This window comes from bacterium (assembly GCA_013360195.1).
Classification (GTDB): Bacteria; Electryoneota; RPQS01; order RPQS01; family RPQS01; genus JABWCQ01.
In genome coordinates this window covers 57,672-173,014 of record JABWCQ010000001.1, presented here as the reverse complement: position 1 = coordinate 173,014, position 115,343 = coordinate 57,672, and the positions used below count along the sequence as shown (strand labels likewise).

The 115,343-nt window shown below is 52.6% G+C and carries 107 protein-coding genes and 4 tRNA genes (2 of these 111 cut by a window edge); 32 read left to right on the top strand and 79 right to left on the bottom strand.

Annotated elements, in window-relative coordinates:
- Positions 1–304, bottom strand: partial view of a LysM peptidoglycan-binding domain-containing protein gene (locus tag HUU59_00780; GenBank protein ID NUO17970.1) — the 5' end (the start) only. Its footprint begins 1,613 nt before the window's first position; 304 of the gene's 1,917 nt are visible here — the first part of the coding sequence; it begins with the start codon at positions 302–304; the stop codon falls past the left edge of the window.
- A 316-nt stretch (positions 305–620) separates the two neighbouring features.
- Here HUU59_00780 and HUU59_00775 point away from each other — a divergent pair, with 316 nt between their 5' ends.
- The 13 genes from HUU59_00775 (at position 621) to HUU59_00715 (ending at position 13,716) form a co-directional block, all read left to right on the top strand.
- Positions 621–1,328, top strand: coding sequence for a YggS family pyridoxal phosphate-dependent enzyme (locus tag HUU59_00775; protein NUO17969.1), 708 nt, complete (start codon positions 621–623; stop codon positions 1,326–1,328).
- A complete protein-coding gene (locus HUU59_00770; protein NUO17968.1) occupies positions 1,325–1,813 on the top strand; it encodes a DivIVA domain-containing protein in 489 nt (162 codons plus the stop codon). The genes HUU59_00775 and HUU59_00770 overlap by 4 nt, the downstream gene beginning before the upstream one ends.
- Entirely contained in the window at positions 1,788–2,609 is an 822-nt protein-coding gene (locus HUU59_00765; protein NUO17967.1) for a purine-nucleoside phosphorylase, read from the top strand. The genes HUU59_00770 and HUU59_00765 overlap by 26 nt, the downstream gene beginning before the upstream one ends.
- Position 2,610: 1 nt before the next feature.
- The gene (locus HUU59_00760; protein ID NUO17966.1) at positions 2,611–5,892 is read left to right on the top strand and encodes an isoleucine--tRNA ligase; all 3,282 of its coding nucleotides are present in this window, start codon (positions 2,611–2,613) and stop codon (positions 5,890–5,892) included.
- Positions 5,893–5,909: 17 nt separating this feature from the next.
- The gene (locus HUU59_00755; protein ID NUO17965.1) at positions 5,910–6,380 is read left to right on the top strand and encodes a TraR/DksA family transcriptional regulator; all 471 of its coding nucleotides are present in this window, start codon (positions 5,910–5,912) and stop codon (positions 6,378–6,380) included.
- Positions 6,377–6,997 (top strand): signal peptidase II, encoded by a 621-nt coding sequence (lspA, locus tag HUU59_00750; protein ID NUO17964.1) that lies wholly within the window; start codon positions 6,377–6,379, stop codon positions 6,995–6,997. The genes HUU59_00755 and lspA overlap by 4 nt, the downstream gene beginning before the upstream one ends.
- Complete coding sequence (locus HUU59_00745; GenBank protein NUO17963.1) at positions 6,918–7,883, top strand: RluA family pseudouridine synthase; 966 nt, start codon at positions 6,918–6,920, stop codon at positions 7,881–7,883. Before lspA ends, HUU59_00745 begins: the two co-directional genes overlap by 80 nt.
- Positions 7,884–7,948: 65 nt before the next feature.
- Positions 7,949–9,994, top strand: a complete 2,046-nt coding sequence (gene secD, locus HUU59_00740) for a protein translocase subunit SecD (protein ID NUO17962.1) — start codon at positions 7,949–7,951, stop codon at positions 9,992–9,994.
- Positions 9,994–10,902: a protein translocase subunit SecF gene (secF, locus tag HUU59_00735; GenBank protein ID NUO17961.1), complete on the top strand. Its 909-nt coding sequence runs from the start codon at positions 9,994–9,996 to the stop codon at positions 10,900–10,902. Before secD ends, secF begins: the two co-directional genes overlap by 1 nt.
- A gap of 63 nt (positions 10,903–10,965) precedes the next feature.
- The gene (locus HUU59_00730) at positions 10,966–12,243 is read left to right on the top strand and encodes an adenylosuccinate synthase (GenBank protein NUO17960.1); all 1,278 of its coding nucleotides are present in this window, start codon (positions 10,966–10,968) and stop codon (positions 12,241–12,243) included.
- A gap of 48 nt (positions 12,244–12,291) precedes the next feature.
- Positions 12,292–12,364: transfer RNA gene (locus tag HUU59_00725), tRNA-Lys, on the top strand.
- Positions 12,365–12,454: 90 nt separating this feature from the next.
- Complete coding sequence (locus HUU59_00720) at positions 12,455–13,453, top strand: HD domain-containing protein (protein ID NUO17959.1); 999 nt, start codon at positions 12,455–12,457, stop codon at positions 13,451–13,453.
- Positions 13,450–13,716, top strand: a complete 267-nt coding sequence (locus tag HUU59_00715) for a hypothetical protein (protein NUO17958.1) — start codon at positions 13,450–13,452, stop codon at positions 13,714–13,716. The genes HUU59_00720 and HUU59_00715 overlap by 4 nt, the downstream gene beginning before the upstream one ends.
- Before the next feature lie 56 nt (positions 13,717–13,772).
- Here HUU59_00715 and HUU59_00710 read toward each other — a convergent pair whose 3' ends face one another.
- The 6 genes from HUU59_00710 to HUU59_00685 form a co-directional block, all read right to left on the bottom strand.
- Positions 13,773–14,489, bottom strand: coding sequence for a 16S rRNA (uracil(1498)-N(3))-methyltransferase (locus tag HUU59_00710; GenBank protein NUO17957.1), 717 nt, complete (start codon positions 14,487–14,489; stop codon positions 13,773–13,775).
- The gene (locus HUU59_00705; protein NUO17956.1) at positions 14,486–16,261 is read right to left on the bottom strand and encodes a hypothetical protein; all 1,776 of its coding nucleotides are present in this window, start codon (positions 16,259–16,261) and stop codon (positions 14,486–14,488) included. Before HUU59_00705 ends, HUU59_00710 begins: the two co-directional genes overlap by 4 nt.
- 91 nt (positions 16,262–16,352) lie before the next feature.
- Positions 16,353–17,594, bottom strand: coding sequence for an ATP-dependent Clp protease ATP-binding subunit ClpX (gene clpX, locus HUU59_00700; GenBank protein ID NUO17955.1), 1,242 nt, complete (start codon positions 17,592–17,594; stop codon positions 16,353–16,355).
- A gap of 5 nt (positions 17,595–17,599) precedes the next feature.
- Entirely contained in the window at positions 17,600–18,196 is a 597-nt protein-coding gene (gene clpP, locus HUU59_00695; GenBank protein NUO17954.1) for an ATP-dependent Clp endopeptidase proteolytic subunit ClpP, read from the bottom strand.
- 32 nt (positions 18,197–18,228) lie between these two features.
- On the bottom strand, positions 18,229–19,542 hold the full coding sequence (gene tig / locus HUU59_00690) for a trigger factor (GenBank protein ID NUO17953.1): 1,314 nt from the start codon (positions 19,540–19,542) through the stop codon (positions 18,229–18,231).
- Between the two features lie 23 nt (positions 19,543–19,565).
- Positions 19,566–19,649, bottom strand: a tRNA-Leu gene (locus HUU59_00685).
- A gap of 141 nt (positions 19,650–19,790) precedes the next feature.
- Here HUU59_00685 and HUU59_00680 point away from each other — a divergent pair.
- Positions 19,791–20,942, top strand: a complete 1,152-nt coding sequence (locus tag HUU59_00680) for an MFS transporter (GenBank protein NUO17952.1) — start codon at positions 19,791–19,793, stop codon at positions 20,940–20,942.
- A gap of 66 nt (positions 20,943–21,008) precedes the next feature.
- Here the strand turns inward: HUU59_00680 and fbp are convergent, their stop codons facing one another.
- The 14 genes from fbp to HUU59_00610 all read right to left on the bottom strand — a co-directional run bounded on the left by fbp (position 21,009) and on the right by HUU59_00610 (position 38,729).
- The gene (fbp, locus tag HUU59_00675) at positions 21,009–22,031 is read right to left on the bottom strand and encodes a class 1 fructose-bisphosphatase (GenBank protein ID NUO17951.1); all 1,023 of its coding nucleotides are present in this window, start codon (positions 22,029–22,031) and stop codon (positions 21,009–21,011) included.
- Positions 22,032–22,039: 8 nt separating this feature from the next.
- Positions 22,040–22,678, bottom strand: a complete 639-nt coding sequence (locus tag HUU59_00670) for an HAD family phosphatase (GenBank protein ID NUO17950.1) — start codon at positions 22,676–22,678, stop codon at positions 22,040–22,042.
- The gene (locus tag HUU59_00665; protein ID NUO17949.1) at positions 22,675–24,051 is read right to left on the bottom strand and encodes a tryptophanase; all 1,377 of its coding nucleotides are present in this window, start codon (positions 24,049–24,051) and stop codon (positions 22,675–22,677) included. The genes HUU59_00670 and HUU59_00665 overlap by 4 nt, the downstream gene beginning before the upstream one ends.
- Before the next feature lie 23 nt (positions 24,052–24,074).
- Positions 24,075–25,577, bottom strand: a complete 1,503-nt coding sequence (locus HUU59_00660; protein NUO17948.1) for a glycosyltransferase family 39 protein — start codon at positions 25,575–25,577, stop codon at positions 24,075–24,077.
- A complete protein-coding gene (locus HUU59_00655) occupies positions 25,577–26,251 on the bottom strand; it encodes a pyridoxine 5'-phosphate synthase (GenBank protein NUO17947.1) in 675 nt (224 codons plus the stop codon). The genes HUU59_00660 and HUU59_00655 overlap by 1 nt, the downstream gene beginning before the upstream one ends.
- Positions 26,248–26,736 carry a pantetheine-phosphate adenylyltransferase gene (gene coaD / locus HUU59_00650; GenBank protein NUO17946.1) on the bottom strand — a complete coding sequence of 163 codons (489 nt, stop codon included), beginning with the start codon at positions 26,734–26,736 and terminating at the stop codon, positions 26,248–26,250. Before coaD ends, HUU59_00655 begins: the two co-directional genes overlap by 4 nt.
- On the bottom strand, positions 26,733–27,161 hold the full coding sequence (locus HUU59_00645) for an ATP-binding protein (GenBank protein NUO17945.1): 429 nt from the start codon (positions 27,159–27,161) through the stop codon (positions 26,733–26,735). The genes coaD and HUU59_00645 overlap by 4 nt, the downstream gene beginning before the upstream one ends.
- Positions 27,139–28,626, bottom strand: a complete 1,488-nt coding sequence (locus tag HUU59_00640) for a SpoIIE family protein phosphatase (GenBank protein NUO17944.1) — start codon at positions 28,624–28,626, stop codon at positions 27,139–27,141. Before HUU59_00640 ends, HUU59_00645 begins: the two co-directional genes overlap by 23 nt.
- Before the next feature lies 1 nt (position 28,627).
- Complete coding sequence (locus tag HUU59_00635; GenBank protein NUO17943.1) at positions 28,628–28,966, bottom strand: STAS domain-containing protein; 339 nt, start codon at positions 28,964–28,966, stop codon at positions 28,628–28,630.
- A 69-nt stretch (positions 28,967–29,035) separates the two neighbouring features.
- Positions 29,036–29,371, bottom strand: coding sequence for an STAS domain-containing protein (locus tag HUU59_00630; GenBank protein ID NUO17942.1), 336 nt, complete (start codon positions 29,369–29,371; stop codon positions 29,036–29,038).
- 32 nt (positions 29,372–29,403) lie between these two features.
- Positions 29,404–29,835: a helix-turn-helix transcriptional regulator gene (locus HUU59_00625; GenBank protein ID NUO17941.1), complete on the bottom strand. Its 432-nt coding sequence runs from the start codon at positions 29,833–29,835 to the stop codon at positions 29,404–29,406.
- Positions 29,836–29,911: 76 nt separating this feature from the next.
- On the bottom strand, positions 29,912–31,615 hold the full coding sequence (gene ggt / locus HUU59_00620) for a gamma-glutamyltransferase (protein ID NUO17940.1): 1,704 nt from the start codon (positions 31,613–31,615) through the stop codon (positions 29,912–29,914).
- Positions 31,616–31,629: 14 nt separating this feature from the next.
- Complete coding sequence (locus HUU59_00615; protein ID NUO17939.1) at positions 31,630–34,836, bottom strand: hypothetical protein; 3,207 nt, start codon at positions 34,834–34,836, stop codon at positions 31,630–31,632.
- Between the two features lie 77 nt (positions 34,837–34,913).
- Entirely contained in the window at positions 34,914–38,729 is a 3,816-nt protein-coding gene (locus HUU59_00610) for a S8 family serine peptidase (protein ID NUO17938.1), read from the bottom strand.
- Between the two features lie 272 nt (positions 38,730–39,001).
- On the opposite strand from HUU59_00610, the gene HUU59_00605 reads away from it, so the two are divergent.
- The 15 genes from HUU59_00605 (at position 39,002) to HUU59_00535 (ending at position 58,033) form a co-directional block, all read left to right on the top strand.
- Positions 39,002–39,955, top strand: a complete 954-nt coding sequence (locus HUU59_00605; protein NUO17937.1) for a hypothetical protein — start codon at positions 39,002–39,004, stop codon at positions 39,953–39,955.
- Positions 39,952–41,379, top strand: a complete 1,428-nt coding sequence (locus HUU59_00600; GenBank protein ID NUO17936.1) for an HD domain-containing protein — start codon at positions 39,952–39,954, stop codon at positions 41,377–41,379. Before HUU59_00605 ends, HUU59_00600 begins: the two co-directional genes overlap by 4 nt.
- A gap of 2 nt (positions 41,380–41,381) precedes the next feature.
- Positions 41,382–42,806, top strand: coding sequence for a TolC family protein (locus HUU59_00595; GenBank protein ID NUO17935.1), 1,425 nt, complete (start codon positions 41,382–41,384; stop codon positions 42,804–42,806).
- An 824-nt stretch (positions 42,807–43,630) separates the two neighbouring features.
- Positions 43,631–45,277 carry a T9SS type A sorting domain-containing protein gene (locus HUU59_00590; GenBank protein ID NUO17934.1) on the top strand — a complete coding sequence of 549 codons (1,647 nt, stop codon included), beginning with the start codon at positions 43,631–43,633 and terminating at the stop codon, positions 45,275–45,277.
- A 207-nt stretch (positions 45,278–45,484) separates the two neighbouring features.
- A complete protein-coding gene (locus tag HUU59_00585; GenBank protein ID NUO17933.1) occupies positions 45,485–46,570 on the top strand; it encodes a polyprenyl synthetase family protein in 1,086 nt (361 codons plus the stop codon).
- A gap of 5 nt (positions 46,571–46,575) precedes the next feature.
- Positions 46,576–47,274 (top strand): PTS sugar transporter subunit IIC, encoded by a 699-nt coding sequence (locus HUU59_00580; GenBank protein NUO17932.1) that lies wholly within the window; start codon positions 46,576–46,578, stop codon positions 47,272–47,274.
- Positions 47,271–48,029: a PTS system mannose/fructose/sorbose family transporter subunit IID gene (locus HUU59_00575; GenBank protein ID NUO17931.1), complete on the top strand. Its 759-nt coding sequence runs from the start codon at positions 47,271–47,273 to the stop codon at positions 48,027–48,029. The genes HUU59_00580 and HUU59_00575 overlap by 4 nt, the downstream gene beginning before the upstream one ends.
- Entirely contained in the window at positions 48,026–48,292 is a 267-nt protein-coding gene (locus HUU59_00570) for an HPr family phosphocarrier protein (protein NUO17930.1), read from the top strand. Before HUU59_00575 ends, HUU59_00570 begins: the two co-directional genes overlap by 4 nt.
- Positions 48,293–48,296: 4 nt before the next feature.
- A complete protein-coding gene (gene ptsP, locus HUU59_00565; GenBank protein NUO17929.1) occupies positions 48,297–50,069 on the top strand; it encodes a phosphoenolpyruvate--protein phosphotransferase in 1,773 nt (590 codons plus the stop codon).
- Positions 50,070–50,162: 93 nt separating this feature from the next.
- The gene (locus HUU59_00560) at positions 50,163–51,242 is read left to right on the top strand and encodes a hypothetical protein (GenBank protein ID NUO17928.1); all 1,080 of its coding nucleotides are present in this window, start codon (positions 50,163–50,165) and stop codon (positions 51,240–51,242) included.
- 55 nt (positions 51,243–51,297) lie between these two features.
- On the top strand, positions 51,298–52,299 hold the full coding sequence (locus tag HUU59_00555) for an NTP transferase domain-containing protein (GenBank protein NUO17927.1): 1,002 nt from the start codon (positions 51,298–51,300) through the stop codon (positions 52,297–52,299).
- 43 nt (positions 52,300–52,342) lie between these two features.
- Positions 52,343–53,470 carry a methionine adenosyltransferase gene (locus HUU59_00550; GenBank protein NUO17926.1) on the top strand — a complete coding sequence of 376 codons (1,128 nt, stop codon included), beginning with the start codon at positions 52,343–52,345 and terminating at the stop codon, positions 53,468–53,470.
- Positions 53,471–53,484: 14 nt separating this feature from the next.
- On the top strand, positions 53,485–54,792 hold the full coding sequence (locus tag HUU59_00545; protein NUO17925.1) for an adenosylhomocysteinase: 1,308 nt from the start codon (positions 53,485–53,487) through the stop codon (positions 54,790–54,792).
- A complete protein-coding gene (locus HUU59_00540; protein ID NUO17924.1) occupies positions 54,792–56,786 on the top strand; it encodes a hypothetical protein in 1,995 nt (664 codons plus the stop codon). The genes HUU59_00545 and HUU59_00540 overlap by 1 nt, the downstream gene beginning before the upstream one ends.
- Entirely contained in the window at positions 56,783–58,033 is a 1,251-nt protein-coding gene (locus HUU59_00535) for a hypothetical protein (GenBank protein NUO17923.1), read from the top strand. The genes HUU59_00540 and HUU59_00535 overlap by 4 nt, the downstream gene beginning before the upstream one ends.
- A gap of 65 nt (positions 58,034–58,098) precedes the next feature.
- On the opposite strand, the gene HUU59_00530 is transcribed toward HUU59_00535, so the two are convergent.
- The 10 genes from HUU59_00530 to HUU59_00485 all read right to left on the bottom strand — a co-directional run bounded on the left by HUU59_00530 (position 58,099) and on the right by HUU59_00485 (position 63,673).
- Complete coding sequence (locus HUU59_00530) at positions 58,099–59,175, bottom strand: YjgP/YjgQ family permease (GenBank protein NUO17922.1); 1,077 nt, start codon at positions 59,173–59,175, stop codon at positions 58,099–58,101.
- The gene (locus HUU59_00525; GenBank protein ID NUO17921.1) at positions 59,172–60,587 is read right to left on the bottom strand and encodes a glutamate--tRNA ligase; all 1,416 of its coding nucleotides are present in this window, start codon (positions 60,585–60,587) and stop codon (positions 59,172–59,174) included. Before HUU59_00525 ends, HUU59_00530 begins: the two co-directional genes overlap by 4 nt.
- Entirely contained in the window at positions 60,580–60,945 is a 366-nt protein-coding gene (locus HUU59_00520) for a DUF3566 domain-containing protein (GenBank protein ID NUO17920.1), read from the bottom strand. The genes HUU59_00525 and HUU59_00520 overlap by 8 nt, the downstream gene beginning before the upstream one ends.
- Positions 60,942–61,592 (bottom strand): PEGA domain-containing protein, encoded by a 651-nt coding sequence (locus tag HUU59_00515; protein NUO17919.1) that lies wholly within the window; start codon positions 61,590–61,592, stop codon positions 60,942–60,944. Before HUU59_00515 ends, HUU59_00520 begins: the two co-directional genes overlap by 4 nt.
- Before the next feature lie 85 nt (positions 61,593–61,677).
- Positions 61,678–62,034 (bottom strand): DUF4260 domain-containing protein, encoded by a 357-nt coding sequence (locus HUU59_00510; protein NUO17918.1) that lies wholly within the window; start codon positions 62,032–62,034, stop codon positions 61,678–61,680.
- 9 nt (positions 62,035–62,043) lie between these two features.
- Positions 62,044–62,493 (bottom strand): SRPBCC domain-containing protein, encoded by a 450-nt coding sequence (locus tag HUU59_00505; GenBank protein ID NUO17917.1) that lies wholly within the window; start codon positions 62,491–62,493, stop codon positions 62,044–62,046.
- A 27-nt stretch (positions 62,494–62,520) separates the two neighbouring features.
- Complete coding sequence (locus HUU59_00500) at positions 62,521–62,871, bottom strand: DUF2200 domain-containing protein (protein ID NUO17916.1); 351 nt, start codon at positions 62,869–62,871, stop codon at positions 62,521–62,523.
- Between the two features lie 63 nt (positions 62,872–62,934).
- Positions 62,935–63,025 (bottom strand) — tRNA-Ser (locus HUU59_00495).
- Between the two features lie 18 nt (positions 63,026–63,043).
- Positions 63,044–63,556 (bottom strand): dihydrofolate reductase, encoded by a 513-nt coding sequence (locus HUU59_00490; GenBank protein NUO17915.1) that lies wholly within the window; start codon positions 63,554–63,556, stop codon positions 63,044–63,046.
- 33 nt (positions 63,557–63,589) lie between these two features.
- Positions 63,590–63,673, bottom strand: a tRNA-Ser gene (locus HUU59_00485).
- A 111-nt stretch (positions 63,674–63,784) separates the two neighbouring features.
- Here HUU59_00485 and HUU59_00480 point away from each other — a divergent pair.
- Positions 63,785–64,930: a YjgP/YjgQ family permease gene (locus HUU59_00480; protein NUO17914.1), complete on the top strand. Its 1,146-nt coding sequence runs from the start codon at positions 63,785–63,787 to the stop codon at positions 64,928–64,930.
- 185 nt (positions 64,931–65,115) lie between these two features.
- Here HUU59_00480 and HUU59_00475 read toward each other — a convergent pair whose 3' ends face one another.
- Genes HUU59_00475 through HUU59_00465 form a run of 3 tightly spaced genes read right to left on the bottom strand, consistent with a single transcriptional unit; the run spans position 65,116 to position 69,255 of the window.
- Entirely contained in the window at positions 65,116–66,288 is a 1,173-nt protein-coding gene (locus HUU59_00475; protein ID NUO17913.1) for a hypothetical protein, read from the bottom strand.
- A 40-nt stretch (positions 66,289–66,328) separates the two neighbouring features.
- Complete coding sequence (locus HUU59_00470) at positions 66,329–68,482, bottom strand: PBP1A family penicillin-binding protein (protein ID NUO17912.1); 2,154 nt, start codon at positions 68,480–68,482, stop codon at positions 66,329–66,331.
- Entirely contained in the window at positions 68,482–69,255 is a 774-nt protein-coding gene (locus tag HUU59_00465; GenBank protein NUO17911.1) for a UDP-2,3-diacylglucosamine diphosphatase, read from the bottom strand. Before HUU59_00465 ends, HUU59_00470 begins: the two co-directional genes overlap by 1 nt.
- A 173-nt stretch (positions 69,256–69,428) precedes the next feature.
- On the opposite strand from HUU59_00465, the gene HUU59_00460 reads away from it, so the two are divergent.
- Both HUU59_00460 and HUU59_00455 read left to right on the top strand, forming a co-directional pair.
- Positions 69,429–69,815 (top strand): hypothetical protein, encoded by a 387-nt coding sequence (locus tag HUU59_00460; protein ID NUO17910.1) that lies wholly within the window; start codon positions 69,429–69,431, stop codon positions 69,813–69,815.
- Between the two features lie 223 nt (positions 69,816–70,038).
- Entirely contained in the window at positions 70,039–70,440 is a 402-nt protein-coding gene (locus HUU59_00455; protein NUO17909.1) for a hypothetical protein, read from the top strand.
- Between the two features lie 75 nt (positions 70,441–70,515).
- On the opposite strand, the gene HUU59_00450 is transcribed toward HUU59_00455, so the two are convergent.
- The 45 genes from HUU59_00450 to HUU59_00230 form a co-directional block, all read right to left on the bottom strand.
- Positions 70,516–71,115, bottom strand: a complete 600-nt coding sequence (locus HUU59_00450) for a phosphatase PAP2 family protein (protein ID NUO17908.1) — start codon at positions 71,113–71,115, stop codon at positions 70,516–70,518.
- A 38-nt stretch (positions 71,116–71,153) separates the two neighbouring features.
- Complete coding sequence (locus tag HUU59_00445; protein ID NUO17907.1) at positions 71,154–73,109, bottom strand: response regulator; 1,956 nt, start codon at positions 73,107–73,109, stop codon at positions 71,154–71,156.
- A gap of 46 nt (positions 73,110–73,155) precedes the next feature.
- On the bottom strand, positions 73,156–73,521 hold the full coding sequence (locus HUU59_00440; protein ID NUO17906.1) for a response regulator: 366 nt from the start codon (positions 73,519–73,521) through the stop codon (positions 73,156–73,158).
- A 24-nt stretch (positions 73,522–73,545) separates the two neighbouring features.
- Positions 73,546–75,090, bottom strand: a complete 1,545-nt coding sequence (locus HUU59_00435) for a PAS domain S-box protein (GenBank protein NUO17905.1) — start codon at positions 75,088–75,090, stop codon at positions 73,546–73,548.
- Positions 75,090–75,929 carry a response regulator gene (locus HUU59_00430; protein NUO17904.1) on the bottom strand — a complete coding sequence of 280 codons (840 nt, stop codon included), beginning with the start codon at positions 75,927–75,929 and terminating at the stop codon, positions 75,090–75,092. The genes HUU59_00435 and HUU59_00430 overlap by 1 nt, the downstream gene beginning before the upstream one ends.
- 184 nt (positions 75,930–76,113) lie before the next feature.
- A complete protein-coding gene (locus HUU59_00425; GenBank protein NUO17903.1) occupies positions 76,114–76,419 on the bottom strand; it encodes a hypothetical protein in 306 nt (101 codons plus the stop codon).
- 61 nt (positions 76,420–76,480) lie between these two features.
- On the bottom strand, positions 76,481–76,900 hold the full coding sequence (gene fliS / locus HUU59_00420; protein ID NUO17902.1) for a flagellar export chaperone FliS: 420 nt from the start codon (positions 76,898–76,900) through the stop codon (positions 76,481–76,483).
- Between the two features lies 1 nt (position 76,901).
- Positions 76,902–78,812 carry a flagellar filament capping protein FliD gene (gene fliD / locus HUU59_00415; GenBank protein NUO17901.1) on the bottom strand — a complete coding sequence of 637 codons (1,911 nt, stop codon included), beginning with the start codon at positions 78,810–78,812 and terminating at the stop codon, positions 76,902–76,904.
- Positions 78,813–78,921: 109 nt separating this feature from the next.
- Positions 78,922–79,821 (bottom strand): flagellin, encoded by a 900-nt coding sequence (locus HUU59_00410; GenBank protein NUO17900.1) that lies wholly within the window; start codon positions 79,819–79,821, stop codon positions 78,922–78,924.
- Positions 79,822–79,960: 139 nt separating this feature from the next.
- Entirely contained in the window at positions 79,961–81,709 is a 1,749-nt protein-coding gene (gene asnB / locus HUU59_00405; protein ID NUO17899.1) for an asparagine synthase (glutamine-hydrolyzing), read from the bottom strand.
- Positions 81,710–81,711: 2 nt separating this feature from the next.
- Positions 81,712–82,074 (bottom strand): hypothetical protein, encoded by a 363-nt coding sequence (locus HUU59_00400; GenBank protein ID NUO17898.1) that lies wholly within the window; start codon positions 82,072–82,074, stop codon positions 81,712–81,714.
- A gap of 7 nt (positions 82,075–82,081) precedes the next feature.
- Entirely contained in the window at positions 82,082–82,981 is a 900-nt protein-coding gene (locus tag HUU59_00395; GenBank protein NUO17897.1) for a flagellin, read from the bottom strand.
- 29 nt (positions 82,982–83,010) lie between these two features.
- Complete coding sequence (locus tag HUU59_00390; GenBank protein NUO17896.1) at positions 83,011–83,385, bottom strand: MerR family transcriptional regulator; 375 nt, start codon at positions 83,383–83,385, stop codon at positions 83,011–83,013.
- Positions 83,386–83,482: 97 nt separating this feature from the next.
- Complete coding sequence (locus tag HUU59_00385; GenBank protein ID NUO17895.1) at positions 83,483–84,085, bottom strand: hypothetical protein; 603 nt, start codon at positions 84,083–84,085, stop codon at positions 83,483–83,485.
- A complete protein-coding gene (locus HUU59_00380) occupies positions 84,082–85,641 on the bottom strand; it encodes a glycosyltransferase family 9 protein (protein ID NUO17894.1) in 1,560 nt (519 codons plus the stop codon). The genes HUU59_00385 and HUU59_00380 overlap by 4 nt, the downstream gene beginning before the upstream one ends.
- Entirely contained in the window at positions 85,638–87,023 is a 1,386-nt protein-coding gene (locus tag HUU59_00375; GenBank protein ID NUO17893.1) for a glycosyltransferase, read from the bottom strand. Before HUU59_00375 ends, HUU59_00380 begins: the two co-directional genes overlap by 4 nt.
- Complete coding sequence (locus tag HUU59_00370; GenBank protein NUO17892.1) at positions 86,932–88,098, bottom strand: DUF115 domain-containing protein; 1,167 nt, start codon at positions 88,096–88,098, stop codon at positions 86,932–86,934. Before HUU59_00370 ends, HUU59_00375 begins: the two co-directional genes overlap by 92 nt.
- Positions 88,095–90,869 (bottom strand): glycosyltransferase, encoded by a 2,775-nt coding sequence (locus HUU59_00365; protein NUO17891.1) that lies wholly within the window; start codon positions 90,867–90,869, stop codon positions 88,095–88,097. The genes HUU59_00370 and HUU59_00365 overlap by 4 nt, the downstream gene beginning before the upstream one ends.
- On the bottom strand, positions 90,850–92,391 hold the full coding sequence (locus HUU59_00360) for a glycosyltransferase (GenBank protein NUO17890.1): 1,542 nt from the start codon (positions 92,389–92,391) through the stop codon (positions 90,850–90,852). Before HUU59_00360 ends, HUU59_00365 begins: the two co-directional genes overlap by 20 nt.
- A complete protein-coding gene (locus tag HUU59_00355) occupies positions 92,378–95,056 on the bottom strand; it encodes a glycosyltransferase (GenBank protein NUO17889.1) in 2,679 nt (892 codons plus the stop codon). Before HUU59_00355 ends, HUU59_00360 begins: the two co-directional genes overlap by 14 nt.
- Positions 95,053–96,096: a GDP-mannose 4,6-dehydratase gene (gene gmd / locus HUU59_00350; protein ID NUO17888.1), complete on the bottom strand. Its 1,044-nt coding sequence runs from the start codon at positions 96,094–96,096 to the stop codon at positions 95,053–95,055. Before gmd ends, HUU59_00355 begins: the two co-directional genes overlap by 4 nt.
- Positions 96,096–97,046 (bottom strand): flagellar hook-associated protein FlgL, encoded by a 951-nt coding sequence (flgL, locus tag HUU59_00345; GenBank protein ID NUO17887.1) that lies wholly within the window; start codon positions 97,044–97,046, stop codon positions 96,096–96,098. The genes gmd and flgL overlap by 1 nt, the downstream gene beginning before the upstream one ends.
- Position 97,047: 1 nt before the next feature.
- A complete protein-coding gene (flgK, locus tag HUU59_00340) occupies positions 97,048–98,427 on the bottom strand; it encodes a flagellar hook-associated protein FlgK (GenBank protein NUO17886.1) in 1,380 nt (459 codons plus the stop codon).
- Between the two features lie 2 nt (positions 98,428–98,429).
- Positions 98,430–98,792 (bottom strand): hypothetical protein, encoded by a 363-nt coding sequence (locus tag HUU59_00335; GenBank protein ID NUO17885.1) that lies wholly within the window; start codon positions 98,790–98,792, stop codon positions 98,430–98,432.
- Positions 98,782–99,087, bottom strand: a complete 306-nt coding sequence (locus HUU59_00330; GenBank protein ID NUO17884.1) for a hypothetical protein — start codon at positions 99,085–99,087, stop codon at positions 98,782–98,784. The genes HUU59_00335 and HUU59_00330 overlap by 11 nt, the downstream gene beginning before the upstream one ends.
- Positions 99,084–100,172, bottom strand: coding sequence for a flagellar basal body P-ring protein FlgI (locus HUU59_00325; protein NUO17883.1), 1,089 nt, complete (start codon positions 100,170–100,172; stop codon positions 99,084–99,086). Before HUU59_00325 ends, HUU59_00330 begins: the two co-directional genes overlap by 4 nt.
- Entirely contained in the window at positions 100,172–100,750 is a 579-nt protein-coding gene (locus HUU59_00320; GenBank protein ID NUO17882.1) for a flagellar basal body L-ring protein FlgH, read from the bottom strand. The genes HUU59_00325 and HUU59_00320 overlap by 1 nt, the downstream gene beginning before the upstream one ends.
- Positions 100,722–101,354, bottom strand: coding sequence for a flagellar basal body P-ring formation protein FlgA (gene flgA / locus HUU59_00315; protein NUO17881.1), 633 nt, complete (start codon positions 101,352–101,354; stop codon positions 100,722–100,724). Before flgA ends, HUU59_00320 begins: the two co-directional genes overlap by 29 nt.
- 38 nt (positions 101,355–101,392) lie before the next feature.
- Positions 101,393–102,178 (bottom strand): flagellar basal-body rod protein FlgG, encoded by a 786-nt coding sequence (gene flgG, locus HUU59_00310; protein ID NUO17880.1) that lies wholly within the window; start codon positions 102,176–102,178, stop codon positions 101,393–101,395.
- A gap of 12 nt (positions 102,179–102,190) precedes the next feature.
- A complete protein-coding gene (flgF, locus tag HUU59_00305; protein NUO17879.1) occupies positions 102,191–102,913 on the bottom strand; it encodes a flagellar basal-body rod protein FlgF in 723 nt (240 codons plus the stop codon).
- 439 nt (positions 102,914–103,352) lie between these two features.
- Complete coding sequence (locus HUU59_00300; GenBank protein ID NUO17878.1) at positions 103,353–104,642, bottom strand: hypothetical protein; 1,290 nt, start codon at positions 104,640–104,642, stop codon at positions 103,353–103,355.
- Positions 104,623–104,910, bottom strand: coding sequence for a hypothetical protein (locus HUU59_00295; protein ID NUO17877.1), 288 nt, complete (start codon positions 104,908–104,910; stop codon positions 104,623–104,625). The genes HUU59_00300 and HUU59_00295 overlap by 20 nt, the downstream gene beginning before the upstream one ends.
- A gap of 26 nt (positions 104,911–104,936) precedes the next feature.
- Positions 104,937–105,704 (bottom strand): FliA/WhiG family RNA polymerase sigma factor, encoded by a 768-nt coding sequence (locus HUU59_00290; GenBank protein ID NUO17876.1) that lies wholly within the window; start codon positions 105,702–105,704, stop codon positions 104,937–104,939.
- A 6-nt stretch (positions 105,705–105,710) separates the two neighbouring features.
- Positions 105,711–105,974, bottom strand: coding sequence for a hypothetical protein (locus tag HUU59_00285; protein ID NUO17875.1), 264 nt, complete (start codon positions 105,972–105,974; stop codon positions 105,711–105,713).
- Between the two features lie 9 nt (positions 105,975–105,983).
- Positions 105,984–107,183, bottom strand: coding sequence for a hypothetical protein (locus tag HUU59_00280; GenBank protein ID NUO17874.1), 1,200 nt, complete (start codon positions 107,181–107,183; stop codon positions 105,984–105,986).
- Positions 107,184–107,188: 5 nt separating this feature from the next.
- Positions 107,189–109,294 (bottom strand): flagellar biosynthesis protein FlhA, encoded by a 2,106-nt coding sequence (flhA, locus tag HUU59_00275; GenBank protein NUO17873.1) that lies wholly within the window; start codon positions 109,292–109,294, stop codon positions 107,189–107,191.
- Between the two features lie 6 nt (positions 109,295–109,300).
- Positions 109,301–110,371 (bottom strand): flagellar biosynthesis protein FlhB, encoded by a 1,071-nt coding sequence (gene flhB, locus HUU59_00270; protein NUO17872.1) that lies wholly within the window; start codon positions 110,369–110,371, stop codon positions 109,301–109,303.
- A 3-nt stretch (positions 110,372–110,374) separates the two neighbouring features.
- Positions 110,375–111,157: a flagellar biosynthetic protein FliR gene (gene fliR / locus HUU59_00265; GenBank protein ID NUO17871.1), complete on the bottom strand. Its 783-nt coding sequence runs from the start codon at positions 111,155–111,157 to the stop codon at positions 110,375–110,377.
- Between the two features lie 7 nt (positions 111,158–111,164).
- Entirely contained in the window at positions 111,165–112,016 is an 852-nt protein-coding gene (locus HUU59_00260) for an HDOD domain-containing protein (protein NUO17870.1), read from the bottom strand.
- Positions 112,013–112,282: a flagellar biosynthesis protein FliQ gene (gene fliQ / locus HUU59_00255; GenBank protein ID NUO17869.1), complete on the bottom strand. Its 270-nt coding sequence runs from the start codon at positions 112,280–112,282 to the stop codon at positions 112,013–112,015. Before fliQ ends, HUU59_00260 begins: the two co-directional genes overlap by 4 nt.
- Before the next feature lie 8 nt (positions 112,283–112,290).
- Positions 112,291–113,022: a flagellar type III secretion system pore protein FliP gene (gene fliP, locus HUU59_00250; GenBank protein NUO17868.1), complete on the bottom strand. Its 732-nt coding sequence runs from the start codon at positions 113,020–113,022 to the stop codon at positions 112,291–112,293.
- The gene (gene fliO / locus HUU59_00245) at positions 113,019–113,357 is read right to left on the bottom strand and encodes a flagellar biosynthetic protein FliO (GenBank protein ID NUO17867.1); all 339 of its coding nucleotides are present in this window, start codon (positions 113,355–113,357) and stop codon (positions 113,019–113,021) included. The genes fliP and fliO overlap by 4 nt, the downstream gene beginning before the upstream one ends.
- Before the next feature lies 1 nt (position 113,358).
- Positions 113,359–114,234, bottom strand: coding sequence for a flagellar motor switch protein FliN (gene fliN, locus HUU59_00240; protein ID NUO17866.1), 876 nt, complete (start codon positions 114,232–114,234; stop codon positions 113,359–113,361).
- Entirely contained in the window at positions 114,227–115,216 is a 990-nt protein-coding gene (fliM, locus tag HUU59_00235; GenBank protein ID NUO17865.1) for a flagellar motor switch protein FliM, read from the bottom strand. Before fliM ends, fliN begins: the two co-directional genes overlap by 8 nt.
- Before the next feature lie 6 nt (positions 115,217–115,222).
- On the bottom strand, positions 115,223–115,343 hold the 3' portion of the coding sequence (locus HUU59_00230) for a flagellar basal body-associated FliL family protein (protein NUO17864.1). Its footprint extends 437 nt past the window's final position; the window shows 121 of its 558 coding nt (coding positions 438–558); its start codon lies off the right edge, out of view; its stop codon occupies positions 115,223–115,225.

Below are 115,343 nucleotides of genomic sequence, written 5' to 3'. Positions count from 1 at the left end.
TCGCGACGCGATGCATTTCGAGGTCGATCGATGCGAGATCGATAGCACCAAGGAGTTCAAGCGAAGCCTCATAGAAAAAGGCCGCATCCTCGGTATTCTGCCTGTCTTCCGCCCGCTGCGCATATGCAAACGACTTACGAGCGAGGCTCCATTTTTCTCGGTCGGTAAGTTGCGCGGGTTGGCCAAGCCGATCGCGGAATTCTTGACTTCCGGTTGTCCCGGAAAGTTGGCGGCTGGACGTGCAGCCGATCATCAGCCAACTGGCGGTCAGAACCGCGAGCAGAACTGTGCGTCCACTAATCATGAGCAGATCCGTGTTGGTGGGTGTCGCAGTTCGGGTGGAAGTCGCAGATTCTTCCACGCCATGGACAATAAAGCCACTGGTGGCCCTCATTCGCCTTGTGAGAGTGACCCAGTTTGAGCTATGGAAGGTAACAAACTTCGCCCGGAAAATCAACTCTTAATCCCCTTTTTTGCGACCTTTTTTCCTCTTAAATTGCCGTCAATTGGCTGTTTCCGTACCGCAACCCGCAGGCAAATGAATTGCCTCTTCGACAAGGCTTGCACCTTCAAAGGCAAACCCCTATATTTTAGGCTCGACTCAAGGAGCGAGACCCACGATGCCGTCGGATTATGTGGATAACTATCGCAAAGTACTTGAAAGAATAGCTATTGCTTGCCAAAAATCCGGTCGAAGGCCCGATGAGATCACAATCATCGGGGTTACGAAAGGCCATTCAACCGAAGTTTTGAGCAAAGCGCGTGCCCTCGGCCTGACGGACCTTGGTGAAAATAGGGTCCAGGAAGCTAATAATAAATATAAACTTAAAAACGACTTCTTCGCAGATAACCCGCTCCGACTTCATATGATTGGACATTTGCAATCAAACAAGGTCAAACAGGCGGTTCAATTGTTCGACACAATAGACTCCATCGATAGTATCGAGACAGCAAGACTTGTGAACAGCAGGTCCCGCGAACTGGGCAAGACAATTCGTTGCCTGATACAGGTGAACACATCCGGAGAAGTTCAGAAGTCGGGAGTCAGTCCGGAAAGCACTGTTGACTTTGTCGGACAGCTTCTTGGCTTAGAAAATATTAATTTTTGTGGACTTATGACAATTGGAAGGCTTGACGGCACCGAAAGTCATATCCGCGCCTGTTTCAGCCGCTTGCGCGAGCTTTCAACTGAGGTTTCTAAACAATTAAAAATACAGACTTTTGACGTGCTCTCCATGGGAATGAGTGATGACTTTGACATTGCCATCGAAGAGGGTGCAACGGAAGTTAGACTTGGCACCGCCATTTGGGGACCAAGGGAGCAATGAGCCTCACACCTGTTGACATTGCAAGGCACGAATTCAGTCGCTCCTTCCGAGGCTACGACATGGGTGAAGTGCGGGGATTTCTTGAAGCCGTTGCCTCTGAGCTTGCCCAACTTCAAGTGCAGCTTTCTCAGGCCGGGGAAGCCGCGCGCGCCGCTGAACAGCAGTTGAGGTCCTTCAAGGATATGGAGCGGAATCTGCGTGACGCCGTCGTCACCGCCCAACAGGGTATGACAGAAACCCGGCAGCAGTTGGAACGTGAACGCGAGGCAGTTTTGGCCGAGGCGAGATTGGAAGCCGACCGAATACTTCTCGAAGGTGAGCGGCACTTGGAACAGATTCGAGAGCAAATTCGGGGCATGCAGGTTCAAAAGGACCTGTTTGTGGAGCGGCTGCGATTCCTCCACAACTCTCACGGCTGGGTACTGGATTTAATGGAAAAGGAACCTCCACGAGTAACGAATGAGCAAGATACTCCGCCAGCTTGACGAAACGACAAACTCGCTCAAGTCCAAAATTTCGAGAACCCCTGAAATTGGTATAATCCTTGGAACGGGATTGGGCGGTTTGGCCCGGGAGATTCAGGGCGATTTTACGATTGATTACAGCGAAGTTCCGCATTTTGTGGAGTCTACCGTGGAAACACACCACGGCAAACTTCACTTTGGTTCGCTTGGTGGCAAATATGTCATGGCCATGCAGGGACGCTTTCACTATTATGAAGGCTACACAATGCAGGAGATTACCTATCCTGTGCGCGTGATGAAAGCGATGGGCTGCAAGGCCATGCTGGTTTCGAATGCTTGCGGCTGTGTCAATCCGCTCTATAAGGCGGGAGATTTGATGATCATGGATGATCATATCAATCTCTTGGGTGATAATCCACTGATTGGTCCAAACGAGGAGAAGCTGGGGCCGAGATTTCCCGACATGAGTGAACCCTATTCACGGAGATTAATCGGAATTGCCGAGAAAGTCGCGATGGAATTGGGTTGCAAGGTTCATCGCGGAACGTATGTGGCTGTAGCTGGACCGAATTTGGAAACACGCGCGGAATACAGAATGCTTAGAATGATGGGCGCGGACGTGGTGGGTATGTCCACCGTTCCCGAAGTCATCGTAGCGAATCACTCGGGAATGGAAGTCTTCGGAATGTCCATTATTACCGATGAAGGATTTGCCGACTGCTTAAAGCCTGCTTCGATTGAACACATTCTGAAGAATGCCGCCGAAGCAGAACCGAAGATGACCAAGATCATGACAGGGTTGATTGAACAACTCTAATATGTTAAAACCCGTATCCGAAAAATTACATTTACCGGCAGTTGACCATGAAATCCTGAAGCTTTGGGAAGAGCGGAAGGTTTTTGAGCGTTCTATTTCTGAGCGTGAAGGGAAGCAGGATTTTGTATTTTTCGACGGGCCTCCGGGGACAAACGGGTTGCCTCATATCGGGCATATGATGCAGTCGGCCTTGAAAGATTTGTGGCCGCGCTACAAGACGATGCAGGGCTATCGCGTACTGCGCAAAGCCGGTTGGGATACGCACGGTTTGCCGATTGAATTGACTGCCGACAAGGAACTTGGATTTACGTCCAAGCTTGATGTGCAGAAATACGGTGAACAAGAGTATGTGGATTATTGCCGCACGACCGTGTTCCGCTTCAAGCGTGAATGGGAAGTTGCGATTCGCCGCATTGGGCGTTTCCTCGATCTTGAGAATGCTTATGCGACCTACGAGCCCTATTACATTCAGTCCGATTGGTGGACTCTGAAACAGGCGTGGAACCTGGAACTTGACGGCGAAGCGCGTGACCGCGCCTTAAGATTGGGTCAATCACCGCGTTATCTCTATAAAGACTATCGAGTGATGGCCTACAGCCCGCGCACGGGAACGACACTGTCGAATTTCGAAGTGGCGCAGGGCTATCAGGAAGTTACTGACCTCACGTTATTTGTGAAATTCAAGGTTGTCGGTGAAGAAAATCTCTACTTGACCGCGTGGACTACCACGCCGTGGACCTTATTGTCAAATCTGGCTGTGGCCTGCGGTCCGAATATTGAGTATTCGATAATCGAGCGTGCGGAAAACGACAAGCGATTAATTGTGGCCACGGCTCGTCTCGAAGCTCTCAAGCCGATACTCGGCGATTATCGAGTGGTCGGCACGAGAACGGGCAAGGATCTGGAGGGAATGAGATACGAGCCGTTGTTTGACTGGCTGAATTTGCCGGGAACTCGCGCTTGTTCTGTCGTTTGCGATGACTATGTGACTACTGAAGACGGTACCGGGCTTGTTCATCTGGCAAATTACGGTGAAGACGACTTCCGGATTCTGCGCAAGATGGAAATTCCGGTGGTGTTGACCGTTGATGCGAACGGACTTGTAGGAGAGCATGCCAAACCGTTTGCCGGACGGGAATTTCGTGAAGAAGGTCTTGACGTTGATATTTTGAAGTATCTGCAAGCTAAAGGTCTTCTGCTCGGCAAGGAAAAGTACACACACACCTATCCGTTTGACTACCGCACGAAAACTCCGTTGATGTACTTCCCGCGTCCGGCGTGGTTTATCCGCGCAACGGCACTGCGCGACATGATGCTCGAGGCGAATCAGCACATCGGCTGGAAACCTGAACATGTGCGCGACGGCAGATTTGGGAATTGGCTTGAAAATGTGCAGGATTGGAACGTTACTCGCGAGCGGTATTGGGGCTCACCGTTGCCCGTGTGGATGACCGAAGACGGCAGCGAAGCAATTTGTGTTGAAAGTCTCGAAGAACTCCATAAGCTTGCACATGAATCCGGTATGGACCTCGCGCGGGATTGGGACCCTCACAAACCTGCTATCGATAAGGTCATTTTGCGTGCTAAAGACGGTCGTGAGATGCGGCGCGAGAATTTCGTTCTGGACAGCTGGTTCAATGCGGGGCTGATGCCGTGGGGACAATTCGGTTATCCCGCCGAGCCCGGTTCGGAAGATCTATTCATGTCGCAGTATCCCGCCGACTTTATCAGCGAAGGTCAGGACCAGACACGCGGCTGGTTTTACACGCTGCTCGCCTGCTCTTGCCTCATCGCAAAAGCCAAGATGGTGGAAGCGAAGAAGGCGGGCGACCAGAAGGCTGTCGGCTTCTGGAGCAACCCGGTCAATTGGTCGAGCTACAAGAACGTGATTTGCACGGAGCTTGTGCTCGACTCGAAGGGACAGAAGATGTCCAAGTCATTGGGCAACGTCGTCGATCCCATGCTGTTGTTCGAAAAATTCGGTGCAGACCCGGTCCGCTGGATCTTTTTCGCGACGAATCCTTGGTTAGCCAAGCGATTCGGTGAGGAGGAGATTCGCGAAGCCGTGCGTTCGGTGATTCTGCCGCTGTGGAATTGTTACAGCTTTTTTGTCACCTATGCAGTGATTGACGAGTGGAAACCTGGCCAAGCACCGTCTGAGCGAACCGAGTTGGATCAGTGGATTCTTTCGGAGTACAACCGTCTGATTTCCGAGGTCACGTCAAACCTTGATCAATACGATGTCGGCAAGGCCTCGCAAGCGATCCTGTCATTTCTTGATGAATTGACGAACTGGTATATTCGCCGTTCGCGGCGCAGATTCTGGAAGTCAGAGAGTGATGCGGACAAGCACGCTGCCTATGCCACTTTATATGAAGTGTTAGAGGGGCTGGTAAGGTTGTTGGCCCCGTTCTTGCCATTTATCACCGAGCACATTTATCAGAATCTCGTGCGCGGATTAGATGTGAATGCACCGGAAAGTGTTCATTTGTCCTCTTACCCAGTGGCGGACGAGCGCGTGCGTAACCGCAATCTCGAGGTTCAGATGGCGCGTGTGCAGGAAGCCGTGTCACTTGCGCGCGCCCTGCGGGAAGAGCGAAAGCTCAAGGTTCGGCAGCCTCTTCAGCGCATGACGTGGGTGGTGCCCGAGGCCGGGGCGGAAACCGAACTTGCTCCTTATGTTTGGCTGGTGGCGGACGAAATAAACGTCAAGGAGATTGAGATTCGCTCCAATGATGCGGGGTTGGTGACACTTTCCGCCAAGGCAAATTTCAAAGTTCTGGGGAAGAAAGTCGGCGCGCGAATGAAGGAAATCGCTTCGCTAATCGAACAGCTGTCAAAAGAGCATATTGTTGCCCTTGACGGCGGGAACAATATCTCGGTTGGCGGCGTGGAATTGACTCCGGAGGACGTTTTGATTCGCCGCGAAGAACTGGAGGGATATGCAGTGCAATCGGACGGCCACATGACTATCGCACTGGACACTCACATGACGCCTGAACTTGTTGCTGAAGGACTTGCGCGGGAGGTGGTTCATTCGATTCAATCAGCGCGTAAGGACGCCGGATTTGAAATAACTGACCGGATTTCGATAGAGCTGGCAACCGAGTCACAGGAACTGACCGAGGCACTTAAACAGTTTGAAGACTATATTTGCCGCGAGACTCTCTGTCTCGAACTTGTACTAACTCACGGGACAGGCGATCAGAAGGCCGGCGACTACGACTTTGGACTGATCGTCTCGCGCCGCAGTGAGGAATCAAACATTTTGACACAGGCTTAAGGAACAATATACCGACTATGGCGACTGAAAAGAAGAAGAAAGCGGACGAGGGCACGGGAGGTGCCGCACAGAAGTGGCCGGACGGTGCCAAGCCGTCCCACTATTCGCCCGAGTGGATGGAGTACTTCCGCCATTTGATCCACGAGCGACGCAAGGAAATCCTTCGGGAAATCGGCTATTTGCGTGAAAGCTCCATGGAGCAAACATCGGACACCTATTCAGGTGATTCTTCCACCTACAGTTATCACATGGCCGATCAGGGCACGGACGCACAGGAACGGGAAAAGGCGTTCCTCTTCGCCAGCCGCGAAGGGAAAATGCTGACACTGCTTGACCAAGCTGAAGAACGCATGGCGAACGGAACGTACGGCTATTGCATGGAGACGAACCAGCCAATCGAGTTTCGTCGTCTTGAAGCAATTCCGCATGCGAAGTTAAGCATTGAAGCCAAACGCCGCCTCGAAGAGGCCAAGAATAGCATAGAATGACCTCTCCAACCGCCGTGCGGCCGGCGCTTTGGCCGTGGTTGCTCGGCTTTGCTTTTCTCGTTGGCATAGACCAACTCACAAAATACTGGGTTCGGTCAAATTTTGTGCTTGGGGAATCCATACCGGTAATCGGCGAGCTGCTGCGATTTACCTACGTTCAGAATCCCGGTGTCGCATTCGGCATGCAGCCATTCTCCCCCGCTGTTCTTATCATCTTAGGTTCGGCAGCCGCCATCGCATTGTGCGGGTATTTCTACTATTTATTGCGTGACAACGATCACACCCGCTGGCCTGTTTTCCTCTTTCTATGCGGAGCCATAGGCAATTTGATCGATCGTGCGCACCTCGGTTCCGTCACTGACTTTGCCGACGCTGATTTTCCGGACTTCATTATGGACCGGTGGCCGGTCTTCAATATTGCCGATTCCTGTGTGACCATTGGAATCGTGATTCTGATTTGGCAGACTCTGTTCGTAAAGAAGCCTGCCCCCCTCCCTCAAACTTCAGGTGAACGACTCGACTCATCCTCCCTTTCGTCTGCAGGCAGCAGCGGGACAGAAGCCGCTCCGGTTGGACCGCTTCCTGACTCAGGCGCTGCCCGCGATATCCCGAAATAAGGTTCACAGCCTCATCGAGGCGGGACTCGTCTTTGTGAACGGACAAACCGTCCGGAAATCCTGGCGAGTGACTGGCGGCGACACAGTTGAGATTCTGTTCCGGCCTCAGGAACCTTCAGACATAGCTCCGGAAGCGATTCCACTTGAAATCCACTTCGAGGACGAGCATGTGCTGGTCGTGAACAAACCGGCCGGTATGGTGACACATCCCGCGCATGGGAATTTCAGCGGCACCCTTGTGAATGCATTGCTGCATCACCTGGGGCAGACCACGAATCCTGAAAATCTCAGACCCGGGATCGTCCATCGTTTGGACAAGGGAACGTCAGGCCTTCTGGTGGTCGCGAAAAACGAAAGAGTGCACCGCAAACTGACGGAACAGTTCAGCAGTCGAACAGTTGACCGGGAATATCGGGCAATCGTGTGGGGCAGATTTCGCAATGATGGCGACGTCATTGAAGCTCAGCTTGACAGACACCCCGGGGACAGAAAGAGATTCGCCGTGGTGCGGCGTGGCGGGAAGGAAGCTGTCACAACATATCACGTCATCGAGAACTATGCGGACACCGCGTATTTGAAGTTGAAACTGGGCACAGGCCGAACACATCAGATTCGCGTTCACCTTGAACACATCGGCCACCCCGTCTTTGGGGACTCCTCGTACGGCGGAAGACTGAAGCGTATCGGTCATTTCGGCGGAAACAGGAAGAAATTCTATCACGAGCTGTTTGATAATGTTGAGCATTTTTTGCTGCATGCGCGGACATTGGGATTCGTTCATCCAGTATCAGGCAGTGCTCTTAGTTTCGCGGTCGAACCACCTGTAGCGTTTTCTAAGGTTCTGGAAATACTGAAGGAAGACGCACTTCTTGAGCTTGACAAATAGGTCAGAACGTTGTATATTGAAGGTCTTTGCAAACTTCACCCTTCTGGTTTGCCCACTGATAAGTTATGAAACAACATCGGTTTAGAATCATTGTCGTTGTCGTGCTTCTGGTGTTAGGCGGGTACTTATTGTATCCGACCTTGCGTTACGAGCAGCTCTCTCAAAAGGAGTCGGAATTGCTGACCCAGCTATCCGCGACTTCAGGTATACCGCTCGCAAGATTAGCCTCGGACATCTATCGGGATGACGTGGACTTGATCGGCGAGATTCAGGCATCTGAGTTGTCTGAAATGGACAAGAGCGCTGCCATCGAGCAGATTAACTACATGCGAGGTGACTTTGCCAAGTCGCTTCAGGCGAATCGTTCGCTTGCCATCAAGCGCGGATTGGACCTGCAGGGCGGCATGTACCTTGTACTCGAAGTTGACCTGCTCGAATTGCTCCAGAATAGCGCCAAAGGCAAGGACGACCAATACGAGGCTCTCATCCGCGAGATTACGCCCGCAGCGAAATCGGCTGACGCAGATGTTTTCAGTGCGTTGGCGCAAGCGGCGAAGCGCATGAACGTCTCCCTGAACCGCTATTGGGGCGACGCCGGGCAAACCGATGATGAGATAATCTCATCGTTGCGCGAAACGTCTGACGACGCTGTGGACCGTTCATTGGAAATTCTGCGAAACCGTGTTGACCAGTTTGGGGTCTCGGAGCCTTCGATCAGCAAGCTTGGGTCTCGCCGGATTGCTTTGGAACTTCCGGGTGTTAAGGATCCGCTTCGCGCTCGGGAACTTGTTGGCCGAACCGCTTTGCTTGAATTCAAACTCCTGGCTGAAACCGAGCGTGCGCAGCAGGTTCTTCTGGCTTTGGATGAGGCGATCGCAAAGCGCATGCGAGGCGATACCACCACTGTTGCTACAACGGACACGCTGACTGCCGATTCCCTGAAAGCTGACACCCTTGCTTCTGATACGACCAAGTCGGATACGGTGCAGTCCGCCGAGGACCTGTTCGCTGAAAATGACACCACTCTTGGCGATACCTCTGCAAGCGCAACGAATCCGCTTCTGTCCCTCCTTGTAGGCGGCACCGGCGATATACTTGTCCCGTCCGAGAACCGTGGCAAAGTCATGCGCTATTTAAGTTCGCATGAGTACAAGCGGTTCATTCCGGGAGATCTTGAATTTCTCTGGTCGGCACGTCCCGAAAAAATTGGCACCGATCAGAAGGAATACTGGAGACTTTACGTTGTAAAGTCGCGTGCGGAAATGACCGGTGAGAAACTGGCAGACGCGCGTTCTTCCATTGGTTCGGGCTACGACCCTGAGCAGTCCGGCAAGCCGATTGTACAAATCGAATTCACCCGCGACGGCGGCCGCGTGTTCTCCCGTGTGACCGGTGCGAATGTCGGCAACCGCTTAGGTATCGTGCTGGATGACAAGGTATATATGGCTCCGAATCTGCGGGAAAAGATTTCCGGCGGTTCAGCGGTTATCACAGGACTCGATGACGTCGAAGAAGCGAGAGACATCGCAATCGTGTTGCGCGCCGGTGCCTTGCCCGCCTCTGTCACTGTTGCGGAGGAACGCACAGTCGGCCCGTCTCTCGGTCAGGATTCAGTGGATGCCGGCAAGCTCTGCTTGATTGTGTCTTTTGTCGCGGTGATTCTCTTCATGATTTGGTATTACAAGGGTTCGGGACTCATCGCGGACTTGGCCATGATTTTCAACCTCTTCCTGCTGATGGGCGCACTGGCTATGTTCCAGTTCACTTTGACAATGCCCGGTATCGCCGGTATCATTCTGACTATCGGTATGGCCGTGGACGCAAATGTGCTCATCTTCGAGCGTATTCGGGAAGAACTTCGCGCAGGTAAGTCCGTCCGCGCAGCCATTGACACGGGCTTCAGCCGCGCGTTGCTGACGATTATTGACTCAAACACGACTACGGCCATCGCCGGCGTCGTATTGCTGATTTACGGAACCGGTGCAATCAAGGGATTCGCTCTGACATTGACGGTCGGTATCTTGATTAACATGTTCACCTCCGTTTTCCTGACCCGCCTTGTGTACGACTTGTACACTTCGGGTCGTCAACTTAAGACCCTGAGCGTCTGATGCCACAGTTCTTCGCAAACGCAAATTACAAGTTTGTCCAGCATCGCTGGCGCACGCTGACGATTTCCGCGATAATCACCCTGGTCGGAATAATCGTCATGATTGTCCGCGGACCGAATTGGTCGGTTGACTTCCGAGGCGGAATGGACTTGACCGTACGCTTCGCCCAAGCAGTGACCGACGGACAAGTCCGCTCCGCACTGGGCAGCCTCGAGGTCGGAGAGGTAAAGACTATTGGAGGTCTTGGGTCTCAGACGGATATTCTGATTCGCATGAAGGTCGTGGAGAACAGCACGAACACTCAGGCTCAGATTCAGGAAACTCTGACCAACGCTTTTCCGGGGAATCCAATTGAAATCCGGAATATCGCCCTCGTCGGTCCGCGCGTTGGCCGGGAATTGAGAAATTCCGCCTATATTTCGGCAGTTGTTGCGCTGGTGCTGCTGCTCGCCTACATTTCATGGAGATTCCGGTTCGAATTCGCGATTGGGGGTATTATTGCGCTAGTGCATAACGTCGGCGTGACCCTTGCCTTTGTTGTGTTCATGAACTACGAACTCTCACTGTCCGTTCTTGCGGCCTTTCTGACGTTGATTGGCTATTCCATTAATGACACCATTGTCGTGTTTGACCGAATCCGCGAGAACATGAAGAAGCTCAAGGACACTAGTCTGGCCGACATCATGGATATTTCAATCAATGAAACTCTGTCTCGGTCGGTGATCACGTCCGTGACGGTGTTCTTGACAACTTTGGTGCTATACGTCTTCGGTGGCGAAGTGCTGCGCGGCTTCAGCTTTGTCATGATGGTCGGTGTCATCTGCTCGGCCTATGCAACCGTGTTTGTTTCGGCACCGGTCGTTGTTGAATGGGCTGAAAAAGCAATTCTAAAAGGCAAGAAAAAGTAATCTGATTTCAGTGCCTCGCGCCCCGCGAGAGCGGGGCATTTTTTTTGAAAAAGGTATCAAACCGTGGTCACAGCAGTACTGGGCGCCCAATGGGGCGATGAAGGCAAGGGCAAGATCGTTGACTACCTTAGCGAGCGGGCCGACGTTGTCTGCCGTTATCAGGGCGGTGCAAATGCCGGCCACACGATTATTGAGGGCGGCCGCAAGTTCGTCCTGCACTTGCTCCCGGCCGGAATTCTTAGACCGAACACGATTTGCGTCATAGGGGGCGGCGTGGTAGTGGACCCCGGTGCGCTGCTGGATGAGATCGCGCAACTGGAGGCCGCCGGAATAAATCTTGATGGTCGGCTCTTTGTAAGCCATCAAGCGCACCTGATTATGCCCTATCATAAGTTGCTCGATAGCCTCCATGAATCACAGGGCGAGCGGGTGAGAATCGGCACGACAGGCCGTGGGATTGGTCCGGCCTATGTTGATAAGGTATCTCGCGTTGGAATACGTATTGTGGATTTGCTCGATCGTGATTATCTTAGACAGAAGATTCGCGCCAACGTCGAAGAGAAAAACCGGCTTCTGTCCAAGGTCTATTCCGCTGCCGAGATGGATGTGGAGGCCATCGTCGAAGAGTATGTCGCATTTGACCAGAAGATTGACCCCTATGTGAAGGACGTGTCCGTTCTCCTTGACGAGGCGATTCGTGCAGGTAAGAACGTGATTCTGGAAGGAGCACAGGGAACACTTCTGGATGTGGATATGGGCACTTACCCCTTCGTGACCTCATCTAATCCTACCGTTGGCGGCGCCTGCACCGGACTTGGACTCGGACCCAGACGGATTGACAACGTAATCGGCATAATCAAAGCGTACACGACGCGAGTTGGTGAAGGGCCGTTTCCGACCGAAATCACTGACGGTGAAGAGCAGAGTCGGCTGCGCGAAAAAGGGGATGAGTATGGTGCAACGACGGGCCGGCCGAGACGTTGCGGCTGGTACGATGGGGTCGCCGCCCGTTTCGCAGCCCGCGTAAACAGTATTGACTCCTGGGCGGTGACCAAGCTTGACATCTTGACCGGCATGGAAAAGATCAAGTTTTGCGTGGCCTATACGGATGGCCAGAGAACCTACAAGAATTTCCCGTCGGACAGCAGGATATTGATGTCCGTGGAGCCCATCTACGAGGAGCTGCCGGGCTGGAAGGAAAGCCTAGACAAAGTGACCAGCTGGTCAGACTTCCCTCGCGAAGCACAAGAGTATTTGCGGTATATCGAGCGATTCACCGGCGTGCCCGTGTCCATCGCATCGGTCGGTGCCTCGCGGGAACAAACGATAATGTTGCAATAGACAAACAGGACCGGATTCAGCCTTGCATACTGCGAGAGTCCGGGACATGAGAGCGTAGCTCAGCAGGTAGAGCACCGCCCTTTTAAGGCGATGGTCCCGGGTTCGAATCCCGGCGCTCTCACAAGAAAGCCCGATGCGGATTGACGCTTCGGGCTTTAACTTTTGGGGCACATCCTTTGCGCTGAAAACAGGGTCACCCATATGAGGATGCATGGCAAACCGATCCTACATGTATGAACCGCAGGTGGACTCCAAAATCTACCACCCCGCTCCTCTTGCCACGCTGCACGCGGACAAAGGCGCGCACTTTGACCTTTTTCTCGGAGTTCCCACTCGCGGTGGACAACGCTATGTATTGTTCAAGTCCGCCGACCTCGATCTGACTGAGAGCAAACGAAAGGAACTTATCGAACGTGGCGTGAAATTCCTCTACGTGGCGGATGAAGATGCCGGCAACTACTTCACGTTCGTTGACCGCACCGTCGGAGATATCCTCCAGGCCGAGAGTGCCACGACCGAACAGAAATCAGCTCTAATCTATCAAACAACCGCGGCGCTGGTACAAGCCACCTTCACACGTCCCGAATCTCCAGTTTTGATCAAAACGAATCGTACGGTCGTCGAACATACGGTTGACGCCATCGCAAGCGATCCGGCAATGCTCAGGACAATGGCTGCAACCTTCACGCTCGACTACTCTCTTTATACTCACGCCGTTCATGTTGCGACCATAGGTACTGCGCTTCTGCTCGAACTTTACGGCCATGAGACGCGTGTGAAGGATGCTGCCATGGGCTATCTGCTGCACGACGTCGGGAAATGCCGGGTTCCCACGCAGATTCTTCGAAAAGGCGGCGTGCTCACTCCCATTGAGATGAAAGAAGTCGAACGGCACCCTGAACACGGAGTGGACTTGATGCGGCCTCACCCGGAAGTTCCGGAAGTGGCAATGGATATCATACTCTCACATCACGAGAAATTGAATGGCCGCGGTTATCCGAGGAGGCTTCCTCCAGAGAAAATATCTGTAGAGACCCGTGTTTGTACGCTGGTCGATATCTATGACGCTCTAACATCTCATCGCGTGTACAAGTCTGCCCTGCGAGGAGTAGAAGCATTAAGTTACATGCGCGACAAGATGTACGAAGAGATCGACATGGGTCTGCTCAAAGAATTGATTCGCGTTCTCGGTCCGCACAAAGACAAGTGACCGGTTCGTTTGCATTCATCAAGTTCGTGGTGGCATCGCCGATACTGAATATGGAGGGCGCACCACGCATGACGAAAAGACAATCACACGTGACAATCCGGGAGAGGGGGAACGATGACAGTTTACCGCGTACCTTCACACCGGTGAATCGCCGCAAGGACGGTGCGGTCTTGCGGCAGATCCGTGACCGTATTCGCGAGGGTTATTACGAATCAACGGAAATTCTAAAGCGAATCGCTGACAAGATTGTCAGCATGAAGTAATACAAGAAGGCCGGACACATTGTCCGGCCTTTATACTTTGTTGTGCGGTTGGTCTCTTACAAATCTCGAAATGTAGATTGCAGATACACAATTCCTGCTGTCACCGCAGTTTCACTTCTCAATCGTCTCGACCCAAGTTGGATAAACGTTGCACCGCATGAGCGCATCAATTCAAGCTCCCGTGTGTCAAATCCGCCTTCCGGTCCGACAATCAGCATTTGGATTCTCGCCGGGTGAATTGCCGAACGAGCTTCGCCCATCGCCTCCCCGGGATGAGCAACCCAGATATCGCAATTGGCACAAACTTGAAGAGCCTCTTCCAAAGCACCGACTCTCTCCTGCTCAATCAACCTCGCCCGTCCAGCCTGCTTCGTCGCTTGAACTGCCACGCGCCGCAGTTTTGACAGTTTGTTGTCGGTATAGAATTCCTGACTTCTCATCATTCTGACCCAAGTTAGCCGGCGAACGCCAAGCTGAACCGCCGCCGATACGACATCTTTTGCCGTGTCACCTTGCAAGCAGCCGCAAATGAGCTGATAATTCACAGTGGTCTCGCCGAATTCAACCAGAGTCTCTTGTACTTCAAGTTCTGACTCTGACTTGAGTATGCACTTATAGACACACCCCGTTCCGTCCGTGGCGAAAATTGTGTCTCCCGGGCGTACTCTGCGGACACGAATCAGGTGATGTCGTTCCTCTTCCGGTAAAATGACTCGATTATTGTCGATCTCCGCACCTTCGAGGAACACAAATTCGCCGTGTTGCTGAGTCACCATGCCCGCCCGGCTGTTAATGAACCTGAAACAAAATTGCGATCATCGCGATTCAACTCGTGCTGCATGACTAATTGTCCGCTTAAATTGATAAACCAAGAGTCCTTTTCCCACTCCAGTCGCGCCAACGGCCCCCACGATTCAATATCCAGCACACGACGGGGATTGCCTTCCTCCTCAAATCGGTCACTGAGCCTGCGGCCATAGGCAGCACCGACGCCTCCCGTGGATGAGTCGCTTAGCCGCCTTGTAATCTGGAAAGCCGATCCGAACATGTCCGTTTGATCGCTTCGTTCCTGCTCAAAGTCGTCCCAGAAAAGCCTGCCCAACTCCTCGCGGGAAACATCCGCGCGAAATGCTACATTCCAACGATCGTTTAGCTGCACGGACAGACTGTCTCCAAGCATAACCCTTCTGAATACGGTGGACCGCACCTGTCGCGGATTTAGCTCGAAGTCATAAGCCTGGTAACTTGCACTTATCCTGAACTCGGGGACGTGCACAATCCTTCCACCGGGAACATGCACAAGCCGGGATGTCAGCAAGATGAGCCTGGTCCAGCGGTTGTTCGCGCTATTGCGGCCAAAAATGTAAACGAGGTGATTCAGATCGGCAAGCGCCTGAACCTCCGCCGTCAAGTGCGAATTGACTCGCGACGTCGTTCCGATTTCGAATCTCCAGGCAAGCTCGTCTCGGTCATCGAAATTGTCTTCGGAACGGGTATCAAGTGTGTATTTGCTGAAAGCCGCCCGTGCTCGCAGCGAGCTTCCGCGCACTTTTGTCTGGCCCCGCAGCGCCAACTCCGTCTTCTGGCCGCTCAAAATCTCACCTCTGACAGTCTGCGTGGCACTCCTAAATCCTGCCGAAAATGATCCGCGGCTTCGTCCTTGAGCAAGCGCAAGCTCTCCGTTAAAACCGGACTCCAGCTCTTCAAGTCTGGAGCTTGCATCACGTCTGTCATCAAGCCGTGTGTCCAGGTAGCGCAAATCTCCGGTGCCGCGCAGAACTGCTCCAGCCCCCACTTCGTAAGCAAGTTCATCCTGAATCCGGATGATGCGTTCCTGCCGCAGTTGCGGCGGTAATCCGGTCGAAGACATGATTTCCCGTCGAGTCCAACCAATCTGCAGCATGGCCTCATTGGCCGAAGCTCCATAATCCTGTCTCAGATTATAGGACAGACCTGCATCGCTGCCTACTCGCCCGCCCGGCGCCTCATACTCAAAGTGTGCGTCAGCGTCGTGAAGTGAATTCGGACTTCCCCTGTACGAGAATTCTCCCCGGCTCCAAGTACCAAATCCGCTCTCGGTCACGTCATCTCTGGAATCGGCAATCAATCCGGCACCATGCTCAGAATTCAAGAATCGGTTCCATCGTACCGACGGCCCTAGTCCGGCCCGCGCAAGATGTGAACGATTTTCCTGTGCGAAACTTTGCGAATTGTTCCGCGGTCTGTCCACGTAATGTTGACCGCTGGCGCCACTCCAAAGACTGAACAGTCTCGATAGGTTTTTCTCGACAGACGTGTTCCAGCGCACATCGTGCCTCAGCCGTCCTTCACTCGACAAACCTCTCGACAGCCCCGTAATCCAATCCGCCGTGAATAAAACCCGCTCCGTCGAAGAGAAGCTCCGGTTCGCTCGTACGGCGCCAATCAATCGGCTCAGCTCTGCTCCTTCTTCCCATCTCACAGAGACACTGTCGCGCGGCACATCGGCCGGCGCCGGTGAAACAGCACGCGCGGTGGGTGCAGCCGCAACGATCATTGCGGTCAAGAATAGGAATGTAGAACGGTTTGGCATAGAAAAAAGGCGTGACAACGTCAAATAGTCGTCACGCCGAGAAGGTTCCAAGGAGGGAGATGCGCTATGCGCTCTTCTTTTTCAGCTCGACGAAACGCGCCGGTTTTTTCTCTAACACCGTGTCAACGCCGATAATGACTTCACCGATGTCCTTGCGGCTCGGCACGTCAAAGAATGCCTCTGTCAAGGTTTCTTCAGCGATGGCTCGCAGCGCACGAGCACCGGTCTTGCGGCGGCGCGCTTCACGAATAATTGCTATCAAGGCTTCCTTCTCAAAGGTGAGTTTGACACCCTCCATCTCAAACAGCCGTGTGTACTGCTTGACCAGAGCGTTACGAGGTTCAAGAAGTATGCGCATCATTGCCTCGTCCGAAAGCGGCTCAAGAACCGACACGACCGGCAGTCGGCCGATTAGTTCCGGAATGAGACCGAACGCATTCAAGTCCTCGAATATTACCTTCTTAACCACGTACTCATCACTGTTATCTTCCGGAATATAGCCAGCGCCGAAGCCCATCGGATACTTAGTAACTCGGCTGCGGACAATCTTCTCCAACCCTTCAAACGCGCCGCCCAGAATGAACATGATGTTCTTGGTGTTCATTTGAATGAACTTCTGCTCTGGATGCTTGCGGCCACCCTGAGGCGGGAGATTCGCGACCGTACCTTCAAGAATCTTCAACAGCGCCTGCTGCACGCCTTCACCCGATACGTCACGCGTTATGGACATATTGGGATCCTTACGGGCGATCTTGTCAATTTCGTCAATGTAGATGATGCCCATCTCAGCACGGGCGACATCATAGTCCGCGTTTTGAAGCAATCGTACGAGGACATTCTCCACGTCTTCACCGACATACCCAGCCTCAGTCAGTGTGGTCGCGTCCGCAATTGCGAACGGAACGTGAAGGAATCTCGCCATCGTCTGTGCAAGCAGCGTCTTCCCCGTTCCGGTCGGACCGACGAGCAGAATATTCGACTTCTCGATCTCAACGTCCGACGCCTGATCACTGCTGGCAATTCTCTTATAGTGATTGTAAACCGCGACGGATATTTTGCGCTTGGCGTCATCCTGCCCGATTATGTACTCGTCAAGTTTCCGCTTCATTTCGTGCGGAGTCGGGAATTCCGAAAGATTGATGCTCTTTCTTCCCGCGCGCGACATCGCCACAATCTGGTGTGCGTGCTCAACGCACACATCGCATATGGCAATGCCGTCTTGATGCTTGATCAAGGTCGCCACCTGATTCTCCGTCCTTCCACAGAAGGAGCAGACTTGCTCAAGACGTTGCTCAGTCACTTCCAATTCCTCTACTTCGCCTGGTTGCGCCGCGGGTGAATGATTTCATCGACAATGCCATAGGCTTTGGCGTCGTCCGCGGACATGAAATAGTTTCTGTCGGTGTCCTGCTCGATTTTCTCGAGCGGCTGCCCCGTGTGATGGGACAGCAGCACATTTAACTGCGCGCGCATTTTCAGTATCTCACGCGCCATGATATCAATATCCGAAGCCTGGCCCTGCGCTCCGCCAAGCGGCTGATGAATCATCACTCGCGCGTTCGGCAATATGCTGCGTTTGCCCTTGGCTCCCGCGGCCAGCAGGAACGCGCCCATTGATGCCGCCTGTCCGATACAGATGGTGGCCACATCCGGTTTGATATGCTGCATTGTATCGTAAATCGCAAGTCCTGCCGTGACAACTCCGCCCGGGCTGTTGATATACAGGCTGATGTCCTTTTCCGGATCTTCAGCGGCAAGGAAAATCAACTGCGCCACAACCAAGCTTGCGATATGATCGTCAATAGGTGTGCTGACAATGATAATACGTTCCTTAAGCAGGCGGGAATAAATGTCAAAGGCGCGTTCGCCTCTGCCCGTCTGCTCAACGACCATTGGAACTAAAGCCATGGAATGCTTTTCTCCTGTTTCTATCACTTTTTTCAAACTGTAATGATTTTGGACGGCTCGCCCCTGCCTTCAAACTCCGCCAAACTGACCGTGACCTTGTTCAGTTTCACGTTGTTCTCAAGATAAGAGAGAACTTTGCGTTCCTGCAAATCGTCCGAGATCTGCTGCATCTGTTCTTCCGTGAGCTTCTTCTTGAATTCATCGACCAGCTCGTCGTCGAGCGTGGCCAGATTCGCGAGCTCCTGTTCCATCTCTTCCTGCGTAGTCCGCAAATCGAACATCTGAATCAGTTTGTTTCGCAGCAGATACCAGCGCAGCGTCCAAATCGCCGACGGACGGTAGTCATCGCGAAACTTCTTCAGCGCATCTTCGTCCGGCTTGCCTTTTGAGTTTCGCGTCGCTTCCTCGGCCATCCGGTCCAGATAATTATCAAGCATGCGCGGCGGAACCTGAAAGACTGACCGCTTCATCAATTCATCGGCAACCAAGCGGAACATCTGCTGGCGCGACGTATGCCGGGCACGTGCCTCGATGTATTTTCGCATGTCCCGCCGCAGTTCATCGAGATTCTCAAGGTTCGGATTGACCAGTTTCGCGAAGTCGTCATCCAGCTCGGGAAGCTCTTTCTGCTGGATATTGCGGATGGTTATCTGCGCCCGCAGTGATTTCGAACCGGACTGGTCTGTGCGATGAAAAACCACATTGGCCGTCTGGTCACAGCCGAGCCCCAGGACACGTGACGCAAATTCCTCGCCAAACTGATGGCGACTCATGTCAATCGTGACATCCTTCTGCACATGACCGATAATCGGAACTCCGCCCTCGTCCAACTCCTGCATATCAAAGGTGATAACCGAATGTAAGTCCACCGGATTCTCAGAAGGGACTAACACTGCCTGAGACTCTCTGAGACTCTCAATGGCCGTTTGGATGTCATCATCAGATGCTTCCGGCTCCTTCAGCTCAACTTCGATTTCTGAAAGCTCCGGAATCACGATCTCAGGCAGCGTTTCCACGATGACTTTGAAGGTCAAAGGCTGCCCTGGCTCAAAACTGATATCACGCATTTCCCCGGGCGAAATCGGAAACAGCTTTTCCCGGTCGAGCGCACTCTTATACGCTTCCTGAAGGACCTTCTGGACAGTGTCTTCCGTCACCGCCGGACCAAACTTCTGCACAAGGACATTCCTCGGCACCTTTCCCGGCCGGAACCCCGGTAACCGCGCCTGCGACATCACCGCCGCCAAGTTGCGCTCCAACTGACTCTTCATGTACTCAGCCGGAACCGCCACCTTCAACTCGGTTTCTACATCGTTAAGTCTATTATTTTCAACGGTTATGTCCAACGTTTCCTCCAACGGGAAATTTGTGCGAAAGGGGGGACTCGAACCCCCACATCCTCTCGGATACCAGAACCTAAATCTGGCGCGTCTGCCAATTCCGCCACTCTCGCGCCTAAAACACAAAAATACAAATTCATAACCCAATTATCAAGCGAGGGCGGTGACAGCTCTCCCCGGGTCAGGCACATTTTGCCTTTACTCTGCACCCAAAGTTCGCTACATTGGCTGAATTCGGCAACTCCGAATCCTCTATGAACGCTAAACTCGCCATTCTGTTCCTGACGATTTTCATTGATCTTCTCGGTTTCGGGTTGATCATTCCGGCATTGCCATTCTATGCCGAGAGTTTTGGTGCAAGCTTCATAACGATCGGACTGCTCTCTGCATCTTATTCCCTGATGCATTTCCTCTTCTCGCCGCTGTGGGGAAGGTTGTCAGACCAAATCGGTCGCAGACCTGTCATGCTGATTGGGCTGGCTGGATCGGCGCTGGCATTTCTGATGTTTGGATTGGCCAAGACGCTGCCCATGCTCTTTGCCGCAAGAATATTAGCCGGAATCTTGTCCAGCGCGACTCTTCCCACCGCACAGGCATACATCGCTGACTCAACAACGGTCGAAGACCGCGCCAAGGGCATGGGACTCATCGGTGCTGCCTTTGGTTTAGGTTTTATCTTTGGACCGGCGGTCGGTGGAATTCTCACCAAGTACGGCTATGGTTTCCCGGCTCTCGTCGCTGCCGGAATGTCGGGGCTGAATTTCATCTGGGCAGTCTGGAAGTTGCCCGAAACCCTGACTCGCAAGTCTGACGAAAGCCATCGCCGATTGCTTTCAGCGGATGCCTTGAAGTTGATCTACTCTACACCGGTCCTCGCGATTTTGATCGGTATATTCTTCGTTCAAGTCTATGCCTTCTCGCAGATGGAAGCCACCTTTGCTCTCTTTTCCGAGCACCGGCTCGGACTGGATGCCCAGCATGTTGGATGGATTCTCGCCGAAGTGGGAATAATATCTGCCATCATTCAAGGAGCACTGCTGGGCAAACTGGTGCGTGCTTTTGGCGAAGTTAAACTTGCTCGCACAGGCCTTGTGTTGATGGCCGTCGGATTGGTGACCACCGGAATAGTAACGACAACACTACAAATGGTTATGGCGGTACCTCTGCTCGCCATCGGCTCCGCTTTGATGAATCCTACCATCAACTCTCTCATCTCGAAAGCCGCACCGCCGGATAAGCAGGGATTGACGATGGGAACCGCTCAATCACTCGCTGCGCTCGCTCGTGTATTCGGTCCGCCCAGCGGTACGGCGCTGTTTCAATTCTTCGGGCCGTCCGCGCCGTATTTAGTAGGCGGATTACTGATGGCCTCCGTGTCGTGGATAAGAATGTCCGGACGGCGCTGAACACACAAGGTACTCACAAAGAAAGGCCCGGTCATCCGGGCCCTTTTTGTTTCAAGTCTAGTCACGCTACTTGTCGTACTCTTCAAGAAAACGGCAGAGTTCGCGCACATTGTCCTGCGAGCCGACAAACAGCGGTACACGGTCATGCAGTCCCTTGGGAATAACGTCGAGAATGGATTGCGTGCCGTCCGTCGAAAGTCCGCCCGCCTGCTCGATCACCATCGACATCGGTGATGCCTCATAAAGCAGCCGGAGTTTGCCTTTCGGATTCTGAGGATCCTTGAAATCGAGCGGGTACATAAAGATCCCGCCGTACAACAGCGTTCTATGCACATCGGCAATCATCGAGCCGATGTAACGCAGTGAATAGGGCGTCCCGCGAGACTTGTCCGGAGTCATGACATGGTCAATGTATTTTTTGACACCTTCGCTCCAATAATGGTAGTTTCCCATATTGATACTGAAGTACTTCCCGTGCTGCGGAATCTTCATGTCCGGATGTGAAAGCAGAAACTCGCCCAGCGACGGCTCCAACGTAAATCCGTTCACTCCGTGCCCCGTGGTGTAAACCATCATGGTCGAGCTTCCGTAAACAATATACCCTGCCACAACCTGCTTTCTCCCCGGCTGCAGCAAATCGGCCTCGGTTCCCGGCGTGTTGTCGGGACTGATTCGCCGGTGAATCGAGAATATGGTGCCGACATTGATATTCGCGTCAATATTCGAACTTCCGTCCAGCGGATCGAACGCCAATGTGTATTTCCCGTAATGAAACTCATTGGGAATCGGTATCATTTTCTCGCGCTCTTCGGAGGCCATGCAGCAGAGAACTCCGGCATGATCGAACGCTCTGTAAATCATGTCATTGCTGATTTCATCCAGCTTCTGCACGATTTCGCCCTGAATATTCGTGTGCCCTGCGGCTCCGAGAATGTCGGACAGTCCCGCGCTGCGCACTTCTTTGGTGATTTGTTTTGCTGCAAATGCCAGCTGATGCATCAGACGGGTCAACTCTCCCGTTGCGCCCGGGTATTTTTCCTGTTGCTCTATGAAATGCCGCTCAATGGTACATGTACGGAGGGAACTCATCGTGTGCCTCAAAACTCCAGTAAGGGTAGAAATTCCGCAAATCCGTGAATGACGTGATCGGCTTCACTCAAGTATTGCGGAGGTAAAGTTGTGGTAATTGCCGCCGTTCTCAGTCCGGCGGCCTTCGCGGATCGAATGCCGAGCGGCGCATTCTCGAGCACCAGACATTCCTCGGCGGACAATCCGGATCCGCGCAGAGCTGTTGCATAGGGATCCGGCGCGGGCTTGCCTTTGCCATACTCTGCCGGTGTATAAATATGTCTGAACAGCGCGAACTCTTCGTCCGACATGACCGCTTCCAGATTACTCCGGATCGACCCTGTCACAATGTCGCATGCGATTCCCCTGCGATTCAATTCACGAAGGATCTCGACGGCCTCCGGAATCAGGCCTTTCGGTGCCATTGATCGATAAAGCATCCGCTTCTTCTCGATTAAGGCCTCCTGCTGTTCCGCCGAATAATCAAGTCCATGTTCGGCAAGCAGCCTCGCAACCGTATCTTCGGCCTTTTCCCCTTCGTTCATTTGAACGTAGTGGTCGTCAAGATGGATACCGATTTCACCGAGAATTTGTTCCCACGCGATAACATGTGCGGGAATCGAATCTATCAACGTTCCGTCAAAGTCGAAGAAAACCGCCTTGATCATTGCGCGATTTCTTCCAGTCTGGCCGTGAAGTGTCTGAGCACCGGCGCCTCATAAGTCAGACGCATTCCCTTGATACTGTGCCGCTCCTTGTGCAAATCGACGATGGATTCCGCCACATAGGTCATGTGAGCGGTCGTATAAACTCTTCGCGGGATTGCCAGCCTGACCAATTCAAGATGCGGTGCCACGTGCTTGCCCGTTTTCGGGTCCTTGTGCCCGAACATGAGAGAACCGATTTCGACACCGCGAATTCCCGCCTCGCGGTAAAGTGCGCTTGTCAACGCGACGCCCGGAAACTGCTCCGCGGGTATATGATCGCAGAATGCCTTTGCGTCAATGAACACCGCATGCCCGCCGACAGGCCGCACAATCGAAATTCCCGCGTCTGTAAGCATATCGCCAAGATAGCGGACCTGAGCCGTTCTGTATTGCAAATACTCCTGCTCCATCCCCTCATACAACCCGATGGCCACCGCTTCAAGGTCGCGTCCCGCAAGCCCGCCGTAAGTCGGAAATCCTTCAATCAGAATGAGCTTCTGCTGCAGCTTGCGCGCCAGTTCACTGTCATTCATCGCGATGAAACCGCCAATGTTCACCAGAGCGTCTTTCTTGGCTGACATCCAGCAGCCATCGGCATAGCTGAAAAGCTCCCGCGCTATTTCAATGATCGACTTTCCTTTGTAGCCCGGCTCATATTCGTGGATAAACCAGCAGTTCTCCGCGAATCGTGCGCAATCAATGAAGAACGGGACGCCATGCTGTTTGCAGAGTCTGGCAGTCGCCCGAATGTTTTCCATACTAACCGGCTGACCGCCGGTGGAATTGTTCGTGACGGTCATCACGACCATCGGAATATTATCCTTGTTCGACTTAAGATTCGACTCAAGTTTTTCGAGATCCATGTTCCCCTTCCACAGCTTGCCCAGCTGTGGATCAAGTGCCTCTTTTACCGGCAGGTCAAGCGCTTCGGCTCGGTTCATTTCGACATTCGCGCGCGTCGTGTCAAAATGTGTGTTGGAAATGACCGTCTTCCCTTCTCCGCAGATAGTCGAGAAAAGCAGATTCTCGGCCACACGCCCCTGATGAGTGGGAATGACGTTGGGAAAGCCCGTGATGTCCCGGACCGCCGACTCGAACTTGAAAAAACTCTTCGAGCCCGCGTAACTTTCGTCACCAATCATGAGTCCCGCCCACTGTTGATCGCTCATGGCACCTGTGCCGCTGTCGGTCAGCAAGTCCACGTAAATTGCGTCGGCGGGAATCAAAAAGACGTTTAGTCCGGCACGCTGCAGTAGTTCAACCCGTTCATCGCGCGTTGTTCTGCGTATCTTTTCTACAACTTTAATTCGAAATGGTTCGGCTGGAAAGCGCATTGGTAGTAAATACTCTCTTGAAGCTAATTGGAAGCCAGTGCATAGATGGGTACCGGCCCGGCCTGCGCGGCAGGGTGGTAATTCGTGCGTATGTAGTCTGCTAAATGCGGATAATTGGAAAGCGGATACCGAGTAAACGAGTATGGATAATACTCAACAAACGACAGATCAAAAATCAGTTTCGGCTGATTCTTCTTCAAGTCTTCGATCATCATCTCCATCGCGTCCGGACGGGCATACGGTCGCGGACTGGTGGAAAACGGTGAATATCCCGTCACATATTCACACAGAAAGTCGCGTACCGCCGGCGTGCGCTTTGAGTGAAAGTATATCTGCGGACAATATCCCCATACGAAAATTCTCTCGTTGGGAAAACTCTGCTGAGCTGCGAACTCCGCCAATTCAATTTCCAGCCCGCCCAAATCCAGGGATTCAGCGGAAACTCCCTTGGGCGGCGCGGAGGGATCCCAGATTCGCCACAACGGAAAATGCAGGATCGCCATGATGGCTCCGACCGCTAGACTTGCCTTCACCCCTCGTTCAATCCAGCCGCCTCGCTTGACGAGTTCGATTGCGGATAGCGCGGCAAGCAGCGCCATCACCGGCAATGCCTGAATATAATAGTGCTCAAAGAAGCGCGAGCCGGAGGAAACGGCAAGAGCCGAGGCAATCAGCATCGCCAGAATGACACGGTTCCTTGCCTTGAATGCAAGATAGATTCCGGCAAATGCCAGCAGGAACGGAACAACAGCCTGCCGGATGATTTCAATCGTTGTATACCATGCCGCCAGCAGGAATCCTGCAATTCCCGTGTCTCCTGCATACATCATGGGAAATCGTACCCACGACTCATAGGCCCAGCCCAATCCGTCTCGCTGCATGTATGGAATGAGCAGCACAAGCCACGGCAGGACCACACCTGCTGCAAACGGCACAACCTCCCTTGTGCGCAGAGGAAGTAACAATATCATTGCCGGAATTGCGAAAAACACGAGGCTCTGCCGGAACATTACCGCAATCCCAAGCAAAGTCCCGGCAACCATCAATGTTCGGTTCAGCCTGACACGGGTCAAGAGGAGCAAGGATGCAAGTGTAAACACAACTCCCGGCAGCTCGACGTTCAGCGCATGCAAGTCCCGCGGCGGACCAAAACTGTTGGCAAGCAGGAAAAAACTCAGCGCTGAGGCCCATACCGGAACATCCGGTAACAATCGCTGACCAAGCCGCATCGTCAGTGCCAGCGCGATAAACCACAGCACAATCCCGGTCACCTGAATGACCAGCAGCGACTCGCCCAACACGGCAAACACGCACCAATAGAGGAATACAATTGCCGGCGGTTTGGTCGAACCAATCAAGTCAAGCCCGGGCAGCAGTCCTTGTGACAGCGCTTGCGCACCGACCGCATATTCAGCTTCGTCAACGTTGTAAAAGACCGGATCAAACAATCCCCAGCGGCAAACCAGAAAACCTGTCGAAAATACGGCCCATACGGCCCAAAATGCAAAGCGCCCGCGTGGGCGCATTACTCTATCCAACGGGTGAAAATACTCAGTGCCTGTTCCCATCCATGGCGCGTTGCCAGCGTCCACAGCGTATGGATTGGCACTATCTCCTCAACACCTTCAAGATTTGCCGCCGCAGATGCCAGATGCTGTTCCAAATCACCGTAAAGCATCACACGAAGCGAGTTTCTCGCCGAGAGCATTGTCGCCGTTCTCAACCTGAGCAATTCCTGTTGCGCCGCATTTGCATCCACAGACTCATTCAACGTTGCCGTCGGAAATGCAACCCACTGAACTCCCGCCTTTGCCGCCTGCTTAAGGGCTTGCGGTTCCGGTTCAACAAGCACCCCCACTTCCTGCCGGGCTCCTTCAATTCTCGCTCGGAACTCCACGACAGGATCAAAATGAGTAACAGGACGGCCTTCATCGGAAATCAAGACTCTGTCCGGCGCGTTACCCAGACTATTCACCGAGTCTATCTGCTGCAAACTTGCGTGTACGCACAACAGCGGAAGTCCCGGACGGTCGAACAGACTCATTCCGCTCTTGTGGAAGGCCTCTGTCCCTGCACTCACGACAATGCCCGCCGCACCCGCACGTGCAGCGGCATAGGCAATATCGAGTTCATCCATTCCGGGAATGACAGAGGCAACTCGAGGATACAACTCGAGAGACACAAATATGCGTGGCTTCACGCGCGGGTTTTCCCGTACCTTCGTCGCAGTGCTTCCACAACATGCGGCGGCACGAAACTGTCGACCGACCCTCCCAATCGGGCAACTTCGCGCACAATGGAGCTGTTCAGATATGTGTAGTGCTCGCCCGGCATCAGGAACACGGTGGAAATCTTCGGAGAAAGCACACGATTCGCCAGCGCGATCTGAAACTCATAATCAAAGTCCGATACCGCTCTCAAACCCCGGATGATGGCACACGCATTTTTGCTCTCCGCAAACTCCACAAGAAGCCCGTGGCACGCGTCCACCGCCACATTGGGCAGGTGTTCGATAGACTTCTGAATGAGTTCCTTCCGCTCGTCGGTCGAAAACAGCGGCGATTTCTGAGAGTGAACAGCAAGCGTAACGATTACTTTGTCGAATAGCCCGGCCGCTCTCTCGATAACATCAAGATGACCATAGGTTATCGGATCGAACGTGCCCGGATAAATAGCAGTTTTCATGTGCTGTTCGATAATCTCTTGAATATCTCGATCTTCATACCGTCTTCAAGCCGGATGCACTTGCATTCGTCCATCATTGCTTTGACAATTAGAATTCCGCGGCCATGATCTTCGAATATATGCTCAGGCGACGTCGGATCCGGAAGTGAAGTCGTCTCGAAACCCGGTCCGAAATCTCGGACGGAAACTCGCAGGCCGTCTGCCTTGCCTTCAATCTCAATTGTAACAGGAATGTCCGCCTGCTCCTTGTGCGCGTGCACGATGGCATTCATGACAAGCTCTGTCACACAAATACCGATATCGGCCAAGGCATCCGCTTCAAACCCCAGTCCTGTGGCAAATGCCTCAACAAACTCATCGACCTTCTCAATCTGGTCGACCGAAGAGGGAATCGTCAATACTTCAATGCGTTTCGGTCGCGTCATACTTCACCACAGATAAGGTCAAATCATCCATTGTCAAATCCGGCACATTGAAGGAATGCACCTCGTGACTGATGCGCCGGGCCAATTCATACGCGGAAAGAGAGCGGTGCTTCAATGTAACATCAATCAATCTTGACAAGCCGAATTCCTCGTCGGCCTCATTACGCGCCTCCGTCACACCGTCAGTGTAAAATATCAGGACGTCACCGGGCACCAGCTCCACTTGAGCTTCGACATACTTTGCCTCAGGCAGCACACCCAGAATCGGGCCGCCCGTATCCAGCAGCCGCGGCTCTTCACCGACCCGCAGCAGCAGCGGCGGATTGTGCCCCGCGTTCGAATAAGTTAACACATTGTATTTCCGGTTGAGCACGCCATAAACCGCCGTCACAAAACTGTCCGGTGGATTCGTTTCAACAAGAAACTCGTTTACCCGTTCGAGAATAGTCCGAATGGCATAGTGAGCGCGAGACTCGATTCGGATACACGCGCGGAAATTCGCCATCAGAAGCGCCGCGGCCACTCCGTGTCCGGCCACGTCACTCATGATAATACCCAGATCATCTTCCGTGATGTTCACAAAGTCGTAGTAATCACCGCCGACTTCGCTGGACGGGAAGTTCATTCCGCCCAAATCATAAGGCGCAAATGCCGGAAATACTTTGGGCTGAAAACTTGTGTGAATCCGCCTTGCGAGTGCAAGCTCCTCGGCGATTCTCTGAGTATGCTGCCGTTCACGGTCCGCGCGGGCACGTTCCAACGCAACTCCGGCGTGGCTGGCAAACGTAAGCAAGGTGCGCAAATCCCGTTCACTGAAGGCGTCCAGTTTGTCAGATTCGAGGTTGAATGCGCCGATTAGCTCGTCACGCACAAATATCGGAACGGCGAGCTCTGACTGCGTCGTCGGCCTGACTTCGACATACCGCGAATCCTTGTGGACATCGGGCACGTAGAGCGGTTTGCCTGAAAACACCACGGTGGCAACGATACCTTCGCCGTGCTTGACGCCTTCCTGAAACTTCGTGTACACGCGGCGCCGCTGCGCTCCGCCGTAGCCCGCCAGCATGTCCACCTCAATCTGCTGCATCACCTTGTTAAAGACGAAAATTCCGGCGGCGTCGAATTCGACAACCTGCCGGAGTGACTCAAGAATCGCCCGCAATACATCTCGGATATCCGCCGCGCTGGAGAGCCGTAAACTGACTTCTTGCAGAATGGCGTTTTCCTGACGTTCCCGCTCAAACTCAGCCTGCAGCCGAAGATTCTGCCGCGCGGAACCGATCTCTTCCAGCAGTGATTGCAGCTGTTCAATTTGCAGCGTACCAAGCTTCGCCGGATCGTCAACGCGCAGAAATTCGTACACCCGCCGTTCCAGCTCCTCCAGTGCGGCAAGTGAACGCGTCGCGTCGAGCCCCGCGTCAACTCTGCCGGGCAAATGGTGATCTGGAACGTGCGGATCGATCACATCAGTTGAAGCTCTTAACTGCGCTTTCAACAGTTTCGTGGCTATCGAATACCGAGTTCAGTTTCGTGATGACAAGGAGCGATTGTATCTTTTCGGTGGTCCGAGCGAGTTTCATTTCACTGCCCGCGTTTTTCAGTGTCGTATAGGCCGACACCAGCAGTCCGATACCGGAGCTGTTCATCCACTCTACTTGGCCGAGGTCAATAACAACCTTCTTCAGATTGTTGCTGACCGCATGCTTCATCGCTTCGTGGAACTGCGCCGATTCCGGGCCGCCCATAATCTTGCCGGATAGTTCGACAAGATAAACTCCATTGTTCTCAGTCGTCTTCAATTTCATTGCCGGATGGCTCCTTCAAAGGTTCGATTCTTGTATTTGAAAAAAACTTATAGCGAAACTATGTCCGCGTCAAAACTTGCTGACCGCGCCGGTAACACTGTCCGCAAAGATAAACACGGAATCAAATCGCGTCATCTTGAACACGGTCATGACCTTCGGCGAACAGCCCACCAGCGCCAGCTGGCCGCCGCTGTTCTTGATGGTCGTGTAGGCGGACACCAGTAGTCCTACTCCCCAGCTGTTCAGCCAGTCCACTCCGCGCAGATCCACGATGACATTACGGCCGCCGCGCTGCACTGCTTCTTTGACTTGGGAGTGGAATCCCTCCGAATCGGGACCGCCCATCAATTTGCCGGCGAGCTCGATGACATAGACGTCCTGATCCCAGAACGATCTCATCTGCATGATCTGCTGCTCCTCTGCGTATGTTCTGGTTCTCAGTACCGCGTGCGCCTGAGATCAAGCAGTGCGTCGATGAAGAACCGCTTGGTCGGGTCGTGATCGGGATGCAAATGAATCCCCTTCAGGATTTCAAGTTCCTCGTTCGAAGGATTCATCAGCAGCATCTGCTCTTCATCCGCCAGCAGGTCCTGCAGCCCGCGATACAGATACCCGTGCTTGGGGGACAAACTTAAGTACTTAAACGCCTCGGGGCCGAGAAGCAGCTCCTCAACTCGCAGATTCAGTCCTGCCGAAACCTTCTCGAGAAACTCGATGGTCGGCGAAGATCGTCCGTTTTCGACCAGAGACAAATAGGAACGGTTCACGTGGACGGCCTTGGACAGCTCGTCTTGTGACATGTCAGCGGCCTTGCGGGCATCGTGCAAACGCTGGCCGACATTGATGGGAAGGGCTTTGTTTTGGTTCATGGTCTATAAGATACGGAGGGCTTGTTAAATTGTCAACAAGACTAAATCGTGACTCTCTACCCGTCGTACATAACCCTCACTGGCCAAGTGCTGCACCAATACCTCGGCTATCTGCGGCACCATACCAGCCACCGCGAATCGTATCCGCTTGAATTGCTTGAACTCGCGAACGAGCCGGGCCAACTTCGACGGCATGTCCTCGTTGCTCTAATCCGGCACGAACATCCTGTGTATGCTCAGGCTCCATGACCAATCTGTCCGGAATCCACTGCTGGTGAATGCGGGGATAGTCAAGCGCCGCCTGGATATCCATACCGTAATCAATTGAATTTACAATGGTAAGAAGAGTTGCCGAAATAATCCTCGGACCTCCCGCGCCTCCTGCGAGAATGAACGGTTGCCCATCCTTCAGCACGATCGTTGGGGACATGGAGGAGAGAGGCTTCTTCCCGGGCTCGATTTCATTCACCGCTTTACCGACAAGTCCGAAGAAATTTGCCTTGCCCGGTTCGGTTACGAAGTCATCCATTTCATTGTTGAGAAGGATGCCCGTCCCGGGGACGGTGATGCATGTGGCAAACGGCGTGTTGACCGTTGCCGTAACCGAGGCCGCATTGCCAAATTCGTCAACCACACAAAAGTGAGTCGTATGATGATTAATCAGGGACTCAAACTTCCACGGATCTCCCGGGTCTGGCTTAGGGGCGTGCCGCGTGCGCGAAACCTTGCCGCGCAGGGAGTCAGCGTACGTCTTGCTGATGAGCGCCTTGGTGGGAACCGGCGTAAATGCCGGGTCGCCAAGAAACTCGGCACGGTCGGCAAAGGCGAGGCACATGCTTTCCGCAATCAGATGCAGTGACTCAGAGGACCCCGCACCAAGAAAGCCAAGCGGAAAGCCTTCGAGAAGATTGAGAATCTGAATCAAATGAATCCCGCCCGAACTCGGCGGCGGCATCGAGATGACTTCAAATCCTCGATAGGTCCCTCGAACCGGTTCGAGTAAGGCCGGACGATAGTTGGCTAAGTCCGCCGTGCTGATAAGTCCGCCTGACTTCCGCATGAACTCAGCGATGAGTTCGGCCGTTTCTCCGGTGTAGAATTCCTGCGCCCCATGCTCGGCCATTCTTCGCAGCGTTGCGGCAAGGTCTTTCTGCACCAGCCTCTCCCCCGCAGCCAACTGTTTGCCGGTCTCGTCAAAGTAGATCAAAGACGAAGCAGGATCCAGCATAAACCGCGTCGCGTATCTTTCAATAACGCTGGCGTAGTAATCGTCCAGAATAAATCCTGTGTCTGCCAGAGCAATGGCCGGAGCAAGGAGTTCCTCAAACGTCATCGTGCCATAATCGCGCACGGCAAGGTCAAGCGCGGCAACCTGTCCGGGAACTCCGGCCGCCAGAGTTGAATACAGACTTAAATCCGTCCGGTCAGCTTGCTTGCGCGGCACAAACATCAAGCGTGAAGCCCTGGCCGGCGCTACTTCTCTGCCGTCAATCGCAACCTGCCTCCCGTCTGCCATATGGAGGACGATAAAACATCCTCCACCGATTCCGCTCGAATAGCCCTCGGTCACACCAAGCGCCATCGCTACTGCGCAGGCGGCGTCAACCGCGTTACCGCCTGCCTCAAGAATTTGAAGTCCAGCCCGGGTCGCATTGGAGTCCGCCGAAGCAATCATGGAGTGCTTCGCCCATGCGGGGCGCCGCGTCGCACCATTTGCCGGGATGACAGCCAGTGCGAGAAGTATCAGGAGTGTCAGATAGGCAGTGTTACTGTTGGGCAAGAATCACGGCTCCTCTACGGCAGTGCTCTGACTTGATAATAACCAAGCGACACATCCAGCGCATTGGTGTGAAGGAAATAATTGGTCACAGGCTCACCGACTATGGTCGGAAGTCCTCCCAGTTCAAAGAAGAATTCAACTCTGTATGCGGCTGCACCGGGCACCGCATTCCAGCGTAATTCTACGTCGTTTCCGGAGGGGAAAATTGTTAAGTCCGACGGAGCTGCGAGCGGTAAACCGGGCGTCGCGTCAATGGGGATGATTAGTTCCGGCGTTTCTTGATCGTTTGAACGAATCACCAGCCCGCTCAGGCTCGGGTCACCGCACAATTCTCGTCCAAGAAAACTCAGTCTGAGGGTGTCCACTCCGGCCGGCTCGACAATGCCGCTCACTGGTAGCACGGATACCCACCGCGGTCCGAGAGCAAACCTGCGCGATTCGAAGTTCCCGATTCCGGCCTGATTTGACAGCACAGTAAGTCCGACTGTCTTCTCGGCATTCTGAATTCCAATCGTTGCGCTCTGCAATCGAATGGTTCCCATATTACCATAGAACACTCTCGCCTCGCCGCGCGCCGTTAACAGAATCTGGAAATTATAAGTCCCCTGATTTGGAGCAGTTCCGGCTCTAACGTTTTCGTAATGCACCGCGGCCGAGTCTGCACCGTTTGTCCAGAACCGGACGTTTGTTCCCGCCAGTTGCGGTTTCAAATCGTCCCACCACGCAAAAATAGCTGCGCCGGCGGCACTCGCGTTTGGCAATGCCGTATTTGTGAAAGTTTCATTGATGCTGTCGGCAAAACTAATCCAACCGTTCGCGCTCACCCAGATGTCGTCATACATTTGTCCATAGAACGGAAACTCGAACGGCAGCGCGTATGGACCGCGTACCATATCGCCTTCGCCGTCCACCCAGGTTATCGGAGTGCCAAGGGCACCAATGGGCAACCAGGAATAGATTGGCCCGCATTGGTCATCGGAATCCTGCCACCTGTAGCCGAATGCGTCAGGTCCGCCAGTGTCTGCAATCGCGGTTCCATTTTGAAACAGCACCGAGTACACAAGGTCGGAGCCTCCGGTGTTTCCGACAAGAATAATTTCTTCTTCCACGGACGTTGTGTCCACTGCAACTGAAATCGCGGCCGGAGCGGCGTCAATGTTAGGCGGCGGGCCGACGAATACGTCATCAACATACCAGCCTTCCTGCACGAGCGCTCCGTCGCTTGTCTGTCTGAAGCGAATGTTCACGAGGCTCCCTGCAGGAAACTGCGCAAGCGATACGCTGACTGTTTGGAAGGCTCCGTTGCTGCCGGTAAACGGACCGGCAACCAATTGCGCGCCCGTGCCGTCAAACACTTCGACAAATCCGAAATCAAATCCCGATTCAAGCTGGAACCAATGCGAAAACGTCAGAACTGCGTTATTTCCAAGCAGAATAGGCGGTGAAGTCAGCGTAGCATTCTGATTTGAACTGTACTGCCCTGCACCTTCCAGACCGCAGTACCATGCCTGCGTCGGCGAAGCGGCCCGGCGTGTGGAGAGATGCCATTGGTCCTGCTCGCCTGAATGTGTCCATCCGTTTGTGCCGGATTCCATATCGTCGAAAAAGACAGGATTACCGACCACAGCCGTGATGGCAATGGTGGTGTCGAGTCCTTCGAATGAAGTCAGATGAAGTTGACAATTCACCGCGCCCGGTGAGACGAATCCGCCGCCGATACTAAGTGAGAGCGTCATATCATTTGCTGCTGAATCAAACGGTGCCATCGCAGGCCACGTCGAATTACCGTTTAATATGGTCACGTTGGGTGTACTCGTGGTCAAGACTCCGGTAAGCTCACCTAAACTCAGCAATCCGGTATTGCGTAAGTAGATGGTCAAACCCACTCCTTCGCCCGGCTCTACCGTGCCGTCGTTGTCACCGTTCAGCTCTTCCTGAAACTGCCTTACTCGCTTGACTTGATAGTCCGGCGGCACAAGATTCACAGCATATCGCGCGACGAATATGTTCGCAGGCAAATTCTCTTGTGCGAGAGGAAGAATGCGATTCGGCGCAGGCCAAAATCCGTCGCTGGCGCCGCCAACTTCGGTCGTGAAGCCGAAAATCTTCGGCTTTGTAGTCTGCTCGCCGTAGCACCAGTCGTTGCAGTCGCCGTTCACATCGTACAGCACAGCCCACGGTTGTCCGACCGTGTAGACGGCTCCGTTCACCTGCTGGATGTAAAACTGCATCGAGTCACCCATCAGTTGAAAAGTCGCATCGTCTGCCGTGAAACCACCCTGATATCCCGATGATCCCCACGAATAGAGAATCAAGTTGGAATAAGTATGGTAATTCATTGCCACGGTGAAATTGCGCGAGTTGATGAAGTCGCGCATCACCTGAGTCTCGGGCTCTGAGAACGGGCCTGTGCCGCGATACGTTTCCGAACTCGGTGTCGGCGAGGAGCCGTTATTGTCGAAACCCCAGTTGAATCCCCAGTTCCGGTTCAAATCCACACCATAGCTTCCTCCGCCGTTGTTGCGCCGGTTCTTGCGCCACATGCCGCCGCCATTGGGATTCGTTTGCTGATTGTAAAGATAACCGTCTACATTGATGCAGGGAATGAAGTAGAACTCGCGTGTGTTCACGAGGTCGGTAATATGCTGATTGACTCCGTATTGGTCAGTCAGGTGGTCCATGAAAAGGAACAGCACTTCCATCGCCGCCGGTTCGCGTGAATGGATCAGCGCGTCATAAAGCAGCTCGATCTCCTCTTCGTCCTGATCGGGATTGTCGCTTATTTTCATCGCCCAGATGTCCCGGCCCTCAAGCGTTGTCCCAATGGAGAATCGCGCCGTGGTGATGCTGGGATGGTTCGCGTGTATCGAATCCATCGCCGCGAGGATTTCCACGTGCGTCTTGTAACCGCCCATTAAGTCGAGCGAACCGCCTTCACGGGCGCGGCGAGCGTAGAACTCTTCCAAATCCTGATGAATGACATCCCACCGGTAACCCAGACTCGCCAGGTAATCAAAGTTGTGCGGCAGTGCGGCCACCAAAACTCCGGGTGCGCCGTCCTGAGGCATGATGTCAAGCATATCGTCGCTCAGCAGTTTCTTTTCATGAGCGAGATCTTTACCGAAAACACGAATTAACGAGTGATGCGGAGCGTCATCGGCTGCATATGCCGCCACGGCTCCGAAGAGGAAAATGAATAACAAAGTGAGCGAACGTAACATAAGACACCTCAATGCATCGCGCGGGCCAATAGGCCGCAGAAAGTACAAATACACAGATACTATTTACGAAACTTGATCTAATTCCCGGGTCTCGGCGGCGCACCGCCGTTCAAAGTCACCGCATAGGCACGCGCCGCGTCCGCAGGGACGCCGAGCGTATAGTGAGTGTCCGCAATCGATGTGACCAGCGGAACAAACACGGTATCATTGGGCAGCGACGTCCAAATCGTATAACTATTCGCCTCGTGCGCAACCCAATGTAAACTTAATATGCCGTTCTGCGAGGCAATCACCGTCTGCGGTACGAACGGTGTGCCCCCCTGAAGCAGGAAACTCACGCCGGTTCCGCCCGCATCTTCATCCGACGACTGAATTGTAAGCGGCAGGGACATAACGCCCTGACTGAGCGAATTATTTTTGAACCGCAGGCGAATCTCCTGAACACCTTGCGGAGGAACCACCGCGTAACTACCGCTCAAGATACGCAGCGAAGCATCGGCGGTGTCCGGTCGCGCAATGCGCAGAGTCATCAGACTGTCCACCAGACTGCCGTTGTGGGAAAGCTGCAGGGTCTGCGAACTTCGCCCGCCCTTAATGCCGACTGTCTTGAGCTGAACAGGATGGTACATATGCTCATAGACAAGATCGATGCCGCCGTCCGGATAAAGTATTGCTTGAAACGTCAGCGTATTGGACGAGGGGGCGCCGAAAGGCGGAATGCGATTCCATTGTACGATGAAGCGATTGTTTATCTGGTCATAGTATTCCCAGATTTGTCCGCCTGCGGAGGGATTCAGGTCCGTCCAATAGGCCGCAATCGCGTAGTAGGGGTCGCGCGCGGTGACCATCGGATCATTCAGGTAATTGCGCACCTGCGACCAGAATGTGATAAACCCGTTCGAGCACACGCTATATTTCTTGAAAACCCGGTCGAAGAACGGAAACTCGAATGGCAGCGGCCGCGGATAGGACGTCGAATCATCCCATGTAATACCCACGTTCGTCCCGACATTGGCAATGCTCGTAAACTGGTAGTGCACCGACGTATCGTTGTCGGAACTGCGCCACGCGTAGCCGTTTGCGTCGGGAATCCACTCATCGAGCGCGTCGTCGGATGATTCCGCACGCAGCGGGGCGGAACCTTTCGGAGGGTCATCAAACTCAACTGCGTTCGGTGGCGTGTCCTCGTCCGCGTCGCCTGTCGCGGCCATGGGCGAGGCGCTTGCATAATATGCCAAAGGAACGCTGCCGTTGTTATGAACAAAAATGGACGTATCGAGCGACACACCGGGCTCGAGCGCAATCGCAAGCGCCGACGGCTCAATTTGCATGGACGGGACTCCCGAAGATATGTCCTCGTCCGCAACTCTCACGGTCACACCCTCCGCCGCCGGTACTGCATGCGGCTCCCATGTGCCGTTGAAGCCGTATCTCACATATTGATTCCCTTGTGCGCGGTCAATCCCAATCGTCGCACTGCCGTTTCTTGGAATCCTGCCGTATCTAAATTCAAACACATTGTTTCCGCTTTGTGTCGGCACGACAGACTGGTCATAGATGACGAGCTGAAAGTTTGCACTGTCCGTTGGAGGCGGAATGGAAATGAAGTACGGAATTTCGAACCACTCCAGTGTGTAGGTGCCTTCAGCCGGATTGTAATCGGAGAGAATATGCCCGCCGAGATTGTCGCTGAAATCGTCCCAGAACGGAAACAGCGCCGGAGTCAGATTGTACGGTAACTGCAGATTGTTGTAGGCAGTCGCGTACCGCACGAAGCTCACGATGCCGTTTGAATTCAGAAAAATCCTATTGTAGGTGTTGCCGTAAAATGTGACCGGAAACGGCAGCGCCAGCGGAACATTACCGTCGTCCGCAAGGTTATGTATGACACCTCTCCCTCCTGTCGTCGGCGAAACCGACGAGTACGTTTCTGACGGTCCTCCGGGATCGTTGTTGTCGCAGAGGAAATAGCCGAAATTGTCAGGCTCGGAACAGAGAAACGCCGGATTCAGCGGCAGCACCACTTCAATATCCGTGACCGCGCCCGACTGAATCTGAACCTGCGGCACAACCACCGAGCCGCACACCACACTCGAACAAGCGAGCGAGTATTGTCCGGGCTGTAGCGTCATCACGAATCTTCCATTGGCATCGCTGGTCGTTTGCAGTGACGGCTGCTCCAGAATTGTCAGGAACGCGCCGCTGGCGGGAAGCCCCCGGCAATCGATGACATTGCCTGTCAGAATTCCTTCTTGAGTCGTCTGCAACGTAAGTGTGACATAGGTCGTGTCCTGTGGGGAAACCGAGAGCGAAGACGACTGCGGGCTGTGGCCGCTTGCAACAACCTGTATTTCACAAGGCAGCCATGCGGGATAGGGAAATGTGAAGTTGCCGTTGGCATCGCTGACGGTGTGATGCGGCTGATCCAGAACATCAATGTTTGCGGCAATCGGAGTGCCGAACTGATTCTGCACATGGCCGCGCACCCAGCCCAATCCGGTTAACGCCGCTTGACAGGCCATGTAGGCGTCCAGTCTGCCATAACCGGAATGATTGTCCAGTCCGGCGGGACCCTCATCCACCGCCGTGAACATCAGAAGTTCGAGTAGAGAATCGGGCGGAAGCAGCGGATTGGCTTCAATCATCAATGCCAGCGTGCCGGCCGCAAGCGGAGCCGAGAAGGATGTGCCGCTGCTGGATGCATAACCGGTGCCCAGATACGTCGAGCGCACATCTCGTGACGGTGCGACAATCTCGGGCTTGATTCGCAGCGTCATATCGGCGGAACAGGGAGATGGCCCACGGCTGGAAGACACCCAAACCGAATCTACCACTCCGTCCCATCCTCCGACCGCGAAACCGGAAACAGCATTGTCCGCACGATTGGCAGGATTTCTCATTGTGCCGCTGGCAGGACCCTCGTTGCCTGCCGACCATACCACCGCTATTCCTGCGGCTTCAGCTAAATCAAGAGCCGAATGCAGCAGGTTGTTGCATACGTCAATTCCGCCGTTAAATCCCCACGAATTGGAAAGCACACGGGGGACATCGTCAAAAGTGGCCGGATTCCCGTCCGGGTCAAGTATCCACTCGAACGCTTGAAGCGCATTTGTAATCGTAAAACCGCCTTCCGCAACGGCGGCGGCAATGAACTGTGCATTGAACGCGACGCCAACGGTGTCACTGGCGCCTAAACCGCATTGCAGCCCCATAGTCAAAGTCCCGTGACCATCGTTGTCACCGGGAGTCGGAGTAATCGGTTCGACAAGGTCAAACCAACAATGATTCGCCGGATGCCCGTTGTTACCCCGCCATCTCGACGACAACGCGGGATGCGTACCCAGTACTCCTGAATCGAAATTGGCAAGCAGTACACCAACTCCGGTCAGCCCTAAAGCCCATGCTTCAGGCGCCCGGATATCAGTTAAGGCAACCGTGACTCCGTCATCAAGGGGATTTCGGCGGCCTTCCGCCACGGGAGGGGCTATCGGAAGTAATCCAAGCAGCTGCTCGTCTTGAATCTCTACGACCTCGGGAAGTCGTTCAAGTACGGGCAGTAACTCCGGCTCGCATTTCAAAGCAATCGCATTGGCAACCCAGAATGAGCGAATATCCGATACTTGACCTGCCTCTTCCAACTCAGCAAGCCTCTTCAGCAGGTTTGCTTGAGTTACATTTGCGTGATCTTGAGCCGCTCGAATCGCAAGCTCATGGGAAGTACCAAGGTCTAATGACCGGCCTGCCTCTTCCCGGACATTCTGAATAACGAACGGCTCGGGTTCGAGGACAAGCAAGACCGGAACCCGTTCGGCTCCAGTCGCTGCTGCAATAGCAAAACTGAGCAGTCCGGTCGCCAGCAGACCTCTCAGATATCTTGCCCTCAAACTTACCATTCCCGTCCTGTCACAGTTTTATCCAGCCCGTTCCATGAAATCCCTAAAATATAGTCAATTCGCGGCCGTAACTCCAGAGATTAAAGCACTTTCTTAAAAGTGATTTGCGTCCTGATATTTGTTTTTTGACTCAATTGTCGTACCTTCCATCTGTCAAAACTATTGAATAATCAGCGCATAGGTTTTTGCAATCCGTGGTGTGTCATTCCAGCTTTACAGTAACTTGCCTCTTACTTGCCTGCACGTGTGAAATATCTTTCGCACAAAATCACGTGCAGCCAAGCCCACTTGACGGCTATAGAGCACTCTTTGACACGCTGATGGGACATTATTATGAAGCGGCCGATTCCATCTGTCAGCAGTTGGATAAAGAATGGCCGACTCACCCTGCGGGGGCATATGCCCGTGCAAGTGTAATATATGCAAAGCTTTGTGATTTTGAAGACACAACAGGCACAGCAGAGCTTGAACAGCATGTCGAAACGTGTCTCGCGGTCTGTAAAGAGTGGGAACAGCTGGCTCCAGATAGCGCGGCTGCAGAACGTGAGTACTTGATTGGTGCAGCCTACTCGGTATCCGGTCTGACCCGCCACCGGCAAGGCCGGTCTGTGGACGGAATCCGCCGATTAATGGCCTCCCGCAGTCACTTTGATGCAGCCATAGAACTGGACAGTGAGTTTTACGATGCCTATGTCGGGAGGGGCGCCTATCGCTATGCCGCAGCGAGCAATATGGGGTTCTTCCGTTGGCTGCCGGGAGTGCCGTCAAAGCGGCAAGGCTGGGAGGATTTGAACATCGGGCTCAAACACTCCAAGTTCTCACAATACGCAGCCTTAAGCTCGATGGTTTGGCTCGCACTTCAAGAAGAAAATTACGAACTTGCCGACAGCATGGTCCAAGCGGGTTTGGAGAGATTTCCCAGGAGTCGTACATTCTGGATGCCCAAGCTTGCTCTGGAGAAGCGAACAGAGCAATGGGAGAAGGCACGCGAGTCAGCGCTTGTTTTGCTGGAGCAGTATACCCAACTTGAGTTTCAAAACGGTTACGAAGTGATTGGACTTTATCGCACATTGATGGATTGCTCGGATATGTTAGGAGATTCCGACGCCGCTCTGAGTTATGCCCGTGCAGGTTTGGCCGCAGCAGCGACTCCTTATGCTCTCGAACGGCGGAAGGATACTCTCAAGGCTCTGAGGTCTCGCCTTGGCCGAGGAGCGAAGAGATGACAACCTTGAGGACAAAAGCAACAACAAGGCTTCTGCGGCGCTCGGAGTCCAGGGTTCTCGAGCGACTGGGTCATATCGCAGATGAGCACGGACTGGAAATATATGCCGTCGGTGGATTTGTGCGGGACAAACTGCTGGGCAAGAAGGTCAAGGACATTGATTTCACAGTCATCGGAGACGCGGTGACTTTCGCAAAACACGTCGCGCAGGAATTCGGTGTAAGACAGCCGGTTCTGTTCGAGCGGTTCGGAACGGCTATGGTGCCGTATCGTGGTTATCAGTTGGATTTCGTTACGGCGCGTGCCGAATCCTATGAGTCACAGTCGCGCAAACCGAAAGTTTGGGAAGGAGCGCTCGACGATGATCTCGCACGGCGGGACTTTACGGTGAATGCGCTCGCGGCAAGTCTGAATGGCGAACGGTTCGGCGAGTTGATTGACCATTACGACGGTCTCGGCGACTTGCGGCGAAAAATCTTGCGCACACCCAAGGAGCCGGAACAAACATTTTCGGAAGATCCGCTGCGCATTATGCGAGCGCTCCGGTTTGCGGCACAGCTTGAGTTTGACATTCATCCCGCGACGCTGGCAGCCTGCAAGGCAATGGCTCCGCGGCTGAAAATCGTCAGCCAGGAGCGCATCACAGATGAACTGATGAAGCTGATGAGTGCGGGTAAACCCTCGATTGGCCTCCGGTTAATGCATGAGACCGGAGTAATGGCAATCATCTTCAAAGAAATCTCAGACCTCGCCGGAGTCGAGCAGGTGGGGCAGCATCACCACAAGGACGTGTTTGATCATACCCTGCTCGTCGTTGACCGGATTTCAGAATTGACCGATGACCCGGTAATGCGACTGGCCGCATTGGTTCATGATATCGCCAAGCCCAGGACGAAACGCTTCTTCCCGGAGCAGGGCTGGACCTTTCATGGCCACGAGGATGTTGGTAGCCGAATGTTGAAGCCGATCGGCAGGAGGCTGAAGCTTCCGGAAAAGACGGTCGCAAAATTGACCAAGATGACGGCTTTGCACATGCGTCCCATAAACTTGACACGTGAGCAGGTGACGGATTCTGCAGTCAGGCGGTTAATCGTGGACGCGGGTGCGGATTTGGAAGACTTGCTGACCCTGTGCCGCGCGGATATCACGTCAGCTAACCCCAGAAAAGTCAAGCGTTACCTGACTCAGTTTGAGGCACTGAAGAAGCGAATATCCGAGGTCATCGAGGGGGATCAACTTCGGTCGTTCCAGAGTCCTGTACGGGGCGAGGAAATCATGCGAGTTTGCAACCTCTCGCCGGGTCCCTTAGTCGGAAAGATTAAGACCGCTCTTGAAGAAGCAATTCTTGAGGGCAAGGTTGCCAACGAGCACGACGCCGTGCTCGACTACCTGTACGAAATCAAAGATCAGTATTTGGAGTACTAAGCGTGCGGAGTGTTATCTGGTGGGTGGTCATCTGGGGTATTATGTTGGGTTGTGTTCAAGCGGCGGAACGGCCGGTCAGAATTGACAGCCAGTCTCCATTGTCGCTTGATTCGCTTGTTTCGATAGGGTTGCGGAACAATCCGCAGGTCAGGCAATCGGAATTGGCGCTGAAGTTGAATCGTGTCGGCGACCTTGCGGCCATTGGCCGGTTTTTGCCGACAATTAGTCTTGGCTTGGACTTTTCCGAATCGCAGTTTGAGAATCGCACGTTCCGCAATCCGGACGGAAGCGTTTCCTCGCTTCCCATCAGTTTTGAAGAAGTGGTGATTGTTCCGGATTCAAACGGCCAGCTTCAACTCGATACAATCACGGTAACACAGAACCCGACGGAAGGCAAGTCGCGGTCGAGTTCGTGGAACGTGAACGCGAATCTGTCGTTGTTTGAAGGCGGGCAGCGGATCTTTCTGTACAGGATTGCCCAGGCTCAGAAGAAGATTAACACGCTTTCCGTGGAAGAGGCTCACAAGACGCTGACGCGGACGATTGCTCAGCAGGTTGTGGGCGTGTTGACCTTGGAGAAGGTCGTCGCGCTGAACAAGCGCCTGCGTGATCAGCGGCAGGATGCATTTGATTTGGCGAAGGCCCGGTTTGAAGTGGGCGCGGTGACGGAGCTTGACGTGCTGCAGGCAGAAATCGAGTTGGGGACGGCTGAGAATACGATTGCCAGCTCTGAACGCGAGCTTGAGAAGCGGCGGGAAGAACTCAATCAAACATTGGGAATCGCTTTGGAGAGCCGTTTCCCGATTTCCGAAGCGGGCGGTTTGTCACCCTATCAATTTGAGTTGGACAATTTAGTTTCGCAGGCCTGGCAGAACCGCACGGATTTGGAGATCGCGGTGCTTCAGGTTAAGCAGGCACGGAGCAACGTCGGCTATTCGAAGGGAGCCTATCTGCCGCGTGTCAGTATTGGCGCATCGCGTTCGGCCAGCGAGCAGTCGGGTGCAGATCAGGCATTTACGCTTGACCCGCGCAACCGGAATACGACGTATTATGCAAGCTTGAGTTGGAACATCTTCGACGGTTTTGCCCGCGAATACGACGTGCAATCGAAACGTGTGGATTTGCAGCGGGCAAAGGAATCCGAGCGGGATTTGCGGTTATCGGTTGAACGCGGGGTGCGGGAAGCGTTTCGCAATCTCGAGACGGTATATGATCAGATGCAGATAACAAATCGCAATCGAGAGCTTGCCAATCGTACATTAGAACTTGAGCGCGAACGCTATCGTTTGGGTGCGACCTCGGCACTCTCTTTAAGAGATGCGCAGGTGACTTATGAACGTGCTGAGACGGATCATCTGTCAAAAGAGCTTGAGTATCAGTCAAGCTTGATCGCGCTGGAATTGGCGGTGGGCAAAGCCCTTAGATAGCAAACCAGGAAAATAGAAATAGGATATTAGATAGCGGGTGCTAATCGCATCCGCTTTTCTCTTTTATGTGATGAGAAGATGCAGCGAATTCTGAATGCAATATACACTTTATGAACGTATGTGTCAAGTATTTGTTCCACAAAAAATGCATTTTTATAAACATTTGTTCAGTTTGCAGTTAAAGGATTTTGGCATTGAACTTACGGGATTTAGGGGGAAAATGGAGAGGCGTGATTGGGGGTTGAGAGGCTTGACAATTAGTGATTCCGGCATTATCTTCTGTACCGTGCACCAAAGGGCGGTGCACGATAGGGCGGAAAACATAGCCGAAAACGGAGGCACGCGATGAGGAAAGCACCTTCCACCTTTACCGCAGCGGTTATGCTTGCGGTTTTTTTGTGTTTTGGAAATGCGCAGATTTTTGCGCAGTGTACGATTTGCGTCAGCGCGGTTGATCAAACTTGTTCTGGCGATTTTGAAGACTGTGGAAGTTCATTGGCGGGCTGCACACAGTCCTCGGTTTTTCAGGTCGGTTGCAATGGGTACTACACGTTATCAGCAAAAGTCTACAGTTGCATAAAATCCTGCAATTGCAACTCATGTGTAATTGTCGAAAAGGTCGGCAGTTCATCGCTTGTGGATTCAGTCAGTTCCAACTGCTCAAATCAATTCTGTGACGGACAAAAGTCCGTATATTTGTATGCCGCGTACAGTTATCGACTCCATGTTTGCAAGCGCCCTTGTGATGAGGGATTGGATTGTGATGATTGTGATTCCAACTGTAAAGCCGAAGGCACACTAAGTTACGGTGTGTTGAGCTGTCCATGAGAGCAGCAATCGCATTTCTCATGTCATTCGCTGCGTGCATCAGTCTGACTTCAGGCGCCGTCTTGCGTGTTCCCAGCGAGTATCCGACCATTCAACTTGCATTAAGCGCTGTACTTAACGGCGACACAATTCTTGTTGCGCCCGGGGAGTATATTGAGTCACTAGTCGCACCGCCAATAGACTTCTTGATACGCGGTGAAGCGAGAATTGATTCCCAAACGACTGAATTCTCTGTCATAGATCCGACCGACCTCGCAGGTTCAGACACATTGCGCTGCGTGACGCTGACCGGTGGCAAAGTGAATTTCGAGGATATCGTGTTCCGCAATAGGAGTGAGATGACATGGGGAAGACCCGGCACAAGACCGGCAGGGATAGTCGGCGATACGACAGTTCGAGAGGTCACATTCGAGCGTTGCATTTTTGATTCTGTGCAAAGCGGAATTTCACAAATTGACAGAATAACTGTCAAGAATTGCCGCTTTATTGGATCTCTTAGAACGGCGGTGTACACAGGTTTATGGCGAGGTCGGTTGTATGCGGACAGCACTTGGTTTGACGGTGCGACACTTGGATTAGTAACAGCGGGTCGCGGCGGGTACATTAGGGATTGCCTATTCACCCACCGCGGAGGTACGCGCATGTTTCTCGGGCAAGGTGATAGTCTGGTCATTGAACGATGCCATTTTCTTGGGCTGGACACATTGAGTATTCAAGCTATCCAAATCAGGCCGCGATGTGGCTCAAAGATTCGAGATTGTATTTTCGAGAATGTCAGATATGGAGGTTCGGGAATATTAGAGGTTATTGACACGTGTTTTCAGCAACAAAAAGGCTGGGAATGTGCAATCGAGTTGACTAATAATCGATTTATCGATTGTGGCTCGCCGGGCGGAAATCCATCGTCGGGAGGCGAACCGATCTATGTTCACTGTAATAATGTTGAGCGCGGATTTCTGTGTAAGATGGACAGCAACCGAGTGGACCAAACGCACGACATTCGCGGCATTGCGTCAGGGATTCGCCTGAAAAGCTCAGCTGAGATTATGAGTACAATCTTCGGAGATAGCTTGACGTTAAACAAACCTCAGATAGCAATCGAGGACATGGCTGTGCATGACACAATCTACCTACGTTTGAATTCGTTTGCTCAGGATTTTCCCGGAATGGATTTCTTTGTGGAAGGCAATTCAGTCGTTGACGCACGTCAAAATTGGTGGGGACATGAGAGCGGGCCGTTTCATCCGCAGAATAATCCTGCGGGACAAGGCGCCAGCGTGGATGACAGCATAAGATTCATCCCTTGGCTGAATTCTGATCCAGACACAGCGCATCATGACACGAGCGAGTTTGTAGCGCCGACACCGCAAGTGCTTCTATCTGACAAGTTCACATTGTCCGCCTATCCCAATCCGTTTAATGCTGTGACGACATTGGTAATTGAGGTTGCGCGGGCGGGCGAGTATGAAGTTCTATTGTATGACGTGACGGGAAGAGTTGCCGCTAACGTTTTTAGAGGAAAAATTGAAAACCGCGCGAGTGTTTCAGTTGATGCATCAGAGCTGGCGAGCGGAGTCTATTTTGCGCAGTTACGTAGAGCGGATGGGGTGTTGGCCGTGGGGAAGGTTTTATTGATACGGTGAGCAGATTCCGGCAGGGTGGTACCTTCCTGACTGGCACGATCTGAACCCATCTCGGCGAGAGCAACGATAACAGCTACTGCGCCAGCGCAACAGTCCAGTTTGACAAACTGGTTGCAAGTTATTGGAATTTCATGTATTATATAGGCTTGGGTTAATCCCAAGCCTTTGTTTTTTTGTTGTTAGTTGAAATTTTACCGGAGCAACTGAGTGTCGGACAGGTTATTTACGGCTATTGAGGAGCGGGTGGCGAGGGTTCAGGAATATGTGCTGTCGCCGAGATATGTGAATTTGTTCTCCCCGGAGGATATCCGGGAGGCGGTGACGTGCTATTTTGAGTCGGGGGGTAAGCGGCTGCGTCCGGCGGTGATGCTGTTCTGCTGCGGCGCTGTGGGCGGCGACGAGGAAAAGGCGATAAGTGCGGCAGCGGCGGTGGAGATTTTCCATACGTGGACGCTGGTGCATGACGATATCATAGACCGCGATCCGACCCGGCGCGGTGCACCGACGGTGCACGAGCGGTTTGCCAAAAAAGCCTCGACCATCGCGCGATTTGGCAATAACGGGGACTCGGCGCACTACGGGATATCCATCGCGGTCCTAACGGGGGATGTGCAGCACGGCTGGGGAATCAGTTTGATGACGGAGCTGACACGCAAGTTTGGCATCGCGGCCGAGGTGACGCTGACGCTGATTAACGAGTTGGATACGCGTGTGCTGTGCACGTTAGTTGAGGGGGAAGTGCTGGACGTGCAGTATTCGAAGGAGCCAATCGGCAATCTGACGAGCGAGCAGATTGAAGACATGCTCTGGAAAAAGACGGGTGCGCTGTACGAATTTGCAGGCGCATCAGGAGCAGCGATCGGACTAAATACTCCGGATTTGAAGCATCCGTTGGTACGGACTCTGGAGCAGTTTACGAGCGCGTGCGGCGCGGCGTTTCAATTGCAGGACGACATTCTGGGAATCATCGGTGACGAGAAGCTGCTCGGAAAGCCCGTGGGTGCGGATATTCGCGAAGGCAAGCGCACGGTGATTGCGCGGGAGTCGTGGATGCGGGCAAGCCAGAGTCAGCGCGAGTTGATTGACGAGACGCTGGGGAATGCTCACGCGACGCATGATCAGATTCGCGAGGTGACGAAGCTGTTCGTCGAGCTTGGGGGAATTGAAGAAACGGCACGACGTGCACGGGCACACGTGGAGCGAGGCATGAAGTATCTTAATCCACTTCCGCCGACGAAGTACCGTGACTGGCTGGCAGACTGGGCACATTTGATGATTGAGCGGAAGTTCTGACGGCAATGTGGCTGGCTGCACTCGCGGGAACGGTGGTTTATCTGGATACGTCTGTTTTAGGACAGACGTTATTGGGACAGCCGATCGTCGCGTGTGTGCTGTACGGACTTCTGGTGGACAGACCGGAGATAGGGCTGTTCTTCGGAGTGCTGTTTGAACTTTTGTGGCTTGCGAATTTACAGATCGGCGCCGCGAAGTTTTCCGAGGGCAGCATCGGCGCTATCATTGCCACAGCTACGGCGGCGCGAGTGGCTCCGTCTGAGTTGACCGGAGAACCGGCGTGGATTGTACTGTTGCTTGCGACGGCAATCGGATTGATTTTCGCTCATGCCGGACGTGAGCTTGCACCGTTCGTGCGCAAGCGGATGAACAGGATAGCGGAGAATTTTGTGAGCGCGTGCGCGCGAGGGGACTCGGGTGTGAAGTGGACGCTGGCGGCACTTGGGACGCATATCGGCGCGGGATTTCTGTTCACCCTTGCCGGTGTCATAAGCGGTCACTACGTACTCATGCTGTACTTCGGCAAGTTTTACGCGTTGGGACCGGGTGAGCAGGTCGTTCGAGCGACGGACGCGCTGTGTTCAGGAATCTGGCCGGGACTTCTGGGAGCGGGCAGCGCAGCGGCGATGATACAGCTTGTGTCGCGCAGGGACTGGGTGTGGGCATTGGCGGTCGGAGCGGGAAGCACGTGGGTGCTGTTATGAGCCAACAGAATCCGGGCAGAACGAAGATTTTGCTGCGCTCGCTTGGTTTGCAGCTGTTTTTGAACTACAAGACAATGCAGGGACCGGGCTATTTGCTTGCTTTGCGCGGTGAGGGACGGAAGCTTGACGAACAGGCGACACGAACCGCAGCGAGTTTTATCAACGGCCATCCGGCATTTTCAGGTATTGCTCTTGGAGCCTTGTCGAAACGCCTGCGTGAGCCGGTTGACGATCAGAAAGCCAAGGAGTTGATGGAGTGGAAACGCAGTTTGTCAACGCCGCTTGGAGCAATCGGCGATTCGTTAATCTGGGAGCGATACAAACCCGGCTTGCTTGCGGTGCTGGTCTTGCTCATGCTCATCCCAACGAATAACTGGATGACAAACTGGGTGTGGGGCGCGGCGTCCGTGCTGGCGATTTACAATTTGAGTTTGTGGTGGTTTCGGAACTGGGGATTCTCGCACGGCTTTGCGCTGGGCGAGCGCGTGAGCGAACTTGCCCTCCACTCCGCCCTGCCGGCAATTCAGAAGTTTATGCGTGGATTCGGAATCGCGGCGGCAGGTGCCGTGATCGGTGCCACACTGTCGAGAATCACTGGAGACAGCGGCGTATCGCTGCTGCAGTACATCGCCGGATTCATCGTCATGGTTGGCGCAGTCTATATGCGCTTCAGCACTTTGACGGTCGCATTTGTGACCGTGCTTTGTTCGTTTGCAATTTATTATTTCACGATATCAACACCACTACTGCCGTGATCCAAAAAGAAGTCACTCTGCTGAACCGATTGGGACTTCACATTCGTCCCGCCGCTCAATTGACCAAGATTGCCGAGAAGTACAAGTCGGATGTCTATCTTTTGAAAGACGGGATGCGTGTGAACGGCAAGAGCATCATGGGAGTGATGATGCTTGCAGCGGGCAGGGGGAGCACCTTGATTCTCGAATGCGTGGGCGAGGACGAGCAGCAGCTCTTGAATGAACTGGTGGAGTTGTTTGAGAACAAATTTTACGAGGAGTAATCCGGTGGCAAGCACGGTGAAGAAGGAGCAGATACTTCGCGGGATTCCGGCATCGCCGGGGATCGCGATTGGTCTAGTGCACCGGATGGTGTACGACGAGCCGGACGTCATGCCGCGCAAGCTTGCTCCGTCCGAAGTTCCGAACGAGCTGGCTCGATTTGACCGTGCTCTTGACGAGACTCGCGCGGCGATTGAACGTTCACGGGAACGAGCGCTGGATGTGGCCGGAGTCGCCGTGGGCAAGATATTCGACGCGCATTTGCTGATTTTAGCGGACGAGATATTCCATGATCAAGTTCGCGCACGCATTACCCGCGAGCAGTTCGACGCGGAATACATCGTTCACGATTCGTTCGGCCAGATGATTGAAGTCATCAGCAAAACCACCGGGGAAGTGTTTCGTGAGCGGGCAATGGACCTGCGCGACGTAAAGACGCGGCTTCTGCGATACTTGCGGGGCGAGGGGGATATTATTCCGGATCATCCGACGCATGAAATCATTCTGGTAGCGGAGGATTTGACACCGACTCAGGCGTTGAATCTGGACAGGGAATTGGTGCACGGAATCGCGACGGATATCGGCGGCTTGACGTCGCACACGGCGATTTTGGCGCGCAGTCTGGACATTCCGACGATCGTTGGAATCGGAGATGTCTCCAGCAAGGTTCAGGACGGAGATAACATCATCCTGAATGGAAACAGCGGCAAGGTGATATTGCATCCAACGCAGGCGTCGTTTGTGGAGTACAAAGAGAAGCGTGAGCGGTTCCGGAGTTTTCAGCGGTATCTTGAGGACATCAAGGATCAGCCTGCGATGACTTTGGACGGCAGGGAGATTCATCTTTGGGGCAACATCGAGCTTCCGCGCGAAGCGGAGTCGGTGCTGTCGCACGGCGGAACGGGGGTAGGGTTATTTCGGAGCGAATTTCTGTTTTTGACCCGTGAAACGACTCCGACAGAGGACGAGCAGTTCGGTATGTATGATCGAGCGGCGGAGATTATGGCACCTCATCCGGTTGTGATTCGCACGTTTGATTTGGGCGGGGACAAGTATCACGCAGGAATCAACATACACAACGAGAAGAATCCGTTTTTGGGATACAGAGCGATTCGGGTGTCGCTATCGAGACGTGATTTATTCAGAGCGCAGCTGCGCGCGATACTGCGGGCGTCGGCGCGGGGCAACGTGCGTGTGATGTTCCCGTTCGTGTCCGGTTTCGAGGAGATTCGCGAAGCCAAGGCGGTATTGGAAGAGGCGAAGCAGGAGCTGAACCAGCGCAAGCTTGCGTTCGACCCCAACATACCTGTCGGGATCATGGTGGAAATACCTTCGGCGGCAATTATGGCGGACAGGCTGGCCGAAGAGTGTAATTTCTTTTCGATTGGCACCAATGATTTGATTCAATACACGACGGCGACCGACCGCGCCAACGAACAGGTTGCATCGTACTATCGCAGCTATCATCCGGCAGTACTGCATTTGATCGAGACGACGGTGAAGGCCGGTGAACGACGAGGAGTGCATGTGGGAATCTGCGGCGAGCTGGGCGGAAGTCCGGCTGCGACACCGCTTTTGGTGGGAATGGGGATGCAGGAGATCTCGATGACATCCGCGATGATTCCAGAGATCAAGAAGATTATCCGCAGCATGACGTACGACGAGTGCCGTCGCATAACGCGCAAAGCGCTCAAGATGGACACTTCGCAAGAGATCATGACCTACATGCGGGGAGAACTGAAAAAGAGGTTTGCGGATTTGCCGATCTGGTTCAGTTAGCCGATTGATAAGCGGGTTATGATCCGGCGCAAGGCCTTAGATTTTTGATGACAGCGGCCCAATGGCCGCCCGCGATTTTGATACAGGACCAAAATGACTATTACTACAAAAGCAATTCAGTTGACGGAAACACGGCTCAAGCAGCTTGATCCGAGTGATATGCTGGGCAAGACACTTGAGCTGGACAAGCAGATACAGCGGGGGATAGAGATTGCCGATGAGTTTTTGCTGCACAATAAGTTGAGACCAGAACCAATGCTGGACTGGTTCGGGCTTGGAGGAAGCGCGGTGTCAGGAGATTTGCTGCAGGCTTTTGGAGTAGAACCTCCGGCAATCGACGTGCGTTTGTTCGTGCGGCGGCACTCACGTGCCTCGCATTTGCCGCGACTGGTATGCAGTTACTCCGGGAATACGGTTGAGGCAGTGCAAGCTTTGACGGAAGTAGATCCGCGACAGGTATGGCTTGCGGTATCGAGCGGCGGAAGGTTGGAGCAGAAAGCACATTCTGATCATATTCCGTTTCTGAACCTGCCAGGAGGCTATCCACCGCGCGCGGCGGTGGGGTTCTCGTTGGGGGCGATGCACAGGTTGTTTCAGCGAGTGTATGATTTTCACGATCCTTCACTCAACGCGTGGCCGCTGAAGAGATTGCACGAGGATGCACAGCGCTACGCGATACTTTCACGGGATGAAAATCCGGCCCTTGATTTGGCGGTTAGACTTGTCGACCGCACGCCCGTGATTTATACATGTGACGGCTTGCTTGGTCCGGCGCTGGCATTCCGCCTGCGGGCACAGCTTGCAGAGAACAGCAAAGTGTGGTCGCACGCTTCGGACTTGCCGGAGCTTGCTCATAACGAAGTTGAAGCGTTCGCGCATCTGGCACAGGTGCTGCCGCCGCCGATGGTGATGTTCCTCGGCGAATGGGCGACACAAGGGACGTTCGCCGATCCGCGCGGCCCGATGGAGGAGATGCTGAGTAAAATGGGGGTGGCGACGCTGCGGCTTAGCCCCAGCGACTACTTCGGAACAGGGCTTGGCAGGCTTGAGCAGGGCATCAGGTTGATGCTGCTGCTTGATGCCGCGACGGTGTATCTTGCAATACTCCGAGCGGAAGACCCCATGGAAATCCCGAAGATTACAGGGCTTAAAAATCTCCTTACCGGGTCTTGATTTATTCGGGGGAAATCCGTAGATTACAAGACTTTAAGTTTTGTAAACGGCCTCTGTGAAAGCAATAATTCCGGTCGCGGGAGTAGGTTCCCGCCTTCGGCCCCACACATTTACCCGGCCCAAAGTACTCCTCAATGTGGCCGGGAAACCTATTCTCGGACACATACTTGATCATTTAATCGCCTCGGGCATAGACCAAGTCACTTTAGTGGTTGGTGCAATGGGCGACTTGATCGAGCGCTACGTCCGCGACAACTACTCCATTCCATCAGAGTTTGTGGTTCAGCAAGAAGCGCGGGGTCTTGCGCATGCGGTGCATCTGGGACTCACTGAGCACGACCGTGAAGTGCTGGTCATTCTGGGAGACACGATATTCGAGATTGACCTTAGTGCCGTGTTGAGTAACAGCCTCACAAGCGCGATCGGAGTAAAGACCGTTGAGGATCCGCGGCGCTTCGGTGTCGTCGAAACCCGTGACGAGATGGTATCGCGACTGGTGGAGAAGCCTGAGAATCCGCGTTCAAATCTTGTGATCGTCGGTATCTATTTGATTCGGCAGGCGCAGGAGCTGAAGCAGTCTATTGAGACTTTGTTTGAACGGAACTTAACGACGCGGGGCGAGTATCAACTCACGGACGCATTGCAGTTGATGGTGGAGCGCGAAGTTCCCATCTCCACCTTTGCGGTTGACAATTGGTTTGACTGCGGGAAACCGGAGACCCTTTTGGAAACGAACCGGCGTTTGCTCGACCGTCTGAACGGCAATCATGTGGAAACACGCGACGGAGTCGTAATTATTCCGCCGGTATTCATTCATCCGGAGGCGCACATCGAGCGAGCGATTGTCGGTCCTCATGCGACTGTCGGTCAGGGGGCGGAGATCAGAAATGCGATGGTCAGGGATGCGATTCTTGGGGACGGATCGCGGGTCGAAGACGCGCTTGTCACGGGCAGTTTAGTAGGGAACAACGCGGTGGTGAAGGGGAGTTTTCACCGATACAACCTGGGGGACTCGAGTGCGATCATCGAAGGGCCTGGCGAAGGCGACGAGTTATAGGATTTCAATTTTTCACAATACGACGGAGCAGTAAAACCCAGCAATGAGCACCTTTGTCTTTTCCAGCGAGTCGGTCAGCGAGGGACATCCCGACAAGATAGCGGATCAAATCTCCGATGCCGTGCTTGACGCCATATTAAAGGATGATTCAATGGCGAGAGTGGCATGCGAGACGTTTGTCACGACTGGCATGGCCCTTGTCGGCGGCGAGATAACGACACATACGTACGTTGATATTCCGGCGCTGGTTCGCAGCGTCATCAAGGACATCGGTTACACGAACGCGGCATTCGGTTTCGACTATGAGACGTGCGCGGTCATGACGACGATTGACAAGCAGAGCCCGGATATTTCGCAGGCGGTGGACGCGGACGGCGCAGGTGACCAGGGGATGATGTTCGGCTATGCCACGACTGAAACTCCGGAGATGATGCCGCTGCCTATCGTGCTGTCGCATAAGCTTGTGCATGAACTTGCCAACATGCGCAGGGCGGGCAAGCTTGGCTACCTCAGACCTGACGCGAAGTCGCAGGTTTCGGTCAGATACGTTGACAACAAGGCGACCGAGATTACTGCGGTTGTAGTATCTACACAGCATGATCCGAGCGCAGACCAGAAGACCATCGAAGCGGATTTGAAGCGGGAGTTGCTGCCGAAGGTGCTTGGAAACTACAAGCTGGCAGCGGACTGCAAGATTTACATCAATCCGTCAGGCCGTTTTGTTGTAGGCGGGCCGCAGGGTGACGCCGGGTTGACCGGCCGGAAGATTATTGTGGATACTTACGGCGGGTGGGCTCCTCACGGCGGCGGCGCATTTTCGGGCAAGGATCCGACGAAAGTAGACCGCAGCGGAGCATACGCCGCACGCTGGATAGCGAAGAACATAGTTGCGGCGGGATTAGCCGAGCGGTGCATGATTCAGCTTGCGTACGCGATCGGCGTCGCGCAGCCGGTGTCGTTGATGGTGAATACGTACGGTACGGGGAAGGCGGCGGACGAGGAAATCGAGCAGAAGATTCGCAAGAATTTTGATCTTTCGGTGCGCGGCATTATCACAGCGCTGGATTTGCGCCGCCCGATTTACCGCAAGACGGCGGCATACGGACATTTTGGCCGCAGCGAAGAGACGTTTACTTGGGAAAAGACAGACAAAGTGAATTCATTAGCATAAAAGAACGGAAGTACATGTCAACTGCAGCAACCAAAAGCAAGAAGGCACCTGCGACGACTGCGGCGAGCTACCATGTAGCCGATGAGAGTCTCGCCCCCAAGGGTAAGAACAGAATTTTGTGGGCTGACCGGGACATGCCGGTTCTGGCCGAGATTCGCGCACGATTCGAGAAGGAGAAGCCGCTGAAGGGTTACCGGATGTCGGCGTGCCTGCACGTGACGGCAGAGACCGCGAACTTGGCGCGGACATTGAAGGCAGGCGGCGCGGAACTAGTGCTTGTGGCATCGAATCCTCTTTCAACACAGGATGACGTCGCGGCCTCGCTTGTGAAGGATTTCGGCATACGCACCTACGCCATCAAGGGCGAAGACAATAAGACATATTACCAGCATCTTGACGCGGCGATGCGGCATAATCCGGCCATCACAATGGACGACGGTGCCGATCTCGTTCACGGATTGCACACAACGCACGTCGAATACGGTGAACAGATCGTTGCCTCGCTCGAAGAGACGACGACCGGTGTGATTCGTTTGAAGGCACTGCACAAGGAAGGCAAGCTGCGGTTTCCGGTTTTTGCCGTGAACGACGCGGACACGAAGCATTTGTTCGACAACCGTTACGGCACGGGTCAGTCCACTCTTGACGGAATCATTCGCGCGACAGACGTTTTGATTGCGGGACGAGTGGTGGTCGTTGCCGGATACGGTTGGTGCGGCAAGGGCTTTGCGATGCGGGCGAAGGGTCACGGGGCGGAAGTCGTGGTCACGGAGATCAACCCGGTGCGCGCGCTTGAGGCCCGCATGGACGGGTTTCGTGTCATGCCGATGAAGGATGCCGCGCCGATCGGCGATATATTCTGCACGGTGACAGGCAATATGCACGTGATTCGACCGGAGCATTTCGAGAAGATGAAGGACGGCGCCTATGTTTGCAACAGCGGCCACTTTGACATTGAGCTTGACCTAAAGGGTTTGGGCGAGATTTCGAAGCGCGTCGAGAAGAACGTGGTGCCGTTTGTTGACCGTTACACACTGAAGAGCGGTTCGACGGTGAATGTTATCGCCGAGGGACGCCTGGTGAATCTGGGCGCAGCACACGGTCATCCGGCCTCGGTGATGGACATGAGCTTTGCGACGCAGGCACTGACGACCGAACACGCGATCAAGAATCACAAGAAGCTTGGCATCGAAGTGCATGACGTGCCGGCGGCGATCGAGGACTACGTTTCAACCTTGAAGCTCAAAACGATGGGCGTAAAGATTGACAAATTGACTCCCGAGCAGAAGAAGTATCTGGCTGCATGGGAGATGGGCACCTGATGTTCGGTCTTCACGACAAGACACTCAAGAGACGGAGATTACTCCGTCTTTTGTGTTTGGTGACCTTGTCGATTGTGTCGGGATGTGAAATTCCGCAGGGACCGGGTGAACTCTACTGGGACGTCGACTTGAATGTCCCGTTCGGTACGCGGACATACGGAATCTGGGAACTTGCCGATCCGGACACGACGTTACGACGCGAAGGTTCCGGAGTCGGTATGGAAGAGGACAGTTCGGTTTACTTTAGCGCGTGGGCGAATCTATCGGCGGGTATCGGAGACAGCTTGTATGTCAGAGAGATCGCCCTGTCGATTGACCGACATGTGACCGCGATCGAGGTGCCGCTGGATTATGACACTCTGCTGTTCTACTCGCTGGGCACATTGAATCCGCAGATAGGATCACTGCACGGAACGACACAGGACATTCCACAGCACAATTTACAGGCAACGACGCTGCTGCCCTTGCCTGCGGGGTATGACAGTCTGGAAGTTGACACGGGAAGAATATCTCTCATCGTTGCAAACCGTCTCCCGTATTCCGTGCAAGACGTGACCGTGCGCGCCGGACATGTGGTTGTGGCCACGTTTGACGAGCTTGCTTCGGATCAGCAGCGCGTTACGACCGCTTCGCTTGGAGGTGTAACACAGTACGGAGTGTTTGCGTTATCGCTTCAAGCAACCGGATCCGGTGGATCACAAATTACGATTGACTCCACAGACAGGATTTCCGTGACGGCCACGATTGACACGGTGACCGCATCACAATTTTACGGAATCATACCGGAGCAAACGGTGACGCGAGACAGCGCATTGGCGATTGAACAGCAGCATCACATAGATTTGGTTGTGATAGAGAGCGGCTCAATGACCATCACTCTTGGCAATCACACGCAGTTCGCGGACACGGTGATTCTCAAAATACCGAATTTGGTAAGCCGATTGAATGATACGTTGGTTGTATCGCGGTTTCTGATGCCGGGAGATTCGGATGTCGTCGTGATACCGCTGGCGCAATACAGGCTGCGGCCTGAGGGTGACAACGAACAAACGATTACAGGTGAATTGACTTCACACACTCCGTCACCGGACGACCGTCGCGAGTTCGTCAGTGGCGAAGAAAGAGTATTTGGCAGAATTCAGATTGAACGTCTGTCAGTTGAGTACTTCGACGGCTCATTGAATAATCTTGAGTTAACCTTTGACTCACTCTCGATTGACATTGAGCGGCCTCCGCAAGGGTGGGAAGTCGTGCGACCGCTTGAAGTTGAAGCAAGAATTCACGTGGATCACGGTATAGGCGGAGTATTAAGTTCCGACGTGGATGCAGTGACATGGCTGAACGGCTCTCAGGTCGGCACTTCCACCATTCACGTTGAGAATCTCGAATTGGAAGACAGCAGTGTGACGATTATCCCAGGCTTGGCAGATTTGCTCGCGGAATATCCCGATCTTCTGACTGCGGACGGCAACGCCACGCTATCAGGCGAAGTAGCGGTGTTCAACAATACTGAGGTGTCGTTGGCACTTGAGCTTCGCGCGGCTCTTGCCGTAATCATAACGGACACTTTGGAGCCGGTCGGCACTGTGGAAAAAGTTGAACCCGGCGACCTTGAGGACATTCAGAGCGGCGAGGCAATCATCACATTGTGGAATCACCTTCCAGTCGGAGGGCGATGCTATCTCGTCGCGGACTATGACAGCTTGAATGTCATTGAGAATTCGGAGGCGGACGTTGACACGCTGTTTGACGTGAATATTCCCGAACCAACAATTGTTAGCGGGCGCGCGGTCAATGCCAGCCGTTACCAGTTCTCGATTGAGCTGAATGAACGGTGGATTAACTACTTCAAGTCGGACGGGTTTTTCGTGCGCACGCAGATTCAGGTTGACGCCATTGACGGCGATACACTCATCGTGCACGGCAGCGACTATCTGAACGTTCACGCGCTCGCGAAAGTACGTTACACGGTTGATCCCGGCGAGGTGCGATGATTCCACTGCTTATTTTGCTCTTCCTCTTTGCGGGCACGTCACTGGGACAAGCACCGTCAGGACGTTCGCTTGGATTTGCGGGTGCAGCGGATTTGCACGAACGATCATCAGACGTCCTTCACGGCAATGCCGGCGTGCTTTCCCGTCCAACCATTGGGAAGTGGCGGATTGACCTGCCGGGAATATCCGCGGGAGCGCGCAACAACGCATTCAGTGTGAACGAGTGGAATGACCAAATCGCGCGGGATGGATACGTTTCCTCAGAGGACAAGCGGGTTATCATCGGCAATATTCCCGACGACGGTTTGAATGTGTCGGGCATGGTGTCGGCACCCGTATTTGGTGCGGTGTACCGACAGGCAGCCTTCCAGCTGTCGCACGAGACCGCGTTTGACGTCACGGCCGACAAGGAGCTGTTTGAGCTCGCGTTGTACGGTAATCAACTCAATCGCGGATATAAGCTCGAGGACCTGGGCGGAGAGCAATACTCAGTTTTCGATGCCGGTCTGGCCGTGGGCTATCGTTTTGAACAAGATTACTTCAAGGGTCTGTATGGCGGGTTGGGATTTCACTTCTATGTCGGAACGTTCTTTGACAAGATAACCGATGCTACGGGTGAACTGAAGGCCACGGATTCCACATTGACAGGTTACGGCGCAATACAGCGGGTGCATGCGAATCGCGGAGACGGCATTGGATTTGACCTGAGCTTGCTGGCCGAGTTAAATCAGAAGTGGTCGGTGGGAGTAGCGGCAAAACAGGTCGGCGGGAGTATCAATTGGGTAGTGGAGGAAGCGAGGCTTGACGCATTCGAAATCGACTCCGCCGGATTGATTGTGGATTCTCTGGATGACGAAGACTACATTTCGCGGGCGTTTCATAGCACAAGCGATGTTATCACCGGCGGCAGCATTGAGTCGAAGATACCGACTACGCTTGAAGCCTCCGGCCGTTATCAGTACTCGAAGGAATTGCTGCTTGTGGGCACACTGCGGGCGCGACTTGTCGAGAGCGCACAGGGCGACACCGGCGCTGAGTTTGCCTTCGGAGGGGAGTATACCGTTTTTGGCCCGCTTCTTGTGCGCGGCGGCTTCGGTTCAGGCGGACCGTTGGGAACGAGGCTTGCGCTTGGCACCGGAGTGCGGACCTCGCACTACTCGCTCGATATCAGTTGGGCGTGGCATGACGGATTGTTCACTTCAACTCGCGGACTTTCGGTCGGAATCGGTCACTCGATATACTGGTAAGCGCGTGAAGTATCAAAATGAAGAGGCCGCGATATCGCGGCCTCTTTTGCGTTTTGCAGATACTGTTACTTTGGTGCTCGCCAGACGAGAAACAGACCGATGACTCCGAAGACGAGGTTGCCAATCCATGCCGCCCACAACGGCGACAACGCACCGCCGTAGCCGAGAATCTTGCCGACTTGCTGAAAACCGAAATAGACGAAGCAAACCAGCAGGGATAAACCGAAGCCGAGCACTAATCCTCCGCGACGCCGGAAGGCGGCAAATGGCACTCCAAAGAGAACAATAATGAACGTCGCGAACGGCTGAGAGAATTTGAACGCCAAGTCCACTGACCATCGCGCCGCGCGAATACCAGCGGCCTGCAGCCGACCGACAAGGCTCTGAATGTCTTTGTAGCTCATTTCCTCGGGCTCGATGTTCAGCCGGATGAGGTCATCAGGCGTGAATTTGAAGTCCGTGCGGACGATGGAGTCACGTTCGACAAGTGAGACATTGCGATCGCTGAACTCCGTCACTTTCGCGTTGGTGAAAATCCACGAACTGTCCACATACCTCAGGCTGTCCGCTTCCACGCGAAATCTTACCTTTCCATCTTCAACCGCCTGCAGCTGTACCCGGTAGCCGGTGGTAATCTTCGGGTCGTAGCTTTCCATTTTCAGGAATTCAGTCGGAGACGTCTGCAGATAGATGCGACCTTGACGAGACGAAACGGAGCCTTTTCCTTTTCGCACTTCGACACGATACATTTCCTTGCGTTCGAAATTCAGTTTGGGGACGACCGTTTCCCCGAGGTACCATACGGTTCCGGCGAGCGGCGCTGTTGCGACGAGCAGCAAGAAGAGAATACGCCATAAACTGACACCGGACGCCTGCATGGCGGTCAGCTCGTTGCGATAGACAAATCCTCCGATAGTGAACAGCGTAGCGAGGAGAACACCGACCGGGATGGTCAGATAGACGATGAAGGGGAGGTAGAGCAGGTAGTAGCGGCCGACGAGGTCGAACCCGACGCCGGCGTCGACAAACTTGTCCAGATGCTCAACGAGGTCAATCGTAACAAAGATGATCGCGGCGGCGAGCATCGCAAAGAAAAAACTCCGCGCGAACGCGGAGAGTATATAGCGATCGAGCAGGGTCACGCGGTAGTGAACTGCCGCAGCAGTTTGTTTAACCGTCTTACGGTAGTTTCACGGCCTAACGCTTCCATCAATTCAAACAGTCCGGGGCTGACAGTTTTTCCGGTCAATGCAAGGCGAACCGGATGAATCAGTTGACCGGCTTTCACTCCGTGTTTGTCGGCAATCTCGCGCAAACATGTTTCAAGCGCTGCAGGAACAAAGGGAATGTCGGAAAGCCGCGACATGTACAGACTTAAGTAATCGAACACAGCAGGGTCAGCAAGATGCTTCTCGACACCCTTGGAATCGTACTCGTCGGGGTCATTGAAAAGATAGGGCTGTTCCTCGAAGATATCGCGAGGCATGCGCACACGCGATTTTACAAGCGGCCATGCGTTGGCAAGCTGCACCCGCGTGATGTTGGTGTCTTTTGCGTGCGCCGCCAAGTAGTCGAGTGCATCGGTCTCGGGCAGCATACGCAGATGTTCGCCGTTCATCCACTCGAGTTTAGCTTCATCAAAGACGGCGCTGCGCGGCTGGATTCCGTCTGTCGTAAAGACTTTGACCAGCTCGTCCCGGGTGAAGATTTCGCGGTCACCTTTTCCGGGCGACCAGCCAAGCAAGGTCAGGAAATTGAACAGCGCCTGAGGAAGAAAACCTTTCTCCTGAAACTCGCCGACTGACGCGGCTCCGGTACGTTTCGAAAGTCTCTTTTTGTCCGGGCCAAGAATCAAGGGGACATGTCCGAACTGCGGGACGTCCCACTCCATGGCGCGATACAGCGCGATTTGTTTCGGTGTATTGGAAATGTGGTCGTCACCACGGAGAATATGCGAGATGCGCATATCATGGTCATCGCATACAACAGACAGATGGTAAGTCGGCGAGCCGTCGGAACGGAGCAGGACAAAGTCCTCAAGTTCGTCTCCCTTGTAGTTTACTCTGCCGTGCACCAAATCCATCCACCCGATATCTTCAGATGGAGCGGCAAAGCGCACAGCGTAGGGTTCACCCCGTTTGAGTCGCTCGGGAGCTTCGGCACGGACTTTTTCCAAATCGGCCTTGAAACGAAAGGACGCTTCGCCTTTCGCCTGCGAATCAGCGCGCATTTTCTCAAGCTTTTCGAGGGTGGTGAAATCGTGATAGGCTCGTCCGCGAGCGATGAGTTCGTGGGCAACTTCGACGAAACGTGGCTTTCTGTCGGATTGATAGACAATCTCCTCGTCGGAATGAAGTCCAAGCCACTCCAGCCCGTCGAGAATTATCTGCGCGAGTTCTCCGCGTGAACGCTGCGGGTCGGTGTCTTCGATACGGACAAGAAACTTGCCACCCACCGAACGGGCAAAGAGCCAGTTAAAGATGGCAGTGCGGGCACCGCCGACATGCAGATATCCAGTGGGACTGGGTGCGAATCTAACTCGAATTTCATTCATCAGAGGCTCCGCCGCGGACAGGCGGCGCGTTTTCATCGGTTTCCTGAACTTGATACTCAATCCCGCCAAACCATTTAGCAGCAAGGTTATACACGACCGCACACAACCCGCTCACGAGCGAATAGAAAAGCGCGCCCATCAGTCCCATGAACAGCGCCATGAACAGCGTGGAGACACCGCCGAGGGACTTCAACTGCGCGGCCTCCGCCCCGCCGAACATCTGCAATCCGGCGTCGCCCATTCCCTTCAGCAGGAATGCACTGTACAAACCAAACAGGATGCCGAAGAGCAGTCCGAGAAAGAACCCGACCCGGACGGCGCTGCGAGGTTCAATGCGGGTAATTTCGCGTCGTGTCATTCTTCAGGTTTGATGTATGTTGCCGGTCGGAACAGGATATTGGGCTGAGTAGAAGACGGTTCGATGATGACGTTTTTGAAGGATTTAGCACCATTGGGCCAATGTGCCTGCAAGTGATGCAATCCACGGTCGAAAACGAAATTCGCCGGTGTCAGCAGACCGGTGGGAACGTCGTCAATGATAACATGCGCACCGGGCGGATCGGAGTTGATTTCCACATACTTCCATTGCCACTTATATGGAGTGCCGTTGGACCTGGGAAGTTCCCTCAGGTCACTTCGTGCAATCGGTTGCAAGAAGAAAGCCAGACGCGTTGTATCTCCGGCTTGTAAGCGGATGCGCTGTTCCTGCGGAATCGGGCGAAACCCGTCCTGGCGCAGCGTGACAATGACCGAATCTGCGGGAAGGTCGGATATGTACGCGTTTGTATTGGCTCCGGTTGGGCGGTAGTTCAAGACGACTTCCCCTCCGTCCGGTGACGACGTGACAATCAACACGGCGGACTCATCGCGCAGCCATGACAAGACGCCCATCGCGGTGGCGGCGAGCATGAGTGCTGACGCGACCCATATTCGGATCAGAGCGCGCCGACGTGCCTGCGGATTGATAGATTCCTGACTGATAATCACGTTTCGGAATAATAACAAAAATCCCCTGTTCCTGCGGATGACGGGGGATTATTTATTGTCGCGAAGCAAGCTTGTCGCACTGCCGGAGTAATTAGAGCTGTCATCATACTCTTTGAAAGTGAGTATCTTTAAAACCGGTCGGATATTTCAAGCCGAACCCGAGCATCCGGTCAAACCCGATATGAGCAGTAACGATGACTCCGAAGGCCAGCAAAAAGCTGTTGCCGTCGAAGTATCCGATTGCGATGATGCCCAGTGCAGCTACATATGTGTGGGCTAGGTTGTAACAAACGGCGCCGACTCGCTTATTGAGCAGATAGCCCAGCATGAACAGGTCAGGCGTCAGAAACAGTAGCGCGAATTGCGTCCACGACCCGGCAAGAGTGGAATAGACCAGAAGACTCAGAACAAATACAGCGAGGCCTTCAAGGTGCAGGAGGGTGCGTGGAAAACTTAACAATTAATCAACTTACTCTTCTGAAATCTCTTTCAGTTTTGCAAGCGCGCTTGGCCACATTTGATCGAACATTTCCGCCCAGGAGTCTTCAACGTCTATGTCGATCGAGACTTCAGTTGCGCCGCTGCGATCTGTGAGTGTATAATTCTCAAAGGCGGGCGTCCACTTCTTGACATCTTCGCTAGTCGTATCCTCTATTCCGTCGTTCACCATGCCAAGATGCTCAATAGACATGAACTCGTTAGGCTTGTTCTCGGCAATGCGGCTAACCATGCCGCCAAGTTTCCCGTCTTCCCCTGGCCCGAGAAAGAGAATCTTGCTGCCTTTCTCCCAATTCCCCTTGTAATGCGAGCCCGTGCAGAATGTTTCTGTCCAGATGCGGTAGGAGTCGTCGTCAAAGAGCTTGCGCCAAACTTTGTCCCGAGGCGCGTTAATTGTAATGGAATAGTGCGCTTTCTTCACGTGTTCCCCCTTAACAATGTGTTAGCTTTACTTTCGCAAGATTTTCTCAAGCGCTTTTCCCTTGGCAAGTTCATCAACGAGCTTGTCAAGATACCGAATCTCTCTCATCAGCAGCTCTTTGATTTCTTCCACCCTGACTCCGCAAACCACGCCAGTTATCAATGCGCGCGAAGGGTTGAGATTGGGCGCCTGCGCGAAGAAATTTTCAAAGTTGGTTTTCTTTTCAATCAGCGCATCCAATTGCTTCTGAGTATATCCCGTGAGCCAGCGGATAATTTTATCAACTTCGTCTTTTGAACGCCCCTTTTTCTCCGCCTTGGCGATATACAGGGGATACACACTCGCGAAGCTCATTGCGTAGATGCGATGGTTGTCCATTTCAGTTACCGCTGAGGTTAGTCAGGTCTCACGGAAATCATCACAAAGTAATTCATACCCTTGCGGAGAGGGGGGGATTCGAACCCCCGGTAGGGTTTTAAGTCCCTACAACGGTTTAGCAAACCGCCGCCTTCAGCCACTCGGCCACCTCTCCTGAAATTAAGCAGTGGCCTCAGGAAACCACATCATACCAGACTTGCAACAGACCGTTGTCATAGGCCTTGTGCTTCGTGTACTTCAGCACGGCGTCGCGCATCAAACCCGGACTGACGGGAATTCCCTGACCGAGCAGACGCGGATGAATTGCGAGCACGATTTCATGCAGCCAGCCGTTGTCAAGAAATGCAGTGGTCAGTTCTCCGCCGCCAATCAGCCAGACGGCTTTTTCGCTCTCCGACGACTTCAGCCACTCGCCGACCTGAGCCAGACTGCCAAACCTCGCCTTACTGCCTTTGTAGGCCTCAGGAGTCCGGCTGACCACCCAGTGTTCTCCAGCGGTCAGCGTATCATCGCCAAGCGCTTGCGCGACCTCGTAGGTCTTGCGACCAAGCACAACGGCATCCACCGTGCTGACGAATTCCGAAAAGCCATAATCACCCTCTTGAAACAGCCAGTCAATGGCACCATCCGGTCGGGCAATGAAGCCATCCAGACTGGAGGCGGCGAACAGGATGACCTTCCGCATAAGCTCCTCAAGAAAATGATTATATTAAACTTGCGGAGGACGGGAGACTCGAACTCCCAAGGGCTTTCGCCCGGCGGTTTTCAAGACCGCTGCCTTACCAATTAGGTCTAGTCCTCCGGGCGGAGGGCATTCCGTCCCCGAAACAGCAAGTATATCCCATTTAGGTGAAAAAAGCAAGCGGCAGTTGTGGGAAATGTTCTTCAAATTTATTAACTTGCGAACAAAATCTTGACCGAAATGACTCTCTTCCGCTACCTGACCCGGGAGTTTATCCCACCCTTTTTCTTCAGCCTGTCGCTGATTGTTTTCCTGTTTGTCCTGAACCTGGTCTTTACGATGTTAGGCCGGATTGTCGGCAAAGGGCTGTCCGTGTTGACGGTATTGGAGTTTTTCGGGCTGAACCTGGCGTGGATGCTGGCTTTGGCCGTACCGATGGCCGTTTTGGTCGCGGTGCTGTCCGCCTACGGCAGGCTGTCCTCCGACAATGAAGTCACGGCGCTGCGGTCATCGGGTGTCGGCCCGTGGCAAATGATAACTCCGGCCATTCTCTTTGGTGTCGTCTCCGCGGTGGGATTGGCCTATTTCAATAACGAAATCCTGCCCGACCTCAACTATCGTTCGCGGCAACTGCAGACCGATATCAAGCGATTGAAGCCCGCCATGATTCTTGAGCCCGGCGTGTTTCTAACCGACATTCCCGGGCACGTGCTGTATGCGCGGCAGGTGGACAACGAAACATCGCAAATTCATGACGTCGTCGTGTACGAAGACGATGATCCGCGTTTCAGCGGCACGGTGCTGGCCGACAACGGAAAACTGAAATATGAGGAGTGGTTCGAGGGGTTCGAGTTCAAATTGAACGACGGCGAGATTCTACGTTCCGACCGCGCGCGCCCGGGTGAACATCACCGGATTGCGTTCAAGGACGCGGTGTTTCGCATTCATGCTCCGGACATGTCCTTGCGCAGAACCAGCACGGAGTGGCGGGGCGATCGCGAAATGAACGTCACGCAGTTGCGGCAACGGATTAAACAGTATCAGGAAAACGACGCGGAAAAGAATGCCAAGAATATCTCACGGCTGCGCGTTGAGATTCACAAGAAATTTTCGATACCGGCGGCCTGCTTGATTTTCGCCGCGCTTGGCGGGTTACTCGGTCAGATGGTGCGGAGATCAGGCATTGGTGTGTCTGCGGGTTACAGCATGGCTTTCTTCCTGATCTACTGGGTCTTTCTGATTGCAGGTGAAGACTTGGCCGATCGGGGCACCGTAAGTCCTGCGTCCGCCATGTGGGCACCGAATGTCCTGTTTGCCTTGGTGACATTCTACTTGTGGTGGCGGCAGCGAAGGTCGGGACAAGGATTGTTTGGATAACGAAAGAGACCGCGCAAGCGGTCTCTTCGCAATTGAATAACTCTGGTCCCGTCCTCTGGGGGGACTAGGCGGGGGAGAATGTTTTGCTTAACAGAACTGCGAAGGTACATGACTATCGTGCCTGACTAAAAAAACGGCGACTCTTTCAAGCCGCCGCGTCAGCGCAAAACCCGCTTTACAAGCGGCTAACCGACGGCAATTACCAAGCGCGAGAGATTGAACTTCGTCGGTTTGACAAACACGACCGTTGCAGACTTGCGATCGGAAGACAGCTCGACCTTGTAATCGGACTCCTCACTGAAATAGCGGGGGAATACAAGAATGCGATCCACTTTGTCCAGTCCAAGCGAAGACGCATTGATGACAATCCGAGAATCGCGCCGCAAATCGAGCGAGCCGGTGTGCTGCACCGCCTCGATATCCCCGGTATTCCACTTGCCCAGTGCGGGCTTGCGAATGGCTCCCGCCTTTTCAAGGTCGCGGAATGTGCCGATGTGATATTTGAGCGAATTCAGCTCCTTGGCCAGGCTGTCATTGGAACTGGCCATCACCGCCACCTGTTGCATCATGGCCGCACGTTCTTCTTCGAGGGAGCGAATCTGCTGCTGCAACTCGGCTTTTCTCGCCTCAAGGTCATCAACTTCCGACTGCTTTTGATTGCGCTCCTGAATCAGCGTCTGCCGTTCCGCGTCAATCTTGCGCTTGGTCGCACGCGCAAGCTCATTCGGCGTAATCTTCGCCTGTCCCTGTGTCACAAAGGTGCCGAAGATGCCTTCGCCGTAATAGTTCCAGACTTCAAACCCCGGCAGCAGTTCAGGTACAAGAGCTTCCTTCTCGATGAGTGCCAGCGCATCATCTTCATTCATGCCGATGTCCTCAGTCAGGAACTTCAAACAGACAGCAAGATGCGTATCGCCCTTTTGAGCAACCACCGGAGGACGCAAGCGCGACTTGACCTCACCCAGCTCGGTACGCAGTTTCTCCATCTCAGAGGAGATGTCAATGACTTCCTGCAGCATGCCCCGATAGGACAGGTCTTTTTCCTGCGCGACACGATTCGCAAGAAGCTGCGCCTGTTCTTCAGTCAGTCCCATGGCCGACATTCCGGTCGTGTCAATCTCGTTACCGGGATGAGACTGGTTGTAACGCGCGACAAGGCTTGAAATCTGCTGCTCGCGTTCGGTGATTTGGGTGTTAATTTTCTCCACCCGGTTGACGAGCTCTTGAAACGACCTGACTTCGGCGGGTTCCATTCTGGAAATGAAATGGAAGGCGAGTGCGCCGAGAATGAGCAAGACTACCAAGACGGTAGCCCACATAGCCACGCCGCCTCGCTGAAATGTACGTGATACTAACATGGAACTGTTCTCCCGAAACAGTTTATCGTAGAATACAAATTTAGAACAGACTTTGCTTCCTTCCCCTCGGAGTCCGGAACGCGCCGTGAATCGTGCAGGACTCAGGCAATTCGGACTTGGAAGCGAAGTACTCGGTGCGGATTTCATCACAGCCCGACGTGGCAAGCTCGCCGGATTCAACGCAGATGTCGGCAGTAGTGATGCCGCGCGGAACTCTGAATTCGGACTCGGGGTAATCCATCACTTGATAAGCCGCGAGCATGAACTCAGCCCAAATCGGCAATGCGGCCTTACCTCCCTCTTGTCCCCGTCCCAGCGACTTTGCCGGGTCATCGAGTCCGACCCAGACACCGGCCAGCAGATGCGGCGTGAAGCCGATGAACCATGCATCGGTATTGTCGTTGGTCGTACCGGTCTTTCCGGCCGTGGGGATACGGAATTCATACTTGGAACGAAGCGATGCGGCGGTGCCGTGGTCGCTGACTGACCGCATGAGACTTTGCACGAGAAAGGCTGTCTCTTCGGACATAACGACTTTACGCTCGTTCCTGAACTGTTCGATTGTTTGACCGAATTGGTCATCGAGTCCCGTTACGGCAATCGGTTTGGACCAAATGCCGAGCGTCTGAAACACTTGATAGGCACCAACAATGTCCAAAGGAATGACTCCGGAAGCCCCCAAGGCAAGAGCATCATACGGGTCAAGCTTTGTCGTTATGCCGCAGCCTCTGGCAAGTTCAACAACATCGCGTGGATTCGTATGTTCGCGAATCAACCGCACGCTGACCACGTTCAGCGACTTCGCCAGCGCCTGCCTCAAGTCCACGATGCCGCCATATTCGTCTGAGAAGTTCTTGGGCGCCCAGAGGTCACCGTTTTCAAGGGTTACGACGATTTCATCATTTGAAACCTTCTCCGATATCGGCATACCCTTGTCAATCGCCGATGCATAAACAAACGGCTTGAAACAAGAGCCGGGCTGCCTAACGGCTTGCGTGGCGCGATTAAACTTGCTGAGCTCGAAGCTACGGCCGCCAATCATAGCAAGAATGTGTCCGGTGGCGGGGTCGAGGGCAACAAATGCCACCTGCACCGGAAGCTCAGCGGTCGCGATGGAATCGGCTAATCTCTTATTGGACGCAAGCCTACGAATCGCGGCTGTATTCGAGTCCGGGTACATCTCCTTGAGCCGGAGCTTCACATTGGTAATTTTGTGAATCTCATTGACTTTATCCTGCAATTCCGGAAGCACCTTTGCGACGGCATCTTCTGCGCACTTTTGCAATTTGGCGTCAAGCGTGGTGTAGACCGTCAGCCCATCCTGCAGCGGATCGAAACCGTGGCGGTCGCCGAGTCGATTCAATTCCTGTCTGACATTCTCCGTGAAGTACGGGGCAATTCCCTCTTGAGTCCGGTCCATGGACGGATGCAGCGGCAACGGAGTGTCCACAAGACTGTCCCGCTCCGCTTTTGTGATGTAGCCCACGTCCTCCATTCTACCAAACACGAGATTGCGCCGGACAAGAGTGTTCTGCGGATTCTGGAGGGGATTGTAACGGGTCGGCGATTTAGGTATAGCCGCAAGCGTGGCCGCCTCGTTGACATTCAGTTCAGGGACAGACTTAGAGAAATAGGTCGCCGCAGCAGCACCAATGCCGTATGCACCTGCCCCAAAGTACGTCTGGGTTAGGTACATCTCGAGAATTTCGTCTTTCGAGTAGTAGCGCTCAATTTCGACTGCCGTGAGCAGTTCGCGGAGCTTTCGTGTAATCTTCCGCTGCGGGCCGAAATAGAGATTCTTGGCAAGCTGCTGAGTGATTGTAGACGCGCCGCGCGGGTGCAGGTCGAGTGTTACGATGGCTTTCAGAATCGCAACACCGAGGGCTGCAGGTCTCATTCCCCAGTGGTCATAGAACTTGTGGTCTTCGGTCGCAAGAAAGGCCTGTATTACTTCAGGGGGCATATCCCGCAACGGAACATAGGAGCGCCGTTGCGTAAAGAGTTCTTTGATGAGCACACCATTCCGGTCGAGAATCTTGGTCGCGAGCGCGGGGTTGATGTTCTCGAGCTCTTCAACGGACGGCAAATCGGTTTTGAGATACGCGATAAAGGACCAAGTACCAATGATCATAACGGCAAGAACCGCGAGAACAACCACGACAGCCGGAACGGACTTCCTGACCAATGTCGCCATCAGCTAAGCGCTCCCGTCGTCTCGTCCCATATCAAGAGCTGCAGCTGCTTTCCGTCATGAACGGCGTACGTATAGTGATAAATCCAATCGCCTAAATTGACATATCGTCCGCCGGGCAGGTCCAGGCTCATCGGACGGTGCGCGTGTCCCAGGACAACATCATCGATGTCTCCTGCCAAGACAGAGGCCGCAAAATTAATGTAGTCGGCATCTTCGGACGGATTGCCTTTTGTGGCATTCCGACTCTGCTTGGACGTTCCCCTTGCCAGCCACATGCCGAGGTCCGGATGCAACCAGAGAAACAATCGCTGTGCCACAGGACTTCGGAGGACTTTTTTCAGCAGACGGTAGCCGTGGTCACCGGCGAGCAGTCCGTCACCATGAAAGACAAGGGTTCTGCGGTTTGCAATTTGCACGGTGAGGGAGTCCTGATGAGTGACCAGTCCAATTTCGCATTCGAGAAAACCCTTGAGCCGAAAATCGTGGTTCCCGGCCAATAAATGAATGGCGGTTCCACTCTCCGTGGCTTCCTGAAGCGCGCGAAGAATTTTGAAGAAGCGCTTGGGTATAACAGTTTTCCATTCGTACCAGAAGTCAAACAGGTCGCCATTGATAATCAATGTACCGTTTCTCTCTCTGACCAGATTTACTAATTTGAGCAGCCGAGACAGCTGCGTCGACGCCACGGGCTCTGGTTCAGCCCCGAGGTGGGCATCCGAAACGAAGTAAACCGGCGGATTCAGAGTCAGGTGCTCGGTTGGCGGAATGTGCATAAGAACTACAATATACGAACTCTTATAGGGGAGGGCAACGGCGGATCGGAAATTTTTTTCTTGCAAGCCCTTGTTTAGGGAAAGTTTCGGATTGTCAACATGTGAGCGAGAGAATCGCTTGACATTCGCGTCCCATAGCCGTTAATTTGGGTAATACGCAGGGCCTAACGAATATGTATATACCGAGTTTTGCTGTATTTTGGTCAACCTACCGCCGGACGGTTATCGGTCTTGCAGTCGTCCTGCTGATCGTGCTCATTGGCTTGCTGGCCGGGTTTGACGCGACGATCGTTGCGGCCGTGGCAGCACTTGTGGGGATTCTGACTCAGGCCTTTGCCGGTTTTCTGGGGCTTCTTGCCCTAATTCCGTGGCTTGGCCCCCTGTTAGTGAAGGCGCTTTCGATCCCACTGATTTGGCTGTTGAACGGAGCAGGCTACTTCCTCTCTGTTGTACTTGTCGGGAGGGGACACAGTTCGTCTGTTGTTCAATCCAGAGTATTGACAGTTGTACTGATTATCGGAATCGTGATTGGTTTTATTATAGGGAAATTAATTAGTTAGAGTGCTCTTGTTGGCCAGAAGAATCGGCCCCTGCTTTGCTCTTTTGCGGTGGAATGCCTCTTATTCCTGACCCGATGAAACCGCTTATTGATAAATATTTGTATTTTAATGTTTTCTGAGTTCGACTTGCAAATGCTGTGAGTGTAACCGGGCTGATTCTGCTTGACTCTGAATAAAGGGATGGGTATAATTTATTGAATCTGAATCCAAAGGAACAAGAAATTTGAAGCGCTGGTTTGCCCTATTTGTTTTTGCAGCTGTCGCGGTAAGTTCCGCATTTGCCGGCGTTGAACTGTTGAGCCTGTCCGCAGACCCACTGGGTGACCATGCGCGCCTCCAGTGGCGTACGGGGCAGGAAATCGAGTTTGACAAGTTCATCATTGAGCGTTCAAGCGACGGAGTCTATTTTCTTCCCGTCGGTCAAATTGACGCGCGGGGGTCGTTCTCTGAGTATGCATTCACGGACGAGAGTCCGCTGGATGTCGAACGGGAGCGAACATTCTTTTACCGGCTGAAGCTTATCAATAACGACGGCACGTTCACGATGAGCCTTCCCGTGGAAGTCTCGCTAAGTTTTTCGGCTGTGCAGCAGACGTGGGGCTCTATTAAAGCCATGTTCCGTTAGAACCTGACTATTCGTTCTGAGAAAGCCCTGCTTCCACGAAGCAGGGCTTTTTGTTTTCAAGAAGTTGAACGCGGCCTATTCGTCGGGCAGAATCCAGACTCGCAGAGGCCAGGCTACTACCAGTGCAACGAAGATGCCGAGCAGGTAGCCGGCGGCCACATCGGACGGATAGTGATAGCCCAAGTACACGCGGCTGTAACCCACTGCCAGAGCACCGGCAATAAGGATCGGGCTTACCTGCGGGTAGAAATAGCTCCAGTAGATCGCTTGACCCGCCATGTTCGCCGCATGGTTAGACGGGAAGCTGTAGGAAGACTTGTACGTGGTCATGCCGAACTTATCGGTATAAATCCAGTTGTCCTTGTCTTCCTCATAGAAGTGCGTTTGCGGAATCACATTACAAGGCCGGATACGGGCGACGGCCGGCTTTATAATTGTCGCGGCAAGCTGATCGGTTGCAGCAACAACGAGGAAGCAGCATAGCGCCACTATCCTCCCTTTCCGGTTTGTTCTAATCACAAAGATCAGCCAGAGAATACCGAGTGGAATCATCCACAGTTTGAGGTCAGAAATCAAGGGCATAATCGCATCAAAGAACGAGCTGGTAAACATCTGGTTTATCATCCCGAACACACCGCGATCCCATTGTTCAAACCACGTCAGTTCTGCAGTCACAAGACCTCCCGTCCAACGACTCAACTATTCATCCAAGATCAACGCCGTTCTTGAGCAAGTTCAGCTTCCAGGTCAACGGGCAGCAGGATACGAAAGACACTGCCCTGCCCGGGAGAAGATTCAACTTCAATGTCCCCGCCATGTGCGCGGACAATATTCAAACATATAGACAATCCCAAGCCCGTTCCGCGTGAAGAATCCTTTGTCGTGTAGAACGGTTCGAAGATATGCCGGACAACTTCAGGAGCCATTCCGGTTCCATAATCTACGACTTCAATTCCAATCCAGTTTTGATTTTCGGTTTCCGCCTGTCGAATGGTGATGGATCGGTTCGCAGGATCGACAGATTTCGCAGCAACTGCATCAAGAATCGCATCGCGCCCATTCACCATGAGATTAATCAGCACTTGTTCAATCTGGTTTCTGTCACCTCTGAAAGACGCCGCAGGGTTACTCATCTCGACAATGAGGTCAACATCATCCTGCCGGATTTGTTCGCCGACAAGCGTGATTGCACCGTCCACGACTTCTTTGAGGGTCAACCGTTTGAACATCGTGGAGTCGACGTGCGTGAAGCCGCGGAGATGATTTATTGTATCCGACATTCTCTCGACGGTCATGCGAATCTTCTCAAGGTTGCTCTCAAGGAGTTCGTCATTCAGCTTGCCGTTCTTTCGAAGCAGCTTGATGAGATCAGACGTGATTGCAATGACATTCAGGGGCTGCTTCATCTCGTGCGCGATAGATCCTACCATTTCGCCGAGTGAGGCGAGGCGCGCGGTGTGAATGAGTTGAGCGTTTTTGGTCTTCAATTCGCGTGATCTCTGTCTAACGATATCCTCGAGGTAGGCATTGTAGTGCTGAAGCGTGCTCTCGAGCTGTTTTTGTTCGGTGACATCCATTCCCACAATGAGCCGGCCAAACCGGCCGGGTGCCTCGCGGAACCTACGGGCACTCCATGCGAGGAGCCGCGAGGTGCCTTCTGGACCTGAAAACGGCGCGATGCGAGCGGTAATCTCGTGCTCCCAATAAGGGTCAAAGATTTCAGCAAGCGGTGAACGTCTATCTCGATAGAGTTCGGCAAGCTCCAAGCTTGCTTCTTCAAATGTAAGTCCGGTCAGGTCTACGGCAAACTTGTTCCAGCGTTCGAGTCTTCCATCCGGGTTGACATAGGCAATCAGGACATCGGCGGTGTCGAGCAGACGGTCGTTAAACTCGATTTCCTCACTCAGAAACCGAGTACGCTCTGAGACTCGTGCCTCAATATCCTGGGTGACGGAAAGAAGGTCACGCTGAACCTGTCTAAGACCTGAAATGTCCGTGAGTACCAGAACGACCTGATTGACACCTTCGTCGAGCAGTAACCTTTGGACTTGCACAGAAACATCTTGCCGCGGTATGACGATAGGTCCAGCGAAATCTTTTTCAAACAACTCGCGAAGTTCGACCCACCCCAAAGCATCCCAGACATATTCTCCGGCATTCAACTGTCCTGCGTCCATGACTAACGCTGCGATATCGGGAGCAGACGAGACAACCTTACCCTCAGTTGTGCAGAGAATCGCACGGCTCTTCAGCCTGCCCAATGCCTCCTTGCCGATAGCGGCCAACTTGTCCAGCCGGGACCTGTAGAAACACCTTTCAACGACCCGCAAGAGAGTGGCAGCATCGACTGGTTTGGGCAGGAACTCGGCGGCTCCATGCTTGAGGGCGCGGAGCGCCAAATTTCGCTGGGCATATGCGGTAACAAGAATCACATGAACAGAGGGATCTGCAACCCTCACCTTGGCCAGCAATTCGATTCCGTTCATGCCCGGCAGTCGCACGTCAGTAAGCAGAACCCGTATGCCGCGGTTGGAATTCAGGATTTTGAGTGCCGCAGGCCCGTCGGCGGTCTGATGCACGGCAAAGCCGTGCTCGGAGAGCACGGCAGCCAGCGTTTCGCGAGCCGAAGCGTCGTCGTCAACAATCAGGACTTCGCGGTCAGATGTCATACTATCGAAGATAGTTTAGCTGACCATGAAAGTCAAGTGGATGGCTTTACAAGTACTTCTTGACCAGCCCGTCGATAGACTCGAGAGAGAACGGTTTTTCGAGGAAACCGTCGGCTCTGGCAGTCTTGTCGGCAAAGAAACGGCGGAAGTGCGCAAAGCCAGTAATGAAGATGACGGGCAAGTCGGGATTCACGCGCTTGACGGCACGCAGAAGCTGAAATCCGTTCATCAGGGGCATGTGGATGTCGGTGATGATCATGTCCGGGGAATCCGCGATGACCATTTCAAGCGCCTTCTGTCCGTTTGGCGCACCGAGACCTTCATAGCCTGAGAACTTCAGGAAATTGATCAGCAGATCACGAATGACTTCGTCATCATCAACAACAAGAACTTTTTTCTTCAGGGTTTCCATCTGTGCCTCGTGGCGATGATATGATTAATTTGATGTTTCGTTAGAGAGTTGCGATTTCGACAGATCAAGCATGGTCACACCTTCAATGGAATAGTTCTTGACAATCGGGTCGGAGATCAGCTTCAGCTTGTTCATAATTCCCTTGATCTTGTGGACTTGCTGTTGAATGACTTCAAGCGCCGCCTTGTCCTGCGGGTCTGCCGAATCAAGTTTCAGTTCCAGAAACTGCGCATATCCGAGAATGATGCCCAGTGGTGTGTTAATGTGGTCGTTGGCGGTTACGGCAGTCTGGGTGATCGCCCGCAGTCGCGCCGATTTGATTTTCTCGTTTTCGAGCGCCTTGATCGGCGTAACATCGCGTTCGATAACCGAGAAACCCAACGTTTTGCCATTTCCGTCGGTGAGCAACGTGTAGGTTGCTGAGACGGGAAAAACTTCGCCGCCTTTACGCTGCCTTTGCACTTCGGGATCGGTCATTGAACCACGTTGCTGCAGCAGCCGAACCACGTTAGGCGATTTCCGTGAGAAACCGGGCGGATTCAGATAATCGTCCACGTTTTTGCCGACAATCTCGTCGGACGTGTAGCCATAAACCCGTTCGGCACCTTTATTCCAGAGTCTGACGATGCCCGATTCGTCGCACGTAAAGATCGCCTCGTGCGAATTCGTAATGACAAGTTCAAGATACTCCGAGACCTTTCTCAGTTTCAGGAGCTGCTCGTTGAACTCGCGGTACGTGCTGCGAAAGTTGTACTTGACACGCGCATTACGACAAGCTTCAACGAATTTGGCTGCATCGCACGGCAGAGACAGGTAGTCATCCACACCATGCTCCATGAGTTCAATCAGGCCGTCAGGTTCGGGTCTGCGCAGGAGCGCGACAACAACAGGGCGGTCGAATTCTTCACCGCTGAAGATGCTGCTCCAGTCGAGTGTGCCGCGGACGGGCACATCCACGAAAACTACTTGTGGTCTGACCTTATCCCAGGAGGCTGCCATATCGCTGAGAGAACGGAACCGGGTTGAATGCCAGTGATCCATTTCAATCGCCGTGGAAATTGCGTGAGCGAGAGCATTGTCATCGCAAACGATATGCACTTCGCCCTTCTGGCCAAGCAACTGACTATCACCGGGCCCGGGCAACAGGCGTCGCAGAGCCAACTCGACGGTTCTCGGGAGCAGGTGGGTGTCCCCGGGAAGCTTGAGAAAAGCAAACGCATGCGCCTTGCGAGCCACGTGTTCGGCTAAGACATCCCGATACGCGCACGAAATCAGGATGACCGGTATTTGGTCGGAACCTGAAACCAGCGGCAGCCTCAGCAGTTTGCAGAGGCGAAAACCGTCGAGATCCGTAAGAGAGACTTCTGCCAGAACGGCCGCCGGAATTCGCTGCTTGATGAAGCGAATGGCCTCATGCGCAGTCGCCGCGAAATGAATCTCAATGCCTTCGATATCCTCGAGCGACGCTCTGACTTGTGAACGAATATCTTCTTCCGGAATGACAATGAGCAACGGCGCAAGCCCGCCGGATCGTCCGTTAAACGGTACTCGGAGTCTCGTTCTGTCCACTATGAGTTTCTCCTATCGTCAGAAGAAGACTTTGCACGCCACGCGACTGTAATCGCATTGGGCTCACGGTCAAACCTCACTTCGTCCGCCAATGCAGAGGCGAGCTGCAGTCCGGACAGCTTGCCCTTGGGCGGTGCACTGGTCAACTGCCGGATTTTGGATTTGCCGTCAAAGCCCGTTCCCAAGTCCCAGACACGAAGCTCCAATTTTTCGTCGACAACGCGCAATGACGCCCCGAATTTGGTTTCAGGATTGTGTTTCGTACCATGCTCGAAAGCGTTGTCGAGTAATTCGGCCGCAAGAAGCGGAAGTTTCCGATATGCGACGTCGTTGTCATTCGCCGCCCCAGCCGCGACGGCAATAAGTCTTGCTATGTCGGCGGCCTCTGGCTTATGGTCTCCGTGAAACTCGAGTTCGAGATCACGTTTTGCCACAGAATCGCCCCGCTCTTCACGGAGTGAAGCTGAGAGTCTTAGACTGAGGTCAATTAGCTCGGCCAAATCAGACAGTGAGTATGGTTTGCACAAGACGTTCCACGCACCAGAGTTCAAAGACCTTTTGAGCAGCGCCGGATCCCCCATTCCCGTCATGATGCAGATAATGGCATCGGGAGCGATTTGATGCAGCGGCGCGATGAGTTCGATTCCTGAGCGGCCGGGCATCATCATGTCCACAAGCACCAGATCCGGCTTTGCAATTCGACACGCATCTTCTGCGCGATCAGTAGATGTCTCCGAGAAAACCGTGCATCCAACGACTTCAAGTGCGGCGACGAGCACACTGGAAATGTCAGGGTCATCGTCGATAATCAAGACACGGGGCTGCTGTGAATCGTTCATTGTTCCGTCGTAAAAATCCAACCTGTGAAAATCTGCTTCCGGCAAGACATTTCAGGGCAACATTCATACCATGAAAAATGCCTCTGCTTAATCAGTCAGAGGCACTTCAAGATCGTGGTCTATTCAGTGTACCACGGTAAACAATTGTTTAAAAGAGACTTAATTCTAAGATTTTGTAAATGAATTACTTATAAAATGAGAGGAGAGCACTTGAGGTAAGCTCTGCCGCCTCGTCCGACATGTAATGCCCGGATTTCAACCTGGCATGAATGGCTGCCAGTCGCTCCGGCGGCAACGGCGCATCAAGTTTCTCTTTTTCAACTTTGGACAAAAGGTTTTGCGTAACTCTCTGTTCTGCAGAGAGTTCATATTGATCGCCTTGCAGATTAACGGTCGAGCTTGGCAACTTCGCCGGGCGCTCCGGGATGTTATCCTTGATTTCATCCGGTGCTCCCGGCAGGCGATACGGGCGGTTGGATTCTACACGCATGGAATATTTGTCCTATTTACGATGTTATGTCAAAAAAGATAGCAACTGGTGTGCCATCCAACTACTGGCCGGCACCGGCGAATTGGGCCGTGGGAAGTGCTCCTTCAGCTTTCAGTTTGTCAAAAAGCTCTGACCAGCCAGATCGAATCTGTGTCAGGGCATCGGCAACCTGATGCAATTGCGAGATGTCGCGGCGAGTATTACCTATCATCAACTTGGTCGAGAGAAAGCTGTAGGTGTTATCCAATTGTCTGACGATTTCAGTGTTATCCGAAAGATTCAGCGTTTTACGCAGCTCGCCAAGGCACTCAATAGCGGCTTCAATAGCCTGACCTTTTTCCGACCAGCGATTGTTATGCATGTGTTCCGCCGCTTCGCGGGTGTACCTGATGGCACCGTCGCAAAGCAGAAGAACGAGCTGCGGAGTGCTGCAGGCAGCGTCCATGGATCGGTATGTAACGTGGTTCGGTGCAATTTTCATGTTATCCTAAAACTCCAGCAAGATAATTGCTTTGATTTCTCATTTTTGACAGTGTAGTTTCGAGAGTGGAGTATTGTCTGCGCAACTGTTCTTCGATAGCCTCAAGCCGACGCTCCCACGACGCAATCTGACGGTCAAGGTTTTCATTCTGGGTTTCGAGGTTTTGCTGCGCATAGTGAATGGCGCCGGTTTCGTCATCGGAAATATCGGCCGCGACGCTGGCAACCATTTCAGTTATACCCTTTCCCAATCTGAAGCTTGTGTTGACAGTACCCGGACCGGAACCGGGTGACGTGAAGCTCAGAACAATTCCTTCTGAAGGGGTGCCTGCAATTCCACGAATAAGGAGGCCGTCAATTGTCGCGGCCTGGCCATTAATCGTGGCGGAAGCAGGGACTCCGGACGCATTGTAGTTCACGACCAACGAGTAGGTACCACCCTGGCTGTTTTCGTTTGTCGTGACGAGACCAATTTTGTTGTCACCGCTTTCAAAGGTTTGACTGAACAGACTCACGACTTCTTCAAAGCGCTCATCGAGTGCATCGGACAACTCGGTTTCGTCGATAGTCAGCAACCCTCGCTGGGACGACATTATCCCGATGTCCGCCAAGTGATTCAAGACATTGCCTGACGGCAGGGCGCCGACTCTTTGTGACACAATCGAGGCCAATTGACTCCTGATTGAAGAAAGAAACCCATCTCCGAGCAGAGGAGCGGCCGTCTCGTTTTCTTCATCGTATGATGAGAAGGTGGCAATATCCTGCATGACGGAATTGTACGCATCCACAAAACTGCGGATTTTGCCTTTCATCGCTTCCTTGTCATCGTCAACGGTCACAGTGACAACATTGCCTGCATCCACTTGAAGGAGGTTCAGAGTGACTCCTTCAATGAAATTCTCGACCGTATTCGTGGATTGCGTGGCATAGATACCGTCTATGCGGAAGCGCGCATCTTCCGCGGCGGTTAAAGTCGGAACGAAAACATCCGTCGAAAAGGTATCGCCGGTGACCAGTGTACCTGCAGAAAACGTCATTGTCACGCCGTCCGCAACGGCAATCGAATTACCGGCATCACTCGAATTAATGGTAAAACTTCCTGTATTCCCTGCGGAGTCCGTCCAATCGATCAAGATACCGTTAGTCGTGCCTACAGTTCCACCGTTTGAGACGGTGAAGACATAGGTCTTGTTCACCGTCCCCGTGTATGCACCGCCGGACGTTAGTGCAGACGTTCCGCTCCACCCTGCTCCGGTCTCCGCGCTGTCAATGACTTTTCCGGAAAAGTCCAGTGAAGTCGGATTGGACAGGAAAGAAATGCGGTTATCAAGACCGGGATTATTTGCCGTGATCACCAGTCTGTATCTTCCGGAGTCGGAGCCGTCGTCAAGGATAGAGGCGGTGACCAGGTTATCGTTATCCGCAGAATTGTTGATCAGGTTCTTCAGCTGCTCGAGCGTAGTTGCAGAAGAAAAATCGGCGTCGGCGATAGTTATGGTTTCATCACCAACCTGGATGACGAAATCTCCACCACTATCACCGACGCCGGTACTATTCTTGTCGTCAAAGCCTTGCGCCGCTATACTGTGGGCTTTGGCCAGGGCAAGCACTTCGACGGAATGAGAGCCGCGAGCAGCACTTGCAGCAGCCTGGACCGCTACAACGGACGAATCGGAGGAGGAAGCCGATTTGACCACGAATTCGGATCTTCTGTCAAGATTTTGCGCGGCACCTTGCAGCCCGGCGACCTTGCCTTGGATCTGAGCCCACAGATTGAGCTTGGTTTCGTTTTCACTTTTGCGATTTTCGTAGAGGTCAACACGACGTCTTTCAATTTGCATCAGTTGTTTGATCGTGGAATCCCAATCAATTCCAGAGACCAAACCGGAAACCGTGGTTGATGGCTGTGACATTACTCCTCCTTATCGTTCTGGACTGAGGCCGATTGGAAGGGTCTCCGCCCGGTCGTCCGCGCGGAACCGCGCGGAGCGACCTGAACGATACGGGGAGAGTTACTTCCGATTAGCCGACGAGTTGTGCAACGATATTCGGCAGACCATTGGCCGTAGAAAGCATCGAAACACCGGTTTGCATGAGAATCTGCGCGCGGGTGAAGTTCGACATTTCTTCGGCGAAGTCGGCATCACGAATTTGTGATTCCGAAGCCGTTGCATTTTCACGCTGAATCTTGAGATTCAGAATAGTGTTTTGCAGACGCTCTACCATTGATCCGATGAACGTCCGCTCAGTATCCTTGGAATTAATTGCCGCGATCAGCGTGTCGATCGCCGCCTGTGCCGATGCAGTATCGGCGACATTCAGGCCGGCAATACCGAGATCGTCCGCGGTCATTCCACCCAGGTTCACATAGTAGTAATCCTGTCCGGCGACATTGGTCTCACCGATATGGAACTTGATGGCCGCGCCATCGGCAGCCGTAATGACTGCACTGCTTCCAAGAGCGAGTGTCGGGTCAGCATTAGGTGTGGCTGCGGCGTGCGAGCCATCGAGCAGCCTGAAGCCGTTGTAGTTCGCCGTACGGGCAATACGGTCGGCTTCGGACTTGAGCTGCTGGAATTCGACATTTGCGACCTGACGGTCCAACGTCGTCAGAATTCCGTTCGAGGCCTGCACAGCGATAGCTCGCATGCGGACCAGCTTTTCATCAATGACGGCAAGTGCGCCTTCAGCCGTCTGCAGCATGTTGACATTATAGGAAGCGTTCTTCTCAGCCTCGACCATACCTACGATCGAAGAGCGAAGACGTTCGCTAATGCCCAGTCCGGTGGGATCATCCCACGCGTAGTTGATGCGCAGACCGCTGGAAAGTCGCTGAACCGCCTTGTCCAGGTCGTTCTGTGCTGTCCACACAGAGCGTTGTGCACTTAGTGACAGCAGATTGTGGTTGATACGTGTACTCATGCGTTCCTCCTCCGAGGGAGCTTTTCTGGAAAGTGACCTTTAAGCTCAAATGAATTTTTCGCACCCAAATGGCGCGGTTCATCTGAATTATCGGCGACCCCTTTCCGAACTTAAATTCCCCTTGATTAAGAGGTTAGGGTCAGCAAATCTCACTGACCCCGCAGAGTTCATTCCACAATCCCAAAGAACAAATCAGCCAAGTTCTGTGAAAGACTTGACTTTCAAAATCCTCATTCAGAATCTGCTCAAGCTTTTCTTTACGAAAGAGTTTACAGATAAGCGGCTGTTGAAGAGCCGAATTTAATTCTCTCTGACCCACATTTGATGTAAAAAGAATACTCAGAGAGGCGTTGAAGGCCCGTTTTGGACGTCTCAAGATGGTCGCGGGAAGTAAGCCGTCGGCGGCTTTTCTTAGTAGCGGCTTCTCCAACCCGAACGCCGGCATGAGCGCTGCCTCAGGCAATCCGATTGCAAAATGCACGACATCAGGATCCGTAAAGGGAACCCGGCCTTCAATTGAACCAGCCATAGCCGACCCATCCAAACGAAGGAGCAAATGCCGGAAGTGATCCCGGAAGAGCAAGGTCCTCAGGAAACTGTCGGGTCGAGCATCTCTTAGAAGTTCCCCAAGATAATCTGCATCCGTTTGAACAGCGGCCAGCAAAGGAGCCGGGTCAGACAGTGATTCCTCCAGGTCTGCAAGCGAAAACCAGGAACTGACATTTCGGTAACGTTGGATAAAAAGCGGCCAATCGCCGTCAGAACGGACACGTGCCAAGAGCCGATGGTAGCCACCAAAGAGTTCGTCAGCTCCTTCACCGGAGAGAATCGCCTTTACAGAGTCTCGTGCGCGCTTTGACAGTTCATAGATGAGGACTTCGTTGGGAAGAGACAAAGGAAGCGCTCTCTCTGCAATCAATTCCCGCATTGACTTAAAGAACTCCTCGGGTGAGACGACGAGTTCAACGTGCTCAGACTTAATGCGCTCAGAGACAAGCTTAGAATAGTCTAAATCATCCGTATCACCGGCAAGAGCGACGGCGAAAGTTTTGAGCGGCGCAGGTCTTACCATTTGGAGAAGTGCCGCAAGAATTGAGCTGTCGAGTCCTCCTGAGAGAAACACACCTACAGGCGAATCGGCAGAGCTCTGTCTGTAAACCGCCTCCGAAAGCAGGTAGCGGAGTTTACTTGCAGACTGGTCACATGGGCCAAGCGATTCCGATTGAAACGGAGAAGCGCTCCATCGCACCTGATTTGCAGACTCACCAAAGAGAGTCACGACAGAACCGGGGGACATGAGTTTGACATCGCTTAGAACCGTTTGAGTGTTCAAACACACTTGCGATGTTCTCAGATAGTGAAGCAGGGCGACAGCATGCGCTTTTTGAACGGCACCACATGAAAGGAGCGACGACGGTTGACTTGCGGCTGCGGAAGTCGAAACGGTTTGAGAGTAAAATATAGGCTTGACGCCGTACTTGTCACTAATCAAGTGCACGCTGTCGCCGTGAGCCGACAGCAGCATCATCGCAAACATGCCATCAAGCTTGCTCCAGGTCTCACCGCCCCAGCGCTCAATTGCGGCGGCCAGTGTCTCAGTGTCGCTCGCTGAACTGAACCGGGCACCTTGCAACTCAAGCAAACGTCGAAGTTTCCCATCATTATAGAGCTCGCCGACGAATGCCAGTTTTCTTCCGTCAGACAAAGTGACAGGCTGCGCTCCGCCGTTGTGGTCGCGCAAGGCAAGTCTGCAGTGACCAATTGCACCGCTGCCGCTAAAGATTAATCCGCTACCATCCGGACCACGCGAGGCGAGCCTGTCCAGGGCGGACTTTGCAACAGCCTCTGTCTCGAAGGGGCTTCTTACGATTGCAATGGAGCCACACATTTTTAGCCGGTTCTGTGCAAATAGTTGGTCGTTCCGCCTCTTTTGTAGCCCGAAATTGCCCGCTTTCGGCAGCGTACCGCCGTTAGTCTCTTGCCAATTGACAAGAGTTCAGCATCGAGTTGCCGCTGCAAATACTTGTCAGAGGCTTGGAGTGCGAGCAGCTCACGCTTCACTTTGTCGCTCAGACCATCACGTTGAGACAGGCCTTCCAAGACGATTTGGCGGCGATCCAACAGTCTCTCGAGTTCAGTCATGTTACGTAAATCCGCCGCATTCCATAGAGCGTCGGAGATCTGCCGCAACTCGCGCGACAGATCCTCCGTGCTCTTTGCAACTTCGGCGCTTGCCTCAGTCAGATTTTCCATCATTCCTCTATCCAACCAACTGGGCGACTATATTTGGGATTTGGTTTGCCTGTCCAAGCATCGAGACACCAGTCTGCATCAAGATTTGCGCCCGAGTGAAATTGGACATCTCTTCAGCGAAGTCCGCGTCACGAATCTGGGACTCGGAAGCTGTTGCGTTCTCGCGCTGAATTTTCAAATTCAGAATGGTATTCTGCAACCGCGTAACCATCGAACCGAGGAATGTACGGGTCGTGTCTTTAGAGTTAATCGCCTCAATCAATGTCTCAATTGCACTTTGTGCGGAGGCAGTATTCGACACGTCAAGTCCGGCAACTCCAAGATCGTCGGCGGTCATTCCGGCGATATTAATGTAGTAGTAGTCCTGTCCGACCGTATTGTTCTCGCCAATATGGAACTTGATTGAGCTTGCTTCACCAGCAGTTGTGACAGCATTCAAACCGAGTGCCAGGGTCGGATCCGTGCTGATCGATGAGGCCTGTCGAGAACCATCCAGCAGTCGGTAACCGTTGTAATTCGCGGTTCTCGCGATCCTGTCCATTTCGCTCTTCAGCTGCTGGAACTCGACATTGGCTACTTGCCGGTCAAGTGTGGTCAGAACTCCGTTTGCAGCCTGAATGGCAATAGCCCGCATGCGAATCAGTTTTTCGTCAATGACAGCCAATGCGCCTTCGGCCGTCTGCATCATGTTGATATTGTAATTGGCATTTTTCTCAGCCTCAACCATTCCTGAAATAGAGGACCGCAGGCGTTCGCTGATTCCCAATCCAGTCGGGTCATCCCAGGCGTAGTTGATTCTCAGGCCACTTGACAATCGTTGGACTGCCGAGTCCAAGTCGTGCTGGGCTGTCCAGACGGCGCGCTGGGCACCAAGGGACAGCAAATTGTGATTGATACGTGTACTCATAGTTCTCCCGTGATATTAGGTTTCACCCGCTAATCGCGGGAAAGTTTTTTCAGTAGATAATCGGACATCGCGCGGGCAAGTTCAGCCATGGGATCATTGCTGTGCTGGCGCTCGGTGTCAACTTTTCGCAGTAACTCGAGCTTTCGTTTAGCGCCGTCCAGGGTGTATCCTTGAACTTTGACGAGGTAATTGATCTTCTCCAGATCCGCGATTGATTTGTCGTCATATCGGCGCTGATTTCCGGTGGTGCGCAACGGCTCCAAGTAGCTTTCGAACTCTTTTTCCCAATACCGAATCGTTGGCTTCGGGATCCCGGTAATGGCATGGACTTGCCCAATGGAATAGAGTTTCGGCGCTTTGGACGACCGTGCGCGCGGTACAGTCAGGATTTCTTCGTGCTTCATATCAAGTACTCCAGATAATTCAGATTCCTTACACTCTGGTTATCGGAATACTGCCCGCAGAACTTTAATTTCGGAAATCGATACATTATTGGCGATTTCAGGCTAGTTTTGACTCACTCTCAACCAGGACATTGAAGCATTTCTCAAGTGCAACCGGTAGTCGGTACTCAAGCTGATCCGCGAGGGACGTATAGTCGCCAGATGCCTGGGCTGCAAGTATCTTGTCAATGACCGGCATCAACTCAGAGCCAGCCGTATTGAATCTGCCGTGCAGTCCATCGGTCTCTGCTCGCTTACCCAAAGCAAGCGAAGATCCCCTAAGCGACAGAGTAAGCTTATCGACAGCTTCTGCAAGCTGCTGATTCGCATTGTATTCATCGCCCATTCTGAACCGAGTGGCAATCATCGGAACTTCCTGCAGCAACTGCTGATAAATCAGCACAGAATCCTTTAACATTTGTGAAGCAACATCATCCGGATTTTGCACAATCAACTCGAGTTTTTCAACTCGGGTCACTGGGGTTGAAAGCTGCCGGCGCCGGCGAAAACTATGCTCGATCAGCACACCGTCCATGGATGCTTGAAGCAGCACCTTTCTGTCGGCATGAATCTCAGATTGTATTTCGCTCAAGACCTGCCCAACTTCCATTTCGCCCGTTGCCTGCTTTTCCAATTCAAGACCATTAATATAGATCTTCATGCTGTTGCCTCCATAGGATTGTTATGACGCGTTACGTTTATCGTGCGGGCTTCGGGGAGTTCCTCAAGACATTTGCCTGCCATCGATAGCGATTGGTACAAATGCCTTAGCTCTTGCGCCTGCCCACTCACATTTGTGCCGCTAAGACTTGACCTTGCAATCTTCAGATAAGCAACAACGTGATGCAGCGGCGGATGCTTCAGCAACTCCCCATCCAATTCCTGCTCCGCTTTTGTCAGATTTCTCGATGCCGCAGTCAGCAACGGCGAATCTGAGCCGACCTTTTCTATCTGCTTACAGGCATCCACCGCACGATCGAAGAGTTTTGAGAACCGTCCGGACGGCGGCGTTTTGCCGTCTGGATCCCCAGTCAGCGCGTTGTACCAGAACTTTCGCAAGTCAGACTGCCATTTCTCGTACTCGAAATGTGAACCGTTGATCGGCCGAAGCTCCACACCCGGCACGTATGTGCCACTTGCAGTCTCGTAAACTGTACACCCTTCAGAACCGACAATAGACTCCCCTTGGCAGAGTAACCTTTCTGCAGCAGACAGGACTGTTAGCACAGATACTCGCGACGCCGGGGCCGAAGTCGAGCGTTTGTCCGGAATTCTATGAACGACATTCTCCAAATGCGGTTCTATAACTAAATTGGCGATGCCATACGGAGCCGTCTCAAATGCATGGGCGGAACCTCCTTCTATTGCGACCACCGGCAATCGCCGGCATGCCGCAACATGTGCTGGTCCCGAGTCCGCCGTAACCATAAGGTCTGCAGAATCACACAGCTCGATCAAATCACGTATGGACGTCTTGCCAATCAAGTTATTGACGCGTCGATTGGTAAGCCCGCGATGATCATTATCCTTGCTTGCGTTTCCCACCAACGTGACCTCAGCACCACGATCAATCAGCATTGATGTGAGCGCATCAAACATAGGCTGCGGCCATTGCTTGTCCGATTGCGAGGCCGTCAAATGAAGAAGGACATGCGGTGTATTCGTGTAACTCCGACTATCGATTTCCCTGTCCAACGGCTTCCTCAACCGAGGGATCCGATCAATAAAGGGCATGCGTGGTGCGACGGCGTTTACATATATGTCAACTAGATTAAAAGCGCACCACGGCCTTGCAAGATTTGTCGCAAAAAAGTACCGTAACCATGAATTCCGAACCACTTGATAGCCGCTTTCATCCAGTGTCACCCCCTCAGACCCGCGAGATGCGAGCGCTGCAAGTACCATGGACGGTCGTGAATGCGTTAAATTAAACACCCTGTCATATTGCGCGGTATCCATTCTCTTGACAATCCTCGCGAATGCCTCCAAGGGAAGTCGATCAGAGCGAACACTTAGCGGCCTTAATGTATCCTCAAAGTCGATACAGACAATATCATCAACGGATGACAGTTCAGATGCGATTTCAACAAAGCTCCGTTCAATCAGGAGATCAACACTATTGAACCCCGCGTGACTTCTAAGTGCGCGAATCAACGGCTCAGACTGAATCAGATCTCCCAAGCGGGTAATTCCGATCACGAGCGCGCGGCTACTCATTGAATGACACCCTTTTCCACTCCCCAATGCCGGAATTCGTTCATGAGCATGATCATCAGCTCAACGCGACTAAGCTTGTGGTTGCGTCCCGGCACTTTTGCCATCAACTTGGCAAGTGATGCGGTCTCATTGTCGTCGAACTGAGACAGGAACTGCAAGAACTCCTCATCGTCAAAAACCACAGTTTTGAGGTCACCAATTGTGTTCATTGCCGGTGTCCTTGGGATTTGGCCTGGACCGAAGATTTTGGAGATAGCAGTTCGCATTCTGTGTGCATACGTGTGCTCTTTAAGGACGCGACGACGCGCTGCTGCGGACATCATCTTCCGCATTTCCGGGTCCTTCAAGCACAATTCAATTGCCGCAACCAGCTCGGGAACGGTGCGAACACTAGTCATTTCATCCGGAGCAAAGTGAAGTTTCAAAGGCATCTGCTCATCGACAATTTGAAACGCGCCGCACGACGCAATTTCAAACGTTCGGGGATTTACGAAAGTACCGTTTTCAAGAAGTTGTTGACCGATCGAACTATGTATATTCAAGTTCACGGACGAAGCACAAAAGATCTTCACAGTTTCCTCCGTGCTAACACGACGTCCGCTCTCCTGTAAGCGATTAACCCAGCTCTCAGGCCAATCATTACCCCAAATTTTCAAGTCAGGCATCTGCAGAAAGTCAAAGAGCCTCTGTCTATTCGGGTATCCGGCGCCAACAAACGAAAGTATTGAGCCAAACCGACTCAATTCTTCGTCAAGCAACTCAATTGGTCGATGAACCTTCGGGTTCGCCGCGCACGGCAGATACTCGACGCTCTTTGCACCGGCGCGTAGAATGGCTTCATGCGAAGCGCCACTTTGAATTGTAAATACATTGTCAAACTCGCGAACAATGTGGCGCCAATACTCAAAACGAGCGATATCCTCAACAAACCAAAATGCCGTTTTAATACCTGCCGAACGCAGCCGTCTCAGGCCGTCCACGGTTACAGGTGATTGCGCAGTGAACCATACAAGATCCACACGGTTCGAAATTGCCACTTCCGCAGCGAAGTCACCAAGGATAGACGCGAGTCGAGCTTTAAGACTATTGCCGCGGTCTCCGTCCAGCAAACTACCGAATTGTCTGAAGAGAGAATAGTGTTCTTCGAAGTTCAGGACCCTGCAGTCGTGGCCAAGATCTGTTAATGCGTCCGCTACGTGCAATGCGATAGGCAGGCTTCCGCCATACAAGGGAGTAGGCAGCAATACCTTTAGCTTTGTGGTTGCAGGATTCAAAGGCTGATTGCTTAGGCTAATCATGGCAATGTGAGAGTAGTTCACGTTCACAGATATCCCGCTCGAATGCGGTGCGTAGTTCGACCGGGTATATTTGATCGAATCCATGAATACGTTCCGTTCCCGGCATTACAACGTGCTTGAATTGTTTACCGGAATTTTGCGCCCATGCGCGAGCCGAATTTCGCATGAAGTCAAATTTTGGTGCGGACAGCGAGAAATTCGCGCTTGTTCGAGCAACGCCTTTAGAATACTCTCCGAAACTATCGCTCATATCCATGCCGATCAAGTAGATGGGCGCTGGACCAAGTCGAGATGCGATGTCCGCAGCTGCCAGGCCGCTTGCGCCTCCTTGAGTAAAGATGTTTTGATCTTGACTTACCATTAAGAGGGGCAGTTTCAAGTTTCGCAGTACCTGAGGATGTGTCCATGGGAATACAATAGTCCATTCGCTTCCGTTGGCAAACTCAAGATCGTCCAGAACAGTACTTCGCGCTTCCATTGCAACAATAAAATCCGCATTGAGACCAAACTGCCGCAATACAGGAATCGCGCCGGATGCGGCTACGATTGTAAGTTCACTCCTGAACTCCCTCAAGCATTCAATCGAAACACTCAGAGATGGACTCGAGCCAACTGCCACCGGGATTCGCGGCGAGCAGAACTCCGCGAAATCCAATTGCTTCACACTCGTAATCAAGCGCTCGTTTTCAGAGATGTTCTTTGAGACAATTGGATCGTATACTTCCCGGGACACCGCCCTTACGTGCGCCGTATTTAGGCATTCACGCAATCCCGTGTCTAAGAACGGAGCAAGAGTCCGAACATAAGGCATAACTATCAAGCGCGAGCCCGGTAGGAATGTGCTAAATACTCTTGTCATCGAATCTCTCGTCTCGCATAACAACTGATCGCGAAAGACACCGTGGACTTTGCATAGAGTGGCCAGAGTGCCAAACACTTCAACGCATGCGGAAAGCGCCTCTCTTTTCTTGAGCTCATTAGCAAGGTATCCGAGGCCATTACCAACCAGTAAAACGGAGCCATGTTGGCGCGCCAGAAGCTCAGCAACGCAATGTGCCTCACGCAAAGGATCAACAGCGCTATGAACACTGACACCTGACGGTTTATGCACCGCGTTTGCATGCCCGCTATAAGAGAGCTTAACGACAAACTCACTCATTCCACACCTAAGTAGCAATGGCTAAGCGCTGCAGCATCATCCTTTACCAGGTCTAACATGGATTCGTATGCACAAAGATCTTGTGAAAGTTCAATAAGGTGGTCACGGGCACACTTTACCTGGTTCATAAGTCGATGAGTACAACCACTTGACACGTCTGCTAGTGCATCGTACCAGGTATTGATCGAGTTCTCAATGAGAAGGTCCGGCGCACGAGTTCCGACTGCTCTTCGAAACGGAAGCACATCCGAGTATAGCGAGAGAGACTCCATGCCAATGTATTCAAACGCTTTGATGGGACTGCGTGCTTTATTGTGCATTGTGTCATTCATTGGTGCAATCCAAAGGTCTATAGGCACAGAACGAATTCTCTTCAGATGCATTGTGTAATCATTGATCCACCTGCCTCCGCAACGGACTCTTGGATGGTACGCCAACTTTCCGGGGTGCACACCCCACCAATAAAACCACACATTCTCTTTTTCATTCAAGAGGCGCTCAAGCGCCGGAATAGCGTTAGCCAGATCAATGCTATGAGTTGAGCTTCCGGCATAGCCAATTCTGAATGCACCATCAGATGACGTCCGTGCCCTACCATTAAAGTGCTCAAGCAAAGGTGCGGTCGGCAAGAGCTTCGGCGAGCTCTTCGTGTTCTCAAATTGGAGCGCTACTGTTTCATTTGGACAAGTGATCAGATCCGCGCATTCCACCAATGACCGCACATTTAACTCGAACGCAACGCGATGCTTCGCCCTAATCGAGTGCGCGGGAAAGCGATTTAGCAGAACATCGTCGCAATCATAGATTAGGGTGCCGCCTCGCTGTTCATGCCAACTTTGCAGAATGTCCCGGTGAGCTTTGTTTGACACGGATCTGAATACAACGACTACCTCGGCATTGGCAATCACCCCGTCCAGTTCCAACGCAGTTATCTGCGAAGTATCAATACAGGCAAAGTCCCGACCATACGACAACCCAAGTCGAGTAAGTGGCGACTTCCAACGCAGCCACATTCCTGCTGACTCAACACTCTCGTCGGAGATCACAAGGAGGCGGGCGCTCTGCCTGCTGCCTGTGTTCCGCAACACTTTTCGCTGCGGTGTGTGCTGATCCCATCTTTGCTTGAATAACTGCTGGTTTCTATCATCTTGATCGTATCGTTCAGGCGATGATCCCCGATAGTGAAGCACATCACAGTCAGCTACTTTTGTCTGCACACCATTTCGCTTCGCACGTAAACAAAGGTCGACGTCCTCGTACCCATTCAAAAAGGTCTCATCAAACCCACCGAGATCCAGGAATGCAGCACGTGACATAAGCATTGCAGCTGCTGAGACTGCATCAATGTCGTCTGCCAATGGTCTTGGCTGAGTATCTTCAATATCGTTGACAACTCCATCTTCAACAGCTACGCCGGCGGATTGCACACACCCGTCCCAATACCGAAGGCGTGGTGAAACAATGGAGTCAACAGATTTCTCGGACCAAAGCGTGTCAAATGATGTCGGGGAGAGTTCGCAGTCATCATTCAGGAAGAGCAGCCAATCTCCTTTCGCAAGCCTCGCGCCAGTGTTGCATGCTGCTGAAAAGGAAAGGCTTTCCTGTGAAACGTACGCCCTTACTCCACTCCTGTCGAGCGCGATTCGCTCATCAGCATCATCCATGCCGCTGCTAACAACTATTATTTCTGAATTGTTCGGGAGCTGACAGGAACGCATACTTTCGAGCAGGTGCTCCGTGTAATGAACCTGCTTATGCTCCGTAATAATAACAGATAATGGGCAGACAGACTTGCGTGCCGCAACTCTCCGAGAAGCAGAATGAATATACGAAGTGCGCTTATTCAGCCACTCATAGATGCGCGTTTCTAACGCGGCCAAAAACGTCTTGTCTTGAAGCTCCGCTTTTGTGTTTTTTGCATCCGCTGAGAGTTGTCCCGTGGTATCGGGATCTGCACCGTCAAGATAAAGGCCGTAGGTACTGCACCCAAGCGCGGCAGCGAAATGCAAGGCGCCCGTATCAGGTCCAACGGCATGAGAACAGCTCCGCAGAATTGTATGCAACTGATCAAGAGTTGTCTTTCCGCGGAGATCGAAAGGTGAGCTTGTCTGAACCGGTTGACTTCTTGACAGTATAGTACCTAGCATTACGTACTGGAAGCCGGATTGTTCCGTCACCTCCATCAGACATTGAATTGTCTCGCTGGATAGAGTACGACCTGCAGCTCCTGCATCACATATTATTGCCATTCTCCGTTCACGTTCAGGAAGGCCTTTCGGTGCCAAGGATATGGGATAACTCAATTCATACTCTGAAACCGCAAAACGCGCCCATTGTTCAGAAATGTGGAGTTTCTTGTTGGCGGTTGTTCCGTTATCGTACTCCGGCAACGTTGAATCAGCGGCACCGTAACCCCTATTCTCCAGCTTCGCCGCCATCCGCGCGAAGTCCATAGCTGCCTGAGCATTCGTCAAGTTATACACAGTGTCGTAAGACCCACTTTGCCCTGTCAGAGCAAGGATCTCATCAAGGAGATACGCAAGCATGGCATCACTGCGTGCTTGAGCAACAATCTGCCTTATATTCACAGGCAGCACAGCATCAATCTCAGGGAAGATTCCGGCAATTCCTGCATATTGCGAGTCACAGCTCAACGTTATGCTGCACCGACTGTCACGCCGCTTGACTTCTTCACACAAGGGACGTGAGTGAAACAAGTCCCCAAGCCGTGCCCACTGAATGACGAGAATTCTACGCCGTGGCGTCCGCATGTTGCTCCATGAATGTCAACGACTTCACGGCGTCGGAGTGCTGCGGGTTGAGCTCCAGAACTCTGCGACAGGCAGCGATGGCATCGTCGGCAGATCCTGATTTCCACAACGCGCCCGCGAGATGAAACCAGAAATCTGCGTCATTGGGGTTGAGTTCGAGATACTCAGATAGTGCAGATATTGCGACTTCAGGCTTATTGGATTCCATCGCGGATCGGTACAGATAGAACACTGCATCTGCATTAGCGGGGTTACTTGTGACCACTTTTTGGAAGTGTTTGACGGCCTGCTCGTGTTTGTCCCGCGCAGCCAAACTGACTCCCAAGCCAAACTCAGCACGCGTTGCTTCCGGATTACGTGCCAGCGCAGCCAGAAAGCCGTACTGCGCAGCAGTCCAGTTTTTCTGCAGCATGGCGACAGAGCCCAATCCAAGAAATGGCCGTTCAGAACTGATATCCTTTTCCACTGCCTGCAAGTAGGCATTTTCAGCTTCCGCGGCGCGATTCAAACGAGTCATGCAATTGCCAAGCAGTTGCCAGGTTTCAAATTCGTCATCCCGACCCATTGTAAAGCGACGTTCAACGATACTATTCAGAATGGCTGCAGCTTCTTCATGGCGACCCTCAAGACACAGCTTTTGAGCACGATCAATCATCGTCCGCGAGTCAGCAATGTTGTCCACTGAGTTTCCGGCGGTTTCGAGTGCCTCGTACTTACCAATGCCTTTTGACCAAACAATCTTCAGCCCGTGAGCAGTGAGGTACGTTGCGTCATCAGGCTGAATATGCTCGGACCATCGAGTAGCGAACATCAGCAAGTTCTCCGCATCATGACGTTTGCGCCCTTCGCTTGACTCTTCATGGTGAGTTACCACACACTCTGCGCAATAGTAGCTTGAAAAGCCCTTTAGTCTTAGTTTCATGCAGAGATCAATATCCTCAAATCCATTTCGATACGCCGCATCAAAGCCACCGACTTGCTGGAAGATGTTGGAACGTATCAGGAGGCAAGCCGCCGTTACTGCCGCCATTGAACGCGAGCTCGTCACAGCAGCGTGGTCTGCAGGGAAACCTTGAAAAATGTGGTATGGCGTACCGTCTTCATTGAACGCGATTCCAGCGTGTTGAGTTCTGCCGTCAGGGTACAACAGTTTTGCGCCAATGGCACCTCGAGAGCTGTCTGATTTGGCTGCTTGAAGGAGAGTGTCGATAAAGTTATCGGACACCTCTGTGTCATTGTTCAAGAACAGGAGATACTCACCTTGAGCCACCCGTGCACCCTTGTTGCATGCCAGGGCGAAGCCCTCATTAGTCTTATTTCTAATCACGGTGATATCGCCACTGACCGAGTCAAGTATCTCACTTGTCTTATCAGTTGAGGCGTTATCGATCACGATCAACTCATAGGTAGCAGTGTTGATACTACTGGCCAGTGATAGCAGGCACTTTTCCGTCAGGTCACCGCGATTATGCACTGGAATAATGATCGACACATCCTTCAGAAAGGAATTAGACTGTTGCATTTATGTCTCCTGGGACAAATGATTTATCAATCAGAGTCACAACTGTTTTTCTTCTTGTGAGTGGTTCGAATGTAGAAATTGCATGCCTGTACATGCTCTCAAGTCCACAGATGAATTTCTCTCTGGTGAATCCTTGAGCAATGATCACGCTTCCCGGATATGCACTAGTGCTCACCGCCTTTTCAACGGCAATACGGATGGACTTAAGGTCAAGTGGATCACATTTGAAGTATAGTGAATCAGGGATGTAGTCCGACAGTGCACCCCAATCTGTTGCGACAACAGGCACGCCGGCAGCAGCACATTCCAAGTGGACAAGCCCTGGAAGCTCATAGAAACTGGGCAGAACGTGTGCAGCCGCTCCGCGAATCAGCGCCGACATCGCCTGCCACGGAATCCGATCTACAAATCTTACTGGCGCTTTACGCTTCCATGAGCGAACAGCACTTGAGTATGCCGGCTGAGGTGTATAACCACCCGTTGCGAACACGATTGGAACGTCAACCTCTTGCAGTGCAGCGAGAACAGCAAGCTGGTTTTTTCTTGTTTCGAGGCGACCAATGCAAAGTATGTACTCGTCAAAGCCCAGCGAGTTACGAATCTGACTTACCACAGATTTGTCTGTTATGCATGGAGCCTCAATCTCAAATGGGATCAGCACTTGCTTTTCCACGGCAAGCGGAAAATCCGTCGCCAATCTCTGACCTTCAGATTTGCTGCATACATGAAGTACCGCAGCCGCTTCGATAGTTTCATTTGCCACGGGATTAGGCGCGTGCTGCCTAGCGTTCAAGGTCAACAATGCATACTCAAGATCATTGTACACGAGGCGACCTTCAAGGCAATTTCTGTAAAGAGAGAATGCTTGATGTGAAGCCAAGAGATAGTTCGCCCAATCTTCATAGAGCGTGGTTATAACCAGCGGCTTGACGGACTCGGCGGCAAATGCGCAGGCTTGCCCAAGCGGCTTGGGCAGCGTGATGTTCACAAAATGAACAATATCTGCCTCTTTAGCCATACTGAAATCAGAGCAGTACCGAATATCAATGCTTGTGTGATAAGCCGCCTGCTCAATAAGTTGCATAACGCGGCCATCTCCGCCCGGCGCGCTCCAAACATCGCCCCGATTCATCAGTGCAACTCGAAGTTTGCCGCTCTTTGATATCTTTGACTTTTGCCGGAAGGAACAGTTACTCAGTGCCACGTGAAGTCGCACGGCAACATCGTCCCACCTCCACCGTCTTGCCCATTCCTTGCCGGATGCCGACAGTTCTTTGCGCAGAACGTCATCAGTTGCGACTTTAGCCATGCATTTTGCAATGTCCTCAATAGCAGTCGGATCGACCGTCAGCGCGGCAGTGCCAACGGTCTCACCAAGTGCCGTAGTGGAAGACGCAATGACAGGACATCCGCACGCCATAGCCTCAAGAGCAGGCAGTCCCAACCCTTCACTTAGCGAAACAAAGACAGTAGCCAAGGCATTCGAGTACAGGTATTGCAGTTCATTGTCGCTCACGCCGGTACGACAGACAATCGATTCCGATAAGTGCATCAGATCGAAGCGACTAAGAAGTCTGTTCAGGCTTTGCTCGGTGAACTCACCAACCAAGAGTAGTTTGGAGTTCGCAGGCAGCAAATGCCTTGCATTACCAAACGCGCGAATCAGACCGGCAATGTTCTTTCTGGCGTCGGATCCGCCAACATAAAGAAAGTATGGCGCATGATCACAGTTTGTAAAGGTGTTAGATGTGTTATCAAGGAACACTTCATCAATGCCACCATAAAGCGGCTGGACCTGATCGTCTGAGAAGCCTAGTATTGCTTTGCACTGATTGCCGACATAATCCGATATTGGGAAGATTCGATCACATTCGCGTGCAATAAAGTCTAGATTGTCCAAGTATTCGTCGGTTAGCTCAGCATCACCAGCAAGATATGACTCAGGAAACTCGAGCGGAATGAAGTCATACACTATCGATAGTATCGGACACTCAAAGCGCGGTAGCGAGGCCAGCCTTCTTCCGCGGAGCATTGGCAATGGGTCAGTAACCAAGAAGACGTCTAGGTCATGGCCGCACCCCACATTCAGCTTACGAAATTGAACATTCGGGCGTCCGAGTAGCTCTTTTAGTTCGTCGTCGACAATTGAACGCGCTTCAGTGAATAGCACAAAGTCCTTGTCAGATCCCAATGCAAAGAGCTCTGGCAGTGTACACATGAGATAGCGACCAATTCCTCTTCTCCTGCTGGAGGCGATTGTCAAAGGACGAATGTCGATTCCGATTTTACGAACTGTTTGTCCAGCATAGTCTCGCGTGCGTGAATGCCGCTTGTCAGCGACCGTGTATTCCCCGGCGAATGCGGCAAGTCTACGGCGAACTCGACACAGCTTTTCAACTTGAGATGACTCAAGGAATGACAAATTCAATGACTTGAGTAGCGAATCAGCGCGTGACAGAAAATACTGATACCATCCGCTCGCTTCGGCGCATGCGGGAACACTTGCCTCCAACAAGGCGAGTTCTGAGATCACATCACGTTTATCCATTGCCGCGGCGAAGAGTTTTGTCCATTCACGTTGAGCGGCCGTGCATTCCATTGGCGCGACGCTAATGTTGGCAAAGACCCGTTCAACCGGATGCGCATTCTCGTACATGCGGGTCAAACCTTGATCAACTCTGTCTTGGATGATCGTCTGCTTGATCGGCTGTAAGAAATATTCCTACCCGACGCGCCAATGCGCTTTGAGAGTTCGTCGTAATCGGCTCTAACCATCATCTCGACCAACGATCCAAATGTCACCTTTGGAATCCATTTCAGCGCGGCCTGTGCTTTTGACGGATCACCAACAAGCAAGTCAACTTCAGCCGGGCGAATGAGGTCAGCGCGAATTCGAATATGATTAGATGAGCTTAGTCCGACGATTTGGAACGCTACGCTCGCGAAATCACCTACACTATGAGTCTCGCCTGTTGCAATGACGTAGTCATCAGCACATTTCTGCTGAAGCATCAGCCACATCGCTTCAACGTAGTCTCCGGCAAATCCCCAATCTCGGCGCGCATCGAGATTGCCGAGTTCCAGATGTGACTGCAAGCCGAGCTTGATTGCAGCGACCGCGCGGCTGATTTTACGTGTCACAAATTCCAATCCTCGACGAGGCGATTCATGATTAAACAGGATACCGCTTACTGCATACAAACCGTAAGACTCGCGCATGTTCACGGTAATGTAATGACCATAGGCTTTTGCTACACCATAAGGGCTGCGAGGGTAGAATGGTGTTGTCTCACGTTGCGGAACTTCCAATACCTTGCCAAACATTTCTGATGATGACGCCTGATAGAATCTTGCCTCAGGACAGACGAGCCTTACTGCCTCCAGAAGGCGCGTTACTCCAAGGCCCGTGAACTCGCCCGTCAGGATGGGCTGAGTCCATGAGGTCGGAACGAAACTCTGAGCGGCCAGGTTGTATACTTCATCCGGCTTCACTAAGCCTAAAACTGAATTGAGTGAGTTTGAGTCCAGCAAGTCGCCTTGCAGCAGTTCGATACGGTCGCGAATGTGTTCGATTCGCGAGAAGTTCTCGCTGCTCGAGCGGCGAACCATACCAAAGACCTTATACTGTTTCTCGAGAAGAAGTTCGGCCAGGTAGCTTCCATCCTGGCCAGTTATTCCAGTAATCAGCGCCTTCTTTTCCATAATCAACCTAGGTAATCAATGAATGAGCGTGACAGAACACGTGACTGAATTGCGACAAGTGCATTATAGACTCCCTCTTCGACTGCAAGCTTACTCACAAGATCAGTCATCTCGACCCCTTGCGCCTCCTCAAGTCGATCTGTCCAATCAATCTCTACTGCGCTAAGTTCGGCCAGCTTATTGTGCAGTCGCTGCCCAAGCGAACCAATGTAAGTCTGCTCCTCAATGATTCGATTGCGGATCGAATCGAGATTGGCTCTCAATACATGAGTACTGAGAGCATCTTCCTGACCTTCTGGGGGTGTATTGTCGTTGGCTATCGTGTCACGCAGACTTCTAACAACAAAGAAAAGATCATTTGCGGTATTCTCTTGTCCTGCGGGTTGAAACAGGCGGTCACCGGTCACATTAATGGCAACATTTTCGTTTTCATCAATCGTCCGGTAGATTGACCCTTGAATCGCCGTAGAGGTAGCTGAAACGTCACGAATGTATCCGTTTGCATCTCTTTCTATAGTGAACGGCGCACTCAATGTTGCGTGTCCCGCAAAGAGAAACTTGTCACCAAATTGAGCGTTTGCGTACTCCATGAGCGATTCGAGCTTCTGGTTCAGCTCCTGTGACGCGAATATGCGGTCCTCGGGTGCGACATGGTCATTGTCGGCCGCAAGCGCAAGGGCGTCGATTTCATTTATTAGGTCGACTATTGCCGTGAGCTTGCTGTCGGCAGCGGCGGTGTAGCCCTGTGCATTTTCAATGTTGCGTTGATACTGCTGAATTGAAGACAATTGTGTACGGGCATTTAGTGCTTGAGCCGCTGAGTTGACATCTTCGGAGGGCTGCATGATACGAATTCCACTTCCAAGTTCCTGCTGGATACGTGTCATGTTGTAGAGCCGCTGTTCAACGTCACGAACGAATGACTGATGCTGTTGTAAATGAGAGACTCGCATATTATGACTTCATGTCAAGTACGGTTTGCATCATTTCGTCCACTGTCTGAATGATCTTTGCGGCTGCCTCATACGCCTTCTGCGTTTCAAGAAGCTTAGCCATCTCCTCATCGAGACTTACACCACTAATCGCACTGCGACGGTTCGTAGCATTTTCCAGAACAGCATTTTCAATATCTCGCTGCTGTATCGTTGCCGCCCTCGAACTTCCAACTTCTAAAGGAACATTCCGCAAGAACTGATCAAGCGATATGCCTTGCGTGCTATTCTGGTGCTGCAGAGCTGCAATTCTTAGAGCGAGAGAATTGTCTCCGGGAGATTCTGCAGCTGAAGATGCGGCAATCAGTGCAACATCAGCAGAAATGATTTCGGAAACCGCAAAGGTGCTAACACCATCCACATCAACGTCAAAGAACTCGTTTCCCGGCCCTCCGTTCAAGCCGTAGCCTTGAATATGTAATGCGTTGACGGAAGACGAAAATTCCTGCGCGAAGGTATCAAGCTTTGCGATTAGTCCGGGAAGTACTTGGTCCCTGTGATTGAACAGCGCTCCGAGCTCACCACCGTCCGGCCGCCAAGAGCCATGTGATGACCCGAGACGCAAAACAACATGCTTCTTCGAGTCGCCATCCACTTCATTGATGGTAACAGGAACACTAAGATCTCCTTGAACAAGTATACTTCCTCGGGAGTAGATGTTTAGCGATCCATCGGGCTGTTCCTGCACTGAAATGTCCATGATTCCCGATAACTGTTCGACCAAGAGGTCTCTTGAATCGCGCAGGTCTGAGGCTTCATGCCCTCCAAGCTCGTTCGCTACGATCTGGACGTTCAATTCCGAGATTCCAGACGTCAAGTCATTAACGTTTTCGGCAGCGGCCGCAATGCGGGTGTTTGTTTCCTCAATTTGCGAATTGAGTCCGTCGTACACTCTTCTTACACCATTTACGAGCGCTGTTGCGCGGTCACGCATTTGGTAACGCGGTGACATGCTTTCCGGGTCGTTCGCAAGATCCTGCCATCCCTGCCAGAAATTGTCCAGGAGCGTTGCCAGGTTATTCGAACCCATTGCGTTGAATGTTTCCTCGACTTGACCGAGGACATCCTCGCGCACGTTCCAGTAGGATGAGAGGGAAACGCCCGATCTGATTTGATTGTCAAGCAATCTGTCCCGCACTCGAGAAAGGTCATTGATATCCACGCCTGCGCCGACTCCCCAGAGTCCAGTAGCGCCGGGAGGGGAAGTGCCCAGATCGACCTGGCGGCGGGAATAGCCGACGGTCCCAGCATTGGTTGTATTGTGACCGATTACCTGCATGACAAGCTGCTGTACTTGTACCGCACGGCGTCCCTGTTCGAGTATGTTTGATAAAGTACTCATAGTCAGGCCTTTCGGTCGATAATCACTGAGTGGCCTCCTCGCCGGCCGTCATAATTACAGCTCGCCTCAATGTTTTCAATAAGCTCAACGGTGGCCTTCACACTTTCATCCAGGATGCGCCTGGAAATCTCGAGTGTTCGAAGAGCGTCTTGCCGAATATTGACAAATCTTCGTCTCATTTGCTGCTGTTCGATCCGCGGGAGCATTCTTTGAGATCGAAGCAGTTTGACAAGAGTTGATTCAACTTCAGCGGCTTCGCTTTCGATACCGGAAAGTTCATTTCTTCGCAATTTTTGTTCGAGTCTCTGAATGTGAATTTTCAAACATCCGAGTTCGCGAACGAATTCGTGGGCTTCAGGACTCATTTGCTTTTCCTTCCGCTGTCATTGTCAGCTCCAATTGCCTGAGAATTCCCAGGTCCAGGGACTTTGCCATGTGCGAGGCAAGTTCCCACTCTGCCATGGCACCAAGTGTATTCCCTTCCACGCCATCACCAAACATCGAGTTACCTTGCAGGTCCTTCTGGAGTTCTTGCAAGAGCTGATGCGTGAAAAGCGTTTCAAACCCTTCTGCGGCTTTTTGCAGGTCTGTTCGAGACTGAGATTCGGCCCCCTTGCCACTGACAGGAATGTATGGTAATCCAGAAAGATTGTTTATCATATTATCACCAGCTCTGCCCGAAGAGCGCCTGCTGCCTTTAGTCCCTGGAAAATTGCAATCATGTCACGAGGAGTGACACCGAGTGAGTTAAGCATTCTTGCGACTTCGCCGGCCGACGCGGCTCCTGCGATTTCTTTCAGGCCTTCACCCGCATTCTCCACCGTAATGGTGCTTTGAGTTTCGACCACGGTCTCGCCTTGCCCAAAGGCATTTGGCTGACTAATTACTGGCTGTTCGGAGATCTCAACTGTAAGGTTTCCATGCGCGATTGCTGTTGGCAGCAGCGTGACGGCTGTGCCTACAACAATTGTTCCGGTACGTTCATTAATGACGATTTTGTCCGTTCCGACAGGATCGAATTCGATATCTTCAATGTTAGCCTGAAATTCGAGTCGTTCACTTAGGTTTGTGTATTCACTTGGAACGCTCACGACTATCGTCGCCGGATCCTCCGTTCGTGCAGTGCTGCTGTATGCGGCGTTGATTGCCCGAGTGACATCCACTGCCGTCCTAAGATCAGGTTGTTCAAGAACGAGAATGAAGCTGTCGGCAGGCGCCGGAAGTTGAGGGCCATCACCAAATAAAACTGCCCCGTTGGGTATTCTACCTGCAACAGCGTGGTTTCTTGAGACTCGATTGCCACCGGTTTCAAAGTTAAAGCCGCCGATTGATACAGGACCCTGCACCTCTGCAACCGGTTCACCCCATGGATCGTTCAATACTGTCCGCAGCAAAGTACCACCCTGTAGGCTTGTCGCGTCGCCGAGCGATGAAACAAGTGCGTCAAGTCGCGCACCGCGTCTTGAGCCTGCAGGGATTTCGCACGTAACCATCACCGCTGCGACGTTTTTCAACTTCAGTTCTCCGGGTGAAACCTCAATCCCAAATTGTTTTAGCATGCTGGCGAAGGTCTGAGGAGTAAAAGTGGATTTACTGCCGTCACCTGTGCCGGCTAGCCCGATAATCAGACCGTATCCGGTAAGCGTAACCGGTGTGCTATTGGGATAATTGGTCACGTCACCAATGCGAACACCGGCGAACGCAATTGTTGAGCATAGAACGAGATAAATAACCGGCCAACGCATTAGAAGATCCAATCAAAGATTCTTGCGATTATTCCTGGTCGTTCCGTGTTTGCCAGAACACCTTTGCCTTTGTAAGAAATTTCAGCGTCTCCGATAAGGTCGGAGGTGATTGTATTTTGAGGAGTTATGTCCTGACGGCGGACGGTGCCGGAAAGTATTGTCAGTTGACGTTCACCGTTAATAACTACGGACTTCTCTCCCTCGATTCTGAGATCGCCGTTTGGCAGGACCTCGACAACACGTGTGACGAGGCTCGCTCTCAAAGTCCCCTGACGAGCAGTAGTTCCAGTGCCTTTATGTTCACTCTTTGAAGAACCGTCACCAGCTAGGAGAGGAATAAAATCCAGCGCTCCCGTGCCTCCAGCCGACACCTCAGCGTCATACTCTCCTTTTGTGTTGGTTCTTGCAGACGCGGAAGCCAATGAGTTCTCTATAATCAAGACGGTCAATTGGTCACCGACATTTCGTGCAACGTAGTCACTGTAAAGTGACGGCGCAATTCTGTTGCCACCGTTGCCTGCCAGCAAGTGCAGTGGCATTAACAACAAACTAAGGTATCCAAAGTATCGTTGCATCATTCTGCACTACTCCTTCAAGTCGGTTTTGTTCTAACTCAGGCACGCGAACAGGTATGGTCTCACCTTCACCTCCGTCACGCATCGCTGTTCCTTCTACCTTGACCGTGACTCCTCCCCTCTCGCAGATAACTGTTACGGAGTCGCCGCTTCGGATGAGCGGTCGTGACCGAAGATCATTTGCCAATATGGGACGTCCCGGAACGAGCGGTCGAACCGCGAATTTTCCTGCTATTGCATTTCTGTCGAGCAACGTTGCAGCGCGGAGATTGCTCCACTCGCAGTTAACCTGCGTAATATTCTCAGACTTGACTTCACCACTGGCTTTGACACGTTCGGCAACACTATACGCTTGACCGAAAATTCTCGCCCGCCCTTTCAAAATGATTCGCTGTTCACGACCTTGGTTGTCCGTGCCTTTGAAAGTTATCGAAAGTAAACCGTTTGCGAAGTCATCGAGTGACCCAATTACCTCGATGTTCTTCAAGCTGTTCAGTACGGCAGGATCACCAAACATTGGCTCCCATTTGCACGTCACATCGTGCGGCAGCCAGGTGGACGCGATGATTTGTTCCAGCTTGACAAAATCTTGTGCAGCAGCATTCATTGACATAAGACAGATGCTAATAAACACGCGGATCCGCATTATCGTTTCAATTGCGTGGCGATGCTGATCATATCATCAGCGGTTCGGATTGCCCGCGAATTCAGCTCGTACCCTCGTTGCGCGGTAATCAGATTTATCATCTCGTTAACTATCTTAACATTCGACGACTCAAGGTATCCTTGCTCAAGCGTCCCGGTGCCATCAGTGCCGGGAGTCGCAGTGAGTGGATCGCCCGAGGAGACCGTTTGTGTATAGATGTTCCCTCCGTCATTAAGCAGTCCGGCAGGATTAACGAACCGTGCCAACTCAATTTGCCCGATTTCTGACGGCTCCGTGTTGCCTTGAGTCATTACGGAAACACGTCCCTCTGGCGAGACGAGAATGGAAGTCGCGTCCGATGGAATGTTGATGGGCGGCTCCATAGGCAGACCTTGAGCGTTTACGACCTGCCCTTCCGAAGTCATCTTCCATGCGCCATCGCGTGTGAAACCCAGTGTTCCGTTGGGGAGCAGCACTTGAAAGAAACCATCGCCGCGAATCATCAGGTCGAGAGGATTTCCGGTTTCCTGTGGGGAGCCCATTTCGAAGTTCTTTACGCTCGCAACGACGCGTGTTCCGCCGCCGATTTGCAGGGGAACCGGAAGCGACGTACCCTGGTCAGTTGGAGCTGGGATGCGAACGTTCTCGTAGATCAAGTCTTGAAACTCGATCCGGCTGCGCTTGTAGGCAGTGGTATTGGCATTCGAGATATTGCTTGCCGTATTGTCCAGGTTCTTCTGCTGCGCATGCATTCCGGATGCGGAAGTATAGAGTGCCTTAATCATCTTTTGCTTTCCTTAGACCCTTCCAATGTCGTTAACGACATGATTCAATGTTTGGTCCTGAACGGTCATCAATCTGGAACTTGCTTCGTAGTGCCTCGAGTTTGCAATCATTTCTACCATTTCCCGCACTGCGTCAACATTGGATTGTTCCAAAAACCCTTGCATTACACTTGTTCGCGCGACTTCAATTTCACCTGCCTCGGCAAGTTCATCGCGAAAGAGGTTATTGCCTGATTTCGTCAGCGCTTGGGGATTCTGGAATTCAACTATTCTGAGTTTGTCGATCGCAGCTCCGTCTACGGATATCGTACCGTCATCAGACAGCGTGATTACGCCTGGAGGTATCGTGATGTCTCCACCGCTTCCTTGAACGCGCCGTCCGTCGGCATCAACCAGCAGCCCCTCGGAATTGCGGTCAAATCGTCCATTTCTTGTGAACTGCACACCGTTGTCATCGGCAAGAGCGAAAAATCCTGGTCCTTGCAGAGCGAAATCAAGCGGTGACTCAGTTGCTTCAAGCGGTCCGGGAGAGAAATTCACGTAGCCAGCCGCTTTTACCGCTTGCAGCAGGTTCCTTGTTTCACCAACATTGCGTCCGTCAACCTCCTGTTCAAGAGCGAATCTCTGCTGCTTGAAACCGGTAGTTGACGTGTTTGCAAGATTGTTTGCGGTCACGTCCTGGCGCAGAATTCCTGCGCGCATGGCCGCTCCGGAGTTATAGATGCCTTTGATCATAGTTATAGTGTCCGTAGCAAGAATCTTGCAAGGATGGTGCCAGACTCTATAACAACTTCAGGGTCAAAACCAAAACATATAAATTTATATTATTTATATGTTTATGGTAATGCGAAACTAAGAAAGCTGGTTGTAAGAAGGACCAGACGGGGAAAAAGGTGCCGAGGATCAAAAAAACTCTAAGTTCTTAGGTCCAAAGGGAAGTTGGCGGCAGGAGAAGCAGGCGGGGGCGCGAGGAGACGCAACCGGATTCGTGGAGAGATTGCAAGCACTTGAACGGATATTGGGTCACCGACTGAGACCGGCTGTTCCGGGTCGGCAACGAGGACGCGACCTTTCAGGTCAATCAAAACTCTTGATTCGGACAATTTTCGTCTGACGCGCGCAGTAATGATTTCGCCAACGCGCAGAGGGACATTTGAGTGAAACACGACTAATCCTATGAGTTCAAATCAATAATAAGCTTGACTTCATCTTGTCCCATGTCAAGCTCCTGAGCGATATCAGCAAGAGAACGTTTCTGAGCATGAAGCTCGAGCACTCTCTTAACACGGCGATCCACAAGCGACTCTTTCATGTCGGATTCGATTGATTCCATATCGAGGTTTTGCGCCGCATGTTCGGACACTTCTGCGGACGCAGAAGTTTCTGCAACGGTGGCAGGTACGGCCAATTTGGATTTCATGCTTTTCTCCGACGCAATTGCCCGTTCCAGTGTATCCAAATCACTCGCGAGCTCCTCTGCAGTTTCGCCGACCTCCGCTTTCTCAATGGCATTTTTGCCAATCTTCGCTCGTCCACGGCGAAGAATTCTTAGTCCTGCATTCGGCACGCCAAGTCTGTTTCCAATCACACCACCTGCAATTCCGGCGAGCAATGCAATTAGAGCAATCATCCATTCAGACATCGTTGCAGAGTCCGGATTCCAGCTCGGAGGAAGCGCATCGCCGCTGTCTACTCTCTCAAGGTACATACGCGCGTACTTTCTCGCAGCTTCCTGGTCCCCCATTACGTCATAGAACTCGGCGAGAATCTCAAGCGCCTTCAGCGAGTCCGGGGTGTAACTTGAGAAGAGTTCGGCGTTTTGCTCTTCAATAAGCGAATCTCTCCGACCAGATTCTGCTTCTCGAATGCTCGTATCTACGCTGTCGGACTTCGGCTCTTCGGACGGCCGCTCTTCGGGAACTGTCACGACATTGTCGGCAAGAATGGTTTCCATCGGCCTATCCCCCGGCACGTACTGCGGACTTGAGGACGGCTTGGCCGGCTGTGGGTTTGCCGGCTTTGATATTGCAGGACTTCCCGCCGATTGCTCCCCGGAATTCGAGGGGGATTCATGAACAGTTGATAAGTCAAGTGCCAGCCGCCATGTCTGCCCCTTCAACTCGGTCACACCAGCAGTCAACGGTTTCTGACCGCGAATCTCGAGGATAATTGTGTCTTCGCCTTCAAGGAATGCCTCGACACTTGTCAGCAGTTTTATCTGTGAAGGAAGCTTCGGCAGGAAGAATTTTTCGCCGACTTTTACGTTTCGGAGGTGCAATTCGACGGCGCCGTTCTGTGCCGGCACAACTTTGTAGGCCACAGGTTCGGTAATTTCGCACACCACACGGTCAAATCCCTGGTGGGAGCCGAATCGCACAGCAGTTAACTGCGCAGAGTGGGCAAGCGTACTTGCCGTCAGCAACGAAAGTGCCAGCGTAATTCTGTTATACTTGCAGGTCCACATGGCCGGGAGGTTTGTTCTTTCGATCTTGTGTCAGACCTTGTTCAGGCTTTTCCGGTGATTCGTTACTCTCATCGGCGGAGGGTTCAAATGAGTCTTGTCCGAACGACGATTGGTTCTTGTCCTGGCGGTTTTTCTGATCGTCCTTGACCTGTTCAATCTCGTAAGAAAAATCACGCTTTTGCCCTTGATAAGTAGCCTCGGTTTGCTTCACTCCTTCGGCCGGAGGTCTGAACCTGGTGTGATCATCACTGTTTATCGGTCGGAACATGTTTCCTCCGTCGGTCAGCGATTGTGCTATTTGGCCAGGCGCGCGCGAACCCGAGCGCGCAAAACAAGCAGAGCTTTAGAGTGTATTTGTGAGACGCGTGACTCGGTCAACCCAAGTATCTCGCCAATTTCTTTCAGTGTAAGTTCTTCGTAGTAATAGAGTGCGACGACCAATCGTTCTTGTTCAGGCAAATCGCGTAGGCCATCGACCAACAGGTCACGAGTCTCCTGCTCCTCTACTTGCTCATCATATCCATTAGTGCTGGTGTCTGCCGTTGAGTCTGCAAGGTACGACTCGCTGCCATCCTGACCTTTCAAAGTGTCATCTAGTGACAACAGAACCGCCACATTGACTTCATCCAGTAACTCCCGATACTGTTCGATATTCAGGCCGAGGTGTTCAGCTAGTTCTGCGTCCTCCGGCGAGCGTCCAGTACGGCGAGTAATGTGATCTACGGCATGTTCAAGCTTACGAGCTTTTTGTCGAATTGATCGAGGCACCCAATCGAGTTCCCGCAGGCTGTCAACCATGGCACCTTTGATGCGGGTCATCGCATAGGTCTCGAACTTAATGCCTAGTGTCGGATCGAAGTTGTCGATTGAGGCGAGTAGTCCCATAACGCCTGCCGATACCAGATCATCGAGTCTGACGCTTCTCGGCAAGGTGCCGAGGAATCGGGTTGCCATTCGCCGCACCATGGGAAGATATTCCATAAGCAATTGTTCACGCAACTCCGGGCTCTGCGTACGAACATATGCTTCCCAACTCTTTGTTGCCGCGTTAATGGCTTTCATGGATTATCAGGAGCTCAGCGCTCCCCCGCTTGTGTCGGTGCTGCTCTGTACTCCCTGCTGGAGAATCGCACGATGACTCAAGTACTGGAACAAGACCTCACCTGCGTGGGTGAGAATGGCGAGAATTGCCCATAAAATCAGAATACGAATTCCAATCACGTCAAGCGGCCAATTCATCGCAAGTGCGAATGCAGATACCGTCAGCAGAATAACTCTCCGAACGGCAACGAATAGATCATGCAATGCAGAATTCGATTTCTTGCGTTTCATACGTATGGATTAAGCGGTTGCATTGTTTCGTGACAGCGTTTCAAATTCACGCGCAGCGAATCCAGCGTTGAACACTTTTGCTCGGAGCCACTCCGGATGATATCGCTCAATTTGTCCAATGAATTTTTGGCCGCTGGTCAACCACGCAATCGGTTTTCTGGCGGATTGCGAGATGTTAACAAGCATACCGGGCTGTGTGCTTTCGTCGAGCCTGGTCATAGTAAGATGAGTGACGCCAACTTGCTGGAACCGCTTTGTGATCGCAATTTGTTCCTGGAGTCGCATGGTTGAATTCAAAACCAGATGCGTCTCATCCGGTGAAACGGATCCGAGTAATTCAACAAGTTCATTCATGCGTTGCTCCTCGCCTGGGGCGCAGCCCGCCGAATCAACAAGGATGACTTGTGCACCTTGCAGTTTGGTCAAGGCAGTTGGAACATCCTTGGGTTGATAGGCAACTTCCAGAGCCAAGCCTGATACCCGTGCAAAAGTCTTAAGTTGCTCGACAGCCGCCATGCGATGCGTATCCAGAGTAAGCAGTCCGATTTTGTGCTTTCCATAGCCGAGCGGGTCAGTCGCGAGTTTCTGAAGAGTCGACGTCTTGCCCGCTCCAGGTGCACCCACCAATGCGATCTTGTAAGGTCGATTTGACCGGGCAACAATCCGATTCGTGGCTGGCGGAGCAATCTGGCTAACTTTTGATATAACAAATGAGGTAATCTCTTCCACAGATTGGAGTGAATCCGGACCAAGACTAACAAGCGCCTCGTTCGACAAGTCCGCTGCGAGTTCCCTGCCCAGACCGGCCTCTGTCATTCGCTCAAAGGAAATGGAAAGCGCCTCAGGCATAGCCGGTAAGTTATTGTATCTGAAGTACTTCATGAGCTCGCCAAGCTGGTCGCGCAGAGCGGCGACTTCCGTCCGTAACAAGGCAATCTCATAGTTTTGGCTAGCTGGAGCCCGCGCAGGTTTTTCGTCTTTCAATTGCACATCGAGTTCATGGGCAAATTCGGTGCCACTTTCAAGGTCTGCTTTAAGTTCGTCCGAGCTGGCCGCAATCACTTCATAGATATCCTTTGCTCCTATGCCAAAGGAACCCGAGCTCGATCGTCTTTCAGACTTCAGTATCACAGCGTCTTCGCCAAGTTCGCGTTTGACTTTGCTCAAAGCTTCCGCGAAAGTCCGGCCTGTAAAAGTGCGTGTCGCCATATGATTTATCCTTCAATCCTGACTGTGCCCATGGGCTGAATTCGTGTGGAAGGCGGCAGCTCCGCCGTCGAAAGGACTATCATGTTGGGAAGATCAACTTCCAGAAGTTTCTTCAAGAAAGACCTGGTTCCCGGTGCAGTAATAACGATCGGTTGGTATCCTCGATTCAGCATTCCTTGCGCCATTTGCTTCAACCCGCCAAGCAGTTTATGGGTTACGGCGGTTGGCAATGCAAACTCGGATCCCTCTTTGGCTGCAGTCCTGAGGCCGTCCGAAATCATCTGCTCCAGCTTTGGCTCAACTGTGAGAGCACTTAGACTTCCTGGTTCGTCCTCATATTTCTCGGCAATTGCCTTCGCTAAAGCAGACCGGACCGCTTCAGTAAGATACTCCGGATCCTTCGTCATGGGCGCGAAGTCGGCCAGCGTTTCAAGTATCGTCGCCATGTCTCTGATTGGCAGCCCTTCCCGAAGCAAGTTTTGGAGCACCTTTTGGACCTGACCGATGCCAAGTTGACCGGGAATTAGCTCTTCAATGACAGCCTTATGGGTGCGTTTAACGGCATCCAAGAGCTCCTGAACCAACTCTCGTGACATCAAGCGATAGCCCTCAGCTTTCAAGAGTTCGGACAAGTGAGTTGAAACCACTGCTGCAGGCTCGACCACCGTATAGCCTCTTGACTGTGCAAGCTCTTTCTGTTCGCGAGCAATCCAAATTGCCGGCAAGCCAAAACTCGGATCTTTGGTCGGTATCCCTTCAAGTTTTAATCCGCCTTCGCCATTTGAGAGCGCCATCAACATCCCCGGACGGACTTCACCCCGGGCAGCTTCGTTTCCTCGTATCCTGATCACATAAACATTCGGCGCAAGTTGCGTGTTGTCTCGAATTCTGACAGGCGGAATGACAAAACCTGTGTCCGCGGCCATCTGCTTTCGCAAAACCGTGATTCTGTCAAGTAAGTCACCTCCCGGTCCGCCTTCAACGAGCGAGATAAGTCCGTATCCAATCTGTATTTCAAGAGGATCAACCAGGACATAATCTTCAAGCCTGTCTTGCGGCTTCTGTTGAGTAGGTTTATGGGTATCCAGTGACTTCTCAACTTGTAGTTGCCTGCTGTTGCTGACTCTTGCCAAAGCGTATGTCGCCGCTGCAAGAACAAGGAACGGGAGTGTAGGCAACCCTGGTGTAAAAGCGAAAAGAGCCAGGACTCCGGAAGAAATGAACAACGCACGGGGATAACCAAGTAACTGGCCAACGATATCAGAACCCAAGTTGCCCTCTGTCGCCGCGCGGGTGACTATGATACCGCTTGCCACTGAAATCAGCAACGCCGGAACCTGGGCAACAAGACCATCGCCGACCGTCAAAATAGTAAACGTAGCAGCTGACTCTCGCCAGTCCAGTCCCATTTGTACCATGCCGATCGCGAACCCGCCGATTATATTTATGCCTGTAATCAGCAAACCTGCAACGGCATCTCCCCGCACGAATTTTGAGGCACCATCCATTGCACCATAGAAATCAGCTTCGCGGGCAATTTTTTCGCGGCGCTTTCGAGCCTCAGCCTCGTCAATCATCCCTTGATTCAGATCCGCATCGATGGCCATTTGTTTGCCCGGCATTGCATCTAATGTGAATCTTGCCGCAACTTCTGCGATACGCCCGGAGCCCTTCGTGATAACTATCAGATTAATGATAACAAGAACTACGAAGATCACAAGACCAACAAAGTAATTGCCGCCAACAACAAAGTTCCCGAACGCGTGGATTATGGTCCCGGCGTCGCCTTCACCAAGGATAAGCCTGGTACTCGCAACGTTAAGAGACAGACGGAAAAGTGTTACAACAAGCAGCAGTCCCGGAAAGACGGAGAACTTCAAGGGTTCTTCGACATAAAGCGCCGTCAATAGAATCGCCAACGATATTGTTATCGAACACGCGAGTGCGATATCTAACAGAAACGTCGGAATCGGAACAATCATGACAACGACAACGGCCACCAGCGCAAGTGCCATTACGACATCGCTTTGCTTTAGCAGCGTGCTCAAACCACCGCGCTTCTCGCTCGCGGCATTGCTGCCACCGGACTTTTGTGCGACTGATGTGCTCATTTACGTTTACGCGACTCCAAAGTACTTGTTCTTAATTCTGTAAACATATGCCAGAACTTCGGCTACTGCCTTGTAGAGCTCGACGGGAATTTCGAGGCCGATATCGACTGACTTGAACAGCGCCCGCGCAAGTGGTTTGTTCTCAATAATCGGAACACCATTCTCCGCGGCAATTTCCTTAATTCGTTCAGCGACCTTTCTTGCACCTTTTGCCACAACGATTGGCGCCAAGTTTTTTGCGCGGTCGTATTTAATGGCTACTGCAAGGTGGACAGGATTCGTGATGACAACGTCAGCTTCCGGTACACTCTTCATCATCCTCTTTAACGATGACCGAATCATGATTTCGCGGATCTTGCTCTTGACTTTGGGATCACCTTCCTGCTGCTTTGCCTCCTCCTTGACCTCCTCCTTGGTCATTTTCAGCGACTGTTCGTGGTCCCATCGTTGATATGCGAAATCTGCTAATCCAATTGCAAGCAGCGCGAGAGCTGCAGCGAAGAAAAGATCGTTCAGCATTCGACCAATCTCACCGACTATCTGACTTGTATCCATGTAAAACAGCCAGCTTGTCTCAAGCGACGTGCTGCGGAGCGTGAAATAAAGAGCTAATCCGACGAACAGCAATTTCAAAATACTCTTGCCGAGCTCTACTAATGCCCTAACTGAAAAGAAACGTTGAAATCCGGAAATCGGGTTCAACCTTTCCCACTTCGGCGCTGCGGCCTTCCAAGTTACCTTGAATCCAACCTGGCTGATATTCACCAAAAGTCCGACAACCAGAATGGACACCAGGAACGGCATAACCACAGCACCAGTAGCATAGAGCTGCTCCTCAATAAGAGAAGCAATACTCTCATTCCTCAGGTTCGTGTTTCCGGAGTACACCAACAGCTTCTTGAGAATGTCACCGAGTCCGGAAACCATCCCGGCACCGAATACAGAAAAGACAATTGCCGAACCGAACAGGAGTACAGCTGAGTTCAAGTCCTGAGAACGAGCAACCGAGCCCTTTTCACGCGCTTGTTCCCGCCTTCGCGGTGTTGGTTGCTCTGTTCTTGCGTCGCGATCGAACACGAATCAATTCCCTCCCAGCAATCTCAAGAATTCCGGGAAGCCTTTCATGAAACTGGCATATTGTGAGGCAAATATCCCCGCTATCATACTGGCTGTCAATGAAGCAAACAGCAACGTAATGCCAATCTTAAGCGGAAAACCAAGTACAAAGACGTTCATGGTTGGTGCAACACGAGTTAGGATTCCCAGTGCCACATCCGTTAACAGCAATGTGACCATCATTGGTGCCGCAAGCTGAACTCCACGCGCCAAAACAAGACCTGCCTGTGATACCGACCAGTCGGCTAGCTTTCCGTCCATCGACAGCGACCCTATTGCGACAGCATCAAAGCTGGAGCGCACCGCCTGTAGCATCATCAAATGGCCATCAAGGGATAGGAAGACAAGAATTGCCAGTAACTCGTACACTTGAGTAAGCACGTCACTCTGAGTATCGCTGTTGGGATCAATTGTGGCAACGATCGAAAGTCCGGACTGGAGTCCGAGAATTCGTCCGCAAATGTCTATCGCAAAAAAGACAAACTGCCCTGCGAAACCCATCAACAGGCCGCACACAGTTTCACTCAGCCCGACAATAAGATAGTCGGCAATTGTACCTGTACCGGGCAATTGTGCCGGTACAATTGTTGGGGCTATAAGGAGCGAAATCGCAATGGCTAAAGCAGCTTTCCACGATGCCGGTACCGCGCGGTGCCGGAAAACTGGCAGCACAGCCAGAGCCGCGGACACGCGAATGAATACCAGAGCGAAGTGCTCAACCGATGAAATCTGGAATGGCAGGACCATTCACGTGTCAGCTCGCCAGAGCTGCTACCTGTTCTTCGAAATACTCTGCGGTTTCCTCACAGAAGCGCTCGAGTTCATTCTCTTGCAGTGGAAGCACGGAATTGAATTGGCTGTCCAACTCCGGCATTTCGCCGCCCCCATTCCCCAACCGCAGCTCACGTGCGACTCTATCAGCGTACCCAACGAGTGCCGCTATTTGCGGATTGTTCCGTGCGGATCTTGGCGCATGGTGACAGCCGACTGCGTCCCGCAGGATTTCAGGCAGGTTCCAGCCATGCACAAGGTGAAGCCCGACATCGGCATGAGTAAGTCCAAACACCGCTGCCTCAGCATCGAGCATTACGGAGCCGTGTGCGTCCATAAGCTCCACAACTCGCTTGAAATCGTCAGGGAAATACTTGTCCAGAACGACTTTTCCTACATCATGAATCAAGCCTGCCGTAAAAGCGACCTCCGGGTCAACGACTCTAAGTCTCTTCGACAATTCACGCGCTGCTACGGCCGTTGCCATGGAATGCAGCCAAAGACCTTTTCGATCATATGACCCAACCTCTCCTTCCTGCGAGAAGAGATCCATTACACTGGTTGACAGCACAAGGTTTCGCAAGTTCGAAACTCCCAGGAACACCAGAGCCTGATTAATGCTTGTCACCGTACCACGAATGCCGAAGTATGGAGAATTAACAAGCTTTAACAAGCGAGTCGCGATTGCGGGATCGCGCTCTACTGCTTCAGCAATCATCTTCGGCGAAACTTCCGGATCTTCAGACAGCTCAATTACTTTCGTTGCAACGTCTGGAAGTGTCGGCAAATTCTTGATTCCGCGCAGGACCGCGGCAATCTCCTCGCGCGATTTCATTTGGCGATGTTTGGAATAAGTGCAAAAATGTACTGCATGAAATCAACAAGCTTTGCGGCCATCCATTGCATGAACACTAGAAGCGCAAAAGCCGTTACAACTATCTTTGGAACAAAAGCAAGCGTCATTTCGTTGATTTGCGTGACAGCTTGAAAGATCGAAACGGCAATACCCACAATCATGCCCGCCAAGAGCATTGGTGCACTGACAATTAGCGCTGTTGTGAGAGCCTGACTGGTCAAGTATGCTGCGAGTTCTTGTGTCATGTTAGGTGTTAGTGAAAGCTGTTTACCAGGGACTGAACGAGTAAATACCATCCGTCAACCATGACAAAAAGCAAAATTTTGAATGGTAAGGAAACGGTAACCGGCGGAAGCATCATCATTCCCATCGCGAGCAATACTGACGATACCACCATGTCAATAATTAGGAAAGGCAGATAAATGACGAAGCCGATTTGAAACGCAATTCTCATTTCGCTGATTGCATAAGCGGGCAGCAATACCGACATACCAATCTCATCAACATTTGCCGGTGCGGTGTTGCTGGCCATGTCGGCAAATAGCGCCAAGTCCTTTTCCCGAACCTGCTTCAGCATGAATTGCTTGAACGGTTTGGCCGCCTGCTCCCACGCCGCTTTCTGTTCGATCTCGCCACGAAGATAAGGTTGGAGCGCATTCGTGTTAGCTTCATTTATAGCCGGTGACATGATATAGAAGGATAGTATCAGCGCAAGTCCGACCATTAGCTGAGGAGGCGGAACTTGTGCCGCGCCCATCGCTTGCCGGAGAAAGTGGAACACGATGATGATCCTGGTGAAGCTTGTCATCATCAGCACCAGCGCCGGAGCCAGTGCCAGCATCGTCATCAATCCTACTATCTGCAAAGTGGTGACAGTCTTTGCTGGATCCGGGCTGCTGTCTACTTGCAGTGAGATCGTCGGGAGTGCTTGCGCAAACAGAGTCGTCGAAACGAGAAGCGCTGCTAAAAAAAGCAATCTCCTCATGTTTTCGCTCGTTTCAGGATTTCAGCGAACGAGACGGACTGTTTGTTGGAGAGTGCATCGCTGATCAGTTTAATGTCCTCATCATTCTCAACCTCCATTAGCGGCGAGATTTGCTCTTTTGACAATCCAACTATCAGGAGCTTCTTCCCGATCTCCAAAACCATAAGTTGCCGCCCCGGCCCGAGCATTCTTGACCCGAGAATTCGCCAACCGGTAGTGTCTTTGCCCGCTGGCGCTCCGGTCGGCAAGTACTTGCGATATGCCCAAGCTATGACAAAGATAAGGCCCAGAACAAATGCAAGTGCCACAAAGGTCTTGAAAACATCAACGCCCATGTCAGTTCTTGCTGCTTGCCAATCTCTCTTCGGGATTGATCAATTCAGTGATGCGAACTGCGAAGTTTTCCTCAATTACGACGACTTCACCACGGGCAAATCTCTTGTTGTTCACATAGAGGTCAACAGGTTCACCGGACAACTTATCAAGTTCTACCACTGATCCGGGAGACAGCTTCACAATGTCTCGAATCAGCATGTTTGTCCGACCGAGCTCGATCGCGATGGGCAATTCGATGTCCATGACAAGACTCATCTCCTTTCGAAGAGACGGGTCCAGTACGTCCATCATTGTCCCGTTCGTACCGCTCTTCTTGGGTGCGGTCTTCGGGGGAAAGAGCGTGTCAATGAGCTCGTTGCTGGTAATCTTGACGATTGAGAGCTCGGGATCTGGACCGATTCGGATGAGACTGACAGTCCAGGACCCGACAAAATCAGAAGGAGAAATGTCCATGACCACAGAGCGGGCCTCCTCCGCAAGGTGGTGAGGACCACCGCTCTTTGCAATGTCTGCGAAGTACGCGGAAATAGACTCTTTGAAGAGATCGCGAATTGTTTCAAGATGCTCTTCAGCTGCGAACAGCGCGGTGCCGTCACCCATATTCAATAGGTCGGCGATTACAGCTGTGTGTTCCTTGGACAAGAGGAAATGCGTCTTCCCGATGGACATGTCTACGGTGTGCACCGTGCAAGCGACGACTTCTCCGGGAAGTAGAGCCTTAACTTCCTTGAAGTCAAAAGCGTAGGGGCCGTCGATTTCCACTTCAATCTGTCGCTCTATGTACGAGCCGAGGCTCTTTGCAAAGTGTTGGCCGAACGACTGTTCCGCTCTTACTCGCGAATCTTCGGTAACGGCAACTCGAAAAGTCTCACTCATGAACGATTTCCTCCTGATCGGAAATGACGCGTGTTATGCGTATAGCTTGCTGATATTTTGAATTACCCGGTTCAGCCCAGAACTTCACTTTCTTGTTCACCCAGACTTTTACCGGGTCTTCGACACGCTGGTCCAACAGCAGAACATCACCAACTTTAAGTGACAGGTATTCATGCATATTGATGGTAGCCGAACCGAGTTGTGCGCGTAACGGCAGTTTGCTCAGACGAATGCGTTCAATTAACTCGTTGCGCTCTTCCGGTCTGATTTGCTTTGTCGTCATGTTTGCCCAACCGGTGGTCAAGTTTACAAGCAGCGGTTCAAGGACAAAGTAGGGAAAGCAGATGTTCATCGGATAAGTGAAATCGCGAATTACGATTTCACACGAAATCACCACGGCAGACTCCGAAGCCGGCGCAATCTGTACAAACTGTGGATTTGCCTCGTAGGATTCAACGTAAAGGGACATTGGATGCACTGTCCGCCACGCGTCGGCTAATGAAGACAAACCCGATTCAACCACACGCCGCAGGATCGTCTGTTCAATGATAGTCAACTCACGAAGCGTCTCCTGCCTTGTTCCCAAACCACCCAGAAGTCTGTCAACGACAAGAAGCGAGAACTGGGGCGATACCTCAACGATTATTGAACCTTTGAGCTGATTTGAGGAGACAATGTACAGGCACGACGGCACACTTAGGGAAAGCATGTATTCCGAATAGGCCGCTTGATCGATTGAAAGCAGATTGATGTCGACCAGTGTTCGAAGGGTACCGGAGAGATAGGTACCGAACGCCCTCGCGAAACCGTCGTGAATCGTACGCAGTGCGCGTTGCTGATCCTTAGACATCCTGTCTGGATGCTTAAAATCGTACAAGTGAACAGGGCGCTCTGCCTGTACTCCCGATTGTTCGGCCATATCCGCGGCTGCAACATTGCGCAGCAGCGAATCGATTTCTTCTTGTGTCAGGATTTTGCTCATAGAAGGCTATTGCAACACGTATGTTGAGAAAACGACCGCTTTCACCGGCTTGTCTTTTATCATGTGGTTAACGGTCGCCATGAGTTCCTGCCTGATTGAGTCCCGGTAGCTGACGCTTGCCAACTGG

Coding starts and splice junctions, on each gene's coding strand:
- HUU59_00520 (NUO17920.1), bottom strand. CDS start 60,945: ATGACACGACGCGAAATTACCCGCATTGAACCTCGCAGCGCCGTCCGG.
- fliO (NUO17867.1), bottom strand. CDS start 113,357: ATGGGCGTTGATGTTTTCAAGACCTTTGTGGCACTTGCATTTGTTCTG.
- HUU59_00535 (NUO17923.1), top strand. CDS start 56,783: ATGATTCCACTGCTTATTTTGCTCTTCCTCTTTGCGGGCACGTCACTG.
- HUU59_00300 (NUO17878.1), bottom strand. CDS start 104,642: ATGTGGACCTGCAAGTATAACAGAATTACGCTGGCACTTTCGTTGCTG.
- HUU59_00755 (NUO17965.1), top strand. CDS start 5,910: ATGGCGACTGAAAAGAAGAAGAAAGCGGACGAGGGCACGGGAGGTGCC.
- HUU59_00395 (NUO17897.1), bottom strand. CDS start 82,981: ATGAGTACACGTATCAATCACAATTTGCTGTCCCTTGGTGCCCAGCGC.
- flgA (NUO17881.1), bottom strand. CDS start 101,354: ATGAATGCTGCTGCACAAGATTTTGTCAAGCTGGAACAAATCATCGCG.
- flgK (NUO17886.1), bottom strand. CDS start 98,427: ATGAGTACTTTATCAAACATACTCGAACAGGGACGCCGTGCGGTACAA.
- fliQ (NUO17869.1), bottom strand. CDS start 112,282: ATGACACAAGAACTCGCAGCATACTTGACCAGTCAGGCTCTCACAACA.
- HUU59_00615 (NUO17939.1), bottom strand. CDS start 34,836: ATGTTACGTTCGCTCACTTTGTTATTCATTTTCCTCTTCGGAGCCGTG.
- fliS (NUO17902.1), bottom strand. CDS start 76,900: ATGAAAATTGCACCGAACCACGTTACATACCGATCCATGGACGCTGCC.
- HUU59_00445 (NUO17907.1), bottom strand. CDS start 73,109: ATGACATCTGACCGCGAAGTCCTGATTGTTGACGACGACGCTTCGGCT.
- HUU59_00560 (NUO17928.1), top strand. CDS start 50,163: ATGACTATTACTACAAAAGCAATTCAGTTGACGGAAACACGGCTCAAG.
- HUU59_00600 (NUO17936.1), top strand. CDS start 39,952: ATGACAACCTTGAGGACAAAAGCAACAACAAGGCTTCTGCGGCGCTCG.
- HUU59_00500 (NUO17916.1), bottom strand. CDS start 62,871: ATGGACAACCATCGCATCTACGCAATGAGCTTCGCGAGTGTGTATCCC.
- HUU59_00360 (NUO17890.1), bottom strand. CDS start 92,391: ATGCAACAGTCTAATTCCTTTCTGAAGGATGTGTCGATCATTATTCCA.
- secF (NUO17961.1), top strand. CDS start 9,994: ATGCCACAGTTCTTCGCAAACGCAAATTACAAGTTTGTCCAGCATCGC.
- HUU59_00425 (NUO17903.1), bottom strand. CDS start 76,419: ATGCGTGTAGAATCCAACCGCCCGTATCGCCTGCCGGGAGCACCGGAT.
- HUU59_00475 (NUO17913.1), bottom strand. CDS start 66,288: ATGTTAGTATCACGTACATTTCAGCGAGGCGGCGTGGCTATGTGGGCT.
- HUU59_00660 (NUO17948.1), bottom strand. CDS start 25,577: ATGCGCCCACGCGGGCGCTTTGCATTTTGGGCCGTATGGGCCGTATTT.
- HUU59_00540 (NUO17924.1), top strand. CDS start 54,792: ATGTTCGGTCTTCACGACAAGACACTCAAGAGACGGAGATTACTCCGT.
- HUU59_00430 (NUO17904.1), bottom strand. CDS start 75,929: ATGAACGATTCACAGCAGCCCCGTGTCTTGATTATCGACGATGACCCT.
- HUU59_00490 (NUO17915.1), bottom strand. CDS start 63,556: ATGCGGAAGGTCATCCTGTTCGCCGCCTCCAGTCTGGATGGCTTCATT.
- HUU59_00580 (NUO17932.1), top strand. CDS start 46,576: ATGTGGCTGGCTGCACTCGCGGGAACGGTGGTTTATCTGGATACGTCT.
- HUU59_00335 (NUO17885.1), bottom strand. CDS start 98,792: ATGAGTCCTGAAGCCCACGAATTCGTTCGCGAACTCGGATGTTTGAAA.
- HUU59_00465 (NUO17911.1), bottom strand. CDS start 69,255: ATGCACATTCCGCCAACCGAGCACCTGACTCTGAATCCGCCGGTTTAC.
- clpP (NUO17954.1), bottom strand. CDS start 18,196: ATGGCTTTAGTTCCAATGGTCGTTGAGCAGACGGGCAGAGGCGAACGC.
- HUU59_00295 (NUO17877.1), bottom strand. CDS start 104,910: ATGTTCCGACCGATAAACAGTGATGATCACACCAGGTTCAGACCTCCG.
- HUU59_00410 (NUO17900.1), bottom strand. CDS start 79,821: ATGAGTACACGTATCAACCACAATCTGCTGTCACTAAGTGCACAACGC.
- HUU59_00320 (NUO17882.1), bottom strand. CDS start 100,750: ATGATGCAACGATACTTTGGATACCTTAGTTTGTTGTTAATGCCACTG.
- HUU59_00550 (NUO17926.1), top strand. CDS start 52,343: ATGAGCACCTTTGTCTTTTCCAGCGAGTCGGTCAGCGAGGGACATCCC.
- HUU59_00770 (NUO17968.1), top strand. CDS start 1,325: ATGAGCCTCACACCTGTTGACATTGCAAGGCACGAATTCAGTCGCTCC.
- HUU59_00545 (NUO17925.1), top strand. CDS start 53,485: ATGTCAACTGCAGCAACCAAAAGCAAGAAGGCACCTGCGACGACTGCG.
- HUU59_00610 (NUO17938.1), bottom strand. CDS start 38,729: ATGGTAAGTTTGAGGGCAAGATATCTGAGAGGTCTGCTGGCGACCGGA.
- HUU59_00645 (NUO17945.1), bottom strand. CDS start 27,161: ATGACGCGACCGAAACGCATTGAAGTATTGACGATTCCCTCTTCGGTC.
- HUU59_00260 (NUO17870.1), bottom strand. CDS start 112,016: ATGAAATCGCGCGAGGAGATTGCCGCGGTCCTGCGCGGAATCAAGAAT.
- HUU59_00670 (NUO17950.1), bottom strand. CDS start 22,678: ATGATCAAGGCGGTTTTCTTCGACTTTGACGGAACGTTGATAGATTCG.
- HUU59_00400 (NUO17898.1), bottom strand. CDS start 82,074: ATGGAAAATCTGACTGAGGCAAGCGCCGAAGTTGCAAAGAGCACGGAG.
- HUU59_00470 (NUO17912.1), bottom strand. CDS start 68,482: ATGGCGACATTGGTCAGGAAGTCCGTTCCGGCTGTCGTGGTTGTTCTC.
- lspA (NUO17964.1), top strand. CDS start 6,377: ATGACCTCTCCAACCGCCGTGCGGCCGGCGCTTTGGCCGTGGTTGCTC.
- flgG (NUO17880.1), bottom strand. CDS start 102,178: ATGATTAAGGCACTCTATACTTCCGCATCCGGAATGCATGCGCAGCAG.
- HUU59_00630 (NUO17942.1), bottom strand. CDS start 29,371: ATGCAGATGAGATCGTTCTGGGATCAGGACGTCTATGTCATCGAGCTC.
- HUU59_00625 (NUO17941.1), bottom strand. CDS start 29,835: ATGAACCAAAACAAAGCCCTTCCCATCAATGTCGGCCAGCGTTTGCAC.
- HUU59_00285 (NUO17875.1), bottom strand. CDS start 105,974: ATGAAACGCAAGAAATCGAATTCTGCATTGCATGATCTATTCGTTGCC.
- HUU59_00760 (NUO17966.1), top strand. CDS start 2,611: ATGTTAAAACCCGTATCCGAAAAATTACATTTACCGGCAGTTGACCAT.
- HUU59_00440 (NUO17906.1), bottom strand. CDS start 73,521: ATGGAAACCCTGAAGAAAAAAGTTCTTGTTGTTGATGATGACGAAGTC.
- HUU59_00290 (NUO17876.1), bottom strand. CDS start 105,704: ATGAAAGCCATTAACGCGGCAACAAAGAGTTGGGAAGCATATGTTCGT.
- flhA (NUO17873.1), bottom strand. CDS start 109,294: ATGAGCACATCAGTCGCACAAAAGTCCGGTGGCAGCAATGCCGCGAGC.
- flgL (NUO17887.1), bottom strand. CDS start 97,046: ATGCGAGTCTCTCATTTACAACAGCATCAGTCATTCGTTCGTGACGTT.
- HUU59_00590 (NUO17934.1), top strand. CDS start 43,631: ATGAGAGCAGCAATCGCATTTCTCATGTCATTCGCTGCGTGCATCAGT.
- HUU59_00525 (NUO17921.1), bottom strand. CDS start 60,587: ATGAATGAAATTCGAGTTAGATTCGCACCCAGTCCCACTGGATATCTG.
- secD (NUO17962.1), top strand. CDS start 7,949: ATGAAACAACATCGGTTTAGAATCATTGTCGTTGTCGTGCTTCTGGTG.
- fliN (NUO17866.1), bottom strand. CDS start 114,234: ATGAGTGAGACTTTTCGAGTTGCCGTTACCGAAGATTCGCGAGTAAGA.
- HUU59_00280 (NUO17874.1), bottom strand. CDS start 107,183: ATGGCGACACGCACTTTTACAGGCCGGACTTTCGCGGAAGCTTTGAGC.
- HUU59_00325 (NUO17883.1), bottom strand. CDS start 100,172: ATGCGTTGGCCGGTTATTTATCTCGTTCTATGCTCAACAATTGCGTTC.
- HUU59_00330 (NUO17884.1), bottom strand. CDS start 99,087: ATGATAAACAATCTTTCTGGATTACCATACATTCCTGTCAGTGGCAAG.
- HUU59_00765 (NUO17967.1), top strand. CDS start 1,788: ATGAGCAAGATACTCCGCCAGCTTGACGAAACGACAAACTCGCTCAAG.
- coaD (NUO17946.1), bottom strand. CDS start 26,736: ATGAAAACTGCTATTTATCCGGGCACGTTCGATCCGATAACCTATGGT.
- HUU59_00680 (NUO17952.1), top strand. CDS start 19,791: ATGAACGCTAAACTCGCCATTCTGTTCCTGACGATTTTCATTGATCTT.
- HUU59_00385 (NUO17895.1), bottom strand. CDS start 84,085: ATGAAGATCTATATTAATGGTCTTGAATTGGAAAAGCAGGCAACGGGC.
- HUU59_00775 (NUO17969.1), top strand. CDS start 621: ATGCCGTCGGATTATGTGGATAACTATCGCAAAGTACTTGAAAGAATA.
- HUU59_00575 (NUO17931.1), top strand. CDS start 47,271: ATGAGCCAACAGAATCCGGGCAGAACGAAGATTTTGCTGCGCTCGCTT.
- fliR (NUO17871.1), bottom strand. CDS start 111,157: ATGGTCCTGCCATTCCAGATTTCATCGGTTGAGCACTTCGCTCTGGTA.
- HUU59_00665 (NUO17949.1), bottom strand. CDS start 24,051: ATGCGCTTTCCAGCCGAACCATTTCGAATTAAAGTTGTAGAAAAGATA.
- fbp (NUO17951.1), bottom strand. CDS start 22,031: ATGAGTTCCCTCCGTACATGTACCATTGAGCGGCATTTCATAGAGCAA.
- flgF (NUO17879.1), bottom strand. CDS start 102,913: ATGATCAAAGGCATCTATAACTCCGGAGCGGCCATGCGCGCAGGAATT.
- fliP (NUO17868.1), bottom strand. CDS start 113,022: ATGAGGAGATTGCTTTTTTTAGCAGCGCTTCTCGTTTCGACGACTCTG.
- HUU59_00390 (NUO17896.1), bottom strand. CDS start 83,385: ATGAAGCACGAAGAAATCCTGACTGTACCGCGCGCACGGTCGTCCAAA.
- fliD (NUO17901.1), bottom strand. CDS start 78,812: ATGTCACAGCCATCAACCACGGTTTCCGGTTTGGTCTCTGGAATTGAT.
- HUU59_00370 (NUO17892.1), bottom strand. CDS start 88,098: ATGAGTGAGTTTGTCGTTAAGCTCTCTTATAGCGGGCATGCAAACGCG.
- HUU59_00460 (NUO17910.1), top strand. CDS start 69,429: ATGTATATACCGAGTTTTGCTGTATTTTGGTCAACCTACCGCCGGACG.
- fliM (NUO17865.1), bottom strand. CDS start 115,216: ATGAGCAAAATCCTGACACAAGAAGAAATCGATTCGCTGCTGCGCAAT.
- asnB (NUO17899.1), bottom strand. CDS start 81,709: ATGTGTGGCTCCATTGCAATCGTAAGAAGCCCCTTCGAGACAGAGGCT.
- HUU59_00635 (NUO17943.1), bottom strand. CDS start 28,966: ATGAAATTGAAGACGACTGAGAACAATGGAGTTTATCTTGTCGAACTA.
- HUU59_00380 (NUO17894.1), bottom strand. CDS start 85,641: ATGAGTAGCCGCGCGCTCGTGATCGGAATTACCCGCTTGGGAGATCTG.
- HUU59_00720 (NUO17959.1), top strand. CDS start 12,455: ATGGCAAACCGATCCTACATGTATGAACCGCAGGTGGACTCCAAAATC.
- HUU59_00375 (NUO17893.1), bottom strand. CDS start 87,023: ATGGATTCGATCAAATATACCCGGTCGAACTACGCACCGCATTCGAGC.
- HUU59_00365 (NUO17891.1), bottom strand. CDS start 90,869: ATGCGGACGCCACGGCGTAGAATTCTCGTCATTCAGTGGGCACGGCTT.